The sequence below is a fragment of the Qipengyuania sp. BR81-2 genome (assembly GCF_055693895.1).
Map to the genome: position 1 here is coordinate 1,288,161 of NZ_CM146344.1, position 114,024 is coordinate 1,402,184.

95 protein-coding genes, 2 tRNA genes and 4 pseudogenes (2 of these 101 running past the window's edge) are annotated in these 114,024 nt (G+C 64.7%); 47 read left to right on the plus strand and 54 right to left on the minus strand.

Annotation, left to right across the window (positions count from 1 at the left end):
• Window positions 1-350: the 3' end of a crotonase/enoyl-CoA hydratase family protein gene (locus ACZ1G8_RS06435; protein WP_472681087.1), read on the plus strand. The gene continues 448 nt to the left of window position 1, outside the view; only the last 350 of its 798 coding nucleotides appear in the window; its start codon lies beyond the left edge, outside the window; its stop codon occupies window positions 348-350.
• A 2-nt stretch (window positions 351-352) separates the two neighbouring features.
• Window positions 353-778, plus strand: coding sequence for a hypothetical protein (locus ACZ1G8_RS06440; RefSeq protein WP_472681089.1), 426 nt, complete (start codon window positions 353-355; stop codon window positions 776-778).
• On the opposite strand, the gene ACZ1G8_RS06445 is transcribed toward ACZ1G8_RS06440, so the two are convergent.
• From ACZ1G8_RS06445 to ACZ1G8_RS06465, 5 genes are all read right to left on the minus strand, one after another.
• On the minus strand, window positions 775-1,449 hold the full coding sequence (locus tag ACZ1G8_RS06445; RefSeq protein ID WP_472681090.1) for an NnrU family protein: 675 nt from the start codon (window positions 1,447-1,449) through the stop codon (window positions 775-777). The two genes, ACZ1G8_RS06440 and ACZ1G8_RS06445, sit on opposite strands and share 4 nt — an antisense overlap.
• Window positions 1,450-1,508: 59 nt before the next feature.
• Window positions 1,509-2,000: an FKBP-type peptidyl-prolyl cis-trans isomerase gene (locus ACZ1G8_RS06450; protein WP_472681091.1), complete on the minus strand. Its 492-nt coding sequence runs from the start codon at window positions 1,998-2,000 to the stop codon at window positions 1,509-1,511.
• 14 nt (window positions 2,001-2,014) lie between these two features.
• On the minus strand, window positions 2,015-3,304 hold the full coding sequence (locus ACZ1G8_RS06455; RefSeq protein WP_472681093.1) for an amidohydrolase family protein: 1,290 nt from the start codon (window positions 3,302-3,304) through the stop codon (window positions 2,015-2,017).
• Window positions 3,301-4,698 carry an amidohydrolase gene (locus ACZ1G8_RS06460; RefSeq protein ID WP_472681094.1) on the minus strand — a complete coding sequence of 466 codons (1,398 nt, stop codon included), beginning with the start codon at window positions 4,696-4,698 and terminating at the stop codon, window positions 3,301-3,303. The genes ACZ1G8_RS06455 and ACZ1G8_RS06460 overlap by 4 nt, the downstream gene beginning before the upstream one ends.
• A 106-nt stretch (window positions 4,699-4,804) precedes the next feature.
• Entirely contained in the window at window positions 4,805-6,451 is a 1,647-nt protein-coding gene (locus ACZ1G8_RS06465; protein ID WP_472681095.1) for a peptide MFS transporter, read from the minus strand.
• Window positions 6,452-6,651: 200 nt separating this feature from the next.
• Between ACZ1G8_RS06465 and ACZ1G8_RS06470 the strand changes: the two genes are divergently transcribed.
• The 7 genes from ACZ1G8_RS06470 to ACZ1G8_RS06500 all read left to right on the plus strand — a co-directional run bounded on the left by ACZ1G8_RS06470 (window position 6,652) and on the right by ACZ1G8_RS06500 (window position 12,235).
• Complete coding sequence (locus tag ACZ1G8_RS06470; RefSeq protein WP_472681097.1) at window positions 6,652-6,993, plus strand: GntR family transcriptional regulator; 342 nt, start codon at window positions 6,652-6,654, stop codon at window positions 6,991-6,993.
• A 150-nt stretch (window positions 6,994-7,143) separates the two neighbouring features.
• The gene (locus tag ACZ1G8_RS06475) at window positions 7,144-7,425 is read left to right on the plus strand and encodes an integration host factor subunit beta (RefSeq protein ID WP_472681099.1); all 282 of its coding nucleotides are present in this window, start codon (window positions 7,144-7,146) and stop codon (window positions 7,423-7,425) included.
• Between the two features lie 75 nt (window positions 7,426-7,500).
• Window positions 7,501-7,585 (plus strand) — tRNA-Leu (locus ACZ1G8_RS06480).
• A 150-nt stretch (window positions 7,586-7,735) separates the two neighbouring features.
• Window positions 7,736-8,371, plus strand: coding sequence for a PilZ domain-containing protein (locus tag ACZ1G8_RS06485; RefSeq protein WP_472681101.1), 636 nt, complete (start codon window positions 7,736-7,738; stop codon window positions 8,369-8,371).
• Between the two features lie 80 nt (window positions 8,372-8,451).
• Window positions 8,452-10,026, plus strand: a complete 1,575-nt coding sequence (locus ACZ1G8_RS06490) for an NAD(P)/FAD-dependent oxidoreductase (protein ID WP_472681103.1) — start codon at window positions 8,452-8,454, stop codon at window positions 10,024-10,026.
• Between the two features lie 24 nt (window positions 10,027-10,050).
• Window positions 10,051-10,461, plus strand: a complete 411-nt coding sequence (locus ACZ1G8_RS06495) for a GtrA family protein (RefSeq protein ID WP_472681105.1) — start codon at window positions 10,051-10,053, stop codon at window positions 10,459-10,461.
• 1 nt (window position 10,462) lies between these two features.
• On the plus strand, window positions 10,463-12,235 hold the full coding sequence (locus ACZ1G8_RS06500; protein WP_472681107.1) for a hypothetical protein: 1,773 nt from the start codon (window positions 10,463-10,465) through the stop codon (window positions 12,233-12,235).
• On the opposite strand, the gene msrB is transcribed toward ACZ1G8_RS06500, so the two are convergent.
• From msrB to ACZ1G8_RS06520, 4 genes are all read right to left on the minus strand, one after another.
• Window positions 12,232-12,729: a peptide-methionine (R)-S-oxide reductase MsrB gene (gene msrB / locus ACZ1G8_RS06505; protein ID WP_472681109.1), complete on the minus strand. Its 498-nt coding sequence runs from the start codon at window positions 12,727-12,729 to the stop codon at window positions 12,232-12,234. The genes ACZ1G8_RS06500 and msrB overlap by 4 nt on opposite strands.
• 58 nt (window positions 12,730-12,787) lie before the next feature.
• The gene (locus tag ACZ1G8_RS06510; RefSeq protein ID WP_472681111.1) at window positions 12,788-14,125 is read right to left on the minus strand and encodes a cytochrome P450; all 1,338 of its coding nucleotides are present in this window, start codon (window positions 14,123-14,125) and stop codon (window positions 12,788-12,790) included.
• A gap of 148 nt (window positions 14,126-14,273) precedes the next feature.
• Window positions 14,274-15,497 (minus strand): ABC transporter permease, encoded by a 1,224-nt coding sequence (locus ACZ1G8_RS06515; protein WP_472681112.1) that lies wholly within the window; start codon window positions 15,495-15,497, stop codon window positions 14,274-14,276.
• Complete coding sequence (locus ACZ1G8_RS06520) at window positions 15,494-16,471, minus strand: ABC transporter ATP-binding protein (RefSeq protein WP_472681114.1); 978 nt, start codon at window positions 16,469-16,471, stop codon at window positions 15,494-15,496. Before ACZ1G8_RS06520 ends, ACZ1G8_RS06515 begins: the two co-directional genes overlap by 4 nt.
• A gap of 67 nt (window positions 16,472-16,538) precedes the next feature.
• Here ACZ1G8_RS06520 and queG point away from each other — a divergent pair, with 67 nt between their 5' ends.
• Window positions 16,539-17,603 carry a tRNA epoxyqueuosine(34) reductase QueG gene (gene queG / locus ACZ1G8_RS06525; protein ID WP_472681115.1) on the plus strand — a complete coding sequence of 355 codons (1,065 nt, stop codon included), beginning with the start codon at window positions 16,539-16,541 and terminating at the stop codon, window positions 17,601-17,603.
• Here the strand turns inward: queG and ACZ1G8_RS06530 are convergent.
• The 10 genes and pseudogenes from ACZ1G8_RS06530 to ACZ1G8_RS06575 form a co-directional block, all read right to left on the minus strand.
• Window positions 17,587-18,814 (minus strand): annotated as a pseudogene (locus ACZ1G8_RS06530) (NAD(P)/FAD-dependent oxidoreductase). The gene queG and the pseudogene ACZ1G8_RS06530 overlap by 17 nt on opposite strands.
• A gap of 52 nt (window positions 18,815-18,866) precedes the next feature.
• Entirely contained in the window at window positions 18,867-23,561 is a 4,695-nt protein-coding gene (locus ACZ1G8_RS06535; protein ID WP_472681118.1) for an NAD-glutamate dehydrogenase, read from the minus strand.
• A 160-nt stretch (window positions 23,562-23,721) separates the two neighbouring features.
• On the minus strand, window positions 23,722-24,699 hold the full coding sequence (locus ACZ1G8_RS06540; RefSeq protein WP_472681119.1) for an LLM class flavin-dependent oxidoreductase: 978 nt from the start codon (window positions 24,697-24,699) through the stop codon (window positions 23,722-23,724).
• On the minus strand, window positions 24,696-25,559 hold the full coding sequence (locus ACZ1G8_RS06545) for a tetratricopeptide repeat protein (RefSeq protein WP_472681120.1): 864 nt from the start codon (window positions 25,557-25,559) through the stop codon (window positions 24,696-24,698). Before ACZ1G8_RS06545 ends, ACZ1G8_RS06540 begins: the two co-directional genes overlap by 4 nt.
• 15 nt (window positions 25,560-25,574) lie before the next feature.
• Window positions 25,575-26,321 carry an alpha/beta fold hydrolase gene (locus tag ACZ1G8_RS06550; protein WP_472681122.1) on the minus strand — a complete coding sequence of 249 codons (747 nt, stop codon included), beginning with the start codon at window positions 26,319-26,321 and terminating at the stop codon, window positions 25,575-25,577.
• Between the two features lie 45 nt (window positions 26,322-26,366).
• Window positions 26,367-27,434 (minus strand): M48 family metallopeptidase, encoded by a 1,068-nt coding sequence (locus ACZ1G8_RS06555; protein ID WP_472681124.1) that lies wholly within the window; start codon window positions 27,432-27,434, stop codon window positions 26,367-26,369.
• 3 nt (window positions 27,435-27,437) lie between these two features.
• Entirely contained in the window at window positions 27,438-28,523 is a 1,086-nt protein-coding gene (locus ACZ1G8_RS06560) for a YjgN family protein (protein WP_472681126.1), read from the minus strand.
• 92 nt (window positions 28,524-28,615) lie between these two features.
• Entirely contained in the window at window positions 28,616-28,807 is a 192-nt protein-coding gene (locus ACZ1G8_RS06565) for a helix-turn-helix transcriptional regulator (RefSeq protein ID WP_472681127.1), read from the minus strand.
• Window positions 28,804-29,403, minus strand: a complete 600-nt coding sequence (locus ACZ1G8_RS06570; RefSeq protein WP_472681128.1) for a hypothetical protein — start codon at window positions 29,401-29,403, stop codon at window positions 28,804-28,806. Before ACZ1G8_RS06570 ends, ACZ1G8_RS06565 begins: the two co-directional genes overlap by 4 nt.
• Window positions 29,400-29,585, minus strand: a complete 186-nt coding sequence (locus tag ACZ1G8_RS06575; RefSeq protein ID WP_472681129.1) for a hypothetical protein — start codon at window positions 29,583-29,585, stop codon at window positions 29,400-29,402. Before ACZ1G8_RS06575 ends, ACZ1G8_RS06570 begins: the two co-directional genes overlap by 4 nt.
• A 161-nt stretch (window positions 29,586-29,746) precedes the next feature.
• Between ACZ1G8_RS06575 and ACZ1G8_RS06580 the strand changes: the two genes are divergently transcribed.
• The 5 genes from ACZ1G8_RS06580 (at window position 29,747) to ACZ1G8_RS06600 (ending at window position 37,146) form a co-directional block, all read left to right on the plus strand.
• Window positions 29,747-31,420: an alkaline phosphatase D family protein gene (locus ACZ1G8_RS06580; RefSeq protein ID WP_472681130.1), complete on the plus strand. Its 1,674-nt coding sequence runs from the start codon at window positions 29,747-29,749 to the stop codon at window positions 31,418-31,420.
• Window positions 31,421-31,661: 241 nt separating this feature from the next.
• Window positions 31,662-33,692: a threonine--tRNA ligase gene (thrS, locus tag ACZ1G8_RS06585; protein ID WP_472681131.1), complete on the plus strand. Its 2,031-nt coding sequence runs from the start codon at window positions 31,662-31,664 to the stop codon at window positions 33,690-33,692.
• A 9-nt stretch (window positions 33,693-33,701) separates the two neighbouring features.
• Window positions 33,702-34,448 (plus strand): sulfite exporter TauE/SafE family protein, encoded by a 747-nt coding sequence (locus ACZ1G8_RS06590; RefSeq protein ID WP_472681132.1) that lies wholly within the window; start codon window positions 33,702-33,704, stop codon window positions 34,446-34,448.
• Window positions 34,449-35,189 carry a TSUP family transporter gene (locus tag ACZ1G8_RS06595; protein WP_472681133.1) on the plus strand — a complete coding sequence of 247 codons (741 nt, stop codon included), beginning with the start codon at window positions 34,449-34,451 and terminating at the stop codon, window positions 35,187-35,189.
• Window positions 35,190-35,244: 55 nt separating this feature from the next.
• Complete coding sequence (locus ACZ1G8_RS06600; RefSeq protein ID WP_472681135.1) at window positions 35,245-37,146, plus strand: hypothetical protein; 1,902 nt, start codon at window positions 35,245-35,247, stop codon at window positions 37,144-37,146.
• 9 nt (window positions 37,147-37,155) lie between these two features.
• Here ACZ1G8_RS06600 and ACZ1G8_RS06605 read toward each other — a convergent pair whose 3' ends face one another.
• The 10 genes and pseudogenes from ACZ1G8_RS06605 to glnE all read right to left on the minus strand — a co-directional run bounded on the left by ACZ1G8_RS06605 (window position 37,156) and on the right by glnE (window position 48,786).
• Window positions 37,156-37,284 carry a hypothetical protein gene (locus ACZ1G8_RS06605; RefSeq protein WP_472681136.1) on the minus strand — a complete coding sequence of 43 codons (129 nt, stop codon included), beginning with the start codon at window positions 37,282-37,284 and terminating at the stop codon, window positions 37,156-37,158.
• Window positions 37,285-37,319: 35 nt separating this feature from the next.
• Window positions 37,320-38,324, minus strand: coding sequence for an agmatine deiminase family protein (locus tag ACZ1G8_RS06610; RefSeq protein ID WP_472681137.1), 1,005 nt, complete (start codon window positions 38,322-38,324; stop codon window positions 37,320-37,322).
• Window positions 38,325-38,411: 87 nt separating this feature from the next.
• Window positions 38,412-40,130, minus strand: coding sequence for a flotillin family protein (locus tag ACZ1G8_RS06615; RefSeq protein ID WP_472681139.1), 1,719 nt, complete (start codon window positions 40,128-40,130; stop codon window positions 38,412-38,414).
• 39 nt (window positions 40,131-40,169) lie between these two features.
• Window positions 40,170-40,808 carry a YqiJ family protein gene (locus ACZ1G8_RS06620; RefSeq protein ID WP_472681141.1) on the minus strand — a complete coding sequence of 213 codons (639 nt, stop codon included), beginning with the start codon at window positions 40,806-40,808 and terminating at the stop codon, window positions 40,170-40,172.
• Window positions 40,809-40,995: 187 nt separating this feature from the next.
• A complete protein-coding gene (locus ACZ1G8_RS06625; RefSeq protein WP_472681143.1) occupies window positions 40,996-42,294 on the minus strand; it encodes a cytochrome P450 in 1,299 nt (432 codons plus the stop codon).
• A complete protein-coding gene (locus ACZ1G8_RS06630) occupies window positions 42,294-43,841 on the minus strand; it encodes an acyl-CoA synthetase (protein ID WP_472681144.1) in 1,548 nt (515 codons plus the stop codon). Before ACZ1G8_RS06630 ends, ACZ1G8_RS06625 begins: the two co-directional genes overlap by 1 nt.
• 161 nt (window positions 43,842-44,002) lie before the next feature.
• A complete protein-coding gene (locus tag ACZ1G8_RS06635; RefSeq protein ID WP_472681145.1) occupies window positions 44,003-44,701 on the minus strand; it encodes a M23 family metallopeptidase in 699 nt (232 codons plus the stop codon).
• Between the two features lie 140 nt (window positions 44,702-44,841).
• Window positions 44,842-45,632: pseudogene (locus ACZ1G8_RS06640) on the minus strand (ferritin-like domain-containing protein).
• Window positions 45,629-46,099, minus strand: coding sequence for a peroxiredoxin (locus ACZ1G8_RS06645; protein WP_472678670.1), 471 nt, complete (start codon window positions 46,097-46,099; stop codon window positions 45,629-45,631). The pseudogene ACZ1G8_RS06640 and the gene ACZ1G8_RS06645 overlap by 4 nt, the downstream one beginning before the upstream one ends.
• A complete protein-coding gene (glnE, locus tag ACZ1G8_RS06650; protein ID WP_472678671.1) occupies window positions 46,099-48,786 on the minus strand; it encodes a bifunctional [glutamate--ammonia ligase]-adenylyl-L-tyrosine phosphorylase/[glutamate--ammonia-ligase] adenylyltransferase in 2,688 nt (895 codons plus the stop codon). The genes ACZ1G8_RS06645 and glnE overlap by 1 nt, the downstream gene beginning before the upstream one ends.
• Window positions 48,787-48,874: 88 nt before the next feature.
• Here glnE and ACZ1G8_RS06655 point away from each other — a divergent pair, with 88 nt between their 5' ends.
• Entirely contained in the window at window positions 48,875-50,566 is a 1,692-nt protein-coding gene (locus tag ACZ1G8_RS06655; protein WP_472678672.1) for a M28 family metallopeptidase, read from the plus strand.
• A gap of 74 nt (window positions 50,567-50,640) precedes the next feature.
• Here the strand turns inward: ACZ1G8_RS06655 and galU are convergent, their stop codons facing one another.
• Entirely contained in the window at window positions 50,641-51,528 is an 888-nt protein-coding gene (gene galU, locus ACZ1G8_RS06660; protein ID WP_472678673.1) for a UTP--glucose-1-phosphate uridylyltransferase GalU, read from the minus strand.
• Window positions 51,529-51,655: 127 nt separating this feature from the next.
• Between galU and murA the strand changes: the two genes are divergently transcribed.
• Both murA and ACZ1G8_RS06670 read left to right on the plus strand, forming a co-directional pair.
• On the plus strand, window positions 51,656-52,939 hold the full coding sequence (gene murA / locus ACZ1G8_RS06665) for a UDP-N-acetylglucosamine 1-carboxyvinyltransferase (protein WP_472678674.1): 1,284 nt from the start codon (window positions 51,656-51,658) through the stop codon (window positions 52,937-52,939).
• A gap of 72 nt (window positions 52,940-53,011) precedes the next feature.
• Window positions 53,012-53,236: a hypothetical protein gene (locus tag ACZ1G8_RS06670; protein WP_472678675.1), complete on the plus strand. Its 225-nt coding sequence runs from the start codon at window positions 53,012-53,014 to the stop codon at window positions 53,234-53,236.
• Here the strand turns inward: ACZ1G8_RS06670 and ACZ1G8_RS06675 are convergent.
• Entirely contained in the window at window positions 53,233-53,532 is a 300-nt protein-coding gene (locus ACZ1G8_RS06675) for a ribbon-helix-helix domain-containing protein (RefSeq protein ID WP_472678676.1), read from the minus strand. The genes ACZ1G8_RS06670 and ACZ1G8_RS06675 overlap by 4 nt on opposite strands.
• A gap of 141 nt (window positions 53,533-53,673) precedes the next feature.
• On the opposite strand from ACZ1G8_RS06675, the gene ACZ1G8_RS06680 reads away from it, so the two are divergent.
• Window positions 53,674-54,438, plus strand: a complete 765-nt coding sequence (locus tag ACZ1G8_RS06680) for a DUF4019 domain-containing protein (RefSeq protein ID WP_472678677.1) — start codon at window positions 53,674-53,676, stop codon at window positions 54,436-54,438.
• A gap of 12 nt (window positions 54,439-54,450) precedes the next feature.
• Here the strand turns inward: ACZ1G8_RS06680 and phbB are convergent, their stop codons facing one another.
• Window positions 54,451-55,176 (minus strand): acetoacetyl-CoA reductase, encoded by a 726-nt coding sequence (phbB, locus tag ACZ1G8_RS06685; RefSeq protein ID WP_222405625.1) that lies wholly within the window; start codon window positions 55,174-55,176, stop codon window positions 54,451-54,453.
• Window positions 55,177-55,308: 132 nt separating this feature from the next.
• A complete protein-coding gene (locus tag ACZ1G8_RS06690) occupies window positions 55,309-56,124 on the minus strand; it encodes a hypothetical protein (RefSeq protein WP_472678678.1) in 816 nt (271 codons plus the stop codon).
• A gap of 291 nt (window positions 56,125-56,415) precedes the next feature.
• Between ACZ1G8_RS06690 and ACZ1G8_RS06695 the strand changes: the two genes are divergently transcribed.
• From ACZ1G8_RS06695 to holA, 4 genes are all read left to right on the plus strand, one after another.
• Window positions 56,416-56,859, plus strand: coding sequence for a DUF3576 domain-containing protein (locus ACZ1G8_RS06695; RefSeq protein WP_247710189.1), 444 nt, complete (start codon window positions 56,416-56,418; stop codon window positions 56,857-56,859).
• A 61-nt stretch (window positions 56,860-56,920) separates the two neighbouring features.
• Entirely contained in the window at window positions 56,921-59,434 is a 2,514-nt protein-coding gene (gene leuS, locus ACZ1G8_RS06700; protein ID WP_472678679.1) for a leucine--tRNA ligase, read from the plus strand.
• Complete coding sequence (gene lptE, locus ACZ1G8_RS06705) at window positions 59,434-59,919, plus strand: LPS assembly lipoprotein LptE (RefSeq protein ID WP_472678680.1); 486 nt, start codon at window positions 59,434-59,436, stop codon at window positions 59,917-59,919. Before leuS ends, lptE begins: the two co-directional genes overlap by 1 nt.
• Window positions 59,916-60,959, plus strand: coding sequence for a DNA polymerase III subunit delta (gene holA, locus ACZ1G8_RS06710; protein ID WP_472678681.1), 1,044 nt, complete (start codon window positions 59,916-59,918; stop codon window positions 60,957-60,959). The genes lptE and holA overlap by 4 nt, the downstream gene beginning before the upstream one ends.
• Here holA and ACZ1G8_RS06715 read toward each other — a convergent pair.
• From ACZ1G8_RS06715 to ACZ1G8_RS06730, 4 genes are read right to left on the minus strand one after another with little or no spacing between them, the layout of a single operon-like run.
• Entirely contained in the window at window positions 60,956-62,110 is a 1,155-nt protein-coding gene (locus ACZ1G8_RS06715; protein ID WP_472678682.1) for a nucleotidyltransferase domain-containing protein, read from the minus strand. The two genes, holA and ACZ1G8_RS06715, sit on opposite strands and share 4 nt — an antisense overlap.
• Window positions 62,110-62,661, minus strand: a complete 552-nt coding sequence (locus tag ACZ1G8_RS06720) for an LptA/OstA family protein (RefSeq protein WP_472678683.1) — start codon at window positions 62,659-62,661, stop codon at window positions 62,110-62,112. Before ACZ1G8_RS06720 ends, ACZ1G8_RS06715 begins: the two co-directional genes overlap by 1 nt.
• The gene (gene lptC, locus ACZ1G8_RS06725; protein WP_472678684.1) at window positions 62,661-63,329 is read right to left on the minus strand and encodes an LPS export ABC transporter periplasmic protein LptC; all 669 of its coding nucleotides are present in this window, start codon (window positions 63,327-63,329) and stop codon (window positions 62,661-62,663) included. Before lptC ends, ACZ1G8_RS06720 begins: the two co-directional genes overlap by 1 nt.
• A 19-nt stretch (window positions 63,330-63,348) precedes the next feature.
• Entirely contained in the window at window positions 63,349-63,972 is a 624-nt protein-coding gene (locus ACZ1G8_RS06730) for a ribonuclease D (protein WP_221427152.1), read from the minus strand.
• Window positions 63,973-64,053: 81 nt separating this feature from the next.
• Between ACZ1G8_RS06730 and ACZ1G8_RS06735 the strand changes: the two genes are divergently transcribed.
• Together ACZ1G8_RS06735 and ACZ1G8_RS06740 are read left to right on the plus strand one after the other, a co-directional pair.
• Entirely contained in the window at window positions 64,054-64,734 is a 681-nt protein-coding gene (locus ACZ1G8_RS06735; protein ID WP_472678685.1) for a uracil-DNA glycosylase, read from the plus strand.
• Complete coding sequence (locus ACZ1G8_RS06740; RefSeq protein WP_472678686.1) at window positions 64,731-65,057, plus strand: TraR/DksA family transcriptional regulator; 327 nt, start codon at window positions 64,731-64,733, stop codon at window positions 65,055-65,057. Before ACZ1G8_RS06735 ends, ACZ1G8_RS06740 begins: the two co-directional genes overlap by 4 nt.
• Here the strand turns inward: ACZ1G8_RS06740 and ACZ1G8_RS06745 are convergent.
• The 4 genes from ACZ1G8_RS06745 to ACZ1G8_RS06760 all read right to left on the minus strand — a co-directional run bounded on the left by ACZ1G8_RS06745 (window position 65,054) and on the right by ACZ1G8_RS06760 (window position 73,540).
• On the minus strand, window positions 65,054-66,100 hold the full coding sequence (locus ACZ1G8_RS06745; protein ID WP_472678687.1) for an acyltransferase family protein: 1,047 nt from the start codon (window positions 66,098-66,100) through the stop codon (window positions 65,054-65,056). The two genes, ACZ1G8_RS06740 and ACZ1G8_RS06745, sit on opposite strands and share 4 nt — an antisense overlap.
• A gap of 138 nt (window positions 66,101-66,238) precedes the next feature.
• A complete protein-coding gene (locus ACZ1G8_RS06750; RefSeq protein WP_472678688.1) occupies window positions 66,239-67,675 on the minus strand; it encodes a glutamate synthase subunit beta in 1,437 nt (478 codons plus the stop codon).
• Entirely contained in the window at window positions 67,675-72,336 is a 4,662-nt protein-coding gene (gene gltB / locus ACZ1G8_RS06755) for a glutamate synthase large subunit (protein WP_472678689.1), read from the minus strand. Before gltB ends, ACZ1G8_RS06750 begins: the two co-directional genes overlap by 1 nt.
• Window positions 72,337-72,601: 265 nt before the next feature.
• On the minus strand, window positions 72,602-73,540 hold the full coding sequence (locus tag ACZ1G8_RS06760; protein WP_472678690.1) for a hypothetical protein: 939 nt from the start codon (window positions 73,538-73,540) through the stop codon (window positions 72,602-72,604).
• A 256-nt stretch (window positions 73,541-73,796) separates the two neighbouring features.
• Here ACZ1G8_RS06760 and ACZ1G8_RS06765 point away from each other — a divergent pair.
• From ACZ1G8_RS06765 to ACZ1G8_RS06780, 4 genes and pseudogenes are all read left to right on the plus strand, one after another.
• Window positions 73,797-74,247, plus strand: a pseudogene (locus ACZ1G8_RS06765) (MaoC family dehydratase).
• Window positions 74,248-74,308: 61 nt separating this feature from the next.
• Window positions 74,309-75,487 carry an acetyl-CoA C-acyltransferase gene (locus ACZ1G8_RS06770; protein ID WP_472678691.1) on the plus strand — a complete coding sequence of 393 codons (1,179 nt, stop codon included), beginning with the start codon at window positions 74,309-74,311 and terminating at the stop codon, window positions 75,485-75,487.
• A gap of 47 nt (window positions 75,488-75,534) precedes the next feature.
• Window positions 75,535-75,909, plus strand: coding sequence for a hypothetical protein (locus ACZ1G8_RS06775; RefSeq protein WP_472678692.1), 375 nt, complete (start codon window positions 75,535-75,537; stop codon window positions 75,907-75,909).
• Between the two features lie 16 nt (window positions 75,910-75,925).
• Window positions 75,926-76,879: a DUF5996 family protein gene (locus tag ACZ1G8_RS06780; protein ID WP_472678693.1), complete on the plus strand. Its 954-nt coding sequence runs from the start codon at window positions 75,926-75,928 to the stop codon at window positions 76,877-76,879.
• A 3-nt stretch (window positions 76,880-76,882) separates the two neighbouring features.
• On the opposite strand, the gene ACZ1G8_RS06785 is transcribed toward ACZ1G8_RS06780, so the two are convergent.
• On the minus strand, window positions 76,883-77,611 hold the full coding sequence (locus ACZ1G8_RS06785) for a GIN domain-containing protein (RefSeq protein ID WP_472678694.1): 729 nt from the start codon (window positions 77,609-77,611) through the stop codon (window positions 76,883-76,885).
• Between the two features lie 124 nt (window positions 77,612-77,735).
• On the opposite strand from ACZ1G8_RS06785, the gene ACZ1G8_RS06790 reads away from it, so the two are divergent.
• Complete coding sequence (locus tag ACZ1G8_RS06790) at window positions 77,736-78,344, plus strand: DUF4126 domain-containing protein (protein ID WP_472678695.1); 609 nt, start codon at window positions 77,736-77,738, stop codon at window positions 78,342-78,344.
• Between the two features lie 4 nt (window positions 78,345-78,348).
• On the opposite strand, the gene metW is transcribed toward ACZ1G8_RS06790, so the two are convergent.
• Both metW and metX read right to left on the minus strand, forming a co-directional pair.
• Entirely contained in the window at window positions 78,349-78,933 is a 585-nt protein-coding gene (gene metW, locus ACZ1G8_RS06795; RefSeq protein WP_472678696.1) for a methionine biosynthesis protein MetW, read from the minus strand.
• Window positions 78,930-80,021, minus strand: a complete 1,092-nt coding sequence (gene metX, locus ACZ1G8_RS06800) for a homoserine O-acetyltransferase MetX (RefSeq protein WP_472678697.1) — start codon at window positions 80,019-80,021, stop codon at window positions 78,930-78,932. The genes metW and metX overlap by 4 nt, the downstream gene beginning before the upstream one ends.
• A 70-nt stretch (window positions 80,022-80,091) precedes the next feature.
• On the opposite strand from metX, the gene hisC reads away from it, so the two are divergent.
• A complete protein-coding gene (gene hisC / locus ACZ1G8_RS06805; protein ID WP_472678698.1) occupies window positions 80,092-81,189 on the plus strand; it encodes a histidinol-phosphate transaminase in 1,098 nt (365 codons plus the stop codon).
• Here hisC and ACZ1G8_RS06810 read toward each other — a convergent pair.
• The 4 genes from ACZ1G8_RS06810 to ftsE are packed head-to-tail and all read right to left on the minus strand — an operon-like array spanning window position 81,186 to window position 84,055.
• Window positions 81,186-81,866, minus strand: coding sequence for a lysophospholipid acyltransferase family protein (locus ACZ1G8_RS06810; protein WP_472678699.1), 681 nt, complete (start codon window positions 81,864-81,866; stop codon window positions 81,186-81,188). The genes hisC and ACZ1G8_RS06810 overlap by 4 nt on opposite strands.
• A gap of 4 nt (window positions 81,867-81,870) precedes the next feature.
• On the minus strand, window positions 81,871-82,401 hold the full coding sequence (locus ACZ1G8_RS06815) for a YdcF family protein (protein WP_221427136.1): 531 nt from the start codon (window positions 82,399-82,401) through the stop codon (window positions 81,871-81,873).
• The gene (locus ACZ1G8_RS06820) at window positions 82,398-83,333 is read right to left on the minus strand and encodes a cell division protein FtsX (protein WP_472678700.1); all 936 of its coding nucleotides are present in this window, start codon (window positions 83,331-83,333) and stop codon (window positions 82,398-82,400) included. Before ACZ1G8_RS06820 ends, ACZ1G8_RS06815 begins: the two co-directional genes overlap by 4 nt.
• The gene (ftsE, locus tag ACZ1G8_RS06825) at window positions 83,330-84,055 is read right to left on the minus strand and encodes a cell division ATP-binding protein FtsE (RefSeq protein ID WP_222441518.1); all 726 of its coding nucleotides are present in this window, start codon (window positions 84,053-84,055) and stop codon (window positions 83,330-83,332) included. The genes ACZ1G8_RS06820 and ftsE overlap by 4 nt, the downstream gene beginning before the upstream one ends.
• Before the next feature lie 160 nt (window positions 84,056-84,215).
• Between ftsE and ACZ1G8_RS06830 the strand changes: the two genes are divergently transcribed.
• The 3 genes from ACZ1G8_RS06830 to ACZ1G8_RS06840 all read left to right on the plus strand — a co-directional run bounded on the left by ACZ1G8_RS06830 (window position 84,216) and on the right by ACZ1G8_RS06840 (window position 86,713).
• Complete coding sequence (locus ACZ1G8_RS06830; protein ID WP_472678701.1) at window positions 84,216-85,058, plus strand: zinc-ribbon domain-containing protein; 843 nt, start codon at window positions 84,216-84,218, stop codon at window positions 85,056-85,058.
• 116 nt (window positions 85,059-85,174) lie between these two features.
• A tRNA-Leu gene (locus ACZ1G8_RS06835) sits at window positions 85,175-85,261 on the plus strand.
• A 102-nt stretch (window positions 85,262-85,363) separates the two neighbouring features.
• Window positions 85,364-86,713 carry an NfrA family protein gene (locus ACZ1G8_RS06840; protein WP_472678702.1) on the plus strand — a complete coding sequence of 450 codons (1,350 nt, stop codon included), beginning with the start codon at window positions 85,364-85,366 and terminating at the stop codon, window positions 86,711-86,713.
• Here the strand turns inward: ACZ1G8_RS06840 and ACZ1G8_RS06845 are convergent.
• Window positions 86,678-88,081 carry a patatin-like phospholipase family protein gene (locus ACZ1G8_RS06845; protein WP_472678703.1) on the minus strand — a complete coding sequence of 468 codons (1,404 nt, stop codon included), beginning with the start codon at window positions 88,079-88,081 and terminating at the stop codon, window positions 86,678-86,680. The two genes, ACZ1G8_RS06840 and ACZ1G8_RS06845, sit on opposite strands and share 36 nt — an antisense overlap.
• Window positions 88,082-88,224: 143 nt before the next feature.
• Between ACZ1G8_RS06845 and ACZ1G8_RS06850 the strand changes: the two genes are divergently transcribed.
• Window positions 88,225-89,844 (plus strand): FAD-binding oxidoreductase, encoded by a 1,620-nt coding sequence (locus tag ACZ1G8_RS06850; RefSeq protein WP_472678704.1) that lies wholly within the window; start codon window positions 88,225-88,227, stop codon window positions 89,842-89,844.
• A 9-nt stretch (window positions 89,845-89,853) separates the two neighbouring features.
• Here the strand turns inward: ACZ1G8_RS06850 and ACZ1G8_RS06855 are convergent.
• Window positions 89,854-92,632: pseudogene (locus tag ACZ1G8_RS06855) on the minus strand (phosphoenolpyruvate carboxylase).
• A 237-nt stretch (window positions 92,633-92,869) separates the two neighbouring features.
• Between ACZ1G8_RS06855 and mtnP the strand changes: the two are divergent.
• From mtnP to ACZ1G8_RS06875, 4 genes are all read left to right on the plus strand, one after another.
• The gene (gene mtnP / locus ACZ1G8_RS06860) at window positions 92,870-93,742 is read left to right on the plus strand and encodes an S-methyl-5'-thioadenosine phosphorylase (protein ID WP_472678705.1); all 873 of its coding nucleotides are present in this window, start codon (window positions 92,870-92,872) and stop codon (window positions 93,740-93,742) included.
• Entirely contained in the window at window positions 93,739-95,241 is a 1,503-nt protein-coding gene (gene glpD, locus ACZ1G8_RS06865) for a glycerol-3-phosphate dehydrogenase (protein ID WP_472678706.1), read from the plus strand. Before mtnP ends, glpD begins: the two co-directional genes overlap by 4 nt.
• An 85-nt stretch (window positions 95,242-95,326) precedes the next feature.
• Complete coding sequence (putA, locus tag ACZ1G8_RS06870) at window positions 95,327-98,464, plus strand: bifunctional proline dehydrogenase/L-glutamate gamma-semialdehyde dehydrogenase PutA (RefSeq protein WP_472678707.1); 3,138 nt, start codon at window positions 95,327-95,329, stop codon at window positions 98,462-98,464.
• Between the two features lie 52 nt (window positions 98,465-98,516).
• Window positions 98,517-99,044, plus strand: a complete 528-nt coding sequence (locus tag ACZ1G8_RS06875) for a C97 family peptidase (RefSeq protein ID WP_472678709.1) — start codon at window positions 98,517-98,519, stop codon at window positions 99,042-99,044.
• On the opposite strand, the gene ACZ1G8_RS06880 is transcribed toward ACZ1G8_RS06875, so the two are convergent.
• Window positions 99,041-100,108 (minus strand): AI-2E family transporter, encoded by a 1,068-nt coding sequence (locus tag ACZ1G8_RS06880; RefSeq protein ID WP_472678712.1) that lies wholly within the window; start codon window positions 100,106-100,108, stop codon window positions 99,041-99,043. The two genes, ACZ1G8_RS06875 and ACZ1G8_RS06880, sit on opposite strands and share 4 nt — an antisense overlap.
• Window positions 100,109-100,132: 24 nt before the next feature.
• On the minus strand, window positions 100,133-102,661 hold the full coding sequence (gene gyrB / locus ACZ1G8_RS06885; RefSeq protein ID WP_472678713.1) for a DNA topoisomerase (ATP-hydrolyzing) subunit B: 2,529 nt from the start codon (window positions 102,659-102,661) through the stop codon (window positions 100,133-100,135).
• A 128-nt stretch (window positions 102,662-102,789) separates the two neighbouring features.
• Here gyrB and ACZ1G8_RS06890 point away from each other — a divergent pair, with 128 nt between their 5' ends.
• The 8 genes from ACZ1G8_RS06890 to ACZ1G8_RS06925 all read left to right on the plus strand — a co-directional run bounded on the left by ACZ1G8_RS06890 (window position 102,790) and on the right by ACZ1G8_RS06925 (window position 112,631).
• The gene (locus ACZ1G8_RS06890) at window positions 102,790-104,175 is read left to right on the plus strand and encodes an L-serine ammonia-lyase (protein WP_472678715.1); all 1,386 of its coding nucleotides are present in this window, start codon (window positions 102,790-102,792) and stop codon (window positions 104,173-104,175) included.
• Window positions 104,176-104,211: 36 nt separating this feature from the next.
• Window positions 104,212-105,759 (plus strand): class I adenylate-forming enzyme family protein, encoded by a 1,548-nt coding sequence (locus tag ACZ1G8_RS06895; RefSeq protein ID WP_472678716.1) that lies wholly within the window; start codon window positions 104,212-104,214, stop codon window positions 105,757-105,759.
• Between the two features lie 451 nt (window positions 105,760-106,210).
• On the plus strand, window positions 106,211-108,247 hold the full coding sequence (locus ACZ1G8_RS06900) for a TIR domain-containing protein (RefSeq protein ID WP_472678717.1): 2,037 nt from the start codon (window positions 106,211-106,213) through the stop codon (window positions 108,245-108,247).
• 22 nt (window positions 108,248-108,269) lie between these two features.
• A complete protein-coding gene (locus ACZ1G8_RS06905) occupies window positions 108,270-108,803 on the plus strand; it encodes a hypothetical protein (protein ID WP_472678719.1) in 534 nt (177 codons plus the stop codon).
• 90 nt (window positions 108,804-108,893) lie between these two features.
• Window positions 108,894-110,468, plus strand: coding sequence for a glutamine-hydrolyzing GMP synthase (gene guaA, locus ACZ1G8_RS06910; RefSeq protein ID WP_472678721.1), 1,575 nt, complete (start codon window positions 108,894-108,896; stop codon window positions 110,466-110,468).
• A gap of 1 nt (window position 110,469) precedes the next feature.
• Window positions 110,470-111,183, plus strand: coding sequence for an endonuclease III domain-containing protein (locus tag ACZ1G8_RS06915; protein ID WP_472678722.1), 714 nt, complete (start codon window positions 110,470-110,472; stop codon window positions 111,181-111,183).
• 6 nt (window positions 111,184-111,189) lie between these two features.
• Entirely contained in the window at window positions 111,190-111,849 is a 660-nt protein-coding gene (locus ACZ1G8_RS06920; RefSeq protein WP_472678724.1) for an endonuclease III domain-containing protein, read from the plus strand.
• Window positions 111,846-112,631: a hypothetical protein gene (locus ACZ1G8_RS06925; protein ID WP_472678725.1), complete on the plus strand. Its 786-nt coding sequence runs from the start codon at window positions 111,846-111,848 to the stop codon at window positions 112,629-112,631. Before ACZ1G8_RS06920 ends, ACZ1G8_RS06925 begins: the two co-directional genes overlap by 4 nt.
• Window positions 112,632-112,646: 15 nt before the next feature.
• Here the strand turns inward: ACZ1G8_RS06925 and ACZ1G8_RS06930 are convergent, their stop codons facing one another.
• Entirely contained in the window at window positions 112,647-113,072 is a 426-nt protein-coding gene (locus ACZ1G8_RS06930; protein WP_472678727.1) for a hypothetical protein, read from the minus strand.
• A 76-nt stretch (window positions 113,073-113,148) separates the two neighbouring features.
• Window positions 113,149-114,024: the 3' portion of a metalloprotease TldD gene (gene tldD, locus ACZ1G8_RS06935; protein ID WP_472678728.1), read on the minus strand. 552 nt of this gene lie beyond the right edge of the window; only the last 876 of its 1,428 coding nucleotides appear in the window; its start codon lies off the right edge, out of view; the stop codon is at window positions 113,149-113,151.

Genomic DNA, 114,024 nt, shown 5'->3' on the forward strand with positions numbered 1-114,024 from the left:
GTACGTGGATCCTCCCGCGCATCATCGGCGAAGCGCGCGCGGCCGAGCTGTTCTACACCGGCGATGTGATCGACGCGCACACCGCGCTCGACTGGGGACTGGTGAGCCGTGTCGCCGCGCACGAGGAGCTGATGGGCAAGGCGCAAGCGCTTGCGGCCAAGGTCGCCGCCATGCCCCCGCACGCATTGCGGCAGGCGAAGAACCTCATGCGGCAAGGACGCTCGACTTCCTATGATGCCGCGCTCGAAATGGCCGCCAACGCGCAGGCGCTGATGCACTCGACGCAGGATCACATGGAAGGCGTCGACGCGCTGATCGAGAAGCGCGCGCCGAGGTTCACCGGCCGGTAGTGTTGGGTGCGGCGTTGGATATGCCCGATTGGCTCTTCGCGACCCTGTTCGTGGGGATCTTGGCCATTGTAGTCGGGACAATTGCGTGGCGAAACACTGCCCGTGAAATCATGCGAACCGCCGCTCGTCGTCCGAGCCCGACGCAAGAGGAATTCCTCGCCATGATGACGCAGGACGTTTCCGAGCGAACCGCCCTTTTCCTGTGGGACAGAGCAATGGACGGATTGCCGTCATCGCTCACTCCGCATCCGGATGACGACCTTGTCGAAGACTTGCCGATTGATGACGAAGAGTGGAGTCTTGATTGGCCGAGCGAGTACGCCCAGCTGAAGGGATTCCACGAAAGCAATCTCGCCGACTGGCCCGAAAGTTGGCCGCCGACGCTTCGTAATTATGGAAAGTGGCTCGACCGCTCTCCGAAAGCCTAACCGACCCAGCGCCAGATACCGGCAGGAATGCCGCCCGCACCGATGTGCCACCAGGTGATCCCGAGCCAGGCAGCGATGCCGGCGACCCATAGCAGCAGGCCTGCGCCCGGGAGTTTGCCCCATTTCGGCCAGTAGCTGGTCTTGGCTTCCCACTCTGCCCATGCCTCGCCCATCAGCACTTCCTTCTTGCGGTCCTGCATCCGCGCACCGACCAGCGCGAGCACGAGGATGGCGAGCGCGACCACATTGGTCCGCCAGCTCCACCACAGCACGAGGTGCGAGATCGCCCAGAGCGCGAAGCCCCACATCATCGGGTGGCGGGTAACCGCAAACACGCCCTTCGGGTCGCGCGCGGCAAGCTTCTCTGCGCCAGGCGCGGGCAGGGCCGGATTGCCGATGAGCGATCCGAGGAAAAGTACCAGTGCGGGCAGGGTGATGATCGTTGAGACGATCCAGCCGATCTCCCCGGTCCCGCCCAGCCCTCCGGAAGGTGCAGCGACGAATGCGAAGTACATCCACGCCATGCAGGCCGCCGCGACGATGCTGTAGAGCACGCTGAAACCGCCTGCCCCGACCGCTTTGACAAGCGGTGCGCGCAGTGGATGCGAAAGGGCAAAATGCGTGCCGACAAAAGCCAGCGAGGCCGCGACAAGCGAAACGAGCGGATCCATGACAACCTCCCCTTGGTCAGCGGGAGGCTATCACAAAAGCGCCGGTCGGCAAGCGCGGCTCAGCGCCCCTCGATACCGATCAGCTCGACCTTGAACTTCAGCGTCGCTCCGCCCGGGATCGGGCCCTTGCCCTTGGGCCCGTAGGCTAGGTCCGCAGGCGCGGCGATCTCGATCGTGTCGCCCACGCCCATTTCTGGGATCGCCATCTGCCAGGCCTTTATGAGGCGCCCGAGCGGGAAGGTCACGGGCTCGCCGCGATCGTAGCTCGAATCGAAGGTCTCGCCGTCGATGAAGGTGCCCGCGTAGTGGACGGTCACGCGGTCCTCGACGGTCGGCTTCACATCCGACCCGGCATAGCTGACGTAGCGCCAGCGCAGCCCGCCATCCATCGTGTACCAGCCGTCCTCGGCCTTGAGTCCGGCGAGATAGGCCTGTTGCGCGCTCATCCAAGCAATGTCTTGCGAGCGGTCGGGCCCGCCGTCCTGTGCGGTCGCGGCGGCAAAGCCCACCGCTGCAAATGCCGCGCCGAGCGCGATCAGCGTGCTGCGCATGTCGTTAATCGTTCCTACCAGTCGTAAGCCTTGGGAAGATCGCTTTCGTCGAGGTCGCGATAGCGGTCACGCAGGCGGCTCTGGTGGTTTTCAAGCGGCTGCGCAACCCCGTCGATATAGACCTGCGTCGGCACCGAGCCCACTTCGAGCGGATCGCCGTCCCAGATCACGATATCGCCCGCTGCGCCAGGCTTCAATACGCCTGCCTGGTCGCCCATCCCGCTAATCTCTGCAGGGACGGAGGAAATCGCGGCGAAGGCCTGGCCCCAGCTCAGCCCGTCGGCACCCGGAACGCGGGTCAGCGCGACGAGATTGCCGGCATACTGGTTGAGGTTGCGCGGGTTCTCCATCGCCGAGGCGTTGATGCCCACCTTCACCCCCGCCGCGACCATGCGGCCGATGTTCGACTGGGTGGAGCCGAGCTGTTCGAAGCTGCTGGGCAGGTCGTCGAGGCCGTCGGCGATCACCGGCACGCCTGCAGCGGCGATTTCGGGGGCGACCATCCAGCCCTCGCTCGCGCCCACGAGCACGAGGTCGAGTGCGCGGTATTCGCGCTTGAGGTCCAGCACGCCGCGAATATCGGCGGCGCGTTCGACCATGACGTAGAGCTTCTGGCGCCCGGTCACGACCGGAACCAGCGCCTCTGCATCGGCGCGGGTGAGCATGGCGCTTTCAGCATCCCAGCGGCCGTTCGCCGCCTCGCGCGCTTCGCGCAGGGCATTGGCGAATTCGACATAGCTGGCCACGCGGCTGCCGCCCGCAAGCCTCGCGCCCGCTTCGCCGAGGCGCACGGTCTGGAATGCACGGGCCTTGGTCACCGGATCGGGATCGGCGCCGAGATCGATCAGCGCGCCCTGCCCGCCGAAGATCGAGCCGGTGCTGCCCATCAGCGTCGCCGCACGAGTGACGCCTGCGGCGCGGTGGATCTTGATGTGCTGCGAGGCAGGATTGATCGCGCGGCTCACGTCGAGAGCTGCGTTGAAAGGCGAATCCCCGGCACGCGTATCGTTCGATTCGCTCACCGCGCCGACATCCCAAAGGCCGAGCGTGGTGACCGTGGCGAAGAGGCCGGGCGTGACCCAGCGGCCTGTACCGTCGACGACGGGCAGCTCGCTATCCGGAGTGACGTTCTGTCCGACCATGACGATGCGCCCATTGCGGACAATCACGCTCGCATCGGTCATCGGTTCGCTGCCATCACCCTTGGCTACAGTCGCATTGGTGATCACGAAATCCTGTGCGCTCAGCGGGCTGGTCATTGCGAGGGCAGCCATCCCGGCGGCAAGGGTCAGGGCGCGCTTCATTTCACATCTCCTTCACCGGGCTGGCCGAGCTCGAAATCGCTCACCGGCCGCCGCTTGCGGTCCATCGCATCGAACATCAGCGCACCGTCGATCCAGACCTTTTCGGGCCTCGAATAGACGCTCAGCGGATCGCCGTTCCACAGCACCACGTCGGCCATCTTCCCGGTCTCGAGGCTTCCGGTCATGCCGTCGATGCCCATGGCCTTGGCCGGGTTGAGCGTGATCCACGAGATCACCGTCGCATCGGGAATGTCGATACCTGCACGAAGGCCTGCTGCCTGCGCCTTGGCCGCTTCCTGGTTGAGGCGCTGGATGCCGTTCGCATCGTCGGAGTGGATGACCACGCAGGCATCCTCGCGCTGGAGGTAGGCGGCGTTTTCGAGGATGCCGTCATAGGCTTCCATCTTGAAGCCGTACCAGTCTGCCCAGATCGCGCTGCACACGCCGTTCTCGCGCAGCAGATCGCCGATCTTGTAGGCTTCGACCGCGTGGTGGAAGGCCGAGACGCGGTATCCCATCTCCTTGGCCATATCCATGACGAGCGCCATCTCGTCGGCGCGGTAACAGTGGTTGTGGACGAGGATGTCGCCGTCGAGCACGCCGACCAGCGTTTCCTTGGCTAGGTCGCGCTTGTCGCGGTCACCTTCGGCATAGGCGACGGCATCGAGCCAGGTCTGGCGGTTGACCGCGAAGTTGCCCATGCGGGTCGAGGGCATGCGGCCGCGGTTGCCGTAGACTCGCTTGGGGTTCTCGCCGCAGGCCATCTTGAAGCCGTAGGGCGCGCCGGGGAACTTCATCCCCTGAACGGTGCGCGCGGGCACGTTCTTGAGCGTGGAGGCCCGCCCGCCCATCAGGTTTGCCGAGCCGGGCAGGATCTGCAGACTGGTCACGCCGCCATTGGCGAGTGCGCGCGAGAAGCCCGGGTCCTGCGGCCAGATCGAATGCTCGGCCCAGACTTCGGGAGTGGTCGGGCTGGTCGCTTCGTTGCCATCCGAATGCGCGTCGACCTGCGGGCTGGGATAGTCACCGAGGTGCGAGTGGATGTCGATCACGCCGGGCGTGACGAACTTGCCCGCCGCATCGATGCGGTCGTAGCCGTCGGTCGAAAGCGAGGCGTCGCCGATTGCGACGACCTTGCCGTCGCGGAAGAGGACCGTGCCATTGTCGATCCGCCCGCCGGTACCATCGTAGACGACCGCGCCGACCAGCGCGGTGGGGCGTCCGGGATAGGGGGTGTAGGTGGACGGGAAGGGCTCGCGGCCGTCCTTGCCGACCGGCGCGCTCCATTCCTTGTCCGAAGCGCCGTCGGAAGCGGACGCGACGTCCGGCTTGGCATCGGCGGTTGAGCAGGCGGCGAGGCTTGCGGCGAGCGCAAGCGGGGCAAGTTTCTTCATGCAGTCCCCCAATCAAAGAACGGGCCGGAGCATTGCTGCCCCGGCCCGTCCGGTCAATTACATTCGGTCGAGGGAAATCGCCCGCTGGACGATCTCCCGCAAGCCATCAGACGCGCGAAGTCGGGTGAACCCCGCCTTCCTGCGGCTCGAGACCTGCTTCCGCCTGACCTTCGAGACCGTCGTCCTTGATCGTGTCGAGGTGCATCAGCTTCTTGATCAGCGGGCTGACGACCATAACGCCGACACCGATGGCGACGGCATACCAGCCGACCGTCGAGTAGACATCGAGCACCACCTGCTTGCCGGCTTCTTCACCGACACCTTCGCCGCCGGTTGCAGCTGCGATCAGGCCGGCTGCGAAGTTACCGGTGGCCGAGGCAAAGAACCAAGTACCCATGATGAGCGAGGCCATGTGGGCCGGGCTCAGGCGGTTCATTGCCGACAGGCCGACCGGCGAGAGGCAAAGCTCGCCCGTGGTGTGCAGCAGGTAGATGAGGAAGATGAAGATGACCGGCGTCGGCACGTTGATGCCGGCGCTTTCCGCGCCCCAGACGAGGACGAGGAAGCCGAGGCCCACCTGGATCACGGCGAGGCCGAACTTCATCGGCGTGCTGGGCTCGGCGCCCTTGCGCGCCAGCCCCTGCCACAGCATCGCGAAGAAAGGAGCGAGCAGCACGATGTAGATCGCGTTGATCGACTGGAACATCGATGCGTTCACGCCCTGCGTATCGACATGGCGATCGGTGAAGACGTTCAGCGACGAACCCGCCTGCTCGAACAGCGCCCAGAAGACGATCGAGGTCAGGATGAGGAACATGGCGGCAAAGATGCGGTCACGCTCTTCGGGTGCCAGCTTGGTCACGGCGGTGAAAAGCACGTAGAGCACGAGGCCGCCACCGAAGATGCCGAGCACGGTGCCGACCAGTTCCTGATACTGGATAGCGGCCCAGCACAGTGCGACCATAGCAAGGCCCGCGCCGTATATGGCGTATTCCTTGCCGCCCTTGATCTTGGCCGGATCCTTGGGTTCGCCCTGGCCGAGCAGCAGCGGCTTGCCGACCACGAAGAAGATCAGGCCGATGAGCATGCCGATACCGGCAAGACCGAAGCCGTATTCCCAACCATAGGTCTGGCCGAGATAGCCGCAGATGATCGATGCGGTCGCCGCACCGACGTTAATGCCCATGTAGAAGATGGTGTAGGCCGGATCGCGGCGCACGTCGGTGCGCGGATAGAGCTGGCCGACGATGACCGAAATGTTGGCCTTGAGGAAGCCCGAACCCACGATAATGAGGGCAAGTGCCAGCCAGAAGACGTTGATCATCGGATCGGCCTGTCCGCCGGTCCCTTCGAAGGCCATGAAGAAGTGGCCGAAGGTCAGCAGGACTGCGCCGAAGAGGACCGCCTTGCGCTGGCCGATATACTGGTCGGCCAGATAGCCGCCGACAACGGGGGCGATGTAGACTAGCGCGGTATAGGCGCCGTAGATCACGTAGGCCTTGTCTTCTGCGAACATCCAGTGCTGGATGAGGTAGAAAATCAGCAGGGCGCGCATGCCGTAGTAGGAGAAACGCTCCCACATTTCCGCCATGAACAGGAGGAACAGGCCCTTGGGGTGCCCGATAACCTCTTCCTGCGGGCGGGTGATCAGCACCACGCCGCCGATGAGAAATGCTGCCAGTGCGACCACGGCAACCCTGAAAGTCCACATTTCGAACGCTGAGTCGAATGTGAAGAAGACGCCTTCAACCATCCTGATCGATATCCCTTATTGTCCCGAAAGGCCCCGCGATGCGCAGCGCCCCTCCCCGAAGAAGCGCGCACCCTAGCGCCCTCGCACGCAATGTGAAGCATTAGTTACAGGCGAGACCAACTGCCCCGAGAAAGTCGGGAACCTTGCGCGCCGCGCTGTATTATGGCACTGAAGCACTATTCCAGAACCGGGGATTCGCCATGAGCAACCAGTCCAAGCCCGTCTATCTCAAGCTGCGCGACATGATCGCCGCTGCGATCATCGACGGACGCTACGAGGAAGGCGAGATGCTGCCCTCGGTCCGCGCGCTCGCGGCAGAGCAGGGGGCAAACCCGCTGACCGTCGCCAAGGCCTACCAGCAGTTCCAGAACGATGGCCTCGTCGAAGTCCAGCGCGGTGTGGGCATGTATGTCGCCAAGGGCGCCTCGGCCACCCTGCGCCAGCGCGAGCGCGAGGCATTCCTATCCGAAGAGTGGCCCGAAATCCGCACCCGGATGGAGCGCCTCGGCATCGCTCCGGCAGAGCTGCTCGAAGACGCCTGACCCGCCGCGGGACAAGCGGGGAAATGCTCGCTTGCGGGAAACCGCCGTTTCTGGCACAAAATCCAAGCAGCGGGCAGGTTTAGGCTCGCTTACAGGGGTCGTGTATAAAGGTATTTGACTACCGCAATCGCGGCAGTCAGGAGAGCGTGCATGATCCGATCCGAATTGCTCACCGCCATCGCGGAAGACAACCCAGACCTCCGCGCCGAAGAGGTCGAGCAGGTCGTCGACATCTTCTTCGAGGAAATAGCCCAGCGCCTGGCCGAGGGCGGCCGTGTCGAACTGCGCGGCTTCGGTGCTTTCTCGACTCGCGAACGTGACGCGCGGCAGGGCCGCAACCCGCGCACCGGCGAAGTGGTCGACGTGCCGGCCAAGCGCGTGCCCTATTTCAAGCCGGGCAAGGAAATCCGCGAGCGCCTCAACGAGAACTGAGCTTCGCGCCTGCGCGAAACGCGCTTCGGCGATTGCAGCCATTCCAATCAATGACTAGGCACACCCGTGCATCGGGCGGGTGTGGCGGAATGGTAGACGCCGGGGACTTAAAATCCCCTGTCCCTTGGACGTGTGGGTTCGAGTCCCACCACCCGCACCATGCATCCCCGGTGCTGCATCAGCCCCGCCCCGAGGGCTTTATCCCCGTGTTAACACCTACCTCGATAATAGAGGCACCTAAGGGGACGCACGTTCAAGACGTCAGCAAGCGGTGCGCAAGTTGCCGCTGTTCTTGGGGATACGAAGAGACATGGATTATTCCGCTACGCTGAATGCGGACAGCACGAGTGACCACGATCCAGTCGAGCAGCGCGGTGCGCCGCGATACGCCTCGCTTATCCGGGCGGCAAAGCTGGTCTGCGGGCAGGGCGAGTTCATCTGCGTGATCCGCGATGTCTCTGCGACCGGCGTTTCGCTGCGCACATTTCATGCGCTGCCGCAGGATCAGCAGATCGCGCTCGAACTGCAAAACGGCGAGGCCTACGATATCGAGGAAGTACGCCGCGAGGGGTTCGAGGCGAGCTATCGCTTCAAGGACGAGATCGAGGTCGAAAAGCTGATTCAGGAAACCTGGAATTTTCCCAAGCGCCAGCTACGTCTCAACATCGCGCTTCCGTTGACTATCTCCTCGCTCAGCGGTTCGGGCGATGCGACGACGGTAAACCTTTCGCAGCAGGGTGCACGCGTGGAATGCGATGCAGCCTTCGCGATCGACCAAACGCTCAAGGTGACCGGTTCCGCCTTCCCCGACACGCGGGCCAAGGTGCGCTGGCGGCGCGATTCCCATTACGGGCTCGTGTTCGACAACACGCTCTCGCTGCGCCAGTTCGCGCTGCTTGCCGCGAGTGTGCAGTGCCCTTCGATGCTGGACGACATGCCGGCCTGACCGCCTTTTTGCGGGGCGCATTAAACACCTTTTAACCAATATCCTTCACCTCCGGATCAACAAACATTTCGGGGGTATTCATGGGTACGACCAACAATCCGCTCAAAGTCGATGTCGCAATCATCGGGGCGGGTCCCGCCGGTCTCACGGCCGGTTATTTGCTGACCAAGCAGGGCAAGACGGTTGCCATCGTCGAAAAGGACGAGACCTATGTCGGTGGAATCAGCCGCACGGTCGAACATGAAGGCTACCGCTTCGACATCGGCGGCCACCGCTTCTTCTCGAAGAGCCAGCAGGTCGTCGACCTGTGGAACGAGATCCTCGGCGAGGACGATTTCATCCAGCGCCCGCGCATGAGCCGCATCTATTACGAGGGCAAGTTCTACAGCTATCCGCTGCGTGCCTTCGAAGCGCTGTGGAACCTCGGCATCCTGCGCTCGACCGTCTGCATGGCGAGCTATCTCCAGTACAAGCTCTTCCCCAAAAAGGACGTGAAGAGCTTCGAGGACTGGACCACCAACCAGTTCGGCCACAAGCTCTATTCGATCTTCTTCAAGACCTACACCGAGAAGGTGTGGGGCATGCCCTGCGACGAGATGAGCGCCGACTGGGCAGCCCAGCGCATCAAGGGTCTCTCACTCTGGGGTGCAGTGGTCGATGGCCTGAAGCGTAGCCTCGGCCTCAACAAGAAACCGAATGACGGGCAAGCGGTGAAGACGCTGCTCGAAACCTTCCGCTACCCGCGCCTCGGCCCCGGCATGATGTGGGAAGCTGCCCGCGACAAGATCCTCGCCACCGGTAAGGGCCAGCTGTTCATGGGCCATGCGCTCAGACAGCTTTCGGCCGATGCCAAGGGCGGCTGGCGCATGAGCGCGAGCGGTCCGGATGGCGATATCCTGATCGAAGCCGATCACGCGATCAGCAGTGCGCCGATGCGCGAACTGTCGAAGCGCCTCCACCCGCTGCCGCAGAGCACGCTGCAGGCGAACGACCTCAAGTATCGCGACTTCCTGACGGTTGCGCTGATGGTCGAGGGCGAAGACCTTTTCCCGGATAACTGGATCTACATCCACGACAGCAAGGTGAAGGTTGGCCGCGTGCAGAACTTCCGCAGCTGGTCGCCGGAAATGATCCCGGACGAAGACATGGCCTGCGTCGGTCTCGAATACTTCTGCTTCGAAGGCGACGGCCTGTGGTCGATGGACGACGACGACCTCGTCAAGCTCGCCACCGACGAGATGGAAATTCTGGGCCTCGTCGACCGCAAGAAGGTCAAGTCGGGCGCAGTGGTCCGCCAGGAAAAGGCCTATCCGGTCTATGACGAGGACTATGCCGCCAATGTCGATGCGATGCGCATCGAGCTGGAGGAAAGGCATCCGACGCTGCACCTCGTGGGCCGCAACGGCATGCACCGCTACAACAACCAGGACCACGCGATGATGACCGCCATGCTGACGGTCGAGAACATCATCGCAGGCGAGCGTGTCTACGACACTTGGTGCGTCAACGAGGACGCCGAATATCACGAAGCTGGCAACGAGGGTGCTGAACACACTCTGCCCAACCGCCAGCTGACGGAGGACCAGGCCGCCGCGCTCAACTCGGTTCGCGATGTTCCGACCAAGGTCGAGCCCAAGGACCGCGAGGCCGCCTGAGGCTGAGCGCGAGAGGGGGCAGGCATGAGCAAGGTTCTTTCCCGGCTGCAGCGGATCCGCTTGCTGCGATACGGCCTTGCCAGCGTCGCAGCGCTTGCTGTCGACATGGGGCTGTTCCTTGCCCTGCTCGCATTCGCGGTTCCCGCCGCTGCCGGTTCGGCGCTTGCCTATTCGGCCGGCATTCTCACCCACTGGCTGATCTCGAGCCGCGCCGTTTTCGCCGATACCGTAGCCGAGCGCGGGCCGGAGCGCACGCGCCAGAAGGCACTGTTCGTCGGGTCGGCGCTTGTCGGCCTCGCCCTTACCACCGCTATCGTAGGTATCGGCGAGATCGCCGGTATCGACCCGCGGCTGGCCAAGCTATTCGCCATCGGCGTGAGCTTTGCCGCTACATGGCTATTGCGCAGCCGCGTCGTCTTCCGCTCTAACGCCTGACATGGCTTACGATCGGCGCGAGCGCCTCGGAGAATTCCCTGCTGTGCAGCTGCTCCTTGCATGGGCGGCAGTGAGCGCGATCCTGTTCCTTGCCGGCCTCGGCAGGCTTGCCCAGGGCCAGTTTCCCGACCCCGACGATGTGCTGAGGCTCGTGCAGGTGCGCGACCTGCTCGCCGGGCAGGAATGGTTCGACACCACGCAATACCGCATCGATCCGCCCGCCGGTACCGCGATGCACTGGACGCGGCTGGTCGATCTCCCCCTCGCGCTCGTGATCGGCGGACTCACCCCGCTGATCGGGCAGGCTGCAGCCGAGACCGTCGCACTCGTGGCCGTTCCGCTCCTGACCTTCGGCCTCGCGGCATTTGCCATCGGCCGCCTCGCATGGCGCATGCTCGGTGCGCGCGCAGCGATCTTTGCCGTGCTTGCCTGCGGCTTCCTCCCGGCCCTCCTGTTCCAGTTCCGCCCGATGCGGATCGATCATCACGGCTGGCAGATCGTCAGCGTCGCCTTCGCGCTCTGGGCGATCAGCTGGCGCGACACGCGCAAGGGCGGCTGGGTTGCCGGCCTCGCCATGGCATTCGGCCTCAGCATCTCGCTTGAGATCCTCCCGCTCGCCGGCGCATTCGGCGCGATCCTGTTTTCGCGCTGGTGGCTCGATCACGCGCAGCGCGGCTGGTTGGTCGCCTATATGCAGGCGCTGTCGGGCGGTCTCGTGGTCTTCTATCTCGCGACGCGCGGGCCTGCCGCGTGGACGCAATATTGCGACGCGATCTCTCCTGCGCATCTGGGCTTCTTCCTCACCGCCGCACTCGGCACCTGGACCCTCGCCAAGACGACGAAGCTGCGCGGCTTCGGACTGATCGTGCTCTTCTCGATTGTAGGCGCAGCGGCATTGGCCGTCTTTGCGATGTCTTCCCCTACCTGCCTTACCACGCCTTTCGCGGCACTCGACCCGGCAGTGGACGCGCTGTGGTATCGCCGCGTGCTCGAGGGCCAGCCTCTGTGGTCGCAGGAGATCGGCACCATCGTTCCCGCGATCATCCAGATGCTCGCTGCAATCGGCGCCACCATCGCGATCCGCGCGCGCTCGATCGACTGGGTGCGCGGCTGGTGGACCGAATACCTGCTGCTGCTCGTGATGGTGAATGTCGCCGCGCTGCTGGTCGTGCGTTCGCTCGGCCTCGCCTCGATCATCGCCGCGATCCCACTCGGCTGGCTGGCGGCGAGCCTGCTCGACCGCGTACGCCGCGAGAAGGCGATCGTCGCGCGGGTTCTATCCGTCCTCGCGCTGGTCCTCCTGCTCGCGCCGATGACGCCGGTAACGCTCTCCAAGCTTGTGGCACCGCAGACAGGCGGCGAAGGGAACACGACTGCCAAGGTGCAGGAAGCACGCTGCGCCATCCGCGACCAGGCCGAAAGGCTCGGCAGGCTTCCGCAGGGCACGGTCTTCGCACCCCTCGATATCGGGCCGACCATCCTCCTGAAAAGCCACCACAGCGTGATCGCCACCGGCCATCACCGTGCGAACGATGCAATGGCCGATGTCATACATGCCTTCACGAAAGAGCCCGGGGAGGCTCGCGAGATCGTGGCGGAACATGATGCCGATTATCTCGCCTTGTGCAGCGATTTGGCCGAGGCGAACCTGTTTGCCACGACCGCGCCCGACGGGCTTGCGGCAGAGCTGCTCGCGGGCAATCCGCCTGCATGGCTGGAACCGGTCGACCTTGGCGGACCGAAGGAATTCCTGGTCTACCGCATCGCCGACTAGGCGGGGATGAAGTCCAGCGCGAGGCCGTTGATGCAATGGCGCTTGCCGGTCGGTTTCGGTCCATCATTGAAGATGTGCCCCAAGTGCCCGCCACAATCCGCGCAGTGCACTTCGGTGCGAGGATAACCGATCTTGTAGTCGGTGCTGGTGCCCACCGCACCCGTGTCGATCGCCTGCCAGAAACTGGGCCAACCGGTGCGCGAATCATATTTGGCTTTCGAGCTGTAGAGCCGGTTGCCGCAGCCCGCGCACACGAAAGTGCCTGCGCGCTTCTCGTCATTGAGCGGCGATGTATAGGGGCGCTCGGTCCCTGCTTCGCGCAAGATGTAGAACTCGTCCCTCGTCAGCTTCTTGCGCCACTGCGCCTCGCTGAGCGAAATCGGATAGTCCCTTGCTTGCGCCTCGTTCGATCCGCATGCGGCAAGCGCCGTCGCGGCGACGCCTGACCCAAGCAGGCCAAGGAAGGCGCGCCTGTTTTCTCGAATATCGTGCATGTCTCTACCCATAGGCTGTTGCCTATGAATACGCGCGAAACGGCGAAAAGGTTACGCCTCAGAACTCGGTGATCTCGACTTCCAGCTTGCGGAAGCCGTGCACGAAGTTCGCCCGGACCCGCTCCACGTCGCCTGCCAGGTGCACGCGCATGCGGCGCTTGTGCATTTCCTCGAGCAGGATGCGCAGCTGCAGTTCGGCAAGGCGCGCACCGACGCAGCGGTGGATGCCGTAGCCGAAAGCGATGTGCCGGCGCGCATTCTCGCGCTCGATGTCGAGCTTGTCGGGGTTCTCGAAGACCTGTTCGTCGCGGTTCGCGCTCAAGTACCAGAGAACGACCTTGTCGCCTTTCTTGATCTTCTGGCCGAAGACTTCGGTATCCTCGGTGCAGGTGCGGCGCATGTGCGCGAGCGGGGTCTGCATGCGCAGGATTTCCTGCACCGCGTTCGGGATCAGCTCGGGCTTCTGCTCGAACAGCTTGCGCTGGTCGGGGTTCTTGTCGAGCTGGTAGATAATCCCGCTCATCGAGTTGCGGGTGGTGTCGTTGCCGCCCACGATCAGCAGCACGAGATTGCCCATGAATTCCTCGGGGCGCATCTGGTTCATCGCCTCGGAGTGGATCATCATCGAGATGAGATCGTCACCCGGCTCCTTGTCGTGCGTGCGCTCGATCCAGAGCGACTGAAAATAGGCTGCCATCTCGTGGAGGAAGCCCCAGCGCATTTCGTCGAGCTCGCGCACCGTGGCGAGCTCAGTGTCGCCCGACCAGTCGGACCAGAAGGTTAGCAGGCGGCGGTCTTCCCAGGGGAAGCCGAAGAGGATCGCAAGCATGCCCGTGGTGAGCTCGATCGAGACCTTGTCGACCCAGTCGAAGACTTCTCCGCGCGGCAGGCTGTCGAGCAGTTCTCCGGTGCGCTGGCGGATTTCGCCTTCCATCTCGGCCATGCCGGAGGGCGTGAACTTGGGCGCGACGGTGCGGCGCTGGCCGGTGTGTTCGGGGCGATCCATTGCGATGAACATCGGCAGCTCGCGGCGGTCTACACCGCTTTCGGCAATCTCTTCCTCGCTCAGCCGGTTGAGAATGGTGATGCCGCCATGCTCCCAGCTCGACGAGAAGACTTCGGGCAGCGCCTCGATATGCTGGATCGCCTTGTGCTGGACGACCGCCCAGTACGGGCCGAAGGGGCTGTCGGGAATGTAATGGAGCGGCCCTGCCTCGCGCATCTCCTTGAAGATCGGATGCCAGGTATTCTCGGCATAGATGTCGCTGCGGCTCACATCCCACTTGTGGGTGTGCTGCAGGCGCTCTTCGGGATGTTCCTCGAAATGCTTCTTGAGCGCTTCGTAGGCGGTGGGGCTCGAACGGACTTCGGGCCGCTGCGGGGCGATGGTGGCCATGTTTCTCTCCCGGGGGCGACTCCATCAAGGGCCGCCTCTCTCTGCTCGCATCCTGCCGCAACTGACAGTCGTGTCAATAGTGCGTTGCAAAAACGAACCTAATCGCCTGCCTTGGCGGGAGATTGGATGGAGGCGACGCGAATTCGCGTTAGGACGAGGCCGCGCCTCCGACATGGCCCTTAACTGCACGGCCGCCTTTGCCCGATTTCATCACGCGGCGGCGGAACAGCGTCGCGCCGGCCTTGATGAAGATGGCGACGCAGATCCCTTGCCAGACCAGCGCCACGAGATGCGGCCAAATTTCCGGCGACTGGGCCGCGCGCGCCAGCATAGCGAAGGGTGAAGACAGCGGGAAGACGGCTGCGAACAGCTCGAGCGGCGTGCCTGGCGAGGTCATCGCGTATGCCGCGAGGAAGAACACCAGCAGCTGCGCCATCGTGACCGGCATGGAGAGCGTCTGCACCTCGCGCACGGTCGTCGCCATGCCGCCGATGGTCAGGAACAGCGATCCCAGCAGCAGGTAACCCATCGCGAAATACGCAACGCCCAGCAGGACGAAGAGCGGCCAGCCGAGCGCCGGTTCGGGCATGTTTGGCACGGCATCGCCCGCGAGCGCGAAGATCGCACCGCCGAATGCGCCCCAGACGGCAATGCCGACAAAGCTCACGCCGAGCATGGCGAAGAGCTTGCCGAAGAACACCGCGTCCATCGGAATTGCTGCGGCGAGCACCTCGATGACCTTGTTGGCTTTCTCCTCGACGAGGTTCGACAGGACCATGCCTGCCAGCAGCATCATGAGGAGGAAGAGCAGGAGCTGGCCTGCCTGCGCGGTCTTGATCCGCTCCGAGCGCTCGGCTGCGGCGCTGCTTGCCAGAGGACGTTCCTCGATCTCGGGAAACTCGGTCGGAGCCGAGCCGTTCGCCATGGCTGCAAGGAGCGAAACCGCGCCCTCCCAGCGATGGATCTGAACGTGCGGACCGGTGAGGATCGGGCGCTCGAGGTCGCCCGTTACCACCACTGCATAGTTTGAGCGGGTGAGGATCTCTTCCGCCGAGAGGTCCTCCTCGCCTTCGCTCTCGACCGCTTCGAACTCGGGTATGCCGACCATTGTCTTCGTCGCCACTTCGCGCGCTTCGAGGATCGCGGCATTGTTCTCCGCCGACATGGCGAGCGCGACCGTGTTGACCAGCGTCTCGCGCTGGACCTGTCCGCCGATCCCGCCGGCAAGCCCGCCGACGATGATCGGGAAGAGCGGGCCGAGCAGGAAGAAGAAGAAGGCGCGACTGAACAGGATCGCCTTGAAGTCGCGGCGCGCCACGACCCATGCAGCCTGCAGGAGCGAGAGGCGCGAGGCCTGGTCGGAACTCTTCATCGCACGTCCTCCGCTGCATCATCTTCGAGCGCGCGCGCTGCGGCCTCGCCCGCGATTTCGACGAACGCATCATGAAGGCCGGCACGCTCGATCGAGAGCGAGAGGATGCCCGCCTCGCCATCAATGAGCCGCTTGAGAAGTGCCTCGATCCCGCCTTCTGGAATGGGGAAGTACCAGAAGTGTCCGCTGCCTTCCTTGGCATCGTGGCGCGTGTCTTCGGGAAGCGCGCTGCGCCATTCGCCGTCCGCATTGCGCGTCTCGAGACGCACCTGCGCGGGGATGCGATCACGCGCGGCATCGACCGACCCGGCATAGGGCACGCGGCCACCGGCGATGATCGCGACATCGTTGCACAGCCGTTCGGCGTGATGGATCACGTGGGTCGAGAAGATCACGGTCGTACCTTCTTTCGCAAGGTCGCGGATCATCACTTCAAGCTTGCCCTGGTTGATCGCGTCGAGGCCGCTGAAGGGTTCGTCGAACACCACCAGTTTCGGCCGGTGGACGAGCGTGCCGAGCAGTTGCACGGTCTGCGCCATGCCCTTCGACAGCTGGCGGATCTGGCGGTCGATCGCATGGCCGAGGCCGTGGTTTTCCATCAGCTCACGCCCGCGTTTCTTGCCCTCGTCGAGCGGGAGCCCGCGCAGTGCGCCCATGAATGCGATCGCATCGTCGCATTTCATCGCCGGATAGAGACCGCGTTCTTCGGGCAGGTAGCCGATCCACTTGGCGATCTCGTGCGGGCGGTCATGGCCGAAGACGCGGCGCACGCCCTCGTCGGGATCGATGATGCCCAGCAGCATGCGCAGCGTGGTCGTCTTGCCCGCGCCATTGGGGCCGAGGATGCCGTAGATCGCTCCTTCGGGAACGGAGATGTCGACCCCGTCCACGGCGAGCGTATCGTCGAAGCGTTTCACCAGCCCGCGCGCCTCGATGGCGAGCGGACGGTTGTAATCCTGCGAATTTGGCGACATCGCACCCGTCTCGGTCAACATAGGCCGACGAGTTAACCGTGCGATGTGAACGGGAGCAACAGCAAGTTTGGTTAAAGCCGTCTCACCAGACGAACTGCAGGAGGCCCTGAGAGCCGAGGCGAAGGCGCTCGGCTTCGCTGCCTGCGGCTTTACCGGGGCGGGCGAGGAACCCTTGCGCGCCGAGCGGTTCGAGCAATGGCTCGGCGAGGGCCGTCACGCATCGATGGAGTGGATGGAGAGCCGCAAGGCGCAGCGTGCCAGCCCGCAGGGTCTCTGGCCGGAGGCGAAAAGCGTGATCGCCTTGGGCATGAGCTACGCGCCCGATGTCGACCCGCTAGCGCTCGAAGAGCATCCCGACAAGGCGCGGATCTCCGTCTATGCGCATGGACGCGACTATCACGACGTGGTCAAGAAGGCGCTGAAGGCGCTTGCCCGCTGGCTCATCGCGGAGGCGCCTGAAAGCGAGCTCAAGGTCTTCGTCGACACCGCCCCGGTCATGGAAAAGCCGCTCGGCGAGGCCGCGGGGATCGGCTGGCAGGGCAAGCACACCAATCTCGTGAGCCGCGAGCACGGCAGCTGGCTGTTTCTCGGCGCGATCTATTCGACGATACCCTTCGCGCCCGACGCGCCGCATCGCGACATGTGCGGATCGTGCCGTGCCTGCCAGGACGCCTGCCCGACCGACGCTTTCCCTTCCGCCTACCGGCTCGATGCGCGGCGGTGCATTTCCTACCTTACGATCGAGCACAAGGGGCCGATACCGGAGGAATTCCGCAAACCGCTCGGCAACCGCATCTACGGCTGCGACGATTGCCTCGCGGTGTGCCCGTGGAACAAGTTCGCCGATGCCGCGCACCGGCACATGAAGCTCGCGCCGCGCGGGGAACTGATTGCCCCGCCGCTATCCGACTTCCTTGCCTTCGACGATGCGGGCTTCCGGCAATTCTTTTCCGGCTCGCCCATCAAGCGCATCGGTCGCGACCGCTTCGTGAGAAATTGCCTCTATGCCGCAGGGAACAGCGGCGACGTTTCATTGACGAAGCAGGTGGAGGCCCTTCGGAGCGACCCCGATCCGGTGGTGGCGGAGGCAGCCGACTGGGCAGCCGCGCGGCTTCTCAGCCCATCTCCTTGAGCGGCACTTCGGTGTCCGCCAAAAGGTCCGGATCGACTTCGGCGCGGCCCATCACCAGCTTGCGTCCCTGCGCATAGTCGCGAGTGTTGTTGACGCAGTCGAGCGCGATCACCGTGCCCTCGCGCAGGTAGACCAGGCTGAACTTGCGCTCCGCCGGATCGCCGCGCAGCACGGTCTGGTCGTAGCCATTGGCTATGCCGACCGTCTGTAGCCGCAAATCGTACTGGTTCGACCAGAACCACGGCACTGCATCGTAATCCTGCTTGTCCCCCATGATCGCCTTGGCCGCGACACTCGCCATGTCGTTGGCGTTTTGCACCGATTCCAGCCGGATGATGGCATTGTCGGCATAGGGGTTGGGATGCGCGGCGCAGTCGCCGATGGCATAGATATCGTCGAGCGAGGTTCGACAAAACGTGTCCACGTCGACCCCGTTGCTGCCCGCAGCGCCTGCCGCGATCAGCGGGCCGACGGCCGGAACGATGCCGATGCCGACGATGACGATCTCGCAGGCGATGGTCTCGCCGGTCGAAAGCGTGACGCCGGTGACCTTCTCGCCGTCGCCCTCGATCCGCTCGACACCCGTCTCGAGCCGCAGGTCGACGCCGTGGCTGCGATGTTCGGCGGCGTAGAATTCCGAGATTTCGGGTCCCGCGACGCGCGCGAGCACGCGATCCTGCATTTCGACGACGGTCACTTCGCGGTCCATCTTGCGCAGCACGGCCGCCGCCTCGAGCCCGATATAGCCCGCGCCGATGACCACGGCGCGCTGTGCGCCAGCGCCCAGCTCCGCCATCAGCGCGTCGGTATCGCGGCGCGTGCGGATGGTGTGGATGCCTGCCAACTCAGCGCCCGGGCAGCCCAGTCGCCGCGCATCGCCGCCGCCTGCCCAGATGAGCTTGCGATAGCTGACTATCGTGTCGTCAGAGAGCGCGATCGTGTGCTTGACCGGATCGACCTCGTTCGCATTCGCGCCAAGCCGCAGGGTCACATTCCTGTCGGCCCAGAATGCCTCGGGACGGATGAGGATCTTCTCGAAGGGCTTCTCGCCCCCGAGGTATTCCTTCGATAGCGGCGGGCGTTCGTAGGGCGGATTGCGGTCGCGGCTGACCATCAGGATCGAGATCCTCATGGCCTGCCTGGCGCAAGGCTATTGCTGCCTGCGCGCCGCCGTGTCCCGACCCCACGATGACGACGTCATAATGATCCATGGCCACTACGGCTGGCGTCAAACTCGCGCGCGGTCAAGCTTTGCAAGGATCGTCAGCGCGCCAGGACATTGCGCGCCATGCTTGCGATCTGGGCGAGCATGGCCGGCGCGACAGGCGTCTGCGATTGCGCACGATCGACCATCAGGCGGAACTGGCGCATCGCGACCGACTGGTCATCCGCCCAGCTCTCGACCACCTGCGGCATGTCGCTCTTCGCGTCCTTGCGGCGCGAAAGGCGACGCAGCAGTTCGATCCGCATCTGCTGGAAGTCGCGGGCAAGGCCCGAGGTCAGCAAACGCTCCCAAACATCCGAAGGGTTCATCTTGGCCGCGGTGCTCTGCGCCCAGTCGATACCCATCATTGCGCCGATATCGGTGAAGCCCTGCGTGAGCATCTTGGGATCGATTTCCGTGTCGGCGGCGAGGCGTGCAAGACCGACCGAGCCGTCGAGATCGAACATGTGCGTCACGCGGCTGGCGATCGCATCGGGCGCGCCAGCAGTCGTGAAAATATCGTGCTGCCTGGCCGACTGGCTCTTGATCTCGCTGCCGAGCAGCTGGTCCGAGCAGTTGATCAGCACCGAGACGTTCTTGCCCAGTTCGGAGACCATCTCGCCCGGCTTTACATGGCCTGCGCTGGTGCGCAGCACATCGGACATGAGGTTGCCGGTTGCCGCAGCCAGGCGGTCGAACATGAGGAGGCGTGCGCCTTCCTCCATCTTCGCGCGGTCGAGTTCGCCCCACAGGCTGCGCAGGTCGAAGAGATGCGCCACCGCAACGAAGGCGGCTGCGACGGCGGCGAGTTCGACGCCTTCTTCCTCTGCCAGCTCGAAAGGATGAATCATCCCGAGGCGGTTGACGATCGCATTGGCGAGCTTGGTCGCGATGATCTCGCGGCGCAGGCGGTGGTTTTCGATCTGCGCCTTGAACTGACCGCGCATCGGTTCGGGGAAGCTGCGCAACAGCAGGTCCTCGAGGATCGGGTCGTCGGGCAGGTCGCTCTCCTCGATGGCGTCCTGCAGGACCAGCTTGGTCGAGGACAGCAGCACGGCCAGCTCGGGCCGCGTCAGGCCGATGCCGTCTGCTGCGCGGCGCTGGAGCGTCTGGTTGTCCGCCAACCCCTCGGTGCGGCGATCGAGATTTCCTCCCGCCTCGAGCGTTTCGATGAGGTGCAGCTGCGAGGCCATGGCGCGCGCGCCGCCGATTTCCGCGACGGACAGCGCGAGCGCCTGCAGGCGGTTGTCCTCCAGGACCAGCGCGCTGACCTCGTCGGTCATCTCCTCGAGCAGCTTGACGCGGCGCGGTTCGGCGAGCCTTCCCGCGCGCTTGGCCGCGGCGAGCGCGATCTTGATATTGACCTCGTTATCCGAGCAATCGACGCCGGCCGAATTGTCGATGAAGTCGGTGTTGCAGCGCCCGCCATTGAGCGAGAACTCGATGCGTCCGGCCTGCGTGGTGCCGAGGTTGGCGCCTTCGCCGATCACGCGAGCACGCACTTCCTTGGCATCGACGCGCAGCGGATCGTTCGCCGGATCGCCGACCTGGACATTGTTCTCGCTTGAGGCCTTGATGTAGGTGCCGATGCCGCCGAACCAGATCAGGTCGACCGGCGACTTGAGGATGATCGAGATCAGCGCTTCGGGCTCGAGCTCCTTCTCCTCGGTGCCGAGGACCTTCTGCATCGCCTTGGACAGCTTGATCGTCTTGGCATCGCGCGGGAAGACCCCGCCGCCCTTCGAGATCAGCTTGGGATTGTAGTCCTCCCAGCTCGATCGCGGCAGGTCGAACATGCGCTGGCGTTCCTTCCAGCTCTTGGCCGGATCGGGATCGGGATCGAGGAAGATGTGGCGGTGGTCGAATGCGGCGACCAGCTTGATCGCCTTCGACAGCAGCATGCCGTTGCCGAACACGTCGCCCGACATGTCGCCGCAGCCCACGACCTGCACGGGCTCGCTCTGCACGTCGATGCCCATCTCGAGGAAGTGGCGCTGGACGCTGACCCAGGCACCCTTTGCGGTGATGCCCATGGCCTTGTGGTCGTAACCCTTCGAGCCCCCTGATGCGAAAGCATCATCGAGCCAGAAGTCGCGGCTTTCCGCGATCGCGTTGGCGACGTCGGAGAAGCGTGCCGTGCCCTTGTCGGCGGCGACCACGAAATAGGGGTCTTCGCCATCGGTGATCACGACATCGTCGGGGTGCACGACCTTGTCGTCGATGATGTTGTCGGTGACCGAGAGCAGCGTGCGGATGAAGACCTCGTAGCTCGCCTGCCCCTCTGCAGCCCAGCCGTCACGGTCGATCGCCGGATCGGGTAGCTGCTTGGGATAGAAACCGCCCTTCGCGCCGGTCGGCACGATCACGGCGTTCTTCACGCGCTGCGCCTTCATCAGGCCAAGGATCTCGGTGCGGAAGTCGTCCCGCCGGTCGGACCAGCGCAGGCCGCCGCGCGCGACGGGGCCCGAACGCAGGTGGATACCTTCGACGCGGCGCGAATAGACGAAGATTTCGCGCCAGGGGATCGGCTTGGGCAGGCCCGGGACGAGCGAGCTGTCGATCTTGAACGCAAGCGCTTCATTCGCTGCCTGCGCGAAGGAATTGGTGCGCAGGATCGCGTCGATCAGCGAGTTGTAGAGACGCAGCAGGCGGTCGTCGTTGATCGCCTTGACCTTGGCGAGGCCGCGCTTGATCGCGTTCTTGGCGATCTCGGTCGCGCTTTCGCGATTGCCCTCGAACGCGGGGTCGTGGCGCGCGGTGAACAGGTCGATCAGCGCGCGGGTGATGTCGCGGTTCTTCGCCAGCGCGTCGACCACGGTGTAGATGGTGAAACCCATCCCCGCCTGGCGCAGGTAGCGATAAAAGGCGCGCAGCCAGTTGGCCGCAGAGGCATTGAGCCCTGCTTCGGCGACGAGACGGTTGAAAACGTCGTTCTCGGCGTGGCCGTTGAGGACTTCGGCAACCGCTTCCTCGATCGCATCGGCCCGCTCGACGAGATCGCCCGCATCGACACCCGGTGCAAGCTGCAGCGCGAAATCGTGGATCGTGCCGAGTTTGCCCTCGCTCAGCACGGTGGGCATTTCGCCCTGCACGTGGAAGCCGAAGTTCTCGAGCACCGGCACGGCGTCGGACAGCGGGAGACTGCCCTCGGCCTGGTAGAGCTTCAGGCGCAGGCGCGGCGTTTCCTCGCGCTCGCACAGGTAGAGGCGCGCACCGCGATGGGGCGCGTCGTCGTCTTCCTCGTCCTCGGCATGGATGCCGAGCGCGCGCAGGCGGGCGATGTCCTCTGCCGCCTCGCGCGGGCCGAAGCGGGCGCGGTAGGCGGTGGGGAAACTGTCGGCAAAGCGCATGGCGAGACCGGCCGCGCGGCCCTTCTCGACCATGTCGAGCAGCTCGTTCTCGACCGCCTCGTTCCAGCCGCGCAGCAGGGTCTGCAGCTGTTGTTCGAGGGCCTTTTCGTCGGGAGCTCTCGCCCCGTCACGAATATCGAGCACGAAACGCAGCATCGCGAGGTTGCCGCCCTCGACCTCGAGGCTCCAGTCGAGCAGGCGCGCGGCTGCGCTGTCTTCGAGGAGCGACTTGATCTGCAGGCGGACCTGCGTTGCCAGCATATCGCGCGGCAGCCAGACGAAAGCGAACAAGTGGCGGGCGAGCGGCGCCTCGACCAGCGCGAGGCGCGGGCGCGGGCGGTCGACCAGACCCATCATGATCGTTGCGACACGCTCAGTATCTTCCTCGCTGAAACCGATCAACAGGTCGTGCGGCAGCGCGGTCATCGCGTGGACCAGCGCCTTGCCGGCATGGCCGCCTTCATCGAAATTCAGCTTGTCGCGGATCGCGTCGAGACGCTCGCGCAGGATCGGCACGCCGCGCGGAGGCGTGGCGAGCGCGGCAGAGGTCCACACACCGGCATGAACCGACAGCGCCACCAGCTTCTTGCCTTCGCGGCGGGGCACGATGAACAGGTCGAGCGGTACGTGGCGGTGCACGCGGCTGAGATGGTTGGCCTTGATGATCAGCGGAGTGCGGGCGTCGCCCTTGCCCTCGAACCACTTGAAGGCGCGCTCGTAGCTCGCATCCACCAGCAGTTCCGGCTCGCCCGCACGGCAGATGCCGAGCTCGCCCTGCTGCGTCCCGTCGCGCAGGCGCACGACGTGGCCGAGCTGTGTGAGCATGCCCGAATCGAGCCAGTCGAGGAGTGCCTTGCCTTCCTCGTCCTCGAGCGTCTTCGCATCGGCGCGCATCTGCTCTTGCAGCTTGGGCCAGTCGGTGACGGCCGCACGCACGTCCTCGAGCGTCTCCGCGAGCTTTTCCTGAAGCGCGCGGCGCTGCTTGGCGTCGACGCGCGTGGTCTCGATGTAGATCATCGATTCCCAGTAGGCGTCCTCAGGCTCGCCCTCGTCGATGCGGCTGAGCGTGCAATCCTTGGTGCGTTCTACCGGCACGACCGGGTGGACGAGACGGTCGATCGAAATGCCTAGCGCGGCAATGGTGCTCGCGGTCGAATCGACCAGGAACGGCATGTCGTCATTGATGATCGCGATGCGCGTGTAGCGGTGCCCGTTGGAGACCGATTCCACGGCCATGGCCGCTTCGCCAAAGGCGCGCTTCTGGGCCGTTTCGGTCACGAATGCGGCGGCCTCGTCGAGGCGCTTGGGATCGAATGGTGTGTCACCCGGCAGCATAGAGTCGCGCATGTGCTGCGCGAGCGCCTTGGTCTGGGTTGCGGGGGAAGTGGCGGTCTTGGAACCCATCTGGGGCCTCTCGCTTGCGGCGCGAAAAAATTGCGGCGCCTTGTAATATCCGAGTCGTTACCCGGCTTTGTCAGAGGCGGCGATTAGGCCTGTTGGAGAGCCACTTCAAGCGGCGAGAATGCATTTTTGCATTCCTATGCACGTGCCCGCTGCCGTAGCGTCAGGCGGCAAGCTGTTCCATCGCAAGCCGCAGCGAGGAAATGCGCGCCTGCGGATCAAAGGTGGGGCCGGCGAAGATGATCTCGTCGGCGCGGGTGCGGGCAAGGAAGTTGCCGACCGCCTCTGCGCACTGCTCGGGCGTGCCGATGGCGCTGGCCTGCCCGATATGGGCGAGCATCGCCTGTGCGGGCGCGGGCAGCTGGTCGCGATAACCCACGACCGGAGGCTTGAGTTTCGAGGGCTTGCCGGTGCGCAACGCGACGAAGGCCTGCATCTGCGAGGTCGCCAGGGTCTCCGCCTCTTCCTGCGTTTCGGCGCAGAACAAGTTCATCGCGGCCATGACGCGGGGATATCTGTGCGCATCGCTGGGGCGGAAATCGCGGCGATAGATCTCGAGCGCCGCATCGAGATGATCGGGCGCGAAATGGCTCGCGAAAGCGTAGGGTATGCCGAGCCGTGCGGCGAGTTGCGCACCGAACAGGCTCGAGCCGAGCATCCAGAATTCAGGGTTCGCGCCGCGGCCCGGCGTCGGGTGAATCTCACCTTCGCCTGCCATCAGCGCCATCAGCTCGACTACGTCCTGCGGGAACATCTCGGCGGCGCGATGGAGATCCTTGCGCAGCGCACGCTGCAATTCGGGACCGGCTCCCGGAGCGCGGCCAAGGCCGAGGTCCACGCGGCCGGGAAAGAGCGCATCGAGCGTGCCGAACTGCTCGGCGATCAGGAACGGCGTGTGGTTGGGCAGCATGATCCCGCCCGAGCCGATGCGGATGGTGTTCGTCGCATTACCGACATGGGCCAGAACGACCGAGGTCGCGCCGCCGGCGATGCCTTCCATCGCGTGGTGCTCGGCGACCCAGTAGCGCGCACAGCCCGCTTCCTCGGCAGCAACGGCAAGCGCCGTGGCCGCCTCGAAGGCCTCGCCCAGAGTCCCGCCTTCGCGCACGGGCACGAGATCGAGGACCGAGTAGGCGGTCATTCGGGGAAGATGTCCTCTTCGGGAAGCTCGGGTTCTTCGGGGCCGAGCTGGTCGAGATAGCGCTGCGCCCTGTCCGCCTCGCGGCCGCCCGGGGCTACGGCCAGCACCGAGCCGAAGCTTGCCCGCGCATCGCTCTCGCGCCCCGACATGGCGGCAATCACGCCTGCCTCGAGACCGACCTGTGGATCACGCGGAGTCAAGAGCGCCGCACGCTCGATCTGCGCCTGCGCTTCGCCGAGCCTGCCAAGCCGCCGCGAGAGCGTCGCAGAAAGCAGCCAGGCCTCGGCATCGTCGCCGTCGGCCTCGCGCGCTTCGCCCAACGCCAGCGCGGCGTCTTCCTCGCGGCCCACGCGCACGAGCACACGCGCAAGGTCTACGCGCAGGTCTGCGGCAAGCGCGCCGTCACCGGCTGCCAGCGCCTGCCCCCCGGCGCGGTCGAGCAGCGGCAGTGCGCCTTCGACATCGCCCGCGGCGAGCGCGGCATTGCCGGCCATTGCCGCCAGCCTTGCCGAATAGGAAAGGTTGTCTGCCGGTGCTTCTCCGCTCCCGACCTCGAAGGCGCGGCGCGCCTCGTCGAGTCCGCCCAGCTGCACCAGCGCTAGGCCGAGGCAATGGGCGGACTGGGCAAATTCCAGGTCGGTCTGGGCGGTTTCGCGCCATGCCTGAGCGCGGTCGAGCGCGGCCTGGGGAAAGGACGATGCCTCGCGCAAGCATTCCGAAAGCGATTCCTGCGGCGCCTGCATTTCGCCACGCTCCGGCCGGTCGGCGAGTTCATCGGGCAGGCCCGGCATACTGCCCACGGAGGGATCGGGTCCGACCTGCATCAGCAGGATTAGGGTGGGGGCAAGGATCAGGGTCACGCGTGCTCCGGAAAATTACTGTGCCAGCTCGGCCAGAAGGCCGCTGGCGGTGCGCAGGAGCAGGGCGATATCCTGCTCGCGCGAAAGGCGGTGGTCGCCATCCTTTACGAGGGCGAGTTGAACGTTGTCCGAACGCAGTGCGCTCGCCAGCCGCATGCTGGTGTCCCACGGAACATCCTCGTCGCGCTGGCCATGGAGCAGGCGCACGGGGGCATCGATCGCGATCTCGCCGGAAAGCAGTAGCTGAGCCTGTCCGTCGGAGAAGAAGCCGGGATGGGTCGGAGTCGGCTCGGGGCCGTAAGGGTTGTCCTCGAAGACCGTCTCGCCTCCCGCCATCACACGCTTCTGCGCGATGGTGTAGCCCCATTCGGTGAAGTCCGGCGCTGCGGCGATGCCTATCATGCCGGCAAGCCGCTCGCCGAGTTCGAGGCCGCAAAGCAGCATCAGCCATCCGCCCATCGACGATCCGACGAGCACGACCTCGCCGCTCACATATGCGCCGATCAGCGCGATCACTTCCTCGCGCCAGCGCGACAGGCTTCCGTCTGCGAAATCGCCATCGCTTTGCCCGCAGCCCGAATAATCGAGCAGCAGGCAGGCGCGGCCTTCCCTGCGGGCCCATTCGAACAGCGCCGTGGCCTTGCCGCCATCCATGTCGGACATGTAGCCGGGCAGGAAGACCAGTGTCGGGCCATCGCCCTCGAGATGACGGAAGGCGATGCGGCGTCCGTCGGCGAGATCGTGGAAGCGGATGTCAGTCATCAGCGGGCGGTGTCGGACCTGCGGCGCGCGAATGCAAGGGGGCGATCAGAACAGATCGAATTCCTCGACATCGCGGTCCTGCTTGCACATCGACTTGAGCGCGTTGAATTCGCCCTCTGTCAGGACGGGAGCGAAGTTCCCTCCCTCGGCCGCCTCGCGATAGGCCTTGGCGCGCTCGGCCGGTTCGGGGTGGCTCGACACCCAGCCGGTGATTGCATTCTGCTCACCCTCTTCATCGCCGCCGAGACGCTCGAAGAAGCGCGCAGCGCCGAGCGGAGAAACATTGCTTTCCTCCATCCGGTCGCGTGCGAATTGGTCCGCCTCGCGCTCGGCATCGCGCGAATAGCCCATCGAGGCGAGACCGAACACGGTATCGCCCACTCCCGAATTGGCGCCCGAGAGGAGGATCGACAGGCCGAACTGTCTCAGCAGCGCGGTCATCACGTGGCGTTCGCGCACGTGGCCGACCTCGTGGCCGAGCACGCCGGCGAGTTCCTCGGGCGTTTCGGCTTCCTGCACCAGCCCGTCGAACAGCAGCACCTGACCGCCGGGCAGAGCAACTGCGTTGACCATCCCGATATTGGCGACACCGGCGCGGACCTGCTGGTCCTCCGGGTCGACCGCGTCGAGCAGCTTGGCGAGCGCGGCATCGCCCTGCGGCGTGCTGCACAACCGGTTGCCGAGATCGCCGACCATCGCATCGCCGAGATTGCGCTCCCAGCTTTGCGGGATGCGCGGGCCGAGCCATTCGGGCGCGGTCATGAACAGCGCGACCGCACCGATACTGAAAGCGGCGAAAATGGCAGCCGCCTTGCCGAGGCCGAGCTTGTCGACCCATGCGCCGTAGGTCTGCTTTGCGGGCAGGTGCGCGGCGAGGCCGGGCGGCAGCTCTTCGGGCAGGATCAGCCGGAAATCGGGCTGGCTGGTACTGCGATAAACCAACTCCCCGCCGCGATGCTCGCCATATTCGAGATCGGAGAGCTCGATTTCCATCTCGCTCGTGAAGCCGCGCAGCGTTAGCTTGCCCCTGCCATCCCAGGTGGCCTCGCCCTCGTGGCGGACGGCGCTATGACCGTCATACCACTGGGCCGGGGTCTGGAATGCCCTTTCCATCGATCAGATCGCCCCGATGTCGAAGGCGTCGAGCAGGCCTTCGCCATGCTTGGAGGTCGCGGTGGTCGACTGCGTCAGCTCGTCGAGCAGGATGTCGCCGCTGGCTTCCATATGCGTGATGAAGAACTTCCAGTGACGGTACGACAGGAAGACATAGCCGAGGCCGAAGGTCAGCACGACGAGGAAGAAGTCGCCGATATAGAGCTTCACCCAGTCCATGGTGGAGGCTTCGAAGTTGAAGTTGAGGTCCTTCCAGAGCGTCTTGGCGACCACTTCGCGGTAATATTTCGCATAGAAGGCAGCCGCGATCAGGCCGAGCGCGAAAAACCACACGAACAGCGCGATGATGATGCCGAGGCCCATGCCGATGCCCATCCCGGTCTCGCCGCCCAGACCGCCTCCGATGCCGCCCCCGGTTACCGCGGCGAAGCCCATCGCCACGAACAGGAGGATCGGCGCGAGGTAAAACAACAGGTAGCGCGCGAAGATGTTGCTCGAATCCGCATAGGCTTCGAAACGGTACGGGCCGAAGCTCATCTTGCTCCAGCGCTCGTTCCACAGGCTGGTCATCGACCAGGGCACGAGCAGGCCGAGCACCATCTGGCCGACCATGGTCTTCCAGAAATAGGACCAGCCGTATCCGAAGCCGGGATCGTCGCTGCCGCCGCGAATGCCGCGCCAGCGGGTGCGCGACAGGCGATAACGCAGCGCGCGGAAGCGGGCGAGGCCGGTGAGGTAGAGGGTCAGGACAAAGATCGTCAGACCCATCACGCCGACCCATTCCTGCATTCCGCGGAAGATCAGGCCCTGTGCGATGAAGTTGATGAGGGCGAAGGGAATGCCGAGCACTACCGCCACGATCAGAAAGCCGATGAACAGCTCCATCCCCTTGCCCGTCCATTCGAGACGCTCGTCGACGAAGCGCGTGTGCGACCACAGGTACTGGCGCTCGCGGGTGGTTGCCCAGAAGCGGTAAATGCCCAACGTGACGATTGTCAGCAAAAGGTTCGGCAGGGCGATTTTCGCGAAATCCTGCCACGTGCCGTCGAAGCCGAAAGCGCTTTCGGCCTGCATATCTTCATAATACATAAGTAAAGGCGACCCCCCAACGAATGTCGTATCAATTCCCGTCCGGGAAGGACAATCGATTGGAGGGTCGCCCAAGTCAAGCGCGGCCGGGTTCAGTCGCGCTCGAATATCTCTTCGATGGGCATTTCGAACACATCGGCGATCTTGAAGGCGAGCGGGAGCGAGGGGTCGTAGCGCCCGGTCTCGATCGCGTTCACGCTCTGGCGGCTGACCTCGAGCCGGTCGGCGAGATCCTGCTGGCTCCAGTCGCGCATGGCGCGCAGCACCTTGAGACGGTTCTTCACAGCGCACCCCACGAACCATGGGTGATCCGGTTGGACGCAGCGCCGATGAACTGGCCGCCGAAGAAGGCGACCGCGAACCAGTAGGCAGGGATGTGCGGCACCACTTCGCCCGCCTCCAGGAAACCCCAGATGGTTGCGAAGCCGAGGGCGAAGCCGGTCGCGATCAGCGTCTGGCGCACGATCAGCATGCGGATGAATTCGTCCTTCTCGTCGAGGATCAGGCGTCCGATGGCCCAGAAGATCCCGCAAATGGCGAGGCCGGGCATGACCGACAGGGCCGCGCGCGCTGCAAGCGAGGCCTCGGACGTATCGTCGCCGCCGAGCAGGCTGACCTGCAGGGCGATCACGACGAGATAGGTCGAGGCGAAGATCGCGACCCGCTTCACATAGAGGCGCTGTGCCTCTCCGCGTCCGCTGCAGGCGGTGGCGGTGTTGGCGACCCGCATGGTCTGGAAGAACAGGCCGGCGGGAACGATCATCAGGATGAGGGCTGTCGCCGCATTGATGGCGTCAGACAGGGCGAGGCCCATGACGGCCCCGAAGGTGCCGAACGCCAGCCCGGCCCAGAAGGGCACTGTGCGCGTGAAGCTGCTCATGCCTTGCTCTTCTTCAGTAGATTGCAGGACCGGTCAGAACCGAGCCATGCCCCGGGAAAAAGGGCGAGGAGGAGAAAGGGCGAGAATTGCGCCACCTCCTCGGGCACGATTTCAAACACGGCGAGCACGGCGATGCCGATCATGGCGGCAGCGACGAGCAGCGAGAGATAGATCTGTTTCATGGCAAGCGTCCTTTTCTAGATGTAAAGCGTGTTTGTCATGATTCGCCCATCGTGTCAAGTGTGCTTTCCATAATGGAGCGCTCGCTTGTCAGGTCGTGCATTCCTGCTTGTCATTTCGTCGTCATTGGGCGCAGGCATGAGGGCCCAGAGGAGAGACATCGATGTTCAAGACCGAGCCACCCGCTGCCGCCCCAATTGCAAGCCTCGACCGGCGCAGCCTGCTCAAGGGAGGCGTGCTGGGCGCAGGCGCTCTTTCCGCGCCGCTCTCGGCGCAAATGGCATCGGGGAAGTCCGGCTTCACGCACGGCGTGGCCAGCGGCGAGCCGGGCGTCGACAAGGTGCTCCTGTGGACCCGCTATGTCGCCGACCAGTCCGTTGCGCTCGAATGGCAGGTGTCCGAAACGGCTGATTTCGCATCGACGGTCGCTGGCGGCAGCGCGCTCCCGCGCGCCGAGAACGACTGGTGCGCCAAGTCGTGGGCCGACGGTCTCAGGGCAGGGACCTGGTACTACTACCGCTTCATTGCGCCCGACGGGACGGTCTCCGATATCGGCCGCACGCGTACGCTTCCCGAGGGGCCGACCGCGCGCTGGCGGATGGCGGTATTCTCATGCTCGAATATCGGATTCGGCTGGTTCAACGCCTACGCCCACGCGGCAGAGGCGAACGAGTTCGACTGCACGCTCCACCTCGGCGACTACTTCTACGAATATCCGCAAGGCACCTATCCGAGCGAGCGCGAGACGCTTCCCGGCCGCACCCCGCTCGACCCGCAGGGCGAGACCGTTGCGCTGGCAGAGTACCGCGCACGCTATGCGACCTACCGGGCGGACAAGGACCTCCAGCGCATCCACCAGCTCTACCCGATGATCTCCGGCTGGGACGATCACGAGAGCACCAACGACAGCTGGGAGGGCGGCGCCCAGAACCACCAGCCCGAGATCGAAGGCAGCTGGTCGGTGCGCAAGGCTGCCGCGATGAAGGCCTATCGCGAATGGATGCCCGTCTCCGATCGGCCCTGGGAGACCTACGAGATCGGCGACCTCGCCACTCTCTACCGGCTCGAAACGCGCCTGAGCGCGCGGGCGGAGCAGTTCGATTACGGCTCGCTGCTGCGCGGCATGACATCGCAGGAAGAAGGCATTGCCCGGCTCACCGCTTTCCGGAACGGAGATTATCTCGATCCGACGCGCGAAGTGCTCGGAAGCGACCAGCAGGCATGGCTGGCAGAGGGCCTCAAGGCCTCGCGCCGCGCCGGAAAGACTTGGCAGGTGCTCGTCCAGCAGGTGTTGATGGGCAAGGTCGCCTCGGCCACTTCGCTTACGGATACCCTGCCCGAGGGCCTTCCCGATTTCGTCCGGCAGCGTGTCATCTCGGGTGCCATGGCGAGCCGCGCAGAGCTGCCGCTGAACATGGACGCATGGGACGGCTATCCCGCCGCCCGCGCAAGGCTCTACGAAGCAGGACTGGCAGCCGACGCGAACCTCATCAGCCTGGCCGGGGACACGCACAATGCCTGGGCCTTCGATCTCGCGCATGATGGCGAGGCGGCCGGCGTCGAGTTCGGCGTCCAGGGCGTGACCTCGCCCGGCCTCGAAAACTTCCTGCCGCAGCTGGCACCCGATGACATCGCCCGCGCCCTCGTCGCGCGTAATCCGGAGCTCAAGTGGATGGATGCCTCGCGCCGCGGTTACATGGCGGTCGAACTGACCCCGGGCAGTGCCAGCAGCGAGTTCCGCTTCCTCTCCAGCGTGCGCGAGAAGGGCGCAAGTGTCGTGGCGACCCGGCGTGTCACCACGCTCGCCGGTGCGCGTAAACTCGATGCTATCGGATAAGGACGGGTTGAGAAATTAACCCCTCGCCGCTATCTGGTGGCGCATGACGCAGGCACGCATCACGACCACTACTACCACCACCTCGGGCAACCGGGGGCGGGTAGTCGCGGACTGACGCGAGCTGCCGCCACCCGGTTTCGGGTGGCAGGCGTTCCTCCCGAAATCGCGAAATTCTCCCAAAACGCCGCTTCAAGCGTGCGCCCTGTTGTGCCATGGGCCTCGACAAGCAACGGATGAGACGATGACGGAACTTTTGAAGATCAGCCTGCCCGATGGTTCGGTGCGCGAAATGGAACCCGGCAGCACGCCTGCCGACGTCGCCGCCGCGATCGGCCCGGGCCTCGCCAAGGCCGCCATCGCCGCGCGCGTCGATGGTGAGCTGCGCGACATTAACCGCCCCTTCGAAGGCGATGCCGAGCTCGCGCTGGTCACTGCCCGAGACGAGGACGATGCGCTCGAGCTCGCACGTCACGACTTTGCACACGTGCTCGCAGAAGCCGTCCAGTCGCTCTTCCCCGGCACGCAGATCACTTTCGGTCCTGCGACGGACGATGGCTTCTATTACGATGTGAAGGCTCCCGACACGCGCGAGCCGTTCTCAATGGACGACCTCCCCGCAATCGAGGAGGAGATGCGCCGCATCATCAAGGCCGACAAGCCATTGAAGCGCGAAGTCTGGAGCCGCCAGCAGCTGATCGACAAGTGGGAAGCCGAGGGCGAAGTCTTCAAGGCCGAATGGGCCAAGGAACTGCCCGAGGACGAGGAACTCACGGTGTACTGGTCGGGCGAAGACTGGCTCGACATGTGCCGCGGCCCGCACCTTGCGTCGACGGGCAAGCTCGACCCGCAGGCCTTCAAGCTCATGCGCGTCGCCGGTGCCTACTGGCGCGGCGACCAGAAGAACGCGCAGCTCACGCGTATCTACGGCACGGGCTGGCTCAACAAGAAGCAGCTCAATGCACATCTCACGCGGCTGGAAGAGGCCGCCAAGCGCGACCACCGCAAGCTGGGCCGCGAGATGGACCTGTTCCACCTGCAGGAAGAGGCGCATGGTAGCGTCTTCTGGCACCCCAACGGATATCGCATCTGGCGCGAGCTGGAGGCCTACATGCGCCGCAAGATGGACGGGGCGGGCTATCAGGAAATCAAGACGCCGCAGCTGATGGACGTGCGCCAGTGGGAGCAGTCGGGCCACTGGGGCAAGTATGCCGAGAACATGTTTGCCGTGCCGGACATCGTCCCCGAGGTCGAAGGGCTGGGCGATGACAATGACGGCAAGGGCGCGAGCCCCAAGGTTGCCGACGACAGCGACTGGATGGCGATCAAGCCTATGAACTGCCCGGCCCACGTGCTGGTCTTCAAGCAGGGCATCACGTCCTATCGCGACCTGCCGATCCGTCTTGGCGAGATGGGCTGCTGCCACCGCAACGAACCTCATGGCGCGCTCCATGGGCTCATGCGCGTGCGCCAGTTCACGCAGGACGATGCGCATATCTTCTGCACCGAGGAACAGGTCGTCGAAGAGGTCCGCGCCTTCTGCAAATTGGCCGACGAAGTCTATCGCGACTTCGGATTCAGCTATCACGTGAAGCTCGCGCTGCGCCCCGAAAAGCGCTTCGGCAGCGAGGCGGACTGGGACAAGGCGGAGCAGGAACTGCGCGACGCCGTGGCCGAGGCAGGCATGGCGAACGAGGAATACGGCTGGGAGGAACTTCCCGGCGAAGGCGCCTTCTATGCGCCCAAGCTCGAATGGCACCTCACCGATGCCATCGGCCGCACTTGGCAGGTCGGCACGATCCAGGGCGACCGCGTGCTGCCCGAACGTCTCGATGCGACCTATGTCGGCGAAGACGGCGAGAAGCACCGCCCGGTCATGCTGCACCGTGCGATCTTCGGTTCCTACGAACGCTTCATCGGCATCCTGATCGAGCATTTTGCCGGCCGTCTGCCGTGCTGGCTCGCGCCGACGCAAGCGGTGGTCGCGACCATCGTCTCGGACGCAGACGACTATGCCAAGGAAGCGGTCGCCAAGCTCGAAGCTGCCGGCATCCGCGTTGAAAGCGATCTTCGCAACGAGAAGATCAACTACAAGGTCCGCGAACACTCGGTCGCCAAGGTCCCGCACCTGCTGGTGGTCGGCAATCGCGAGGCCGAGGAAGGCACGGTCGCCGTGCGCACGCTCGGCCAGCAGCATCAGAAGGTGATGCCGCTCGAGGAAGCGATTGCGATGCTGAAGACCGAGGCGACTCCGCCGGACCTGCGCGAAGGATAAGCGCGCGCGATGGAGCTGCTTGCAGGCTACGGCTGGGCGGCGATAGTCGCCGCGCTGCTGGCCGCTTTCGGCTCGGCTTTCGTGCGCGGGCTGACCGGTTTCGGCATGGCGATCCTGCTGGTGCCGGTGCTCGCCCTGGCATTGTCGCCGCTCGATGCCGTACTGCTGACGAACTTCCTCTCGGTCTTTATCGGCCTGTCGGAGATCCGGCGCTTGCTGCGTAATGCCGAACGCTCGGCATGGGTGATCATCGCCCTGGTGGCAGTCACCACTCCGGTCGGCCTCTACCTGCTGAGCGTGACCAGCCCTGCGCTTGCGCGAGTGGTGATCGCCTTCATAGCGCTCTCGGCATTCCTCGCCATCCTGCTCCCGCGCCGCGGCGCGCTGGACCACCACCCGGCGACCACTGGGAGTGTCGGCGTGATGAGCGGGCTGATGACGGGCTATGCCGGCATGCCCGGACCGCCCGTGGTGCCCTATTACGTCGGGCGCGACATCCCGCGCGAGACCGCCAAGGCATCGATGCTGCTGATTTTCACCTGCGCCTCGACAACCGGGCTGGTGAGCGGCGCAGCGCTCGGCGTGCTCGAGGCGACGCTCGTACTGCTCGCTGCCCTGCTGTTCCCTGCCGTGCTGCTCGGCAACTGGCTGGGCAACAAGGCGTCTGGCCGGATAGCCGACAGGACCTGGCGCATCTGCGTTGGCCTCGTGCTCGGTGCGGCGGCGGTCGCGGCGCTTGTGAAGGCGCTCGGCTAGATGCTCGGCCTGCTACTCGAAGCGATCGCCATCGCGCTGCTCACCGCGCTTGCGGCGGGCTTCGTTCGCGGGCTGGCGGGCTTCGGCCTCTCGGTCGTTATCGTGCCGGTGCTCGCGCTCACCATCGCGCCGAAAGAGGCGGTGCTGGTGGGCAATATCTCGCTGTTCCTCATCGGATTGACCGACATCGGGCGCATCCGCCGCGATGCCGACCGCTCGGCGATTCCGATCACGCTGCTCGCGCTCGCCTGCATGCCGCTCGGCCTCTGGGCGCTGGTGACGCTGAGCGCCGACTGGGCGCGCCTCCTGATTGCCATGGTGTCGCTCGGAGCCTTCGTGCTCGTGGTGGTCCCGCTCGGCAAGGTGGCCATGCCGCGCAAGCCCGCGATGGGCCTTTCGGGCTTCTTCACCGGCTTCTTCGGCGGTTTTGCCGGAATGCCGGGCCCGGGCATGGCGCCTTTCTACCTGCGTGGGCGGCTCGAACCGCGCGCCGCGCGTGCCTCGATGATGGCGATTTTCCTGGTGCTGACACCGCTGTCTTCGCTGCTTTTCATCCTGCTCGGCGTGGGAGGCATGCGCGAGGTGCTGCTCGCCCTCCTTCTCTTCCCCGCGGTCCTGGTCGGAGACCTCTTCGGCCATGCCGCTTTCGGCCGCGTGAGCGCACGCCAATGGCAGGTCTCGGTCGCACTCGTCCTCGGCGGTGCGGCAGCAGGCGCGCTCTACAAACTCTTGGAAGGGTAGGATTTTCTCAAGGCCCCGGTGCTATGATCCCGTCCGGATTTGAGGGGTCAATGATTTGAACACCAACGCAGACATTGCCGCGCAGCGCCGCGACGAGGAAGATGCCCGGCTGGTAACGGGCGCGGCAGATATCCTTGCAGGCATTGCCAGCCTGCTCGGACTGGTCGCTCTCGGTGCGGCGCTGGCCGTGCTCGGGCCCTTCGTCGGGCCGGTAATCGCAGCGGCTGCAGCAGGTCTCGCAATCCCGCTGGTGAAGCAGCGCAACTTCGCCTTCAGCGGCATCGTCCTCGCGGCCAGCTTTGCTGCCGGCGTATTCGTGCTCGCCTCGCTTGTCGACATGGCATCGGGCCTTGTCGTGGCGGGGGCGATGGCGTGGTTCTGGCACGCCTACCGTGTGCCTTTTGCAGGTGCGCTCGTCGTGGCGGCGCCGGTCGCAACGCTTATCCTCGGCATGGGCGAGATCCTCGAGACGGCATGGGGTGGTGGCGGCCCGCTACAGAGCCTTGCCGCGGGCATCATCCTGTTCGCTGCCGCCATGGCAGTCGATATGTCCGACCCTGAACGCGAGACGCGCAGGTCGGGCATCGCTTTCTGGCTGCACATCTTCGCCGCGCCCTGCCTCGTCCACGGCATCTTCCTGATCGGAGGCTTCGACCCCTCCGCCGCCGAGCCGATTGCAGCGATTCCCGTGCTGGCGATCGTTGCGCTGCTCGCGCTCGTGGCGCTGGTGATCGACCGCCGCCCGCTACTCGCCTCGAGCATCGGCTACGTCGCCTATGCTCTCGCTTCGCTGGGAGAGGGGCTGGCGATCGAGACGCGGCTGATCGCCGTCAGCTTGACGCTGGGCATCGGCATCCTCACGCTTGCCGCATTCTGGTCTCCGCTGCGCCGTGCAGCACTCCTGCTTGCGCCGTCGGCGCTGAAGGAGAAGCTTCCGGCTGCCGGCGCCTTCGTGCCTCCGCCCAAGCCCGTCGCGCCCGAGACCCCGGCGGAAGAAGAGCCGGTCAGGCTCGTTTCGGGCTTCAACGACATCTTCGTGGTCATGGGCACGCTGCCGGTCGCTTTCGGAGCGTGGATCGTCGCTGGCGTCTGGCTCTACCAGTCGGGCATCGTAACGCGCGGCGGATTGAGCGAGGACTGGCTGTGGCGCACGATGACCGCGCTGCTGATCCCCGGGGTCGCCATCTGGCTGGTCGCCGAATTCTTCGTACGCGTGAGACGCATGGCATTCCCGGCGATCGTCCTTGCAGGACAATTCGCATTCGTGGCGTTCTTCGTGGGCGGTCTCTTCGGTTACGCCGCGATCAATCCCGAGGGGCGCGATCTTTCCGGCTTCCGTGATGGGATAGACCCGCTCGGCGTGGTCATCGCCTGCCTTGTCTCGGCGCTGCTCAACGTGCTGTTCGCCTTCAGGCACCGCGTGCCTCTCGCTCTCGCCATGGCCGCTGCCGCGCTGCTGCCGATGTTCTTCATCGACCTCCTCGCCAGCACCGATCCGGCGAGCACGCTTCCCGAACCGACTGAGACGAGCATCCGCATCCGCCTGTTGCTGGCAGGCGCATTGGCTGCCGGGCTCGGCGTCTGGCTCGATCTGTCGGACCGCGAGCGCCGCACGCAAAGCTCGGACACGGCGTTCTGGCTCCACATGCTCGCAAGCCTGTTGCTGGTGCCGAACCTGTTCCACTTTGCCGCCACGGGCGAAACGGTGCTGCCGGGTGCCGTGGTGATCTTCCTCGGCCTCGCGATCTTCGCGCTCGCAGTGAACCGGCGCGCCGGACTGATCGTGGGCCTGCCGTTTCTCGCCTGGGCGCTGGGCGACACTTTCGAAGGGTTTGGCTCTAGCAGCCTTGCGATGCTCGCATTCAGCGGTCTCGTCCTGTGGGCGGCGATCAAGTGGCAGGAATTGCGCGCGGCACTGTTCGCCTGGATCGACCAGGACGAGCGAAGCGGAATCTAGCGGGAGCGCTTAAAGCGGAAGCACGGGGCCGGCGAGGATCAGCGCGAGGCCGCAACCGGTGACAATGACAACGCGTGCGTGCTCGGCCAGCGGAAGTGCCGGAACGTGTGTACGAGCGAGAGCGATTGCCTTTGCCATGCGGGCCATTCTCCGCCCGAAATCCTAACGAAGGGTTAACTTTTCCATCCGGCTGAGGGCATTTGCTGGCTGGCGCAGTGGAATCCGCCCCCTCCGGCAAGCACGGCGTCCCCGCGGACACCGATGGTTGCGCGGTCGGGGAAAAGCTCCGCGATAGCCGCAACACCCTCTTCGTCATGCGGGCTGCCGAAGGTCGGCACCACGACGAGATGGCTGGTAATCGCGAAATTGGCGTAGCTTGCCGGTTCGATCCGGTCGCCGCTGGTGACGAGGCCGGGCGACGGGATTTCCTTCACGGTGACACCCGCGGCCTCCGCGCGGGCCTTGGCGTCGGCATAGATCGCGCCATTGGGATCGTCGTTGCCCGTCGCGCGCGGTAGGGCGAGCGTGTTCGGCGCAACGAACCGCGCGAGATTGTCGACATGGCCGTCGGTATGGTCGTTGATGAGGCCCGCGCCGAGCCAGAGCACGCGGCTGAAACCGAGATCGCGCTCGAGGCGCTGCTCGATATCCTCGCGCGATAGCTGCGGGTTGCGATTGGGATTGAGCAGGCACTGCTCGGTGGTCGCGACGAGGCCCGTCCCGTCGCCGTCGATGGCGCCGCCTTCGAGGATCCAGTCGGCAATCTCGAGCGGCAGGTCTTCATCCCTCGCGAGCTCGGCCCCGATCGTCTGGTCGCCGTCCATCAGGTACTTCCCGCCCCAGCCGTTGAAGCCGAAGCGGCGCGCTGCGCGATTGCCGTTCCCGCCCGAAAGGATCAGCGGGCCGGTATCGCGAAGCCAGACATCGCCATAGCTGCGGCGTTCCAGCTTCACGGCGCCCGTCACGAGGCTGCGCGCTCGCGCTTCATTGGCTGCATCGCGCACGAGCAGGCGGACCTCCTGCCCGCTTTCGGCAACCGCATTGGCGAAAGCGGCGATCTGCTCCTGCGCTGCGGGGAGCACTTCGGGCCACTCGTCGGCGTTGTGCGGAAATCCGATCCACAGCCAGTCCTGCGGCGCCCATTCGGGGGGCATGGTCCATGTGGGCGTATCGCTCATGGTGCTGCGGTTAGGCGCGGCCGACGGGACTAGGCAATAAAAAGGGGACGCCGAAGCGCCCCCTTCTCTTTGCGTATCGCCTGCCGATCAGGCGTCGGCGTTTTCGCCCCCGGACTGGTTGGCGTCTTTCGACTTGCCGTTGGCCGGGAGTGCCTTGCGCTTCTCCTTGGCTTCGGTTTCGTCTTCGACTTCGAACCCGCCGGTCTGCTCTGCCGGGCCCTTCACGAGGCTGTTGAGGCTTGAGCCGTCGAGGCCCAGTTCCTTCATCAGCCCGTCGAGCACCGGAGCCTGCGCACGGTAGGCCAGCGCTGCGCTGACCGCATCGGTCGCGAGGTTGCCCGATCCGCCAGCTGCAGCGACGCCGTTTCCGGCACCCTTGCCGCCGCCATTGGTAAGGCCATCGACCTGGACGATCTTGATGCTCTCGATCGCCTCCATAGGCTTGGCGCTTTCCTTGACCAGTTCGGGCAGGACCTTGAGCAGGGCCATCTTGGTCTGCAGGCTGATCTGGTCCGAGGACAGGATGTTCGCCGCCTCGTTGATCGCCTTCTGACCGGCTGCCTCGACTTCGAAGCGGACGCGTGCAGCTTCGGCACGCAGCTTCTCGGCCTCGGCCTCGCCCTGCGCTTCGAGACGCAGCGCTTCGGCGCGGTTGGTGGCTGCGTCCTTTTCGGCTTCGGCTTCCACTTTCACCGAGATGGCGTCGCGCTCTGCCTGTTTCGAAGCTTCGATCAGCTGAATGCGCTTGTCACGCTCTGCGATCTCGGTTTCGCGGCTGGTTGCGACCTGTTCCTCGGCAGCGACAGCCTTGGCGCGGGCTTCGTCGGCTTCCGCCTTGGCCTGGCTTTCCTCGCGGCTCTTGTTCTGGACCGCGATCTGCTGCTCCTGCCGGGCGATTTCGAGCGCACGCTGCTGGTCGATCCGAGCCTCTTCGACGAGACGGTCGGCTTCGATCTGCTGCGCATCGACCTGCTTCTTCGCCTCGATCTTCGCTGCATCGGCTTCACGCTGGCGTTCGGCCTGTTCGCGGGCAATCTCCGCCATCTGCGCGGCACGGCGCACCTCGACTTCGCGTTCCTGCGCAAGCCGTGCGTATTCCTGGTCACGTCCGATTTCGAAGCTCTTGGTGTCTGCTTCGAGGTTCTTCGTTTCCATCTGGACGCGCGTATCCTGCTCGATGTCGTTGCGCAGTTTCTTGCGCGCCTCGATCTGCTCGGTCAGCTTGGTCAGACCTTCAGCGTCGAAGGCGTTGTTGGCGTTGAAGTGCTCGATGCTCGTCTGGTCGAGACCGGTCAGCGAGACCGATTCCAGCTCCAGGCCGTTCATGGCGAGATCGTTCGAGGAGACCTGCTGCACCTTCTGGACGAAGTCGGCACGCTGCTCGTGCAACTCGTTCATCGTCATGCCAGCTGCGACGGAACGCAGCGCGTCGACGAACTTGCCCTCGACGAGGTCCTTGAGCATTTCAGGTTGCATCGTGCGCTGGCCGAGCGTCTGCGCGGCCATGGCGATGGCATCGCTGTCGGGCTTAACGCGGACATAGAACTCCGCCTTCACGTCGATCCGCAGGCGGTCGAGCGTAATCAGTGCCTCGCCATCCCTGCGGATGACCGAAAGCACCAGCGTGTTCATGTTGACCGGCATGGTTTCGTGGAAGACCGGCAGCACCAGGGCGCCCCCGTTCATCACGACCTTTTCGCCGCCCACGCCGGTCCGCACGAAGGCAATTTCCTTCGAGGCACGGCGATACATTTTCAGCAGGAAGGTGATGATGATGATGCCGAGTAGAGTGGCACCCCCGATCATAACCAGTGATGTTCCAAATAGACTGTCCATTGCTCCTCCTTATTGATTGACTGTTGGCGACAGGCGGCGCTCGGCGAGCGCGGTCGCGTAGAATTGGTTGCCCTCGCGGCGGACAAGCAGGACTTCGTCGCCTTCGTGGAGTTCGCTCGATTCCTCGTGCGGCTCCACCATGACCCGGTGGGTCTGGCCGTGAATGTCCTTCACCCTCGCTCGCGCAGGCGATCCTGTTCGGGCGACACCAATGCTGATCGTCGCACGCCGGCCGACAAGGCTTTCGGTGCTGACGGCGGTGGTGTGGTCCTTGGGCATGATGCGTCCCAGCGGGCGGGCGAAGACGCCCGTCACCGGGATTGCGGCGACGCCGGCGATCAGCGCCGCAAGCCAGCTGTAGAGCGGGCTACCCGTGAGGCTCGTCGCGAGCTCTTGGATCGACAGGCCGATACCTGCGAACATGAGCAGGAACAGCGCCAGCCAGATCGTCAGCGGGATGCGTCCGATGCCGAGCAGAGTCAGCAGCCCGTCGAACATCCCCGCATCCGGCAAACCCTCGCCATCCAAGTCCAGATCGACATCCGCGTCACCGAAATCGGCGACACCGATCATCTGCACGATCGCGAGGACGAGCATGATGCCAAGAGCGGCCGCAAACGGCATGTTGTGCGGCTCGAGTAATGTCATGTTCCCCCCTTTCTGATGCGCAGGAAGTCCCGCCCTCCGGTTTCACCCGAAAGCGGATCGTCCTACTGTTGTAGTCATGTGGTTCACTTAGCAAATTTCTACGATGAACCGTAGGAATATGCGACGAACCGAGTTCGATTTTCCCCGCAATTGCGCGGGTTTGACTTCGATTGGGGGGATTTAGACTTCAGGCGGGCGTGAAGCGTAAAGGCAGCGTCTTGAGCCCGCCGACAAAGGTCGATTTCGAGCGCGCCGGTTCGCCTGCGAGCTCGACCGTCTCGATCCGGTCGAGCAGCGCCTCGAACAGGATGCGCATCTCCAGCCGGGCCAGGTGCAGGCCGAGACACTGGTGCGCGCCCGCGCCGAAAGCGAGGTGCCGGTTCGGGCTGCGGCTTGCATCGAACTTGCGCGGATTGTCGAACTGCGCCGGATCATGGTTCGCGGCGACGTAGTTGATCATCAGCCAGTCACCCTCGGCTATCTCCTGTCCGCCGACCTCGGTATCCTCGGCCGCAGTGCGCATGAAATGCTGCACCGGGCTCGTCCAGCGGATGGCTTCCTCGACGATTCCGGGCAGCAGCGAGCGGTCCTCCCGCACCCGCGCCCATTGTTCGGGGTCCTGCGCCAGCGCCAGCATCGCGCCTGCCGTACTCGCACTCGTAGTGTCGTGACCTGCCGCGGCGACGATGATGTAGTAGCCCATCATGTCGCGGTCGTTTAGCGGCTCGCCGTCGACAGTGGCATTGGCAATCGTACTGGCGACGTCGTCGGTCGGGTTCGCGCGCTTCTCTGCCGTCAATTTTGCGAAATAGGCCTCGAAGTCCTTCACCGCGCCCGCCACCAGCTGGGTGATCGCCTCGGGCGGCAAATCCTTCATGCCCGACTGGTTCAAGTCCTCGTCCTGCCCGCCGAACATCTGCTGGGTGAGCATCAGCATGCGCGGCTCGTCCTCTTCGGGCACGCCGAGAATCTGCATCACGACGTGCAGGGGATAGGGCTGCGAGACGAGCTTGCAGAAATCGGCCTCCGGTCCCTCTTCGAGCAAGCGGTCGACCGTCTTGTGCGCAAGCTCGCGGACCTCGTCCTCGATCTGCCGCAGGTTCTTGGGCATGAACCATTCCTGCGTGAGCTTGCGATACTTCATGTGGATCGGCGCATCGAAGGTCACCAGGCTCGCCACCATGTGCGGGCTGCCACCGGTCAGGTTCTTGGCGAACTCGATTCCCTCGGTAAGGCTGAAGACGACCGTCTGCGGATTGTTGAGGAAGGTCGCATTGTCCTTCGAGATGCGCATCACGTCGTCATAGCGCGTGACCAGCCAAAAGGGCGGATGGCGGCCCTCCGGATCCTCGACCCAGGCTACCGGAGCTTCTTCGCGCAGGCGGTCGAACGTATCGAGCAGCGGGTCCCAGTGCGCGTAGCTCTCGGGAGAAATCACCTCATAGGCGGTTTCGGGATCAAGCCTTGGTTTCGCCTGGGTTGCCATCACGCCTGCTCCGTTTCTTCCTCTGCTTTCCGCAAGTATTCGTCGCGCAGTTCGCGCTTGTAGAGCTTGCCGTTCGCTTCGCGCGGGAGTTCGGGGCGGAAGTCGAAGAGCTTGGGCATCTTGATCTTGGCGAGGCTTGGAGCGAGGAAATCGCGCAGCTCTGCCTCGAGGCTTTCGCCGGCCTCGCTCATGTCCTTTGGCTGGACCACGGCCACCACCTTCTCGCCGAAATCGGGGCAGGGCGCGCCGATCACAGCCGCATCCATCACCTTGTCATGCGTGACCAGCAGATTCTCGATTTCCTGCGGGTAGATGTTCACGCCGCCAGAGATGATCATGTGGCTCTTGCGATCGGTGAGGAAGAGGTAGCCGTCCTCGTCGAGGTGGCCGATATCGCCCAGCGTCATCCAGCCCTTGGGATGCATGGCCTCACGCGTCTTGTCGGGGTCGTTGTGATAGGTCGGGATGAGGTCGTTCTCGAAGAACAGCAGCCCGTCCTGTCCGGCGGGGACTTCATTGCCCTCGCCGTCGCACACATGGATCTTGCCGTAGATCGCCTTGCCGACGCTGCCCGGGTGGGTGAGCCAGTCCTCGGCCTTGATCAGCGTCATGCCGATACCTTCAGAGCCTGCGTAATATTCATTGATGATCGGCCCCCACCATTCGATCATCTCGCGCTTGATCGGCACCGGGCATGGCGCGGCAGCATGGAGGGCGCGCTGGTGGCTGGAGAGGTCGTAGCCTTCGCGCTCGTGCGGCTCGAGCTTGAGCATGCGCACGAAATGGGTGGGCACCCATTGGCTGTCGGTAATCTTGTACTTCTCGATCGTCTCGAGCGCATGCTTGGGCTCGAAATGCTCCATTACCACGACCGTGCCGCCGAGACGCTGCGCGGTGGTGCACCAGCCGAGCGGAGCCGCGTGGTAGAGCGGCGCGGGCGAGAGATAGACCATGCTGCCGTCGGCGGGCATGCCAGCGCCCATCACCGCCAGGCCGACCAGCGGGTTCACCGCCTCGATGTCCTCGCTGTCGGGCGGAGCGGGGCGCACACCCTTCGGGCTGCCGGTCGTGCCCGAGGAATAGAGCATGTACTGGCCCGGCGCCTGGTCGGCAATCGGATCGGAAGGCTGCTTGCCGAGCGCGGCCTCGAAATCCTCCTCGCCCTCTCCGCCGAGCACGAGGATTTCCATGTCGCCGCACCCTGCGCGGATATCGTCCATCCGGTCGTCGAACTTGCGGCTGGTGATCAGCAGCTTCACACCGGCATCGTTGAGGATGTAGCAGATCTCGGGTGCGGTCAGGCGGGTCGAGACCGGGACCATCATCGTGCCAGCACGCTGCGAACCCCAGACCATCGGCAGGTAATGGATCGTGTTCTCCATCAGCACGCCGAGGTGGTCGTGCCGTTTCAGCCCTCTCGCGCGCAGCAGCTGGGCGAAGCGATTGGCGTAGGCGTCCATCTCGCCGTAGCTCATCGTCTCGCCGCTGCCGCTCATGATGATCGCGGGATGGTCGGGCCGTGCCTTGGCGTGGCTAATAGGGTGCATCGCTGGTCCTCTCTCGTGCCGTCGGTCCCTGTTGGCGGGACTCGTCCGGTTGCAGGGAGAAACCTACCTGCCGCAGGACTTTGGGCAAGAGAAAAGGCGGCGAGGTCGCCCTCACCGCCTTTCCTCTGCGAACCTGCGCGGGCTTTCGCCCGGCGTATCTCTTATTCTTCGTCGTTGCCGCCCTGGCCGCCTTCGCCGATCGCGAGGGCGAAAGCCTGCTGCGCCTGCGATTCGATCATGTAGGGAACCGGGTTCACCGCTTCACCGTCGATACGGACTTCATAGTGAAGGTGCGGACCGGTCGAACGGCCGGTCGAACCGACGTAGCCGATGATGTCGCCCTTCTTGACGCGGGTGCCCGGCGAAACGGCAATGCGCGACATATGAGCGTAACGCGTCTGGATGCGCGCGCCGTGCTCGATCGCGACATAGTTGCCGTAGCTCGACCAGCGCTGTGCCTTGGAAACATAGCCGTCTGCGGTTGCATAGATCGGCGTACCGGTCGGCGCGGCAAGATCGACACCCTTGTGGCCGAGGCGGCGGCGCAGCACGGGGTGCGTGCGCATGCCATAGTCGCTGGTCAGGCGTGCATCCTCAAGCGGCATGCGCGAGGGTACGGACACCTGCGGCGCGACGACTGCATCGATCGCGTTGGGGCTTTCCCAGCGTGCGAACAGTTCGGTGAACTGGGCATCTTCGCCCTGCGTCTGGACGCTGGTCACCTTCGACATGTCGATTGCGCCTTCGGCAGCCGTTGCAGCAGCAGCGACGCCATCCGTGCCGGCCTGTGCCGGAGCGGCGGCAACGAGCATTCCTGCAGCAGCCATGGTGAAAGCAAGCGATGTGCGCTTGGTGATCATGCTAAACCCGTCCGTGTGGCGCGTCGTGGCGCCTACTTTCCTTGATCGAGTGGGGCGTCCCGGCCCGTCGTCGATCGATTTTTTGTCCCGCCGGAACCCCCCGGCAATTCGTGAGTATGGGTTATGGGCCTAAAGGTTAATCACGCAATACCAGCGTAGAAGTCCCGCGATAAACCGGCTGCGGAACGCGCCGAGTCGTTGAATGGTGGCTTCAGCCCTCCCGCAAAGTGCGTTTTGACCAAATTTCGCCATGTTTCCGGCGGCTTCTCGTCGCGTTGGGCGCAGACTGCCCGAAAGTGTTTGGCCCCGTAGGCGACGTGACGGATTTCGTCGTCAAGGATTCGTTGCAGGATTTTCGCGCCGTTTTCATCGCCTTGCGCCCGCACGCGTTCGAGCGTTGCCGGGGTGACATCGAGCCCGCGCGCCTCGAGCACCATGGGCACGATCGCAAGCCGCGCGGCGACATCATGAGCGGTGTCCTGCGCCGCACTCCACAGCCCGTCGTGCGCAGGCAACGCTCCGTAGTGCGAGATCGAGCGAGATCGAGTTTTCGCTCTAGCAGCGCGAAGTGCATCGCCTCGTCTGCGGCGACAGAAAGGAAATCGGAAACAAAGACTTGGCCCATCGATTCCCCGAATCGCCCGGCCATGTCGAGCGCAAGGTCGATGGCGACGAATTCAATATGGGCGAGCGCGTGCCACAGCGCGATGCGGCCCTTTCCGCTCCCGCCCTTGCCGCGCCGCGGCATGTCGCGCGGCAGGCGCAGCTCGAGTTCCCCCGGCCATTCGGGTCGCTCGGGCATGGTGCAATCGAAGGTGAATTCGAGCCGTCCCATGCGCCAGTCGCGCGCGAGCTTGCGGGTGGCGAAGACCTTGGCGGTCTTGTCACCTGTCAGCAGGACATCGCGGATGGCGCGCGAGACGGAGCTCATGCAGTGCGCGCGGCCTCGAGCACTTCCTCGGCATGGCCTTTCACGCGCACCTTTGGCCAGATACGCAGGATTCTGCCGTCTTCATCGAGCAAGTAGGTCGAACGGATCATGCCCATATAGGTGCGGCCGTAATTCTTCTTTTCGCCCCAGGCGCCGAGTTCATCGGAGAGGCCGTTTTCTTCGGCATCGGTCGCGAGATCGACTTCGAGGTCGTGCTTGGCGATGAAGTTCTGGTGCTTCTTCGCCGAATCCTTGCTCACGCCGAGGAGATAGGTGCCGACCTTTTCGAACTCGCTCTTCAGCGCGGTGAAGTCCTTCGCTTCGGTGGTGCAGCCCGGCGTGTTGTCCTTGGGATAGAAGAAGATCACTGCCTTCTTCCCCGCGAGGTCAGCCTTAGTCACGGTGCCGCCATCAGGGGTTTCCATCGAGAAATCGGGAAAGGCGTCGCCTTCGTTGTAGGTGCTCATCAATCCAGCTCCAAATTCTCGCCGAATATGTCGTGCCACTTGGCAGCCACTTGTCCGCGCGCCTCGGCAAAGCGCGCCTGCAGCTTCTTGAACTTCTGCGCCTCGCACATCCGCGCCAGGATCGCGCGCGATGCCTTGCCCGGAATGGCGAGGTCGGGTGCGAGGAGGCGCGTACCGACCAGTAGGCGGGTCATCAAGTCATGCGCGTCGGCGAGGGAGGCGAGCTCGTCGAACTCGGTCAGGGCATAGCCGAGCTTGGGGGTGAGACCGCGGCGCTCGCGCAACTGCAGGAAGTGGACGAGAAACTCGAGATCGACCAGCCCGCCGCGCAGCAGCTTTGCATCGAGCGGACCCTTGGCCGCTTTGTGTTTCGCCATCTCCCCGCGCATTTCGAGCAGGTCGGATCGAAGCCTCGCAGCATCGCGCTCGCGGCACAGAACGTCCGAAAGGATCGCGGCGACCTTCTCGCGAGCGCCCGGGCTGCCGGTGAGCGCGCGTGCGCGAGTCAGCGCCATGTGCTCCCAGGTCCAGGCATCCTCGCGCTGATAGCGCTCGAAGCTGTCGAGGCTGACTGCCAGTGGTCCCTGCGCGCCCTGCGGACGCAAACGCGTGTCGACTTCGTAAAGCGCGCCTTCCGCGGTCGGCACAGAAAGCGCGGCGCTCACCCGCTGGGCAAGGCGGTTGAAATAGAGCGTGGCGCCGAGCGGCCTGTCGCCATCGCTCTCGGCCTCGTGGCTGCCGGTGAAGAGATAGATGAGGTCGAGGTCGGACGCGTAAGTGAGCGCCCCGCCGCCCAGCCGCCCTAGGCCGAGCACGACGAGTTCGCCGCCCTCGATCCGCCCGTGGCGCCGGGCAAATTCTTCCTCGGCAGCCTCCTGCGCGCATTCGAGCGCGGCCTCTGCCGTGCGCGAGAGCGCGGCAGCGATATCGAGCGGGTCGTGCGTGGTCTCGATCAGCTGCACGCCCAGTGCAAAACGCGTTTCGCCGGTCACGATGCGGATGCGGTCGAGCCGGTCCTCGTAGGTATCGCCGCGTTCGCTGCGGCGCATCTCGTCGGCCAGCTCCTCGCGGCTGCCGGGAAGGTCCAGCGCGCTGCGATCGATCAGCGCATCGACCAGCTCGGGGCGCCGCGCGATGGCGTCTGCCAGCGGCGGGGCGAGAGTGAGGCAATCGGCGAGCAGCTGCATGAGCCCCGGCCGCGCTTCCATCAGGCGGAAGAGGTTGATCGCGCTCGTCATGCGTTCGAGCAGGCTTTCCCACCGCGCCACGGCGCGTTCGGGGTCCGGCGATCCTGCGAGCGATTCGACCAGCATCGGACGGATCGCTTCGAAGGCACTGAGTGCCGCGTTGCTGCGCAGCGGCGGATAGCGCCCGTCGGTCCAGTTGCGCACGCGCTCTGCAAGCCCTTGGTCGAGTTCGACCTGCGTACCCGGCGCTTCGACATGGGGGCTGTCGGCGGGCACCGAAATCTCGTCTTCGGCAAGCAAGGCGTCGTAACGTTCGGCTACCGGCGCGCAGAGTTCGGCAATGTGCGCGAGCCAGGCCTCCCCGTCTGAAAAACCGTCGAGCCGCGCGACATTGTCGAGCGCCTCGCCAGAAGGAAGCGTGTGCGTCTGCTGGTCGGTGACCATCTGCAGCCGGTGCTCGATCCGCCTCAGGCCGTCGTAGCTTTCGCCGAGCAGCCGTGCGTCGTCCTCCCCGATACGGCCGGTGGCCGCAAGCGCATCGAGCGCGGCGCGGGTGCGCTTGTGCCGCAGCGAGGGATCGCGTCCGCCGTGGATCAGCTGGTGCGTCTGCGCGAAGAACTCGATCTCGCGAATTCCGCCGCGGCCGAGTTTCACGTCATAACCGGGCGAGGGCTCGCGAGGGCCAGTCTGCTTGTCGCGGATGCGATGCGTAAGCCGGCGCACCTCGTCGATCGCGCCGAAATCGAGGCTGCGGCGCCAGACGAAGGGGCGGATATGATCGAGGAAGGCCTCGCCCGCCGCGATATCGCCGGCACAGGACCGCGCGCGGATGAATGCGGCACGCTCCCACGCGAGGGCCGAGCTTTCGTAATGCGTGATCGCTGCATCGAGCGGGAGGGCCAGCGGGCTGACTTCCGATGCGGGCCGAAGGCGCAGGTCGACGCGGAAAACGTAACCCTCGCTCGTCACTTCCGACATCAGCCTGACGATTTCGCGTGCGTAGCGCTGGGCCGCTTCCCCAGGCTCGTCGCGTTCGCGGCGCGGGAGGGTCTGCGGATCGAACAGCAGGATCGGGTCGATGTCGGAGGAATAGTTGAGCTCGCCGGCTCCGTGCTTGCCCAGCGCGAGGCCGATCATCCCTTGCGGCTCGGCGCCTTCCACGCGGCGCGCGATGGCAGCTTCGATCGCGCGGTGGAGCGCGCGATCGGCGAAGACCGAGAGTTCGCGCATGACCTTGTCGAGGTCGAACGCGCCGGCAAGGTCGCCGATCGCCAGCACTAGGCCCAGTGCGCGCTTTTCTCTTCTCAGCGCTAGCCCCGTGTCATCGATGCCTTCGCCGGCGACCTTGGCCAGCACCAGCGCCTCGTCGCCCTTTCCTTCCGCAAGCAGCGCGGCAAGCTCGGGAAGCTTCTCGAGACCACGCGCAAGGAAGGGGCGTGCCTGCGTGCCCTCTCGAGCGCATTGGTCCAGTCGACGTCCATCACTCGCGGCTCTGCCCAAGCCGACCGGCAGGCGCAAGCTTGCGTGATTGCCTTGGCTGCGGCAACACACGCGCCGCACTTGCATTATTGAAGAGAGGTTGCCCCCCATGATCCGCACCAGCCTGGTCGCAGCATCGGCACTGCTGCTCGCCGCCTGCAACGCCGATATCGAGGAATCCGCCAGCACCGGCGGGCTCGATATTCCCGACGTCGCCAGCGGCGATATTTCCGAAGAGACGATGAAATCGATCACCGAAGAGCTTTCTTCGGACGAGTTCGAAGGCCGCATGCCGGGCACGAAGGGCGAGGAGCTTACCGTCGCGCTGCTGACCGAGCGCTTCGAGGCCGCAGGGCTCGAGCCGGGCAACAACGGCAGCTGGGTCCAGCGCGTCCCGCTGGTCGAGATCACCGGCAGGGATTTCGCGCCGCTGACCATTTCGGGCGGCGACGAGGAGATGAGCTTCGAATACGCCAGCCAGTGGGTCGGCGTGAGCTACCGCGAAGAAGAAAGCGTCAGCCTTGAGGACAGCGAGCTGGTCTTCGTCGGCTACGGCATCAACGCGCCCGAGCGTGACTGGAACGACTACGAAGGCATCGACATGACCGGCAAGACCGCGGTCATCCTCGTCAACGATGCCGACTTCGGCACCGAGAGCCTGGAAGGCCCCTTCAACGGCAAGGCGATGACCTATTACGGCCGCTGGACCTACAAATATGAAGAGGCCGCACGCCAGGGCGCCGCAGGCGCGCTGATCATCCACGACACCGAACCTGCTTCCTATGGCTGGAACGTGGTCGAAAGCAGCTGGTCGGGTCCGCAGGCCTATGCCCAGCGCGGCGAGAATGCTCCGCCGCTTACGGTCATGAATGGCTGGGTCCAGAACGATGTCGGCCGTCAGATACTCGAAGCAGCCGGACAGGATGTCGATGCGCTCATGGCTGCGGCGAAGAAGAAGGGCTTCAAGCCGGTCCCGCTCGGCCTGTCCGCATCGACCAGCTTCTCGAACGACATCCGCACTTTCGAATCGCAGAATGTCATCGGCGTGCTGCCGGGCAGCGAAGCGCCCGACGAATACGTCATCCACACCGCGCACTGGGACCACCTCGGTCGCTGCACGCCGGCGCCCGACGGTGACGACATCTGCAACGGCGCGGTCGACAATGCGACCGGCACCGCGGCGCTCGTCGCGCTTGCCGAAGCGCATGTGAAGGCGGGCGCCACGCGTCGCAGCCAGGTGTTCCTTGCCGTGACTGCCGAAGAGTCCGGCCTTCTCGGTGCGGACTATTACGCTGCAAATCCGGTGTTCCCGCTCGATCAGACGGTCGGCGGCATCAACATGGATGCTTTCCTGATCGCAGGGCCGAGCAAGGACGTGGTCGTCGTCGGCCCGGGCAAATCCCAGCTCGACGAATTCCTCAATGCCGCACTCAAGGCAGATGGCCGCACGCCGACGCCCAACCCGAACCCTGAAGCCGGTTACTACTATCGCAGTGACCACTTCGCTTTCGCCAAGCGCGGCGTACCGATGCTCTATGTCGATGGCGGCGAGGATCTCGTCGACGGCGGTGTCGAGGCCGGCGCTGCCGTGGCGAAGGACTATCGCGACAATCGCTACCACGGCCCCAAGGACGAATACGATCCGAATTGGGACTGGTCGGGCGTGATGGCCGACCTGCAGCTGTTCTACCGCCTAGGCCGCATGCTCGGCATGAGCACCAGCTGGCCAAACTGGAACGAGGGCGACGAATTCAAGGCCACGCGCGACGAGAATTGCGCCTCGGCCGAAACCGGCTGCTGATCGCCTGAACCTGCTAACGAAAAGGGCCGGTCCACCCCTGCGGCGGACCGGCCCCTTTTCTTGTTTGGAGAAAACTAGCGCGCCAGCAGGCGCTCGGCGATTGCGCGAACCTCGCTGCCCATGTCGTCGCGTTCCAGAGCGAGCGCCAGCGTCGCTTCGACGAAACCGGTCTTGCTGCCGCAATCGTAGCGGTTGCCCTGAAAGGTCACGGCGTGGAACGCCTGGTTGCCGATCATGCGGGCCATCGCATCGGTCAGCTGGATTTCGCCGCCGGCACCTTTGCCCTGCGTTTCCAGCGTGCGCATCACTTCTGGCTGAAGGATGTAGCGACCCGAGATGATCTTGTTCGATGGTGCTTCTTCAACGGGCGGTTTCTCGACCAGGCCGGTGACTTCGGTGAGCGTGTCCGAGACATCGGCGCCCGGCGCGATCACACCGTAGCTCGACACGTCCTCCTGCGGCACTTCGAGCACCGAGATCAGGTTTCCGCCGACCTCGTTATAGGCTTCGACCATCTGCTTCATGCAGCCGGTCCCGCCCTTGCTCGCAACCATCAGTTCGTCGGGCAGGAGGATGGCGAAGGGATCGTCGCCCACGATCGCACGCGCGCACCAGATTGCGTGGCCGAGACCCATCGGGACCTGCTGGCGCACGGTGATGATATCGCCCGGCGTGGCGCGGGTCGGGTCGAGCACGCTCATGTCCTTGCCGCGCTCTTCCATTGTCGTCTCGAGCTCGAAGGCAACGTCGAAATGTTCGACGATCGCGGTCTTGCCGCGGCCGGTGACGAAGATGATCTGCTCGATTCCCGCCTCGCGCGCCTCGTCGACGGCGTACTGGATGAGCGGGCGGTCGACGATGGGCAGCAATTCCTTCGGGATCGCCTTGGTGGCGGGAAGGAAGCGCGTGCCGAGGCCGGCAACGGGGAAGACGGCTTTTTTGATGGGTTTATGCTGGCTCATGGCACTTCGGGGTAGGTGGGCCTGCGGAACTGGTCAATCTTTCGCGGATTGGGAGGGGCATGGACGGGCAGCATGACAGGGCGGTGACGCTTGCCAAGTGGCCCGGGAGCACTAAGAGCAGGGGCCCATGGACAAACTACTCATTCGCGGCGGCAATCGCCTTTCCGGCACGATCCCCATTTCGGGTGCGAAGAATGCAGCGCTGACGCTCATTCCCTGCGCCCTGCTGACCGAAGAAGCGGTCACGCTGCGCAACCTGCCGCGGCTCGCCGATATCGATGGCTTCCAGCACCTGATGACGCAGTTCGGGGTGAGTCACACGATCCCCGGCAAGCGCCCCGAAGAGTTCGGCCGCAATGTCACGCTCGAGGCGATGCGGATCACCAGCTCGGTCGCGCCCTACGATCTCGTGCGCAAGATGCGCGCCTCGATCCTCGTGCTCGGCCCGCTTCTGGCGCGCACCGGCGAGGCGACCGTGTCGCTGCCCGGCGGCTGTGCGATCGGCAACCGCCCGATCGACCTCCACCTGAAAGCGCTTGAGGCTTTCGGCGCGCATATCGAACTGGCGCAGGGCTATGTGAAGGCGATCGCGCCCGATGGCGGCCTGCCCGGCGGCGAATTCGACTTCCCCGTGGTTTCGGTCGGCGCGACCGAGAACGCGCTGATGGCGGCCGTGCTGTGCAACGGCACCAGCAAGCTCATCAATGCCGCGCGCGAGCCGGAAATCGTCGACCTGTGCAACCTTCTGACCGCGATGGGAGCGGAGATCGAGGGCATCGGCACGTCAGAGCTCACGATCCACGGCGTGAACAAGCTACACGGTGCGACCTACCGCGTGATGCCCGACCGCATCGAGGCGGGCTCGTATGCCTGCGCCGCTGCCATCACCGGCGGCGAAGTGCGGCTGGAGGGCGCAGATGCGGACGACATGGGTTCGACGATCCACGCGCTGCGCAACATCGGCGTCGAGGTCGAGACCGATAAGAAGGGCGTGAGCATCGCGGCCAATGGTCCGCTCAAGGCGCATAACCTCACCACTGCACCCTTCCCCGGCCTCGCCACCGACATGCAGGCGCAGCTGATGAGCCTGCTGTGTAAGGCGGAGGGCGCCAGCGTTCTCAAGGAGACCATCTTCGAGAACCGCTTCATGCACGTTCCCGAGCTCACCCGCATGGGCGCTAATATCGAAACCACGGGGCGTACCGCTGTCGTGCGCGGGCCGGTCGAGCTGACCGGTGCGGAAGTCATGGCGACCGACCTTCGTGCCTCGATGAGTCTCGTGATCGCAGGGCTTGCCGCGAAGGGCGAGACCACGGTGCGTCGCCTCTACCACCTCGACCGTGGTTACGAGCGCCTCGAGGAGAAGCTGCAGCTGGTCGGCGCGGATATCGAACGCGTCGGCGACGACTGAGGATCGAGTTCGGACCTTTCGGACCGCCCAACCGTTGGTGGGGTAAGTCGTTATTTCGAAAGGAAAGACACCATGATTCTCAAGCTCGCAGCCCTTAGTGCGCTCGGCTATGCCGGTTATCGCTTTTTCGAGAAGAACCGGGTGGACAAGAACGGCGTCGCATTTGCCGACGGCGAACCCGAAGGCCAGTTCCGCAATGCGGGAGCGGCATCGACCACCACGCATGATGCGATGAGCAGCACGGACGAAGCGCTGGACGAAACCTATCCGGCCAGCGACGCTACTGCGAAGTACTAAGCCTGGTCGGCAAGACCGTTTTCTTGGGCGGCGGGAGCGATCTCGCCGCCCAATTCATATCTGGAGACAAGCTCGTTTGTCGCGAGCCATACACGGATCGCGCCGGCGAGGCCCGGGGGCGTCGCGCTGCGGATGCGTTCGGCGTCGATGCTCGCAACCAGCGTATTCACCGCCATCCCGCGCCGCGCGGCCGCTTCGCGCAGCAGGTTCCAGAAAACCGGCTCGAGACTGATCGAGGTCCGGTGGCCGTCGATACGGACCGAGTATTTCACGGGAGGATGGTAGGGCGTTGTCATCCCGAGCGGCCTTAGTGATGCGAGTCGCGAAGTGCATTAGCATATGATGCATCCGGCCACCTTTCCTGCATTCGGCGGCCGCGATCACCCTGAATTTTTTGGGGTTGGCGCTTCGTACCGCCAGTTCCTAGACAGTCGGACATGGACGAGGGCTACGACGCGCTGAGCGAAAAGGAAAAGGAAACGCTGCGCCTGATGGTGCGCGGGCACGATGCCAAGTCGATGGCGCGCGAACTTTCGCTCTCCGTACACACGATTAATGACCGCCTGCGCGCTGCACGCCGCAAGCTGGGCGTGACCAGCAGCCGCGAGGCGGCCCGACTGCTTTTCGAGCACGAGGGAGAGACACCCGAAATTCTTGCGGGCAAGGAATTGGGGAGTGCACAGCCGGCTGCGACCCACGATCATCACATCCATTCGAAAACGGCCCCGCGTCGGGCCATGTGGTTTGGAGGAATTCTTGTCATGCTGACTATCGCAATCGCTGCCGCCCTTGCCCTTGGTGGACATCCCGAAACCGAGCGTCCTGAAGGAGACCCTGCTACTGCAGTCGAAACGGTGCTGGTCGAGAGGTTCGAGGCCGAAGCGCTGGAATGGCTCGCGCTTGTCGATGCGGGCGACTGGGACGCGAGCTTTGCCGAGGCGGGCCGCACCTTTCGCGATCTCAACACCGCCACTACCTGGCGCGAAGCATCGGAGATGGCGCGCGTGCCGCTTGGTGAAGTGAAGGAGCGCACCACGCTCACAGTCGGGCTCGTGCAGACCGGCGCTGACGGCAGGGAAAACCTCGAGCAGGCGATCGTGCGTTTCGCGACAAGCTTCGAGAACCGCGATGAAGCAATCGAGACCGTCACGCTCGAGGAAGAGAACGGGAAATGGAGAGTGGTCGGCTATCTGATCGATTGATCGACCGGCCCCTTAGTACATGTGCTGGCCGCCGTTGATGCTCATGGTCGAGCCGGTGACGAACTCCGCGTGTTCCGAGCACAGGAAGCTGACACCGCGGGCGATTTCGCTGGCCTTGCCGAGACGGCCGACGGGGATCTTCGCGACGATCTTCTCGAGCACCGGCTCGGGCACGGCGGCAACCATGTCGGTATCGATATAGCCCGGAGCAATGGCATTCACGGTAATTCCAAAGCGCGCGCCTTCCTGTGCGAGCGCCTTGGTGAAGCCGTGGATGCCGCTCTTGGCAGCGGCGTAGTTGACCTGGCCGTACTGGCCCGCCTGCCCGTTGATCGAGCCGATGTTGACGATCCGGCCCCAGCCGCGCTCCTTCATGCCGGCGAAGGTCGCCTTGGCCATGTTGAAGCAGCCGCCGAGATTGGTGCGCATGACCGCATCCCAGTCCTCGTAGCTCATCTTGAGGAGCGTGCCGTCGCGGGTAATGCCGGCATTGTTCACGACGATGTCGATCGGGCCGTGCTCTTCTTCGACCTTCTTGCAGGCTTCCTGCACCGCATCGTAATCGCCCACGTCGAACTTCACGGTCGGAATGCCGGTCTCTTCGGTGAACTTCTTCGCCGCTTCGTCATTGCCCGCGTAATTGGCAATGACCGTGCATCCGCGTTCGTCACGAAGGCGCTCGCAGATGGCGCGTCCGATACCGCGCGTTCCTCCGGTTACGATGGCAACACGTCCCATAGTTCGATCTCCCAAGCATTCCGTAACGTTACCGCACCCTATGCGTGGATGTGCGACCACGCAAAGGCAATCCGCCTTTGGTCTTAGGCGAACAATCGTATTCTTTGGTTGGGAGGCGCCGAAGCGCAGCCGTCAGAAGCGGATCTGCGTTCCGACGTAGACGGCCTGGTCGTCTTCGACCCCGTCGGTGAGCGGGGCGAGACGATCGCGTTCCTGCGACAGGCGCACACCGGCAGTCACATCGAGGTTGCGGCTCAGGCGGTAGGAGCCGCCGAGATCCACACGCTGCGAGCCGACACCCTGAAGCGTGTTGGGCGAGCTGCCCGCACGGTCACGCTGTTCGAGCGCGATCCGCGACTGGAAACGGCTCGGCTTGCCCTTGTCGTCGCCGCTCTCGAAGGTCGAAAGATCGGGCATGGCGATATCGCGCAAGTCTTCGCGAACGCCGGCCGTAACGGAGGCCGAGCTGACGGCGCGGCTGGGCTGGGCGAAGCTCTGGAAGCCGCGTGCGATGCCGAGATTGTAACGCGTGCCTGCAATCGGGCTGATCGCTTCGGGCGTAGCCAGAGCGACCTTTCCGGACAGGTCGCCGCCCGAGATCGAGCGCGCAGTCGCATCATCGACGCGGACTGCGAAATTGACGGTGCGTTCGCTCGACTGGCGCGGCTTGCTTGCGGGCGTGAACCGCAGCGCGTCCTCACCGATCACCTCTGCTACCCTGCGGGCAAGTTGCGGATCGGCACCGGCCGGAGTGAAGGGGAGGTATTCGATCGCGCCCGGGGCAGCGCTCGAAGTGTCGGGGGCGCCGACGGCGAGAACGGCGGCAGGCATGGCAAAGGCGAGACCGGCGACAGCCAGCATGGCCGGCGCAAACCGTCCCTTGCTATTGCTGTGCAGCTTCTCGCCCATCGTGTGTGCCTCTATCCCCTGAAATTCGGAAACGTTCACCTACCCAAAGGCAGCCTGTGGCTTAACGGTTCCCGAACGAAGCCGAAACGACTCCAATACAGGCAGTTAGCGTAGGCCTCACTTGCGACGAATGGAAGCTTTTCCACAGGCCCTTTCGAGATACTCCGGACGGTGTTGCGGGATTCGCACAGGGGGTGTCCGATTAAGCCGATGTTCACGCGCTGGCGGGTGTCTAGGAGCCGGCTTGGGAGCACGCAGAACTTGCCCCCGTGCGCCGAGGCTATATAGAGCCGCTGCACCAAAAGGATCCAAGGACCGTCCATGACCGCAATGAGCAATTCCCGTCGTACCCTCGCCATCGCTTGCACCGCGCTGGCCAGCCTCGGGCTCGCGGCATGCGGCAGCAGCGACCGTCCGCGTGCGGACCTCGCCGCGGCTCAGGTCTCGACGATCGGCGTGAACTCCTATCTCTGGCGTGCTTCGCTCGAGACCGTGGGCTTCGCTCCGCTGCTCCAGGCCGATAGCGCCGGCGGCGTGATCGTGACCGACTGGTACGCGAACCCGAGCAACCCGGGCGAGCGCGTGAAGATGACCGTCTCGATCCTCGACACCGACCTTCGCGCCGACGCGCTGCGTGTCGCTGCCAGCCGCCAGGTCAACCAGTCGGGCAATTGGGTCGATGCGCCGGTCCAGGCCGCAACCGTCCAGAAGCTGGAAGACATCATTCTCACCAAGGCACGCGAACTGCGCCGCCAGGCCATCGCCAACGACTAGGCGCCGCAAGCCCCGCGCTTAGCGGGTTCCATTCGCGCCTGAAATCCTTACAGGCGTCTTAATGAGTGATACCCGTTTCGATCCGGCAAGCGCCGACTCGCGCTGGCAGGCTGCCTGGGAACAGGCGCAGACCTTCCGCGCCGACAGCAATTCCGAAAAGCCCAAGAGCTACGTGCTCGAGATGTTCCCCTATCCCAGCGGGCGCATCCACATCGGCCACGTCCGCAACTACACGATGGGCGACGTGCTCGCGCGGTACAAGAAGGCGACGGGTCACGAGGTCCTCCACCCGATGGGTTGGGACGCTTTCGGCATGCCCGCGGAAAACGCCGCGATGGAAAAGGGCGTGCACCCCGGCGGCTGGACCCGCGACAATATCGAACACATGAAGGCGCAGCTCAAACGCCTCGGTTTCGCGCTCGACTGGTCCAGAGAGCTGGCGACCTGCGAGCCCGACTACTACGGCCACGAGCAGGCGCTCTTCATCGATCTCTATGAAGCCGGCCTCGTCTACCGCAAGGAAAGCGAGGTCAACTGGGACCCGGTCGACATGACCGTGCTCGCCAACGAGCAGGTGATCGATGGCAAGGGCTGGCGCTCGGGCGCAGAGGTCGAGAAGCGCAAGCTCAACCAGTGGTTCCTCAAGATCACCGACTTCGCCGAGGAGTTGCTCGAAGGTCTCGGCAGCCTCGAGAACTGGCCCGACAAGGTCCGGCTGATGCAGGAAAACTGGATCGGCAAGTCGAAGGGCCTCGAATTCAGCTTCGACCTTTCGAACGGCGAGAAGCTGCCTGTCTACACGACGCGTCCGGACACGATCTTCGGGGCGAGCTTCGTTGCGGTCGCCGCCGACCATCCGGTGGCACAAGGCATCGATAGCGAGGAGGCACGCGCCTTCATCGCCGAGTGCAAGAAGGGTGGGACGACCGCTGCCGAACTCGAAACCGCCGAGAAGCTCGGCTTCGACACCGGCATCACCGCCAAGCACCCGTTCACCGGCGCGGACCTACCGGTCTTCATCGCGAACTTCGTGCTGATGGACTACGGCACCGGCGCCATCATGGCGGTGCCGGGCCACGACCAGCGCGACTTCGAATTCGCCACCAAATACGGCCTCCCGATCCCGCGCGTCGTCGCACCGAGCGTCGAGGATGCGGGCAAGCCTTTCGATGGCGAAGCCGAAGCGGGTGATGGCCTGATCGTCAACTCGGATTTCCTCGACGGGATGGAAGTCGAAGACGCCAAGCGAGAGATCATCCGCCGCATAGAGGAACAGGGCCGGGGCGAAGGCAAGACCGTCTGGCGCCTGCGCGACTGGGGCGTTTCGCGCCAGCGTTACTGGGGCACTCCGATCCCCTTCATCCATTGCGAGACTTGCGGCGTAGTGCCTGCGCCCAAAGACAGCCTGCCGATCACGCTGCCCGAGGACGTCGATTTCCAGACCCCGGGCAACCCCCTGCTGCGCCACGCGACGTGGAAGCACGTCGATTGCCCCAAGTGCGGAGGCAAGGCCGAGCGCGAAACCGACACGCTCGACACCTTCGTCGACAGCTCCTGGTATTTCCTGCGCTTCGCCAGCCAGCCTGCCGACAAGCCCTTCGATGCGGAGGAAGTCGCCAAGTGGATGCCGGTCGAACAATATATCGGAGGAATCGAACACGCGATCCTGCACCTTCTCTACGCTCGTTTCTGGACCCGCGCGCTGGCGCACATGGGCCAGATCGATGTGAAGGAGCCCTTCGCCTCGCTCTTCACCCAAGGCATGGTGACCCATGAGACCTACAGCCGTGCCGGTAACGGCAAGCCGGTCTATTTCTCGCCCGACGAGGTGGAGCGCACCGCCGATGGCGCGACGCTGACCGCTGACGGCAAACCAGTCGAAATCGGACGCGTCATCAAGATGTCGAAGTCGAAGAAGAACGTCGTCGACCCCGACACGATCATCGACACCTACGGCGCCGACGCAGTGCGCTGGTTCATGCTTTCCGACAGCCCGCCCGAGCGCGACCTTCCCTGGTCCGAAGCCGGGATCGAAGGGTGCAGCCGCTTCGTCCACCGCCTCTGGCGCCTGTTCGGTGCCTATGAGTCGCAAGCCGAAGGCGAGGACAAGGCGCTGGCGCGCAAGACGCACCAGACGATTGCTGCCGTGGCCGAGGACATCGAAGCGCTGGGCTTCAACAAGGCAGTTGCGCGCATCTATGAACTCACCGGTGCGGTCGAGAAGGCAAAGCACTCGGCCAGCCGCAGCCACGCAATCCGCAGCCTCGTCCAGCTCGTCGCCCCGATGATGCCGCACCTTGCCGAGGAGGCATGGGCCGGTCTCGGCGAGAGCGGGATGGTGGCCGATGCTGCATGGCCCGAAGTCGATCCGGCGCTGCTGGTCGAGGACGAAGTTACCATCGCCGTCCAGCACAGGGGCAAGCTGCGCGACACGCTCACCGCGCCCAAGGGTGCGTCGAAGGAAGACCTCGAAGCCATGGCGCTGGCATCGGAGAAGGTGCAGCGCTCGCTCGACGGTGCAGAAGTGCGCAAGGTCATTGTGGTGCCCGACAGATTGGTCAATATCGTCACCTGATGCGCATAGCTTTCGCCCTCGTCGCCGCACTTTCGCTGTCCTCCTGCGGGCTTTCGCCCATGTATGCGGGTGGCGGTAGCGGGCAGGTCGCGCAGGGGCTCGCGGCGGTCGACGTGCCGCCGATCCCTGGCAAGGCCGGATGGCTCGTGCGTAATCACCTCAACGACAAGCTCGGCGCGGCGGGCGCAACAACCCCGCGCTACCGCCTCGACGTGCGACTTGACGACAGCCTCGAGGGCCTGGCTGTGCTGGCCGACGATACGGTCAGCCGCGAGCGTCGCACCTTGCGTGCCCGCTACCAGCTGGTCGACGCGACCACGGGCGAAATTCTGCTCGACGCGACCGAGGGCGCGGACGCCGGGATCGACGTCGTCTCGAGCGAATATGCGACCATCGCCGCCGAACAGACCGCGCTCGAGAACCTGTCGGTCGAGATTGCCGACCGGATTGTGACTCGCGTCGCGCTGACGCTGCGGGACCAGTGAAACTTACCGGACGCGACTTCGCTGCCAAGGCGCGCGGCGCGGCGGAGACCTGCAAGGTCTTCTTCTTTTGCGGGCAGGACGAGGCAGGCGCGAGCGCTGCCGCCAATGACATCGCATCGATGCTGCCCGAACCGGGCGAGCGGGTCGAAATTCCCGGTGCCGAACTGCGCGCGGATCCGGCAAAGCTCGGCGACGAGGCGCGCTCGACCTCGCTCTTCGGCGACAAGCGGCACATCTGGTCGCGCGTTGCCGGCGACGAGGCGCATGAGGCGCTGAAGACATTGCTCGAAACGGGCGACATGGGCGCGGGCGAGGCCTGTCCGGTAATCGTTGTCGCCACTTCGGCCACCGACAAGTCGCGTACCGCCAAGCTGCTCGAGAAGCGCAAGGATGCGGTCGTCGCGATGTTCTATCCGCCCGATTTGCGCTCGGTGACGCAGAGCGTCCGGGCGATGGGCGATGCAGCTGGCGTGCGGCTCGATGGCGCGGTCGCCGAGCGGATCGCACGCGCTGCCAATCTCGACGTCCGGCTCGCGCAGAGCGAGGTCACCAAGCTCGCTACCTATCTCGATGCGACCCCGCAGTCGCCGCGGCCCGGCACGATGGAGGACCTCGACGCGATCGGCGCCGCCACCGAGGAGGATGGCTTTGCCAGCCTCGTGAACGCGGTGCTCTCGGGCCATGGCGGCAAGGTCGCGACCGAGATTGCGCGCATGAAGCAGATCGGCCTGAACCCGGTTGGCACGCTGCTCGCGGTCGAACGGCGCGCGGCGCAGCTGGCGCGCATTTCGGCGGCACTCGGCAATCGCCGCTATCAGGATCTCGACAAGGGCGAGAAGGCGCGCCTCGGCATCTTCTGGAAGGAAGAGCGCGACATTTCAGAACAGGTCCAGCGCTGGCGGGGGCCCAAGCTCGACCGGCTGACCATGCGCCTGACCGAGCTCCACCGCGAACTGCTGACCAACAGCCAGTCTTCCGAACTGCTGCTGGCACAGGGCCTCACGGGTATTGCCCGCGTGGCCGGCGCGGGACGCCGCTAGCCTTCCATCCACTTCTGCAGGCGTGCCGTGGCGACCGCATCGCGCCGCGTGTCGCCATCGAGCGCGCTTCGTCCGAGGGACCATGCGCGCTGTGCCAGCTGGCCTGCGCGCCCCAGTCCTCCGCTAGGGCGCTCGGCCCGGTCGAGCGGGTGCTGTCCGATCCTGCCGCCGAACTGGCCCGTTGCCGCCGAAGCGAGCGCGCTCACATCCTTTCGGGCATCGAGATCCTGCACGAGGAGCATTTCCGCTTCCTCCAGCAAGTCATCTTCGGGTGATGCGGGGGCTCCGGACCGGGCGAGAAAGCCGGGCCTGCGCCAACGGTCGACCAAGGCGAAGGTCAGCACGGCCGGACGCTCGAACCCGTTAGCGGCGGCGCGCTTCCAGAAGGCGTCCCAGTCGACTGCCCGCGTCGTGCACCACAGGTCGATATCGACCAGCGCCATCGGTCCGACATTGAGCAGGTGCGAGCAGGCGGCATGGACGACGAGATGGGCGAGCATGTCTTCGGCAGACGGAACGGCAGCGCCCAGCGCTTCGTCGTGAGCGGCGCGTGAGAGCAGCCCTGCGTCGTCGGCGAGCGGCATGGTCGATCCCGGCAGCGGCGCTTCGCCCCAGACATGCGCGTGCAGCTCGCACATCACGCCTTCCGGCGAATGGAGCGGGGGCAGGTGCGCCTGCGAGCCTGCGATTCCCGCAAGTTCCTTGAGAGTCAGGTCCGGTGCTGCCCACCCCGACCGGCGCAGCGCCGCATAGGCCGCCGGAGCTTCTTGCTCGCCGACCAGCAGGTCGATGTCGCGCATGATCCGTTCTGCAGGGGCGGGCCAGACGGTCCAGGCAAGCGCCGAACCCTTGAGGGCGATCGCAGCAATCCCTTCCTCCGCCAGCACCGCTACCGCCTGCAGCAGTGCACGGCGCTGTGCGAGCATGGCGATGCCGTTGGCGCGGTGCGTTTCTTGCCAGGTCTCGCTAATCGCAGGGGGCACCGTGCCGATCTCGCCGCGCGCAAGGCGGCCGTGCAGGAATGGACGAAGCCTGTGCTGGTCGGCCAGCGCATCGAGTTCGCGCCAGTCGCTATCGGTCGGTTCGGCACATTCACGCGCGCGGTGCCCGCACAGCGCCAGCAGAGCCCGACCGATGCGGGCGCGGCTCATCAGTTCTCGGGAACGGAGAAGGTGCCCGAAACCCTGCCGCCCGAAGACTGGCCTTCGCCTGTCACCGAGGACGATCCGCTGGAGCGGCCGTCGATGCTGGAGACGCCGCTCGCCAGGTCGATCACAAGGCGTCCGCCGCTCAGCGTATCGCCGCCGCGATTGAGGCGCACATTCCCCGCCATGGTGATCACGCGGCGGTTGAAATCATAGACCGCCGTATCGCCGCGGGCGCGCTCGTTGCCGCGGCTCACATTGACCCCGCCGGTGGCCATGATGCGCTGGATGCTGAGATTGCCCGCATCCGAATAATTCACGATCGTGCGCGCCGCATTGAGCGTGAGGCCCGCCTGCGTGATCTGGACGTTGCCCGAGAGCACGACGCGGTTCTGCCGGTCCTGCAGCTCGATCCGGTCCGCGGCATAGGAGACGGGCGCGTTCGAGTTGTGGCTTGCGATCGCCTGTGCGGAAAGCTGGATGCCTCCGAGCGCGGCACAGGTCAGCGCGAAGCCGGCAAGGGCGCTCTTGGCCATAGTGGGTAGGTGGCTTTTCATCAGGGCATCCTCAGCTCGCCGGGTTCCATGCGCAGCCGCGCCTGTCCCGACAGGGTTATCCGACGCTCGGACAGGTCGGCATCAAGCCTGTCCGCGCTGAAGGTGCCGGCAGGAATGGCGCCTTCCACGCCGCCCGCGCCTTCGAGCGTTTTCTGTTCAAGGTTGAGCGACACGCCGCTGACGCGCATGCGGTAGCCGTCGGCGGCTTCCATGCGCATCGTGCCGTTGATGACGACGGTCTCTTCGTTGATGTCGTATTGCCCGCCGGGGGCCGAAACGCGGGCCGGGCCGTCTTCCATGAGCATGCGCGCGACGAGATCGTCCATCCGCACGATGCCCTCGGCGCTCGATCGCTGCACGGCCTCGCCCGCGGTGAGCGAGAAGGGTCGGCCCTGCTCGTCCTGTCCGCGGTAGAGCGCATTGTCGACGCGCAGGCGTTCGGTGATGACGGCGACCTCGTTGCGGTCGAGCAGGAAGCTCACTTCGCCGCGCGGGGACAGGGGCGTGATCACCATCAGCGCGGCGATGACGCCGACGCCCATCGGCAAGACGCGCGAGAGGAACAGGACCAGCTTGTCGTGGCTGCCGCCAGGCGCAGCGAAATGCTTTCGGCGAGAGCGCAGCTGCTTCGCCTCCTGCGTTTCGATCCTGCGCTTGCGGAATACCATGCTGGCCGATGTGCTCCTGTCAGGCTGACGCGTGGCTGAAGATGTCGTGGTCCTGCCAGCCGAGAATGTCGAGATGCGCGCGTGCAGGAAGGAAATCGAAACAGGCCTGTGCAAGTTCCGTGCGGCCTTCGCGTTCGAGGCGGCGGTCGAGCTCTTCCTTCATCCGGTGAAGGAAGCGTACGTCGCTCGCGGCATAGTCGCGCTGCGCATCGTTCAGGACCGGGCCGCCCCAGTCACTGCTCTGCTGCACCTTCGACATGCTCTCGCCGAGAAGTTCCTCGACCAGGTTCTTGAGGCCATGGCGGTCGGTGTAGGTGCGCACCAGCTTGCTGGCGATCTTGGTGCAGTAGCAGGGCGCCGCGGTGACCCCGAGATAGTACTCGATCGCGGCGAGGTCGAAGCGCGCGAAGTGGAACAGCTTCAATCGTTCCGGATCGGCGAGGACCGCCTTCAGGTTCGGCGCGTCATAGGTGCTCTCGGGCCCGAAGCGCACGAGATGCTCGTCACCTTTGCCGTCGCTGATCTGGACGACGCACAGACGGTCGCGGATAGTGACGAGACCCATGGTTTCGGTATCGACGGCCACCGGGCCATCGGCGAGGACGCCTTCGGGAAGGTCTTCTTCGTGGAAATGCACTGCCATGGCGAAGGGCCTTAGGCGCATCGGGGATAGGAGGGAAGGGGCCACTGGTCGCCGGCGCTTCCGGGGCGCATTGTGCCGCCCATGAGCGAGAGTGTGCCTGCAAGCTGGAAACCCGTCCTCGATCCCGTTCTGGCGAGCGCGGAGGCGCGCCAGCTGGGTGGCTGGCTGCGGGCGGAGGAGGATGACGGCAAGATCGTCTATCCGCCGCGCGGCAGCCGGCTGAAGGCGCTCGAACTGACCCCGCTCGACGAGGTGAAGGTCGTGATACTCGGACAGGACCCTTACCACGGACCGGGGCAGGCGATGGGCCTGTGCTTTGCCGTGCCCGAAGGCGTCCGCGTGCCGCCGAGCCTCGTCAATATCTACAAGGAGCTGGAGGCCGATCTCGGCATACCGCGTGCAGGACACGGCGACCTATCGGGCTGGGCGCGGCAGGGCGTGCTGCTGCTCAACAACACGCTGACGGTCGAGGCGGGGCAGGCTGGAAGCCATGCGGGGCGCGGCTGGGACGCGGTGACGGATGCCTGCGTCGCGGCGGTAGCGGCACGCGAAGAGCCCAGCGTCTTCATTCTCTGGGGCAGCCATGCTCAGGCCAAGGCCAAGCGGATCGCGGGGCTTCGCGACGGACCGCATCACGTGATCGAGAGCCCGCACCCCAGCCCCCTTTCCGCGCATCGCGGTTTCTTCGGGTCCAAGCCGTTCAGCCGCACGAACGCGTTTTTGGCCAGCAACGGCCGCGGCGAAATAAACTGGTCGCCATGACCGAGAACGAGGCCCGGGAGCGGCTGATTGCCCGCCGCAGTGAGTTGGACGCGGAAGATTCGGCCAATGCGGATTCGCGCGACACGGTCGAATTGCAACAGGACAGCGTCGGCCGTCTCAGCCGGATGGACGCGATGCAGCAGCAGGCGATGGCACAGGCGACCGCGCGACGCCGCGTAGCCGAACGCGCGCGGATCGAAGCGGCGCTGGCGCGGCTCGACGAGGGCGAATGGGGCTGGTGCACGGTGTGCGGTAACAAGGTCGCCGAGAAGCGTCTGGCGCATGATCCGAGCGTGGCGAAATGCGTGGAGTGTGCGGGTTAGGCGAGGCCGGCCCTCGCTTGTCTCCGCGAAAAGTAGGAGCGCAGCGCGAGCTGCACCGGATGTTCGAACCAGTAGAAGGATGCTGCGGCGAGCAGTGTCGCGAAGCCGAGCACCAAAGGGAAGCCGATGACCGGTGGGAATACGCCCCGCTCGGCCAGTGCGGTGGCGCCGTCGATCACGAAGGGGTGCAGCAGGTAGAGCGAGTAGGAAATCTTGCCGTACCAGCGCAGCAGCGGCGTCCTGAACAGCGCGAAGGGGCCGAGGAGAAAGACGCTGCAGAACAGCAGCAGCATCGGGTATCCGAAGGTGATCGGGTCGAGATAATTCACGAGCACCGTGAAGCCGAGGTCGCGCCGGATCTCGGGTGGCGCGATCACCATCAGCAGTAGGGCGAGCCATCCGAGGCTTGATATGATCCGTGCATGCCTCGAGTTTTCGAGCCTTTGTTTCAGCGGCTCGTAATAGGCGCCGATCAGGCTGCCGAAAAGAAACAGGTGAAGCCAGGAAAACAGGATCGGCCCGTATCTGATGTCGATCAGGTAGAGGAACACCAGTGCCGACATCTGGGCTGCGGCCAGCAGCGCGATCGACTTCAGGAACTTGCCCGAATTCGACGCGAACCAGAGTGCCACGAAAATCACGTAGAAATGGACTTCGACGGGGATAGTCCAGAGAACCGAGGATCCTTTCAGCAGGAAGATGTTGCCGATAATGTCCTGGACGGAAAAGACCTTCAGCAGCGAGAGGTCGAAGGCGAGGAAGCAGATCCCCACGAATGTTGCCACGAGGTAGTAGAGCGGCAGCACCCGCGTTGCGCGGTTGATCGCATAATCCTTGAGACTGGCCGGATTGAGTGCCTTCTCGCGGTAGAGATAGGCCATTAGGAAACCGCTCAGGCAGAAGAACAGCGCGACCCCCATTTGCCCGAGGCCGCGGCCGAGACTGCTCGGCAGGAAACCGAAGGCCGCGCAGTGGGAGATGACGACCACCAGCGCTGCGAAACCTCGCAGTCCATCCAGCTGGGACAGGTGAGCGGTCTTCACGATTGGTCCCCCAAGAGCAGCACGTGCGACCGGGGCCTTATTGGCGGGCGTTTCGCCCGCACACAGGAGGATGTGCCAGAATCGGCTGCAAGACAAGCCTTGCGCCGTCCCGGAGATGCCGGACCCGGCGGCTCTAGCCTACCTCGGCAGTTCGCTCACCCCCATCAGCGCCTCGTCCACCGCACGGGCGCACTGGCGGCCTTCGCGGATGGCCCAGACGACGAGGCTCTGGCCACGCCGCATGTCGCCGCAGGCGAAGACGTTTGGTTCGCTGGTGAGGTACCACTGCGTGTCGGCGGCCACATTGCCGCGGCCGTCGAGCTCCACGCCGGCACGGTCGAGCAATCCGCGACGCTTGGGGCCGGTGAAGCCCATGGCGAGCAGGATGAGGTCGGCCTTCAGCGTGAATTCGCTGCCCGGCACTTCCTTGATCTTGCCGTCTTCCCATTCGATCCGCACGCATTCGAGGCCTGCGACATCGCCGTTTTCTTCGACCACGCGCTTGGTCATCACCGCCCAGTCGCGCTCTACGCCTTCCTCGTGGCTGGAGGAGGTGCGCAGCTTCACTGGCCAATCGGGCCAAGTGAGCGCCTTGTCCTCGTGTTCGGGCGGCTTGGGCATGATCTCGAGCTGGGTAACGCTGGCCGCGCCCTGCCGGTTGCTCGTGCCCACGCAGTCGCTGCCGGTGTCGCCGCCTCCGATCACGATCACATGCTTGCCGGTTGCAGTCAGGCTGCCGCGCGGAGCAGCGCGCACTTCGTCGTCGCCCGCGTTGCGCTTGTTCTGCTGGGTGAGGAATTCCATCGCGAGGCGCACGCCGGAAAGCTCGGAGCCGGGGATGTCGAGTTGGCGCGCTTCCTCCGCGCCGCCTGCAAGGACCACCGCGTCGAAATTCTCTTTCAGTGCCTCGAAGCTGACTTCTACGCCGACTTCGCTCGATGTGCGGAACTGGACCCCCTCGGCTTCCATCTGCACCGCGCGCCGGTTGATGAGGTGCTTCTCCATCTTGAAGTCGGGAATGCCGTAGCGAAGCAGCCCGCCGATTCGGTCGGACTTCTCGAACACGGTGACAGCATGGCCAGCACGCGCCAACTGCTGCGCGGCGGCGAGGCCTGCCGGGCCCGAACCGATCACCGCGACCGACTTGCCGGTCTGCTTTGCGGGCACCTGCGGCTTGATCCAGCCTTCCTGCCAGCCCTTGTCGACGATCGCGCACTCGATGCTTTTGATCGTCACCGGTGCGTCGACGATGTTCAAAGTGCAGGCGGCCTCGCACGGTGCAGGGCAAATGCGGCCGGTGAACTCGGGGAAGTTGTTGGTCGAGTGCAGGACCTCGAGCGCGTTCTTCCAGTCGTCCTCGTAAACGAGGTGGTTCCAATCCGGGATGATGTTGTTCACCGGACAGCCGTTGTGACAGTAAGGAATGCCGCAGTTCATGCAGCGCGCCGCCTGCTTGCGCAGCGCCTCGGGGTCGTGCGGGACCACGAATTCCTTGTAGTTCTTCAGCCGCTCTTCGGGATCAATGTAGCTGCGATCCTCGCGCTCGTATTCGAGAAAGCCGGTTTCCTTGCCCATTATTCGGCAGCCTCCATTGCCGCATCCTCGCGCTCGTCCTCGAGCGTCTTCAATGCCCGCTGGTAGTCGCGCGGCATCACCTTGCGGAAGTTCTTGAGTTCGTTTGCCCAGTCATCGAGCAGCGCCTTGGCGCGGCCTGAGCCGGTGTGGAGATAGTGGCGCTCGACCAGCACCTTCAAGCGTTCGGCATCGTGGTAGAGCGGATCGCCCATGCCCGGATTGTCGACGCTGACGGCGCGCTGCTGGGGCTTGCCCCAGCTCTTCTCCGCACCCTCGCCATCGCCGGTCTTTACGTCGAGCACGTCGACCTGCGCGTGATTGACCAGTTTCTCGAACTCGCCATCCGGGTCGTAGACGTAAGCGATGCCCCCGCTCATGCCTGCGGCCACGTTGCGGCCGGTCTTGCCGAGGATGCAGACGCCGCCGCCGGTCATGTATTCGAGCGCATGGTCGCCCGTGCCCTCGACCACGGCAACCGCGCCCGAATTGCGCACGGCGAAACGCTCACCCGCGACACCGGCGAAATAGGCTTCGCCCGCGATCGCGCCATAGAGCACCGTGTTGCCGACGATGATGTTGTCGGTCGGCTCGCGGCCCACGCTTTCCGGCGGCTTCACGGCAATGCGGCCACCCGACAGGCCCTTGCCGACATAATCGTTGGCATCGCCGGTGAGGCTCATGGTCACGCCATGAGCGAGCCACGCGCCGAAGCTCTGTCCGGCAACACCGGTCAGGTCGATGCGGATGGTGTCGGGCTTCAGACCCTCATGGCCATGCGCCTCTGCGATCCGGCCCGAAAGCATGGTGCCGACGGTGCGGTTCACATTGCGGATCTCGCGGCTGATCTGGACTGCCTGGCCGCTTTCGATGGCCGGCTTGCAGGCCTCGATCAGCTCGACGTCCATGGCTGCGGCCAGGCCGTGGTCCTGACCCTCGGTGTGGTGCAGCGACTTGCCTTCGTCGAGCGGGACTGCGTGCAGGATCCGCGTGAGGTCGACGCCATGCGCCTTCCAGTGGCGGGTGACGCGGCGCATATCGATCTTGTCGACGCGGCCGACCATTTCCTCGACCGTGCGGAAGCCCATCTCGGCCATGATCTGGCGGAGCTCCTCGGCGACGAAGAAGAAATAGTTGATGACGTGCTCGGGCGTGCCAGTAAAGCGCTTACGCAAAACCGGGTCCTGCGTGGCGACGCCGACCGGGCAGGTGTTGAGGTGGCATTTCCTCATCATGATGCAGCCCGCTGCGATCAGCGGGGCGGTGGCGAAGCCGAACTCGTCCGCGCCCAGCAGCGCGCCGATAGCGACGTCGCGGCCCGTGCGCAGGCCCCCGTCGACCTGCACCGCGATACGGCTGCGAAGATCGTTGAGGAGCAGCGTCTGCTGCGTTTCGGCAAGGCCGATTTCCCACGGGGAGCCGGCGTGTGTCAGGCTGGTTAGCGGGCTCGCGCCGGTGCCGCCTTCATAGCCCGAGATGGTGAGGTGGTCGGCCTTCGACTTGGAAACGCCCGCGGCCACCGTGCCCACGCCAACCTCGGACACCAGCTTAACCGAGATGCGGCTGTTCGGCTGGACGTTCTTCAAATCGTGGATCAGCTGGGCGAGATCCTCGATCGAATAGATATCGTGGTGCGGTGGCGGCGAGATCAGACCCACGCCCGGCGTCGAATGGCGCACCTTGCCGATGCGCTTGTCGACCTTGTGGCCGGGCAGCTGGCCGCCTTCGCCGGGCTTCGCGCCCTGCGCCATCTTGATCTGGATATCGTCCGAATTGACGAGATATTCCGTAGTCACGCCGAAGCGGCCGCTTGCAACCTGCTTGATGCGGCTGCGCATCGAATCGCCATTGTCGAGCGGGCGGAAGCGCTCTGGCTCCTCGCCGCCTTCGCCGGTGTTCGAGCGGCCGCCGATGCGGTTCATGGCGATGGCCAGCGTCGAGTGCGCCTCGTGGCTGATCGAGCCGAAGCTCATCGCGCCGGTGCTGAAACGCTTCACGATCTCGACAGCCGGTTCGACTTCGGAGAGCTCGAGCGGACGCTCGGCCTTCTTCAGCTCCATCAGCCCGCGGATCGTCAGCAGCCGCTCGGACTGCTCGTTCACGCTGCGGGCGAACTCGTCGTAATTCTTTATGTCGTTCCCGCGAACAGCGTGCTGGAGGTTCGCGATGTTCTGCGGGGTCCAGGCATGGTCCTCGCCGCGGATACGGTACTGGTAGATGCCACCCACATCGAGCATGCCCTTGTAGAGCGGACTGTCGCCGAAGGCCTGCGCGTGGCGCTTCACCGTCTCGCGCGCAACTTCCTTGAGGCCAATGCCCTCGATCGTGGTCGCGGTGCCGGTGAAGTAGGTGTCGACGAACTCGGACGAGAGGCCGACCGCGTCGAAAATTTGCGCGCCGCAATAGGACTGGTAGGTCGAGATGCCCATCTTGGACATGACCTTGAGGATACCCTTGCCCACGCCCTTGACGAAGTTGGCCTGGACGTCGCCCGGATCGAGATCGGGCAGCTTTTTCGCGCGCAGCGCCTCGATGGTCTCGAAGGCGAGATAGGGGTTGATGCCTTCCGCGCCGTAACCTGCGAGCGCGCAGAAATGATGAACCTCACGCGCTTCGCCCGTCTCGATGACGAGACCGGTCTGCATGCGAAGGCCCTGCCGCACCAGCTGGTGGTGCACGGCCGCGGTCGCGAGCAGCGCGGGCATGGCGATACGCTCGGGCCCCTGTGCGCGGTCCGACAGGATCAGGATGTTGGCATCGCCGAGCACGGCCTCGGTCGCCGCCCAGCACATTTCTTTCAGCGCCATGGCGAGGCCATCGGCTCCGGTGCTCGCATCCCAGGTGATGTCGATCGTGGCGGTGCGGAATGCACCGTCTAGCGCGACCTCGACCGAGCGGATCTTCGCCAGATCGGCATTGGTAAGGATCGGCTGCTTTACCTCGAGGCGCTTGTGCGTACCCCCGTCACGCCCCAGAAGGTTCGGGCGCGGGCCGATCATCGAGAGCAGGCTCATCACCAGCTCTTCGCGGATCGGGTCGATCGGCGGGTTCGTCACCTGCGCGAAGTTCTGCTTGAAATAGTCGTAGAGCAGGCGGCTCTTCTCGCTGAGCACGGCGATCGGTGTGTCGGTGCCCATCGAACCGATCGGGTCCTCGCCCTTGGCGGCCATGGGTTCGAGGAAGCGCGAGAGGTCTTCTTGCGTGTAGCCGAAGGCCTGCTGTCGCTTGAGCAGCGAAAGTTCGCTTTCGCCGATTTCGGACAGCTCGGGGTCGATGTGGTCGAGGTCCTCGAGCTTGTACTGAGCCTTGTCGAGCCAAGCCTCGTAGGGGTGCGCTGCGGCGAGGTCGGCCTTCAGTTCCTCGTCCTCGACGATGCGACCCTGTTCGAGGTCGATCAGCAGCATCTTGCCCGGCTGGAGGCGCCACTTGCGCGTGATGTCTTCCTCAGCGAACGGCAGAACGCCGCTTTCCGAAGCCAGCACGACGAGATCGTCTTTGGTCGTGCACCAGCGCGCCGGCCGCAATCCGTTGCGGTCGAGGCAGGCACCGATCTGGCGGCCGTCGGTAAAGCACACGGCAGCGGGGCCGTCCCATGGCTCCATCAGCGCGGCGTGATATTCGTAGAAGGCGCGGCGCGCGGGATCCATCTGCTCGTTCTTCGCCCAGGCTTCGGGCATGAGCATCATCATCGAATGCGCGAGGGAGTATCCGCCGGTCAGCAGCAGCTCGAGCGCATTGTCGAGGCAGGCGGTGTCCGACTGGCCATGCGGGATCAGCGGCCACATCTTGTCGAGATCCGCGCCCAGCAGCTCGCTTTCCATCGTGCGGCGGCGCGCTTCCATCCAGTTCACATTGCCGCGAACCGTGTTGATCTCGCCGTTATGCGCCATGAAGCGATAGGGGTGGGCGAGCCGCCAGCTGGGGAAGGTGTTGGTGCTGAAACGCTGGTGCACGAGGCCGAGCGCCGAGACGCAGTCGGGATCGCGCAGATCGTCGTAGAAACTGCCGACTTGGTTGGCGAGCAGCAGGCCCTTGTAGACAACGGTACGTGCGGAGAAGCTCGGGATATATGCCTGGCTGAGGCCGGGGATGCCGTGCTTTTCTTCCAGCGCTGCGAGCGGGTTAAGCGTCTGCTTGCGGATGACCACCAGCTTGCGCTCGAAAGCGTCCTGATCGAGGCAATTGGTGCCGCGTGCGATCACGCACTGGCGGATCACCGGCATCGAAGCGATCACCGCATCGCCGAGCCCGTCGAGCGTGGTGGGGACATTGCGCCAGCCGACGACGCGCTGGCCTTCCTTCTCGGCGAAGCGTTCGAGCTGCTTCTCGACGAATTCGCGCGCCTCGTCCTCCTGCGGGAGGAAGCACATGGCGAGCGCATAATCGCCTTCGTCCGGCAGCACGTGACCCTCGGCATCGGCCCATTTGCGGATCAGCGGGTCGGGGGTCTGGATCAGGATGCCCGCGCCGTCGCCCAGCAGGGGGTCGGCGCCGACCGCGCCGCGGTGGTCGAGATTGGCGAGGATGGTGAGCGCCTGCTCGATAATCTCGTGGCTCTTCTCACCCTTGATATGCGCGACCATGCCGACGCCGCAGGCATCGTGTTCGTTGCGCGGATCGTAGAGTCCCTCACCTGAGGGTTGGAATTGAGCCGGTACTTGCATTCGCCGAAGCGTCCTCCACCTGTCCCGTCTCCTCTTGCCGCAGGCTGCGGTCCGGGAGCGGGCGAAATTGTGCAGCGCGGCATGCGCCACCGCCAAAATGTCGCGTGGAGGCCTTTTGCAGGCAAGAATACAGTTTTGCAATGGGACTCGCGCGTAGCAAAATTTCACGAGACCCAAGATTTCCCGGACTTTGCTGCATTGCAGCAATCACGAATAGGTATCCGCATTGGGCGCTGGCGGCCCGGCCGCAAGGATTTCCGTAGCGTCAGTCGCCCGGCTTGCCGACCTTGCCCAGCTTGTCGAGCGCTTCGCGCAGGGCGGCCTGCGCGTCATAGTCTCGCTGCGGCGGTTCGGGCGTTTTTTCGGGCATCTTGCGCGATGCTTCGCGGCGCAGAAAGGCGATGACCGGATCGTCCTCATCGGGATCGTCGAGGTTGGATTCGGCCTGATCTTCGTAAGGCGCCGGTGCCTCTTCCTCGGCTACCACGTGAGGCGGGGCCTCGGGCGTGCTTACCTTTGCGGCCTGCTTGCGGCTGTCGAGCGCGGCGGCGAGCCGGTCTTCGAGCTGCTTGAGCGAGAGGTCGGCAAGCGGAGCTGCAGCCGATGCGTTTCCGGTCTGGGCGGCTTTCGTTTCCTCATCAACGACCTCTTCATCGATCGTTTCGAACTCCGCTTCCTCAATGATGACATCCTCTTCGGGTTCGCGGTATTCATCCGCGAATGCTCCCTCGTCGGAGAGATCGATCGGTTCGTTCTCCGCTTCCCAGTCTTCTTCCGGCACGACCTCGGGGATGTCGGCGAGTATCTCCTCGAAGGCACGCGAAGGTGTCTCTTCGTCCTCGACCACGACCTCTTCGGCGATACCGATGCCATCCTCGCCGATGTCCTCGCGTGCCGAGAAGACACGGCGGCGGCGCGGCTCTTCTTCCATCACTTCGCCATCGTCCCAATCATCACCATCGTGCGGCTCGAGCCCGGGAGCGATCGCACGCGGCGCGGTCGCAGCAGCAATGCGCGAAGCGATTGCCCAGCCGAGCATGAGGCCAAGAAGACCCGCGATGACTGAAACGAGCAGACGGCCGCCGAGGCCTGTCGCCTGGGCGATGCTCGCATGGACGGTGGAGGGCATCAGGAAAAGCCCGCCGCCAAACAGCAGCGCGAACCACACGGCAACGGCCGGTTTGAACCACCGCTTCGATGCCATACCCTGATCTGACCAGTCGTCGCCCATTTAGAACCTATAGTGAAATCCGGCTTCGGCGCTTAGCACCGCTTGGTTAATTGCGCGATAACGCGAAGCCGTCTGCGAGCGATGGGCTCGACGCCCCTGTTGCGGGTCCGGCCATGCCGTAACGGCAGTTTTCCGGCGGTTGCGCGCCTCCCGCGCATGCGCCATGAGTCCCGCCGCAAGCGCGCTCGCGGAGTCGCGCAAAGGCCATGATTTTCAAGGAGAGGTACCTATGACCCCCCAGGACGTAGCAGCCAAGGTCGGCGAACAGGTCGGCACCAGCGAATGGGTCGAGATGAGCCAGGAGCGAGATCAACCAGTTCGCCGATGCGACCGGCGATCACCAGTTCATCCACGTGAACGAGGAAGCGGCCAAGATGACGCCCTTCGGCGGCACCATCGCCCACGGCTTCCTGACGCTCTCGATGATCCCCTACCTCACCGCGAACAGCGACGTTCCGCGGGTCGACGGGATCAAGATGGCCGTCAACTACGGCGGCAACAAGACGCGTTTCATCGCCCCGGTCCGCTCGGGCAAGAAGATCCGCGGTCACTGGAAGCTGCTCGAAATGAACGAGAAGCGCCCCGGCCAGTGGCAGCAGACCATGGAGATTACCATCGAGATCGAAGGCGAGGACAAGCCCGCGTTGATCTGCGAATGGATGACCATGTACTTCGTCTGATTTCTTCTTCCTCCCCAGCGAGGAACGGACGTTCAACCACTCAAGACTTTAAGGAATGACCATGCGTGACGCAGTCATCGTATCCACCGCCCGTACCGCTATCGGCCGGGCCTACAAGGGCGGCTTCAACGCCACTCCCGGCGCGACGCTGGGTGCCCATTCGCTAAAGCCCGCCATCGAGCGCGCCGGTATCGACGCCGGCGAGATCGACGACGTGCTCTGGGGCGCCGCGCTTCAGCAGGGCGCGCAGGCCGGTAACCTCGGCCGCCAGGTCGCCCTGCGTGCAGGCTGCCCGATCTCGGTCAGCGGCATGACCATCGACCGTCAGTGCTCCTCGGGCCTGATGACGATTGCCACCGCCGCCAAGCAGATCATCACCGACCGCATGGACGTGGTTGCAGCCGGCGGCCAGGAAAGCATCTCGCTGGTCCAGACCAAGGAAATGCGCGTGATGCCCGATCCCGAGCTGATCGCGATGCACGGCGCCATTTACATGCCGATGCTGCAGACCGCCGAAACGGTCGCCCAGCGCTATGGCATCAGCCGCGAAGCGCAGGACGAATACGGCCTCCAGTCGCAGCAGCGCACCGCCGCGGCGCAGGAAGCCGGAAAGTTCGATGACGAGATCGTCCCCGTCACCACCACGATGAAGGTGCAGGACAAGGAAACCGGCGAGATTTCCGACAAGGAAGTCACCGTCGCCAAGGACGAGGGCAACCGCCCGCAGACCACGCTCGAAGGCCTCGCCTCGCTCAACCCGGTCATGGGTCCGGGCACCACGATCACTGCTGGCAATGCCTCGCAGCTGTCGGACGGTTCCTCGGCTTCGATCCTGATGGAAGCCAAGGTAGCCGAGAAGAAGGGCCTCGAGCCGCTCGGCCGCTATGTCGGCATGGCCGTTGCCGGCACCGAGCCCGATGAAATGGGTATCGGCCCGGTCTTCGCCATCCCCAAGCTGCTCGAAAAGTTCGACCTCAAGGTCGACGACATCGGCCTGTGGGAACTGAACGAGGCCTTCGCCGTGCAGGTGCTCTACTGCCGAGACAAGCTCGGCATCGACAACGACATCCTCAATGTGAACGGCGGCTCGATCTCGATCGGCCACCCCTACGGCATGACCGGCGCACGCTGCGTCGGCCACACGCTGATCGAAGGCAAGCGCCGCGGCGCCAAATACGGCGTCGTCACCATGTGTGTCGGCGGCGGCATGGGTGCAGCGGGTCTGTTCGAGATTTTCTGATCCTCGACAAGCTTGAAACACACTGGAAGGCGCTGGCGATCCTCTTGGTGGTCGTCAGCGCCTTCGACTATTGGGACCATATCTCGCGCCCTGGCGATTCATTCGGCGAAGCTCCGGTGGCATGGCTCGCCTTCACGCTTGCGGCAACCGTGACTTTATGGATCGCATCCATTGTTTCCGCCAAGCTGCTCGGTCAGACAGGTATACCGCAGCTGGTGGCCGACACGCTTGGCATGGGCCTCGCGATCGCGCTGCACCTGCTCGTCACCGGGCCCTTGTGGGACCGGGTTTTCTGGACCGGCCAACTCTATTTCGACGCGGTGGTGATGCCGGCCCTTGTAGCATGCGCGCTTTACCTCCTTTTTCGCGGAGCCTTTGCCGGGGTTTCTCGTTGGTTCGTCGCTAGGGCAGCATCGCGCTAGCCTAGGGAGACGAGACATGACCCAGCGCTGGCCCGCGCTCGATCTTGCCGCCGACCGTCCGGTCATCGAGAGCCTTCACGCCTACCTGCAGGTCATCGGCAAGCTTCCCACGCGCGCGCTGCCATGGTGCAATCACAGCTGGCACCTCGCCTTGCGCGTCGTTCCGCGCGGCTTTCGCAGCTATCCGGTCGAGATGCCTGGCGGCGAGCTCGAGGTGATCTTCGATTGCCTGTCGAGCGCGGTTGCGGTCGAGACATCGACCGGCTTTGCCGACGGTTTCGAAGTGACCGGCCAGACGGTCCAGCGCTTTCACGAGCAGCTTTCCGAACTGCTCCGGCTTGCTGGAGCCGATACTTCCATTTCCGGCGCGCCGAACGAGGTGGAAGATGCAGTGCCCTTTGCCGAGGACACGCGCGAACGAGCGTGGGACGAGGCGACGCTCGCCCGGATCCACCGCGCCTTTTCCGATGCCAACCGCGTTTTCGAACGCTTCCGCTCCGGCTTTGTCGGCAAGTCGAGCCCGAGCCACTTGTTCTGGGGCAGCTTCGACCTTGCGGTCACGCGCTTTTCGGGTCGCGAGGCGCCGCTCCATCCCGGGGGCTTTCCCAACCTGCCCGACCGCGTGACGCGCGAGGCCTACAGCCACGAGGTCGCCAGTGCCGGTTTCTGGCTGGGTGGCGGGGGCGTCGATGAGGCTGCTTTCTATGCCTATGGCTACCCGACGCCGGACGGGTTCGCGGATGCGACAGTGCAGCCTGAAGAAGCATACTGGCTCGCCGACCTCGGCGAGTTCGTCCTGCCCTACGAAGCGGTCCGGAACAACGACGATCCCGAGGGCGCGCTCATGGCGTTCCTGGAGAGCACTTATGCCGCCGTCGCCGACACAGGCGACTGGCCGCGCGAAACGCTCGAAATCCCGCGCGGCGCATTCGGCGAGCCCTATGATGTAGAGGCCCTGCGTAAGCGCTGAGGCCTAGCGCTTCCTGATTTCGCCCGAGCCGGTGTGGCTCACGATGTCGACGTTCTTAGCCGCGATGTAGAGGATGTCGCCCGAACCGCTGCTCCGGGCCACCAGGTTGCCGACCTGCGCCGCGATGATGTCGCCCGAACCGCTCAATCGCGCGTCAAAATTGCCGACCGGGCCAATGGACAGGTCACCGGAGCCGCTAGCAGTAGCCTCCAAATTGCCAACTGCCGCGCTTGAGAAATCGACGTCGCCCGAACCACTCGCCACTGCCCGAAGCGAGCCGAGGGCACCTTCGAACAGGATATCTCCCGAGGCGCTGCTCTCTGCAAACAGGCTTTCGGCGGCCCAGCCGTCGACCTTGATGTCACCAGACGAGACATTCTCGATCCGCTCCAGCGAGGGGAGGGTGACATGCGCGACGAGGTCCTGTCGCGGCGAATAGCTGGCTTCGACCGAAATGGTCAGCACTCCGTCCGCGCTTTCCGCCGTGACAAAATCGACGAGATTGTCATCGCCCTTCACCACCAATGCCGGTGCGCCCTGCGTCAGGACGACATCGACAGGTCCTTCGAGCACGAGCGTTCGCGCTTCGCCGATCGGCCGTGCCTGTTCGGCGAGAACGCCGGACCCGGTAATCTGCCCGCCATAGCTCGAAGATGAAGGCGTGTGGCTGCACGCCGCGAGCGCCAGTCCGGCGGCGCAGCAGGCGAGTAGGGCTTTGACGGGAAAACGCATCCGGGCCTCCGTATTATTAATGTAATACAGTGTATAGCGAGTGCAATCCTACCTGTCAGAATCTGGTCATACAGACGGCTCACCAAGTTGGACGAGCGCGCAAAAGAGGCGCATAGTCAGGTGCATGGGCATCATGGAAATCATCGGGATAGCCGGAAGCGTCAGCCTGCTGGCGGGCTGGCGGCTCTACCTGAGCATCTTCGCCACTGGTCTCGCCATGCGGATGGAGGCAATCCCGCTGCCCGACCATTTGCAGAGCCTCGATGTCCTCGCCAACCCGTGGGTCATGGGTATCGCCGCGGTCGCCGCGGTGGCTGAATTCTTCGCCGACAAGGTGATGTGGCTCGATAGCGCGTGGGATGCGACCCACACCTTCGTGCGCCCGATCGGCGGGGCGCTGCTCGCGCTGGCGATCATCGATCCCGCGGACCCTGCGACACAGGTCGTGGCGTTCCTTCTGGGCGGCGGCGCGGCGCTGACTGCGCATGCCGGCAAGGCGGGTGCGCGCGGGGTGGTGAACGCGAGTCCCGAGCCGGTGAGCAATATCGCGGTGTCCTCGGTCGAGGATGTGGCGACGGTCGGCCTGCTCTATCTCGCCTATGAATATCCCTATGCGGCCGGCGCGATCGCGCTGGTGCTGCTGGCATTCGTCGTCTGGCTGATCTGGCTCGCGCGCAAGCTGGTGCGCGGCTTCTTCGGACGCGGGATCAAGGCCGAGCCGCCGCCCGGCTAGGCGCTCAACGGCTGAGCTGGAAGACCGCGAATTCGGCGCGCCAGTTGGTGCCCGCGGTCACCGGCTTTCCACCAGAGAAGAACCATTCGTGTTCGATCTTCGCGCCCTTCTCGCGGGCCAATTCGCGGAAGTCCTTCACGGTGACGTGGTGGATGTTGGGCGTCTCGTACCAGCTCACCGGAATGGCACGGGTCACTGGCATCTTCCCGCCGAACATCAGCGCCGAGCGGGTGCGCCAATGCGCGAAGTTGGGAAAGCTGACGAAGGCCTGCCGCCCGACACGCAGGAGCTGATCGAGCATCTCGTCAGGCCGCGTCGCGGTCTGCAACGTCTGGCTGAGGACGGTGTAATCGAAACCCTTGTCGGGATAGTCGGCAAGATCGCGATTGGCGTCGCCCTGCACCACCGAAAGCCCCTGCGCCACGCAGCGCTCGACGCAGGCCCCGTCGATCTCCATGCCGCGCGCATCCACCTGCTTGGCGTCGCGCAGGTTCGCGAGCAGTGCACCGTCGCCGCAACCGATGTCGAGGACGCGCGATGCAGGCGCGATGGCCTCTGCAATGGCCGCAAGGTCGGGCCGCAAGCTCATTGGATGAAGCCTTTCACCACGCGGTCGAGTGCCGGCACGTCGAGCAGGAAGCTGTCGTGTCCATGCGGCGCGGAAAGTTCAACGAAACTCACCGCCGCGCCTGCTGCATTGAGCGCGCGCACCAAGTGGCGGCTTTCGTTGGTCGGATAGAGCCAGTCGCTGTCGAAGCTGACTAGGCAGAAGCGCGCAGCTGTCCCGGCGAAGGCGTCGGCGAGCTTGCCTCCATGCTCTTCGGCGAGATCGAAATAGTCCATCGCGCGGGTGATATAGAGATAGCTGTTCGCATCGAAGCGCTGGGTGAAGCCGCTCCCCTGATAGCGCAGATAGCTTTCGACTTGGAAATCGGCATCGAAGCCGAAGCTCTTGGCCTCTCGGTCCTGCAAATTGCGTCCGAACTTATCGGTCAGTGCCTCTTCCGACAGGTAAGTGATGTGCGCCGCCATGCGCGCCACGGCGAGGCCTGCATCGGGCTGGTCCGCCGCGTCGTAATAGTCGCCCTGTCGCCAGTTCGGATCGGCCATCACAGCCTGCCGGCCGAGCTCGTGGAAGCCGATGTTCTGTGCCGAGTGGCGGCTGGTCGAAGCGATCACGAGCACGCGCGCGGCTCGTTCGGGCCAGTTGGCGGCAAGGCTCAGCGCCTGCATCCCGCCCATCGATCCGCCGACCACCGCGTGCAGCGTCTCGATCTCCATTTCGTCGAGCAGCGCGACAAGCCCGCGCACCATGTCGCGGATGGTGATGACCGGGAAGCGCATCGCATAGGGCTTGCCGTCCGACGCCTCGCTCGCTGGGCCGGAGGAGCCCATGCAGCTGCCGATGACGTTGGCACAGATGACATGGTAGCGATCGGTATTGATCGGCTTGCCGGGGCCGACCATCCGCTCCCACCAGCCGGGCTTTCCGGTCACGGGATGGGGCGAGGCGACGTATTGGTCGCCGGTCAGCGCGTGGCACAGGAGGATAGCGTTCGAGCGATCTTCGTTGAGCTCGCCATAGGTCTCGTATGCGATCACCGCGTCCACCAGCGAGCCGCCGCCATCGAGCGGCAGCGGGTTCGGCAAATGCAGCGTCTTGGATGCCCCGGCCATATTCCAAGCCTCTAGCGCCGCAACAGGTGCTTGTCGAAGGGCGCTTTTTCTTTCATGCGCCGAAGCCGAAATGGCAGACGCACCGCAAATGAAACCCTGGATCGAGAAGATCCACGCCTATGTCCCCGGCAAGAGCAAGGGCGCCGACGGCCGCGAGCTCATTAAGCTCTCGGCCAACGAGAACCCGCTGGGTTGCAGTCCGGATGCGCTCGCCGCGCTCGCCGAACCCGCATCGCCCGCGCGCTATCCCGATCCGGACTCGACCGCGCTGCGCGCCAAGATCGGCGAGATCCACGGGATCGATCCCAAGCTGATTGTATGCGGCACGGGCTCGGACGAATTGCTCAACCTTGCCGCGCAGGGTTTTGCCGGCCCGGGTGACGAGGTGCTCTACGCGCGCTTCTCATTCGTCGTTTACGAGATAGCCGCGCGCCGTTGCGGGGCGACCCCGATCGAGGCGCCTGACCGCGACTATGCGACCGATGTCGACTCGCTGCTCGGCGCGGTGACCGAGCGCACCCGGGTCGTCTTCCTCGCCAATCCGAACAATCCGACCGGCACTTTCCTGCCGCGCGGCGAGATCGAGCGTCTGCATGCTGGCCTGCCGAAAGATGTGCTGCTGGTGGTCGACCAGGCCTATGGAGAATATCTCGAAGAGGACGAGGACGATGGCGGGCTCGCACTCGCCGCGGCGCATGACAATGTGCTCGTCACGCGCACCTTCTCGAAAATCTATGGCCTCGCGGGCGAACGCATCGGCTGGGCGACCGGCGCGCCGCACCTGATCGACGCGCTCAACCGCATTCGCGGGCCGTTCAATGTGACGAACTCGGGCCAGAAGGCGGCCATAGCAGGTCTCGAAGACCAGGCCTTCGTCGCCCGCTCGCGCGAAGAGAACAACCGCGAGCTGGCACGCTTCGCTGACGCCATTGCCGCCATGGGCAACCACGGCCTTTGCGGCATACCCAGCAAGGCCAATTTCCTGCTGGTTCTGTTCGAAGGCAAGCTCACCGCAGAAGCCGCCCTCGCCGCCTTGGCAAAGGGCGGATACGCCGTACGTCACCTGCCCGGTCAGGGCCTGCCGCATGGATTGCGCATCACCATCGGCACGCCCGGGCAGATGGACGAAATCGCCAAAATCCTGAGGAAAGCCGCCGACGCCGCCTAGTCGTTGAGCGCGTTGATCGCGTCGAGGACTTTGCGCTCGACCTCGTCGCGCGGAAGACCCGGTGGGATCGGTTCACCGAACCTATAGGTGATCGTGCCGGGGCGCTTCAGCGTGCGGTGATAGACCGGCCCGCTCTTCACTGCGACCGGCACGACCGGCAGGCCGAGCATTTTGTAAAGGCCCGCAAAGCCGGCCTGCAGCTCGCGCCGTTCGCCATGCGGGACCCTCGTACCTTCGGGGAAGATGACTAGCGGACGGCCGTCGGCAATCATGCCCTTGGCGCTCCTGATCATGCCCATCAGCATTTTCGCGCCCTGGTCGCGCGCGACGGGAATGAGGCCGTAGGCAAGCGCTGCGCGGCCCCATCCGGGGATAGCGAAAAGCTCCTTCTTGGCGAAAACCGAGGGGCAATCGAGGAGAGCAGGCGCATCGATCGCCTCGAAGAAGCTCTCATGCTTTATCGCGTAGAGGACAGGTTCGTCTTGCGGTTCGCCTTCGATCACGAGGTCGACGCCGATGATGTGCTTGAGGCACCAGCGCTGCCACTGGGCCCAGTTGCGCACCCTTGCGCGGAATGCGGCAAGCGAGAAGGGCGCGCTGATCAGTGAGAGCGCAGTAATCAGGAACGAGCCGATATAGAACGCCGGGTAGAAGGCGATATTGCGCAACAGGATCATCGGATCAGACCGGCAGCCCCTGCGAAATTTCCGAGGCCAGCAGCTTGTTGTATTCAAGGAAAAGCGTGGCGAGATCCGGGTGCGAAACGACCGCGTCCTTCACGATCCTTGTGTCGGCGGGCAGCGATCCGGAAACTTCCGAATGGGCGCGCGCCATGTGCCAGTCGGTCGTCACGAGGCGGGCGGAGGTGAACTCCTTTTCCTTCATCCACTGCGCGACTTCGCCGGCATTGCTACGCGTGTCGACAGCGAGGAAGCCGAGCGTGACGCAGCAGTTCATCAGGCGGTTCGAGACTTCGAACTGCTCGGCGAATTCGGCGGGCTTCACTTCGGGGTCGACGCCCGAAACGAACATTTCCTTCGCCATGCCCTGCTCGACCACTTCGATGCCGCGCGCGATACGGCCCTGGCCGCCGGTAAGAACGATCACCGCGTCGGTTTCCGTTTTCGCGGCAGGCGCAGGCAGCGAGACCGCAAAGGCGAGGAAGCCGAAGGCGTAGATCAGGAAAAGCGCTGCAAGGAAGCGTAGGATCACAGCATTTTCCGCAAGCTGGAGATAACCGTCATGCGCGCGGTGTAGACCGCAATTCCGACCGCGAAAAGCGGGATGAGCGCAAGAATCGCCCAATCGAAGGCGGAGAGTGTCCCTCCTGCAACCATTCCGGAATCGAGCGCGGCGAAGCGCGAGGCCATGAAGGCGATGAAGACGGCACCTGCGACGAGGCCGAGCAGGCCGCCGGCAATGGCGTCGAACAGGATCGACCTCTGGAAGACACGGGCGATCTGGTCGTCATTGCCGCCGAGCAGGTGGACGATTTCGATCGTGTCGCGGTTTCCTCCCAGAACGTTGCGGGCCGCAAGCCAGACCGCCGCCGCGCCGACGAAGGCGAGTAGCGCGATCATGCCCAGCGCCATGAGCTGGAGGGCGCGCAGCGCAGAGAGGACCGGCGCGAGCCATTGCGCCTGGCTGTCGATGCGCGAGCCTGGGGCAGCGTCTTCGATGGCGGCACCGAGCCGTTCGAGTTCGGCCGGACCAGTGGAACCGCGCAATTCGACATCGACGAGCGCCGGGAGCGGGACGGCCTCCATGCCTTCGCCGCCGCCCAGCCAGGGCTCGAGCAGCTCGGCGACCTCGGCTTCTGGCACGACGCTGAAACCGGAAACCGCCTCGTCCTGTGCGAGCAGGTCGACGACCACCGCCACCTTCGCTGCGCGGGCTTCGGGGTTCGCCTCGATGACCTGGACGGTAGCGCTCCCGGCAAGATCGCCGCGGGCGCTCGAGACCATGTTCGACAGCGCGAGCGCGCCGCCGGCGGCAAGCACGGTGAGCGCCACCATGACCGCGATCACCCAGGGGATCGGTCCGCCGAACCTTGCGCGCGGCAGGAGGTGAGCCGCGCGTCTTCCGCGAAACGGCGCAAGACCCCGGTCGACCGCGCTGCCGATAGTGGGAGGCCGCTTCGTCATGCGCCCGTCCCCCCGCGCCGTGGCGGGTATTTGAGCGCGCCGGTCGGATCGAGCATCGTCCCGTTGCTCAGCCGCATGATCAGGCTGTCGGGCACCTTGCGCAGCAACTGCAGGTCGTGGGTCGCCACAACCACGGTCGTGCCGAGACGGTTGAGCGCCTCGAACAGCCGCATCAGCTTCAAAGCCATGTCGGGATCGACGTTACCGGTCGGCTCGTCGGCCACGAGAATCTCGGGACGCCCGATGACCGCACGCGCAATCGCGACGCGCTGCTGCTCGCCGCCCGAAAGCGTTGCGGGGCGCGCATCGGCGCGGTTGGCGAGCCCGACCCATTCGAGCATGTCCTCGACCGGACCGCGCAGGTCTGCTTCGCGCACGCCCGAGACACGCAGCGGCAGGGCAATGTTGTCGAAGGCGGACAGGTGGTCGACCAGCCGGAAGTCCTGGAACACCACGCCCATCCGGCGTCGATAGGCGGGCAGCTTGTCGCGCGGCAGGGTAATGACGTCGCGTCCGAACATGCGGATTGCCCCGCGTGATGGGCGCTGGGCGAGGTAAAGCAGCTTGAGAAGCGAAGTCTTGCCTGCGCCGCTTTCACCGGTGAGGAAGTAGAACCGCCCGGAAAACAGCGTGAACGAAATATTCGACAGGACCTCGCGCTCGGTTCCGTAGCGCAGTCCGACGTTATCGAACTGCACGATATCGCTTTCCGCGACGCTCACCGCGGGCTCTTGGCCGATTGGGGAAGGGGAAATACCGGGCTCATTGCTTCAATTGGGCCTATAACCCCCCTTCGGTGTGGAAAAAAGCCGCTTAGACCTTTCGCGCACAGCTCCGCCGCTTGTCGTGATCTCGCCAGCCCCGATAGAGCCTCTGTTCACCATGATTATTGCCTGCCCGGCCTGCAGCACCCGTTATGTCGTGCCCGACAGCGCCATCGGCGTCGATGGCCGGACCGTGCGCTGCGCCAAGTGCAAGCATTCGTGGTTCCAGGAGGGATCGAGCGCGGAAGCAGTGAGCGAGAGCGAAGCCGTCGCTGCTCCTGCCCCCACTCCCGCGACTCCCCCGCCGCCGCCATCCGCTCCGCAGCCCGAGCCTGCTGGCGAGGTCGCCGAGAGCCAGCCCGCGCCGCCGGCAAGCGCCCGCGAGAGCCTGCCCGATTTCGACGAGACGCCGCCCCCGTCCTACGACGAGCCCGCGCACCGCGAGCCCAGTTTCGATGCCGAGCCCGAAGAAGAGCCCGTCCACGAAGACGATCTCGTTTCGCGGTTCGACCGTTCGCCGCCCTTCGGACCGCGTCGCAATACGCTGAAGCTCTGGACCTGGGCCGCAGCGATCTTCGCCCTGCTGGCGGCAGGCGCGCTGTTCGCCATGACGCGCTATGGCACGCCAACCTGGTGGCCGGTCGAAAAGCCGCTGTTCGGCGAGGCGCAGCCCGACCTTCAGATTGCATTCCCGGCTGACCAGCAGCGCTGGCGCGAGCTGGAGAACAAGACCTGGATGTTCACCGCCCGCATCGAGGTGACCAACACCGCCCGCGAGGCGCGCAAGCTTCCGCCGGTGCTGATCGTCATGCTCGACCAGCGCGAGCGCCAGGTTTACAGCTGGGTGGTGCAGCCCCCGCAGCCCACGCTCGCTCCCGGAGAGACGATCACGATCGACGAAGCGCGCACCGATGTGCCGCGCGGAGCGGTCTATGCCGACGTGGGTTGGGCCCCTCTCTGAACGCATAGTCGAAAATAGGTGCTTGCCGCCCTGCGAAGCTGTTGCTAGGGGCGCGCTCCTACCGGCGGGAGCAGCTTCTCATTCTCATGAGATCTCGCTTCCGATGCAGACTGTGTGCGGTCGTGGCGGAACTGGTAGACGCGCAACGTTGAGGTCGTTGTGGCCGCAAGGCCGTGGAAGTTCGAGTCTTCTCGACCGCACCAACAGTCCCCTTCACAGGAAGGGGCAAGCCTTTCGAAAAATCAAGCACTTGCGCTTGGCGCATCCATGCTGCACTCCCTTGTGTTCAACGGGAGGGGGAGCGGATGCATCAGGCTGCGTTCGGCGTGCTTTTGTCTGTCTGCCTGGCATCGTCTGCGCTCGCGCGCGATGCTGCGGACGATCCTTTCCTTGCCTACGAATCCGGACAATTCGCCGAAGCGGCTCGGGCTGCCGAAGATGCTCTCGTGCGCGATCCGGACAATTCCGTCTGGTGGGCCCTGCTGGGCGAGGCGCGCGCGAAGCTGGACCTGCACGCCGATGCGGCGGAGGCTTTCTCCAATGCCGCGAAGAACCAGACCGATGCCGAGCGCCGGAGTTATTTGCTGCGTGCGCAGGCCTTGCAGCTTGTGAGCGCGGGCAGGCGAGATGAGGCGCGGGCTGTTGTCGGCGCCGCCATGGCGGATGATGCCCTAGAGGCGCGAGGGTCGCTAGACTGGGCGATGGTCGCCATCTCGGCAGGTGACGATGCGTCGGCGCAGGCCATCCTTTCGGACGAGACCCTGTACTCCGGCTTCTCGCGCCAGAGTGCGCTCGACGCGGGATATAGTGCCAAGCGCGAAGGGCTCGATGCGCGCGCCGTGCGGTTCTTCGAGATCGGGCTGGCGCTCGACGCGGATGAATCGGAGCCGCTCTCGTCCGCGAAGCGCAATGCCATTCGCCGCGAGACCCGCGAGCTCTCGCGTGAACGGGCCTTCCTCTTGCAGGCGGGCTACAGCTCTGCCGATCGCCCGCTGGGTCCTGCCAGCCTGCCGCTGGGCAATGAAGAAGCATGGCAGGTGGGCGCCGAGGTTTCGCGCCGCATTGGGGGTTGGCGCAATGGCCGGCCCGTCAGCGTCTTCATGCGGATTTTCCAGTCCGAGTTCCTGTCGGGCGATGCGGCGATACGCGATACGACGCAGGGCTGGGTGGGCATTCGCTACAAGCCCATTGCCACGCTCAACCTCAACCTCGAGGCGAGCAGGCTGATGGCCATCGACGATGAAGCGCTGGACGACTGGTCGTTGCGCGCTCTTGTCTCGGGCGGGCGCGGCCTTGAACCGGAGACGGGCAAGCGCAGCTGGACCTATGCGCACTACTATGCCGATGCATCCTACCTGCTCGATGCGGACGTCACCTATGCGGTGGCGGAAGGCCGGATCGGGCGCTCTTTCCTCATCGACGGGGACGCGAGCACGCTGACCCCTTACGCGGTGGCGCGCGCCGGTCTCGACACGGGCCGGATCGAGGAGGAGGCCATCGGTGCAGGCGCCGGGCTGTCGCTTCGACACTGGTTCGACGAAACCGGAACGACCGCAGCGCGCGGCTTTATCGACTTCGACATCCAGGCCCGCGAGCGGATCGCGGGGAGCGAGCGCGCATCAGGCGTGATGGTGACCATGACGATTGGGCGTTGAGCGCGGGTCGAGCGTCGCCATTTCCCACCAGGGACCACCTTCGCGTTCGACCTTGTGACGGCCGAGGTCGCGCAGGCACGCCATGAAGGCGGGCTTAAACATCTCGCTTTCCTTGCTGCAGTCCGCGCCTTCGCACTTGCATTCGAAATCGTCGTAGCCGTCGGCCGTCGTCACCCAGATGCGGCCGTGCGGATTGAGCAGGCGCAGGTTGGCGATGGCGCCGATCTCGCTCTCGTTGACCAGCAGGTCGTAGCCGCGCTGGCCATTGGCGAGGGGGCCGTCGTTCGCATCGAGATCGGGGTCGGGCTTGCGCACTGTCGGGCCGTTGCGGACCACAAAGAAATCTGGCGTCACTTCCTCCTGCTCGTGCCCGGCGGGATTGTCGTCGTCGGGATGGCCGGCCTGCTTGCGGACCTCGTCGTGCATGGCCTCCATCGCGCGTTCGAAGAAGACAGAACGACGCACGCCGCCGTCATAAAGCGAGCGGGCGCCATGCTTGCTCTTGGTGACGCGGAGCTGCTGGTGGAACACCGGCATGGCCGACGAAGCCATGGTGGCTGCGGTAAGCGCATCGACGGCGCTTTCCCAATTGGGAGCATCTCGCACCAGCCCGCGTACGTCGACATAGTGGAACAGGCCGCAGTGAGCCTCGACGAAGCCGATGTAGCCGGCAATCGAACTGTCGCGGATCGCCTCGAGCATGGTCGGATCGCCGTTCTCGAAGACGGCATTGCGGATGCGCTTGCGCAAGGGGCCGGTGCCGGCCTGCGCGCCGCGCAGCAGCATCTGGATCATCCCGCGATTGTCGACGACATCGCTCTCCTTGGTCGGCGAATAGCCCCATTCGAGCCGCTCCATCGCGTAGCGGCGGGTCTCCTCCTTTGCCTTTCCATCGAGCGCGACCATCAGCAGGATCGTCTGCAGCGAGCCGGTCGAGATGCCGGTAATGATGCGCACGTTGTTGATCGCGAGGCCGTTGGGGCTGCGATCGTGGAGCGTCTTGAAAAGTCCCGCGCCATAGGCACCCCACTGCCCGCCGCCCGACAGCATCAGCACCTTTTCGCGCTCGCTCATCGCGGCCTCTTCGGCCTTGGGGCGCGGCGCGCCCTTCAGCGCGGGGGCGGCAGACCGGGTGACCATGTCCTTGAACTCGCCCGCCATGGGATCGGGCTCTTCGTCGTGATGGTCGACCACCGCGTCGCGCTGGATGTCGCGGATGAAGCGGCTGGGCGCTGCATGGTGTACGTGATCATGGAAATGCTCGCATGGGATTTCCTGCGGCCCCCAGTTGAGCCAGCGGCGTAGGAAAAGGAAGCCGCCGACAAGTACGGCGATAGTCGCGATGGCGATGAGAATTGTCTGCAACATGCTCTTCCCCCCATGGATGTTGCCTTGCACGCTGATTGCGCGTCGTTTTTAACCAATAGCCTGCGCGAAGGAAGGCGGTATTGGTTACTGCCGACATTCGTCGCGTTTCCAGCGCGGCAGGGTTCGCGACCGGGGGGATGCAAATGACGCAGATCGAGAAGAAATTCGGCGGGCCGTGGATCAACGAGCACCGCTCGATCGCGAAGATCCACCGCCGCAAGTACGAGCTGCACGAGGATGCCGGCGACGACCTTGCCCACGAATTGGCCGGAAGGGGTCGCATCCTGCGCGAATTTATCAGGTCCGAGGCCGATCGCGACCGCGAATTGTGCATCACCGGATCAGGCTGGTCGCAGAGCGATCTCTACTACAATTTCTCCACCCTCGTGACGACGGACAATGACCACGGGATCTGGGAGATCCCCGATGAAGCCTTCCGCGAAGGCGTGGAGGGCCGCCATCGCTATGTGATGGTCACCGGCGGCACCAAGATCCACCAGCTGATGGACTGGCTGGGGCGGAGCGGGCGCGATTTGTCGCTGCGCACTGCCGGTTCGCACAAGGGGCAGTCGTTGGCCGGCATCGTGGGCACCGGCTCGCATGGCTCGACGCTCAAGGAGACCGGTTGCGAGACGCATATCCGCGGCATGGTGCTTTCGCGCGGCAAGAACCGCGACGTCTGGCTTGGCTCGCCCGACCATACGGTCCTGCGCGACGACTGGATCGAGGAGTTCGCCTCGGTCGGCGATAGCGCGATGTTTGCCGATGCGCTGGTCCATCTGGGCGGCATGGGCTTCGTCTCGGCCTATCTGATCGAAGCGGTGGACGAGTTCTACTGCGGCCTCGTCAAGCGCGCGCGCGTCCTGCCCGACAACTGGTTCGAGCTGGTCGAGCAGGGCCGTTTCGCCGAGGCGGTGGGCGACGTTACCGATGGCCGGGACCCGCATTACTACGAACTGACCTTCGACCCCTTCGACGGGCTAGGCCACGAGGTCTGCGAGACGATCTGGACCGAATATGCCGCCACCACGAAACCCGACAATCTGGGCGGGCAGGTCACGCGCACAACGCTCGAGGCGATCAGCGAGAAGGGCGCCAAAGGGCTGATCGGTGTCACCAAGCACGAGGACATCGATGCGAACCCGCTTCCGGCGGAAGACATCGAAGGCCGCATCCGCGATCTCATCGATGTGCCCAAGCAGATTTTCGACGACTTCAAGGAAAACGCCACCGACGAGCGCGACACGCCGCGCACGCTCGCCCAGCTGACCGCCGAATGGCAACCGCACCGGCTGATGAACATTCGTGTCGACGTTTACAATGCCGCGCTCGCCGTCCCGCGCGAACGGCTGGGCGAGGTGATGAAGATCGCGATGGACATGGCCGAGGGCGAGGGGAACATCCGCCAGTTCAGCAAGGACTTCGTCTATACCGTCCGCTTTGCCAGGAAGAGCCCGGCGACGATGGGATTCCTCAAGTTCGAGGACAATGCGATCATCAATATCGACGGGCTGCCGAAGAACTTCATCCTAGGCACCGATGCGCCGATGGCGGCCGAGCGCCTGCAGCACCTTTTGAAGAAGGCGGGCATTCCCTTCACCATGCACTGGGGCAAGGATGCGCAGCTCGGTGCGAAGGCTATCAGGGAACAATACGGCCTTGCGGTCGACCGCTACCGCGCCACCCGCGAAGCCCTGCTCGAAGAAAACGCCGAGGTGTTCGTCTCGCCCGCACTCGAACAGTGGGGCCTCGGCGAGGACTGATGCTCCCGCCTAGCCGTGCGCGCCGAACTGGTTGGCGATCGCGGTCGAGATGCGCAGTGTGAGGGCGTAGGAGTCCTCGATCGGGTCGATGTAGTCGCGCCGGATCGCGTCGTAGCCTTCGCTTCCTGCCCGCGGGTATTGCGCGGCCTCCTCCATCGCGAAGTCCTGCGTTGCGGGGATACTCGCCGGGAAGGCACGGCGCATCTGTGCGAGCGCCTCGTCCACGCGCAGCGTGAACACCATCTCCAGCACGTCGCGGCGGGAGATATCGTTGGCGCGGCTGAAGGCGGGGACCGAGACGGCTTTCAGGAACATGTGCTGGAACAGCGCCAGCCTCAGCGATTGCAGCACGCCGATGGTGCGGCGCGCCTGTTCGCGCTCGGGATGCGGTTCTTCGTCGGGCACGAGATCGAAAAGCCGGTGCAGCTTCAGGGCATCGACGCGCAGGCGCGAGGCGAGGCGGCGGAAGACACCGTTGCGATCATCTTGGATGAGGTATTCGGCCAGCGTCTCGCAGGCCTTCGCGAGGTGCTCCTCGGTTCCGCGATAGGGGCGGCTCGCCCAATAGGCCGAGTTGAACAATTCGCCATAGGCGGCAACCGTCTTGATGCTGGCGAGCGCGTTCGAGGCGCGCACGAGGCGCATGATCTGCCGCCCGCGGGGGCTTTCGCGCAAGAGCTCCGCGATATCCTCGTAATTGCTCTGCGCCGCGCTGCCGACACCGGCGATGATGTTCACCGGATAGCCGAGCTGCTGGAGAATCGCATTGTGCGGGATCGCGCGGATCTGGCGCAGGCTCATGTCGCGGTCCGCCGAGAGGTCCGACTGGCGGCGCGAGACGCGGCTGCCGGTAGAGTTGAGCAGGCCCAGGCCAAAAGCGGTCACCGCGCGGCTGTAAGTCCGGCTTTCGAGGTGCGACTGCTGGTGATCCTTGATCGCGCGGTAGAAATCGAGGCTGAGGTCGGTGCGCCGGTAGAAGGGATCGGTCGGGACATCCGGATCGGTATCGGCGGGCGCGAGCTCGGCGATGGTCGAGAGCGTCGCCAGCGCCAGCTTCGGCGTTGCGAAGAACATGTAGCCATCGCCGCCCTGGAAACTGGCTTCGGGTTCGAGCCGGATGCCCGCACGCGCGAAGCGGCGGCGCGCCCATGGGCTCATTGGCCATTCGAGCCTGTCCTTGAAGCTGTTCGGGTGCGCGCCGCGGCCCATGCCCTCGCCATGCGTGTTGAACACGAGGGCTGCGACATCGGTCATGTCGTTGGCCACCATGGCATTGGCGAGCCGCCCCTGTAGGCGTTCGATTGCAAGGCTCGCCGGGATCTGGCCGACGAAGCGGCCGGCATCGGAAAAGCCGGTCTGGATCGCCACGCGGCCGCGTTTCCGCGCATAGTCGCGATAGGCCTGCTCCTTGAGCAGCGAATCGAGGAAGCGCCCGCCATGCTCGAGCGCGGTCTCGGTCTCGAACAGCGGCGAGACGTCGACCTTCTCGTCGATGCCGAAGAGCCTGGCGAAATAGAGTGCGGAAAGGACCGTCGCGGGCTGTTCGCATTCGGCCACGAGCATGCGGATCGGCGCGTCGGCATCCACGTGCTTGAGGATCTGCGCCATGGCGAGGAACTGGCGCACCGCGGTCGAGCTCTCGACTGCCAGCGACGCGAAGTTCGCCGAAAGCGGCTGTGCGTTGGAGACCAGTTCGCGCAGCGCGCCGACCGCGCCCTTGCTGCCGAGGTCGAGATCGGCCCCGCCCTCGATGCGCGAACGTATCGCGTTGTGGAGCTGCTTGGCGTTCACGCGGAAATGGATGTGGCCCATTCCGAGCCCGTCGGCTCGCATTGCGGCTGCCAGCGTCTTGAGGGCAATCGCGCGTTCCGCATCGGCCGACAGCGCCTCTTCCTCGAGCTGCGAAACCAGCGGTGCAAGGCTCAGCAGCTTGTCCTCACCTTCAACCGTCAGGCGATCTCGCCGCCGCCGACAGGTCCGCATGGTCCGACAGGTCGCCCGCAAATTCGTCGGCGCTCGAAGCTGCGCGAGCGTGTGCGGCGCGTAGCGTTTCGACCAACGCATGGCCTGCGTCGGTTTCCTCGAGCTGCGAAGCATATCGCTCGAGCCGCTGGGCCTTCTCGGAAAGGCGGAAGGCGATCGAGGTGTACCACTTGATGTCGGTACGCCCGTCCATGTCGTAGCCCACCCAGCTGGCGAAACGAAACGGCAGGGGATCGAGGCTGCGCCACTGGTCGGGCCAGTGCGATGCCGCGCAGGACAGGACGCTGCGATTGATTTGGTCGCGCGCATCCTGCGCATGGGCAATCGCCCGCATTGCGCGGGTATGCTCGTACTGCAGGGTGATCTCGGGCCGTTCGGCGTTCGTTGCTGCGGAAACCGGATCGCCTCCACCTGCAGCCTCGGCCACCGCATCGGACTGGTCCGGCGTCAGCAGGAAGGTCGGATGGGCGGTGAAGACGACGTGCAGCTGGGGATGCGACCAATGGTCGCGAAAAGCTTCGAAACCATCCGAAGCCTTGCAGAATTCCTTCATCCGCCTTGCCGCGTCTTGCGGTTTGACGAGGGTGCACAGCCGGTCGGCCCGCGTCTCGAGCGAGCGCGTTTCGAGTTCCTCGACCAGCGAGGCAATGTCGCCGAGCGAGATTTCGCCCGCTTCCAGCTCTCGCGACAGGTCATGGGCCAGCTGGAATACCGGGTTGAACAGCGGCGTTTCCTGGGTGCGTTGGTGCAGGTCGCGCAGGCGATGCGTGAGGGTGGCAAATGTCAGCGGCTGCAATTCCGGCACGGTCCGGTTCTCCCAAGGCTCCAACTTATCTACGATGATTGCGCGGCAAAGTGCCGGTCGAGTCAAGCTGGCACGCTGCATTGCAGCATGAATAGGTTTGCGCATCCCAAATAAGTGCATGCTTTACTTGTGCCTTGGCTTTCTTCACCCCTGCCGGACCGTTAACCCAAAGCGCCAACCCTCCGGTGACATGCCCCGTGCTTGGGCAGTTCTCGGGGCAATCAGGGGGCAGAATACATGAGCGAGTGGACCATCGGCATCATCGGGGGCTCGGGCCTCTATGCGATGGACGCGCTGGAGGACCGCCAGTGGATCGAGGTTTCCTCGCCCTGGGGCCAGCCTTCGGACAAGATCCTGTGCGGCACGATCGGCCATGTGCGCGTGCGCTTCCTGCCGCGGCACGGCCGCGGGCATGTTCATCTGCCCTCGAAAGTCGATGCGCGGGCCAATATCGACACGTTGAAGCGTGCAGGCTGCACCGACATCCTCGCGATTAGCGCGGTCGGTTCGCTGTCGGAAGAGCTGCCGCCGGGCCGCTTCGTCGCGGTCGACCAGTTCATCGACAACACGAAGGGTCGGCCCTCGACATTCTTCGACAGCGGCTTCGTCGCGCATGTCTCGATGGGCGATCCGGTCTGCTCGCGCCTGTCGAAGCACGCCGCCAAGGCCGCCGAGAAAGCCGGTGCGGATGTAACCGAAGGCGCGACCTATCTCGCCATGGAAGGCCCGCAATTCTCGACCCGCGCAGAGAGCAAGCTTTACCGGCACTGGGGGGCGGAAGTGATCGGCATGACCGGCATGCCCGAGGCGAAACTCGCCCGCGAGGCCGAGCTGCCCTACGCGCTGCTCGCGATGGTCACCGACTGGGACAGCTGGCGCGATAGCGAGGACGCTGTCGATGTCGGCGTGATCATCGAACAGATGAACAAGAATTCGGCGATTGCGGTCAAGACGGTCGAAGCCTTCTGCAAGGGCCTGCCCAAGAAGCGCACGCCCTCGCCGATCGACCGCGCGCTCGATGATGCGGTGCTCACGGCGCCCGACAAGCACGACCGCGAATTGATGGCCAAGCTCGACGCGGTCGCCGGACGCCTGTTCCGCGCTCAATGAGCGAGGCCTACGACCTTCTCGTTATCGGCGGCGGTATCAACGGCGCGGGGATCGCGCGCGATGCCGCCGGTCGCGGCATGAAAGTGCTGCTGGTCGAGAAGGACGACCTCGCCTCGCACACCTCTTCGGCCAGCACCAAGCTGGTGCACGGCGGGCTGCGATATCTCGAGCAATTCGAATTCCGGCTCGTCGGCGAGAGCCTGCGCGAGCGCGAAGTCCTGCTTGCCAACGCGCCGCACATTATCTGGCCGCTGCGCTTCGTCCTCCCGCATTTGAAGGGCATGCGTCCCAAGTGGATGCTGCAGCTGGGGCTCGCGATCTACGACCGGCTCGGCGGGAAGAAGACGCTCCCCGGATCGCACCGGCTCGACCTGCGCAAGGCGCCGCACCAGGCGATCCTGCAGGACAGCCTCAAGTCGGGCTTCGAATACGCCGATTGCTGGGTCGAGGATTCGCGCCTCGTCGTGCTGACGGCGATGGATGCCGAAGCGCGCGGGGCCAAGGTTCTCACGCGGACCGAATGCACCGCGCTCGAACGCCATGCGGACAGCTGGACCGCCACGCTCGAAGGCGACGGGGGCAAAAACACGATCGAGGCTGCCTGCGTGGTCAATGCAGCAGGACCCTGGGTCGATACGGTCGCCAAGACCGCGCTCGGCAGCGGCACGCCTGCGCACCTGCGGCTGGTCAAGGGCAGCCACATCATCGTGCCGCGCGCCTATCCGGGCGACCACGCCTATATCTTCCAGCAGCCCGACAAGCGCATCGTCTTCGCGATCCCCTACGAACGCGACTTCACGCTGATCGGCACCACCGACATGCTCTACGAAGGCGATCTCGATCGCGTGGAGATCAGCGCAGAGGAACGCGCTTATCTGCGCGAGGCGGTCACGCGCTATTTCAGGAGCGGGGTGACCGAAGAGGACATCGTCTCGACCTATGCAGGCGTGCGCCCGCTCTACGAGGACAAGGCGGCGAGCAATTCGACGGTGACGCGCGATTACGTGTTCGAGGTCGAGGCCGGGGGCGGCGCGCCGATCCTGTCGGTCTATGGCGGCAAGATCACGACCTATCGCAAGCTCGCCGAGCATGCGCTCGAGAAGCTGTCGGGTCACATCGATGTGCCGGGCGAGGGCTGGACCGCCGATGCACCGCTGCCCGGCGGCGACATGAAAGATGGCGATTTCGCGCACTTCCTGTGGGAGGCAAGCGAGCGTCATCCCTGGATCCCGCCGGAGATGTTGCTGCGCCTCGCCCGCGCCTACGGCACGCGGCTCGACATGGTGGTGGGCGAGGCCAGTTCGGTGGACGGGCTGGGCGCGTGTCTCGGGGGCGATCTCTACGAGGCCGAACTCACCTATCTCGCCACCCACGAATATGCGCGCAGTGCAGAGGATGTTCTGTGGCGTAGGAGCAAACTTGCCCTGCATTTACCGCCGGATGCGATCCTTGCGGTGGGGGCGTGGTTCGACGCTCGCCGCGAGGCAGCCACGCCGTAACGGCGGCACCCCTTCACAAAGCTTGAAAGCGCCCTTCATCGGGTCCAAGTGGCGGGCATACTCATTCAAGCTGCCCCGGAGTCGCATGGCCCTGCACGATCCTGTTCGCCTTACCCCCATTTCCCGCCAGTCCCTGCGCGAAGCATACAGGGCCGAGGAGAATGCCTGTGTCGCCGAGCGCATCGCACAGGCCGCGAACGCCGCTGCAAAACACGATGAGGCCGCCGGGCTGGCAGCACAGCTGATCGAAGGCGCGCGCCGCCGCAAGGCGTCCGGGATCGACGCTTTCCTCCACCAGTACGGCCTCGCCACGGAAGAGGGCGTCGCGCTCATGTGCCTCGCCGAGGCACTACTGCGCGTGCCTGACGCGCCGACCGCGGATGCGCTCATTCGCGACAAGATCGGCGACATCGACTGGGCCGAGCATATGGGCGAAAGCGCCTCGACCTTCGTCAATGCGGCGACCTTCTCGCTGATGTTGACGGGCGAAGTCCTCGAGCGGCCGGAAGAAGCGCAAAGGGGCATGGGCAAAACCCTGAAGCGCGCGGTCAACCGCCTCGGCGAACCCGTGATCCGCAAGGCGACGCTCCAGGCGATGCGTATCCTCGGTGGGCAGTTCGTCTACGGTCGCACGATCAACGAGAGTCTCAAGCGCGCCGCACCCGAGCGCTCCAAGGGTCTTACGCACAGCTTCGACATGCTCGGCGAAGGCGCGATGACCTATGAGGATGCCGAGAGGTATCGCCAGGCTTACGAGCGCGCCATCGACCGTCTCGCCCGCGAGGCTTCGGGCAAGGTTTCGACCAGCCCGGGCATCTCGGTGAAGCTCTCCGCGCTGCATCCGAAATACACCTTCCTGCACACGGACAAGGCAGTGACCGACCTGCTGCCGGTCTTGCGCGACCTTGCCGCCAAGGCGCGCGATGCGAACATCCATTTCACCATCGATGCGGAAGAGGCCGACCGGCTGGAACTCTCGATGGACATCATCGAGGCGCTGGCGCGGGATGATACGCTGTTCACCCGCGAAGACGGCAGCCAGTGGCATGGCTTCGGCCTTGCGATCCAGGCCTACCAGAAGCGCGGTGTGCCGATGTGCGAATGGATCGCCCGCCTTGCCCGTAAATACGATCGCCGTTTCTTCGTCCGGTTGGTCAAGGGTGCCTATTGGGACACCGAGATCAAGCTCAGCCAAGTCGGCGGTTTCGAAGACTATCCGGTCTTCACCCGCAAGCTTGGCACCGATGTCAGCTACCTTGCATGTGCAGAGAAGCTCTTCGCTGCAGATGACGTGATCTACCCCGCTTTCGCCACTCACAACGCCTATACGATCGGCGCGATCAAGGCGCTGGCGGGATCGAAGCCCTTCGAATTCCAGCGCCTCCACGGCATGGGCGAGGACGTCTACGGCGCGCTCGCGCAGGTCGAGGGCAACCGTCGCACCAATGTGCGAATTTATGCGCCGACCGGCACGCACAAGGACCTGCTCGCTTATCTGGTGCGCCGCCTCCTGGAAAACGGGGCGAACTCCAGCTTCGTCAACCGGATGGCCGATGCCGAGGTGCCAGTATCGGACCTCGTGACCTGCCCCGTCGCCGACATGCAGGCGCTCGAGCCCTATCGCAATCCGGCGATCCCGCTGCCGACCGACATCTTCGGCAGTCGCCGCAATTCGGCGGGCATCGACCTGTCCGACCCGCTCGTGCGCGAGCCGCTGATGGAGCGCCTCGAAGAGCTCGAGGGCAAGCAGTGGCGCGCGGAGCCGACATTCATGTCTTCGGGCGAAGGCGAGGTCGCTCCGATCAACAAGCCGCACGATCTCACCGCACAGGTGGGCACGCGCCGCGACAGCCTCGATTTCGAAGTCGAGGAAGCGATCGCCCGCGCAGAAGCCATCCAGCCCGGCTGGAATGCGCTCGGCGGCGAAAAGCGCGCGCTGCTGCTCGAGGCGGCAGCCGACCTGTTCGAGGAACACACCGACGAGTTCCTTTCGCTTTGCCAGCGCGAGGCCGGCAAGACGCTGACCGACGCGGTGCTGGAGCTGCGCGAGGCGGTCGACTTCCTGCGCTATTACGCCAGCGAAGCGCGCCGCCAGTTCACCGGGCCGATCCCGCTGCCCGGGCCGACCGGAGAAGAGAACCGGTTGAGCCTTGCCGGCCGCGGCGTGTTCGCTTGCATCAGCCCGTGGAACTTCCCGCTCGCCATCTTCATCGGCCCGCCGGCCGCCGCGCTTGCTGCAGGCAATACGGTGGTCGCCAAGCCTGCAGAGCAGACGCCGCTGATTGCCGCGCTCGCAGTCGAGCTTTGCCACGAGGCAGGCATTCCCGAGGAAGCCTTCCAGCTCTTGCCTGGCGCGGGCGACGTGGGCGAGATGATCACCTCCGATCCGCGCATCGCAGGCGTGGCTTTCACGGGATCGACCCAGACCGCACAGGCGATCAATCGCAGCCTCGCCGGACGCGACGGCCCGATCGCGACTTTCATTGCCGAGACCGGCGGCCAGAACGCGATGATCGTCGATTCGACCGCGCTGCCCGAGCAGGTCACGCGCGATGTCGTCGCCTCCGCCTTCCAGAGCGCGGGCCAGCGCTGTTCGGCGCTGCGCGTCCTGCATATCCAGGACGACGTTTACGACGAGATGCTCGCGATGATCCGCGGTGCTTTTGAAGCGCTCACCATCGGCGATCCGGAAGAGCTTTCGACCGATGTCGGCCCGGTGATCGATCCCGACGCCAAGGCCGCGCTCGAGCGGCACGTCGCACGCCGCAAGACCGGCGGTTCGCAGGTCTGGCGGCGCAAGCTGCACCGCGGTTCGTCGAAGGGCTGTTTCGTCGCGCCCACGATCATCGAACTCGACAGCATTCTCGACCTGAAGCGAGAGAACTTCGGCCCCGTGCTGCACGTGGTCCGCTATCGCGCCTCGGAAATCGCCCGCGTGATCGAGGAGATCAACGCCACCGGATACGGTCTCACGCTCGGCCTCCACAGCCGCAACGACGACATGCGCGCCTTTATCGAGGCACGGGCGAGGGTCGGCAATTTCTACGTCAACCGCAACCAGATCGGCGCGGTGGTGGAAAGCCAGCCGTTCGGCGGCGAGGGATTGTCGGGCACCGGCCCCAAGGCGGGCGGCCCGCATTATGTCGCGCGCTTTGCGACCGAGCGCGTGGTCTGCATCGACACGACCGCAGCAGGCGGCAACGCGACCCTGCTGGCAAGCTGAACCGAGCTGCTGGAGGTTGCGAAACGCAGCGGGCTTGGATTAAGTCCGCGCCATGGTTCGCATCCTCCGCAGTCTCGTCCTGCTCGTTGCGCTCGGCTGGTCCTCGCTGGCCGCCGCAGCTGTCGACATCACCTTCCATTCGTTCAACGGATCGGTGCTGGCAGGTCGCTATCCGCATACCTTCGTCTCGATGGTCGGCACGCTGGAGGACGGCACCGCAATCAAGGAGAACTTCGGCTTTTCCGCCAAGAACACCGGCCTTCACCTGCTCAATGGGCCCGGCCGGCACATGATCCTGGTCGAGAAGGAGAAGTGGCTGACCAAGACCAACCGCCACTTCACGATCACGATTTCTGACGAGACCTATCACGAGGTCCGCGCGATGGTGGAAGAATGGCGCAACGCACCGGGCAAGTTCTACGACCTGAAGACGCGCAACTGCATTCACTTCGTTGGCGAGATTGCCAGGATCGTCGGCCTCCAGGTGGCCTATCCCGAAGACATGCTGCGCCGCCCGAAGAAGTGGCTCAACCACATCACCGGGCTCAATCCGCAACTAGGCGCCAGGGTTGTCGACTAGGCTGCGACCTCGTCGCGCTGCTCGGCGAGGATGCTCCAGCCCGCGATGAACAGGCCCGCGACCAGCGGCCCGACGACAATGCCCGACAAGCCCATCAGCGCGATGCCGCCGAGCGTCGTGATCAGGATCAGCCAGTCGGGAATGCCGGTGTCGCGCCCGACGAGGATGGGGCGCAGGATGTTGTCGGCCATGCCGATTACAGCAACGCCCGAAAACAGCACCACGATACCCTCCCAGATCGCGCCCGTCGCCAAGAGATAGAGCGCGGCCGGCGCCCATACGATGGCCGGGCCGATGGCGGGCAGGAGTGAGGCGATGGCCATGATCACGCTGAGCAGGAGGACCGAGGGCATGCCGACGATCCAGAAGGTGATCGCGCCGAGCGCGCCCTGCACCAGTCCGACGACGACCGAGCCCTTGATCGTTGCGCGCACGATGCCGAGGAAGCGCTCGGCCAACTGGTCGGCAACGCCGCGTTCCATCGGGAGCGCATGGAGCACGGTCTCGCCAATCTTGCGTCCGTCGCGGATCAGGAAGAAGCTGACGTAGAGGCCGATCGCGAAGGCCAGCACGAAACCGAAAACGCTTCCGCCGATGGCGATGGCCTGCTGCGCGATCAGTCCGAGACTGGCCTGCAGGAAGGCCTGTGCACGGTCGAGTAGGGCAGGGAAATCGCCCATTCCGCTCTCGGTTAGGCTGGCCTGCAGGCTGGCGGGGAGTAGGCCGAAGACCTGCTCGAACCAGTCTCCGATATTGATCTGGCCCTGCTGGAAGGCGACCACCAGACGGGCCGCTTCGCTGACAACCGCGCTGCCGATCCAGAGCGCCGGAATGATCACCGCGATGAAGATCACCAGCAGGGTGAGTAGTGCGGCCTGCGTGTCCTTGCCGGGGCGCTTGGCCTGGAACCAGCGGAACAGCGGCTGGAACATGATCGCCGCCAGCGTCGCCCACAGGAGTGGGTTGAGGAAGGGCAGCACTACCACCAGCGCGGCGAGGCTGACGAGCGCGAGGAACAGCAGGAAGCCGCCCTGTTCGATGCGCGTCTTGCCGAGATGTTCCATGTCGCTCCTCCCCTTAGAGCGCTATCAGACGTCGAGATTGGCGACGTTGAGGGCGTTCTCCTGGATGAACTCGCGGCGCGGTTCGACGACATCGCCCATCAGGCGGGTAAAGATTTCGTCGGTCACGTCGGCGTCCTCGACCTTCACCTGCAACAATGCGCGGTTTTCCGGATCGAGCGTGGTCTCCCACAGCTGTTCGGCGTCCATTTCGCCCAGGCCCTTGAAGCGGCTGACCTTGAGACCCTTGCGGCCCGCGGCCATCACCGCATCGACCAGCTGCGTGGGCAGGATGATCGCATCGTCACCGACGACTGGTGCATCGTCCGCCTCCTCGACATCGGCTGCGTCAACCTGCTCCTCCGCATCGTCTTCGGTGCCCTTGATGAGGCGGACGGGCGAGGCATAGACTTCCGCGTTCTCCTGCGCGACGCGGTGGAGCTTGCGCGCCTCCGCGCTTTCGAGGAAGCGCGCTTCGATCTCGTAGACGTCGGTGACGCCGCGCCACACGCGCATGAAGCGGACCTGACCGTCTTCGCCCATTTCGGCGGACCACTTGGCTTCCGGATCGCCCATCTGCAGCTGCGCCGCAGCCTTGGTGAGCGCCGGCGAACGATCGCCGCCCGCCGGGTTCAGCGCACCTGCCAGAGCCATCGCCTCGATGATTTCGGCGTTGTACTTGCGCGGCACATAATTCATGTGGTTGCGCACGCTCAGCGCATGCTGGACCAGCGCCTCGAGCTCACCCGAGGCGCGCGCGCCGCCGGCGGTTTCGAGAATGCGGCCCTGCAGACCGGCATCGATCAGGTAGCGATCGAAGGCGGCCTGGTCCTTGAGGTAGACCTCCGACTTGCCGCGCGTGACCTTATAGAGCGGTGGCTGCGCGATGTAGAGGTGCCCGGCCTTGACGATCTCGGGCATCTGGCGGTGGAAGAAGGTCAGCAGCAGCGTACGGATATGCGCGCCGTCGACGTCGGCGTCGGTCATGATAACGACCTTGTGGTAACGCAGCTTCTCGAGGTCGAACTCATCGCGGAGGCCCGTGCCCATCGCCTGGATCAGGGTGCCGACTTCCTTGGAAGAGATGATCCGGTCGAAACGCGCACGCTCGACGTTGAGGATCTTGCCCTTCAGCGGAAGGATCGCCTGGTACTGGCTGTCGCGGCCGTTCTTCGCCGATCCGCCTGCCGAATCACCCTCGACCAGGAAGAGTTCGGCCTTGGAGGCGTCGCGCTCGCGGCAGTCGGAGAGCTTGCCCGGCAGCGAGGCGATGCTCATCGCGCCCTTGCGGCTCATCTCGCGCGCACGGCGCGCGGCTTCGCGGGCAGCGGCGGCGTCGATGATCTTCTGGATGATCGCCTTGGCTTCGTTGGGGTTCTCTTCGAGCCATTCGCCCATCTTCTCGCCCATGAGGCTTTCAAGCGGCTGGCGGACTTCGGAGCTGACCAGCTTGTCCTTGGTCTGCGAGGAGAACTTGGGGTCGGGCAGCTTGACCGAGACGATGGCGGTGAGGCCCTCTCGCATGTCTTCACCCGAAAGCGAGACCTTCTCCTTCTTCATCAGCCCGGAATTGGTCGCGTAGTTGTTGAGCGTACGCGTCAGCGCGGCGCGGAAGGCTGCAAGGTGCGTGCCCCCGTCGCGCTGGGGGATGTTGTTGGTGAAGGTGAGGACATTCTCGTAATAGCTGTCGTTCCATTCGAGAGCGACGTCGATGCCGATGCCGTCCTTCTCTGCCGACACGGCGATCGGATCGGAGACCAGCGCCTGCTTGTTGCGGTCGAGATATTTCACGAAGGCCGCGATGCCGCCCTCGTAAAAGAGATCGTGCTCGAGCGCCTCTTCCGGACGGTTGTCGCGCAGGAGGATGCGCACGCCCGAGTTGAGGAAGGCCAGCTCGCGGTAGCGGTGCTCGAGCCGGTCGAAATCGAACTCGGTCACGTTCTTGAAGGTTTCGTCGCTCGCCATGAAAGTGACGCGCGTGCCCTTCTTGAGGCCGTTCTCGTCGCCGTTGGAGGCGACCGGCGGGGCATCGCCCACGACGCGCAGGCTCTCCACCGCATCGCCGTGCTCGAAGCGCATCCAGTGTTCCTTGCCGTCGCGCCAGATGGTGAGTTCGAGCCATTCGGACAGCGCGTTGACGACCGAGACGCCCACGCCGTGGAGGCCGCCCGACACCTTGTAGGCGTTGTCATCCGAGGTGTTCTCGAACTTACCGCCCGCATGCAGCTGGGTCATGATGACCTCTGCCGCCGAGACTCCTTCTTCCTTGTGCATGTCCACGGGAATGCCGCGGCCATTGTCTTCCACGCTCACCGAGCCATCGGAATTGAGTTCGATCAGCACGAGGTCGCAGTGACCTGCCAGCGCTTCGTCGATGGCGTTGTCCGACACCTCGAACACCATGTGGTGAAGGCCCGATCCGTCGTCGGTATCGCCAATATACATGCCGGGGCGTTTGCGGACTGCGTCGAGGCCCTTGAGGACCTTGATCGAGTCTGCGCCGTAACCGTTCTTCTTCGGCGCTTCTGCGCCCTGTTCTGGGGTGTTCTCGTCCATGACCATCATATAGGCTCTGGAGGGGTAAAAACCAAAGATTTCGGGCCAATTTTACCCACAGGGAAAAGGGCGGAAGGTTGCAACTGCAACCGGTTGATTTCGGCCCCGTTTGGGCGCATCGATCATTCATGCTTTCTGTGCTCGACATCTTCCGGATCGGGATCGGTCCTTCTTCCTCGCATACGGTCGGGCCGATGCGCATCGCGCGGACCTTCGTGCGCTCGCTGGCGAAGGGCGGGAAGCTGGAGAAGACCGCGCGCCTCGCAGTGGAATTGCAGGGTTCGCTGGCGCTGACCGGCGTCGGGCACGGCACTCTCGATGCGACGATGCTCGGCCTCATGGGCTTTGCGCCCGACACCACTTGTCCCGACGAGGCTGCGACGGCGCTCGCGAAGCTGCGCGAGGAAAAGCGTCTTCTGCTTGGCGGCAAGCATGACATCGTCTTCAACCCGGAGGCGGATATCGACCTTGCCGGACACATCATTCCCGAGCTCCACCCCAATGGCATGAAGCTGGCTGCGATCGATGAGTCCGGCGGGAAGCTTGCCGAGCGCACCTATTACTCGACCGGCGGCGGTTTCGTCGCCTCGGCAGCGCAGCTGAAACGCAAGCCCAAGGACGACCGGATCAACGCGGGGATGCTGGTTCCCTTCGACTTCGGTTCGGCGGAAGAGCTGCTCGCCAGCTGCGAGGCGACCGGCAAGCCGATTGCCGAATTGGTGCTTTCCAACGAAGACGCATTTCGGCCGCGCGACAAGACGCTCGAAGGGATCGACCGGGTTGCGCGGGCGATGGACCAGTGCATCGAGCGCGGCCTGACGCAGCGCGGTATCCTGCCCGGCGGGCTCAAGGTCCAGCGCCGCGCTCCCGACATGTGGGACAAGCTCTCGGCCAATCCGTTGTCGAACGAGCGCGAGCAGCTTTTCGACTGGCTCAACTGCTATGCCATGGCGGTGAACGAGGAAAATGCCGCGGGTGGCCGCGTCGTCACCGCGCCTACCAATGGTGCGGCGGGCATCATCCCTGCCGTGATCCGCTTCTATTGTGTTACCGAAGGCGAGGAGCCTTGCCGCGATAGTCGCCGGACTTTCCTCCTCACCGCCGGTGCGATCGGCCTTCTTTACAAGCAACGGGCAAGCATTTCGGGTGCGGAAATGGGCTGCCAGGGTGAGGTTGGCGTCGCCTGCTCGATGGCGGCGGGCGGACTGGCCGCATTGTGGGGCGCCACACCTGCTCAGGTCGCAAGCGCTGCGGAAATCGGAATGGAGCACAACCTCGGCCTGACCTGCGACCCGGTTGGTGGACTGGTGCAGGTGCCATGCATCGAGCGAAACGCCATCGGCGCGGTGAAGGCGGTCAACGCGGCGCGCCTCGCATTGCACCGGACAGGCGCCGAAAGCACCGTCAGCCTCGACCAGGTGATCGAGACCATGCGCCAGACCGGGCTCGACATGAGCAGCAAGTACAAGGAGACTTCGCAAGGCGGGCTCGCCGTCAACGTCATCGAATGCTGACTCGACAGCGCCGCGCCTGTCGATAGGGTGCGCGCCATGGGAGACAGCTACGACCTCGCCGCACCATTCGGCAATTTCAGCGACATCTTGGGCAGGAATGTCCGGCAACTGGGCGAAGCGCTCGCCCTGCGCGACGAACGCGGCGACCTTACCTGGGCAGAGCTTGGCGAGAGGGTCGAGCGTATCGCCGCCCGCCTTCTCGAAGATGGACTCGAGCGCGGGCAGGCAGTCGCCATCCTAGGCTATTCGAGCACGGCCTATGCGCTCGTCTTCCTTGCCGCCGTTCGCGCCGGCGGTGTTGCTGCGCCGCTGACCACAAGCGCCAGCCCGCAGCAGCTGGCGGGAATGGCAAAGGACTCGGGCGCGAAGCACATCTTTATCGACCGCGCCAAGCTTTCCGAACTCGGTGATCAAAGCTTCCCCGGCATGACGAAGATCGTTCTCGACGAAGAACTCGATCGCTGGATGGCGCCTGCAGGCACCACTGCGCCGGAGGTCGAGCACCAGCCTTCCGATCCGTTCAACATCATCTATTCATCGGGCACGACCGGCACGCCCAAGGGCATCGTCCACTCGCACCAGATGCGCTGGCGGCAATTCGCTGCAACGGCAGCAAGCTGGCTAGAGGCCGGGCTCGAAGTCCGCAGTCTCGCCTCGACACCGCTCTATTCGAACACGACGATGGTCGCCTTCCTGCCCGCCCTCCTCGCCGGGGGCACGGTGCGCGTGATGGGCAAGTTCGACCGGCTGCGGTGGCTCGAGCACGCACAGTCCGATCGTACGACGATCACGATGCTCGTGCCGGTCCAGTACCAGCGCCTGATGGACGAGCCGCGTTTCGACGAGTTCGACCTTTCCTCGCTCACGCTGAAATACTGTACCTCCGCACCCTTCTCCGCAGAGCTGAAGCGCGAGGTGCTCGAGCGCATGCCGGGCGCACTGATCGAGATCTATTCGATGACCGAGGGCGGCGTCGTCTGCCTGCTCGAAGCGCACAAGTTTCCAGACAAGCTGCACACCGTCGGCCGCCCCGCACCGGGGAGTGAACTCAAGGTCCTCGACGACGATGACAATACGGTTGCGCCGGGCACGCCGGGCAATCTGATCGGGCGCAGCCAGACGATGATGACGGGCTACAAGAACCAGCCCGAGAAAACGCGCGAGGGTTACTGGACCGACCCCGAAACGGGCGAGGTCTGGCAGCGCATGGGCGATATCGGGCGCGTCGATGCGGAAGGCTTCGTCGAACTTGTCGGCCGCGCCAAGGACATGATCATTTCGGGCGGGTTTAACATCTTTCCGGTCGACCTCGAAAATGCATTGCTCGAAGAAGGCGACGTGCTCGAAGCGGCCGTGATCGGCGTGCCGTCGCGTCAGTGGGGCGAGACGCCGGTGGGCTTCGTTCGGCTGGAAGAGGGCGCGCGCGATCCGGAGGCAATCCGCGAGGCCGTCAATTCACGGCTCGGCAAGACCCAGCGGCTGGCACTGCTGCATGCCATCGAAGAGATGCCGCGCAGCCATATCGGCAAGCTGCTCAAGACCGACCTGCGCGAAGAAGCGGAGCGCCGCGGCCTGCCTGCGTGATGTGCGCCGCCGCGATTCGAGACGCGGCGCCGACACATTGGGGGGAGGGGAGAGGAGTGTGTGGGCGGCCGCGTCTCTACTCGCTGCCATATCGCCTCCGGGGGAGCGTTGCCCTGCGCTAGGAGTTCGCAGTGCCGTTCCGGCTGGCCCGCTGGCCCGGAGGAAGGCGACGACAGTATCTTGGGGAAGGGACTGTCGCCATCTCGTTGCGACGCTGAGAATATTGGGAGGGACATCTCGGCGTCGTCTGTGAGGCTTGTAATAATATTGCAAGCGTTTGAACGAAAGTGAGAAAACGTCGACTATAGTTGCGTTTTACGCAAGTGTCGACGGCAGCGCGCCCTCGGTGTGCGGTTGCGTGCACGGTTGCGCGCCTTGCAATATTCCTACATCCTGTCGCCATAACAGTGGGTTGCCGAGTCGTATCCGGGGTCGCATCCGGAGGAACCGCTTGGCCACGAGACGCTACAAGGCATTCATCAGCTATTCGCACCGCGACAAGCGGGTCGCGAACTGGTTGCACGGGCAGCTCGAAAATTTTCGTGTGCCCGAGGGTATCGACGCGCCCGGTCTCGAGAGTGGATTGCGGCCGGTGTTCAAGGATCGCGAGGAACTTCCGGCCTCGGAAGACCTCGGCGCCGCGCTGGAAGAAGCGATCAGGAACAGCGACGCGTTGATCGTCCTGTGCTCACCGCATTCGGCCATTTCCCCTTGGATCGCGAAGGAGATCGACCTCTTCAAGAGGGTCAACGGCGACGCCCGTGTGTTTCCGGCAGTCATCGATGGCGAACCGCCCTACAATATGCCCCCGCCTCTGCTGGTTCATTACGAGGACGGAACACCGACCGAAGAGCTGGCGGAGCCGATCGCGGCCGACCTCCGGCCCGAAGTCGACGGGCGCAAGCTAGGTGTCCAAAAGCTGGTCGCCGGACTGATCGGGGTGGGGCTCGACGAGCTGGTCGATCGCCAGTCGCGCCAGCGCAACCGCCGCATGGCCCTTATTGCTGCGGCCTCGTTCATCGGCATGGTCGTCGCCATCGCGATGGCGCTCTACGCCCTCCAGCAACGCGACACCGCACGCGCCGAACGCGCCGAGGCCAACGGCCTGATCGAGTACATGCTGACCGACCTGCGCAAAGAGCTGGAGCCGGTGGGGCGGCTGGACCTGCTCGATAGCGTCGGCGAACGGGCGATGGATTATTATGCCTCGCAGGACCTCGAAGATCTCAGCGCCGAAGAGCTCGCCCGCCGCGCGCGCGCCGTCCAGCTTGTCGCGGAAATGCACAACCTTCGCGGAGACAACGACCGGGCCCTGCCCGCTTTCCGGCAGGCGGCCCGGACCACCAAGGAGCTGATCGAGCGCAATCCGAACGATACCGATGCTCTCTTCGCCCATGGCCAGAGCCTCTACTGGGTCGGCTACATCGCATGGCAGCGCGGCGATACGGATGCCGCGCGGGAATCGCTCGAAGGCTACGCGCGCATTTCCACCCGGCTGGCCGAGATGGACCGGTCGAACCTCGATTGGCAGATGGAAGAGAGCTACGCGCTCTCGAACCTCGGCACGCTGGCATTCGACGGCGGGGATTACGAGACCGCGCTCCCCTTGTTCGAGCGCAGCGTGGAAACCGTCGAGCGCGTCGCGGCGGCAGAGGGCCGGCCGGCAGCCCGCCTGATCGAATGGGGCGAGGGCATTTCCTGGGTCGCCAGCACGCAGAACAGTCTCGGCGAATTCTCCGAAGCGCAGCGAACGCTCGAAAAGGAGATCGCGCTTTACGAGGAAGCCTTGAAGAAGGCTCCGCGCAACTCGGACGCGCTTCGTCCCTTGGTATTCGCCCGCCAGCAACTCGGCTGGCTGCTGGCCGCTACAGGGAAACAGGCGCAGGCGCGCTGGGCGCTCGACAATGCGGCGGCCACTGCGGAGAACCTCCTTGCGCAGGACTCGGAAAATACCTGGACCATCGAGATGGCCATTTCAGCGATCGGTACGCGCGCAATGCTCAACTGGACTGCGGGGCGCGATGCCGAGGCTTCGGCCGACTTCGACCGTGCGCAGACCTTGCTGGCCGACTTGCAGGGCCGCGATGCGAAGAATGTAAACTGGAACGTCGAACGGCCGGCCACGCTGGAACTCAGCCGCGGGCTTACCGATCGTGCCGATGCGCCGCCGGCAGAGCACCTGCGACTCGCTCGGCGCTGGATCGACCGGCTCGGCGAAGGCGATGCTCCCACGACATGGCCGCTGGTCGCCGCACACCTCATCGAGGCGTCCGCTCTTCAGCGGATGGGCGACCGGGCGGCGGCGGCTGCCGCCTATGCCCGGGCGATCGCTCTCGAAGACGAGAAGGCAGGTCTCGACGTAAACATGACCGCACTGCGCGCAGTGGCGGCCGAAAGGCTCGGGCAGGGCGACCTCGCCCGCCAGCTCCGACAGAAACTCGCAGAAAAGGGAATCAGCGCACTGATCGACAAGCGGATCGCAATCTGAACGCCTGGAACAGGAGGCAAGAATGACGACCACAATCAAAGTGAACGTGATGGGATTCAATCTGAAGTGGCAGAACGGCCAGGGTAAGGAATTCTACACCGGCGACTTCATCTTCCAGCAGGTATCACCCTCGGGTCCGGTCCTTATGACCGAGGATGGCTCTCTCAACCTCAATGCGCTCGATATCTCGGACGATGTCGACATCGTATATCGCTGGAAATCCCCCTTCGTCGCCATCGACGGGGTCCTCTATCCCGCCGCGTTTTCTCTGATAGCGGAAGACAATTTCTGGGTGCTTCCCGGCAACGCAAAGCCCAACAAGGCCAATGTGCCGCAGCAGGGCGGCCAGTTCGCGGTGACGTTCGACGCGCCGGACGAGCTTCGCGTGAGTGACAAGAACTCGGACGCTGGCGACTATACCTATTGCCTTGCGCTCAAAGTCGGCATCGACGTCGATGGCTCCGGCAATCCGGCTTGGCTCATAGCCGATCCCAAGATCACAAACCGGGGCAGCACGCGCCTTCTTGCGCTGGAATCGTCAGGAAGCGCCGACTGAATTCCCGAAACCCGCATTCCAGCCTCGTTTCGGGGCGCAATTGGCCCTGCGCTTCTTGCCCTTCGGCTCGCACCACCTTAACGCGCGCGAATGGACGACGCGCACCTTCCCGATTCCATCCTCATCGTCGATTTCGGCAGCCAGGTCACCCAGCTCATCGCGCGCCGCGTGCGCGAGGCGGGGGTCTATTCCGAAATCGCTCCCTTCAGCCAGGCGGAGGAGGCGTTCCATCGCCTCAAACCCAAGGGCATCATCCTCTCGGGCTCTCCCGCAGGCGTCCCCGAGGAAGGCTCGCCGCGCGCTCCGGAAATGCTCTACGAGGCGGGTATCCCGATCCTCGGCATTTGCTACGGCCAACAGGTCATGAGCCACCAGCTCGGCGGCGAGGTCCGCCCCGGTCATGAAACCGGCGAAGGCGGCGAATTCGGCCGCGCCTTCCTGACCGTCACCAAGGACTGCGCGCTGTTCGACGGCCTCTGGAAAGAGGGCGAGCGGCACCAGGTCTGGATGAGCCACGGCGACAAGGTCACCAAGTTCGCCCCCGGCTTCGAGATCGTCGCGATCTCCGACGGCGCACCCTTCGCGGTCATCGCCGACGAGGAGCGCAAGTTCTACGGCACCCAGTTCCACCCGGAAGTCGTCCACACGCCTGACGGCGGCAAGCTGATCGCCAACTTCGTGCGTCACGTGTGCGGCCTCAAGGGCGACTGGACCATGGCCGCCTATCGCGAGACCAAGGTCCACGAAATCCGCGAGCAGGTGGGTGACGGCAAGGTGATCTGCGGACTGTCGGGCGGTGTCGACAGCTCGGTCGCCGCGATCCTCATCCACGAGGCGATCGGCGACCAGCTGACCTGCGTCTTCGTCGACCACGGCCTGTTGCGCCTCAATGAGCGCGAGCAGGTCGAGACCATGTTCCGCGACCACTACAACATCCCGCTGGTGGTGGTGGACGCCGAAGACATGTTCATGGATGGCCTCGCCGGCGTCACTGACCCCGAGGCGAAGCGCAAGTTCATCGGCAAGACATTCATCGACGTGTTCGAAGCCGAGGCGAAAGCCGTGGGCGGTGCGGACTTCCTCGCGCAAGGGACGCTCTATCCCGACGTGATCGAAAGCGTCAGCTTCACCGGCGGCCCATCGGTCACGATCAAGAGCCACCACAATGTCGGCGGCCTGCCCGAGCGCATGAACATGAAGCTCGTCGAGCCGCTGCGCGAACTGTTCAAGGACGAGGTCCGCGAACTTGGCCGCGAACTCGGCTTGCCCGACATGTTCGTCGGCCGACACCCCTTCCCCGGCCCCGGTCTCGCGATCCGCATTCCGGGCGAGGTCACCAAGGAACGCTGCGACATCCTGCGCAAAGCCGATGCGATCTATCTCGAGGAAATCCGCAATGCGGGTCTCTACGATGCGATCTGGCAGGCCTTTGCCGTGCTGCTGCCGGTCAAGACGGTCGGCGTGATGGGCGACGGGCGCACCTATGACAGCGTCTGCGGCCTGCGCGCTGTCACCAGTACCGATGGCATGACCGCCGATGTCTATCCCTTCGATGCCAGCTTCCTCACCGGCGTCGCCACGCGCATCGTCAACGAGGTCCAGGGCATCAACCGCGTCGTCTACGACTTTACCTCGAAACCTCCGGGGACGATCGAGTGGGAGTGATTTGCAGCTTCCGCTAGGTCCCGACCCGCGCACCCAGACACTGCGCCGGTTGCAGGACCTGCTCGTCCAGCGAATCGGCAGGATCGAGCGCGCGGCTGCCGAATGGCGGCGGCCCGAGTGGGTGTTGGTGCAGGGTGTCATTGGCGCGAGGACCAAGTCCGAAGTCTCCAACGCGGCAACCGACCGGCTGTTGAAGCGCTACGGTTCGTGGGAGGCCGTCGCGGAGGCGCCGCTCGAAGCATTGCAGGCTGAGCTTTCGACACAGACCTATCCCAACATCGCGGCGGAGAGATTGAAAGGCAGTCTTGGCGCGCTGGTCGAGCTGCGCGGATCGGTCGACCTTTCGCACCTCGCGGAGATGGAGACGTTGGCGGCGATGCGCTGGCTCGAGCAGCTACCCGGTATCGGGCGCAAGATCGCTGCGGGCATTATGAACGCCTCGACGCTTGATCGCCGGGCGATCGTGCTGGACGGGCATCACACGCGCATCTTGCAGCGCATGGGGTTGGTCCCGCCCAAGGCGAGCACCGACCGCGCCTTCGAGGTGATCATGCCGGTCATGCCAGAGGAATGGGACGGCGGCGATTTCGACGAGCACCACCTGCTCATGAAGAAACTGGGCCAGACCTGGTGCCGCCCCGCCGCGCCCGACTGTGCCGACTGCCTTGCGCTCTCCCTGTGCAAGACCGGAACCGAGCGCGTCGGCAACCGCTGAGAGGACATGCTGGACGCGGAACAGGTCGAGGAAGTCTATCGCATCCTCGCACGCGAGATGCCCGGACGCACTCGCGGCGCGAAGGGGCCGAAGGGCCAGCCCGATGCTTTCCGCTCCTGCATTTCCTGCATGCTGTCGGCCCAGTCGCTCGACCGGAACACGGCCAAGGCCAGCCGCGCGCTTTTCGCGCTGGCAACGACGCCGGAGGAAATGCTGGAGCTGGACGACCGCGACATTGCTGCCGCGATCAAGCCTTGCGGTCTTTATAACAATAAGACCCGTTCGATCCGCCGCTTCTGCGAGGCTTTGCTCGCCGAGCATGGCGGGGTGGTGCCGGATACGCGCGAAGGGCTGATGAGCCTTCCCGGCATCGGTCGCAAATGCGCCGACATCGTCATGAGCTTCACATTCGGCAAGGACGTGATCGCGGTCGACACGCATGTCCACCGGGTATGCAACCGTATCGGCCTGACCGAAGCCAGAACGGCCGAGAAGACGGCCGAACAGCTAGAGGCCCGCTCGCCGGATTGGGCGCTGGCCGACGGGCATTTCTGGCTCATCCAGTTCGGCAAGAAGGTGTGCATGTCCCGAGCACCGAAATGCGAGCGCTGTCCGGTCGCGAGGCATTGCGAGTTCCATGGGGCACAGCTAAGCCAAGGCGCATGAGTTGGGATGATTATTTCGCTGCCGATGCAGGCGGGGCAGAGGCCGAAGGCCGGGGCAAGAAACGTACCGTTACGGTCGGCTGGACCGTAAGGTTCGGCAAGAGCGATGCCATCTGGGGGCCGCCACAGTCATTCAGCAGGAGCGACCCTAAGGCGAAGAGCGCCAAATCGATCCAGGCCTGTCCTGCGGCGATCGATTTCGACAGGCGCCACTTCATCATTCCGTGCCCGGTCGACATCAACCTCGCCTTCGTGCGAGATGCGCAGGGCCGGCTCCAGCTGGCCGACGCCGACGGTGACCAGTCGCCGATGCGGCCGCAGGGACGCGCGAACCTGTTCCAGCTCCAGCCGCCCAACGAGTGGCGCCATCCCGAACGGCCGATCCTGCAGTTCACGGCGCCTTACGTGTTCGTAGCGGACGAGCCTTGCTGGGTGGCGCAGACCGAACCCTATATGCATTGGTTCCCCGAGCGGCGGCCGGGCGTCGCAATGGGCGGACGCTATCCGATCCATATCTGGCCGAGGCCGCTCGCCTGGGCTTTCGAATGGTACGATTTGTCGAAACCGCTAAAGCTCAAGCGCGGCGAGCCCTGGTTCTACGTCCATTTCGAGACCGAAAACCCCGGCGCGCATGTGCGCCTGGTCGAACAGGAAATGACCGACGAGCTTACGAAGTATCTCGATTCGATCATCGACGTGTCGAACTATGTCAACAAGACCTACGGCCTCTTCGGCGAGGCACAGCGTATCCGGCCCGAGAAACTGCTCAAGCCCAAGGGATAACCGCTTCCGGGTGGATCAGCCTTCCGCGTCGGGGAGGCGATAGGGCACGAAGTCGTCGAGGAAGATGATGCCGGAGAAGAAATGGCCGGCGCGGCTGTATGTTTCGACCTGATCGGTCCGGCACAGCTGCGAGGCCGAGAACTTGCGGATCACGAGATAGTCGAAATCGTCGATCGCATCGGGCGTCTTGGTGTAGTTGACCCAAATCGTGTCGCCGGCACGATAGACCAGTGCGGTATCGTCGATCTGGACGAGGCTGCGCGAGGGGATCGTGCGGATGCAACGCTCCGGCTCGCCGGCCACGCGGCCCTTCAGCATCTTGGCGAGGCGCTTTTCGCCCTTGGTCATTTCTGCAGGCTGCTCGGCAGGCTCTTCCGCCTGTACGGCAGGAGCGGCAAGGAGGCCGATGGCTGCGGCCGAAAGGGCAAGGCGTTTGAACATGGCGAGTCTCCAGATTGCAGGGTGACTATGTATCAGACAACGCCTGAACCTGCGATGAGTTGCCTCTCCCGTCCGGTCAGGCGGTGCCGCCCACGGTGAGTCCGTCGATCAGCAATGTCGGCTGGCCGACGCCCGCAGGCACGCTCTGTCCGCCCTTGCCGCAGATGCCGATACCTTCATCGAGCGTCATGTCGTTCCCGATGCCGGTCACGCGGGTGAGCACGCTGGGGCCGTCGCCGATCAGCGTCGCACCCTTGATCGGCGCGACGATCTTGCCCTTCTCGACCTTGTAGGCCTCGGTGCAGGCGAAGACGAACTTGCCGCTGGTGATGTCGACCTGCCCGCCGCCGAAGCTGGTAGCGTAGATCCCGTCGTCGACGCGGCTGAGCAGTTCTTCCGGATCGTCATTGCCGCTCTGCATGAAGGTGTTCGTCATGCGCGGCATCGGTGCGTGCTGGTAGCTTTCGCGGCGCCCGTTGCCGGTTGCCTCGACCCCCATCAGGCGCGCGTTGAGGCGGTCCTGCATGTAGCCCTTGAGGATGCCGTCCTCAATCAGAACGGTCTCGCGGGTCGGCGTGCCCTCGTCGTCGATGCTCAGCGAGCCGCGGCGTTCGGCCATGCTGCCATCGTCGATCACGGTGACGCCGGGTGCGGCGACGCGTTCGCCGATCCGCCCCGAAAAGGCGCTGGTGCCCTTGCGATTGAAATCGCCTTCCAGCCCGTGGCCGACCGCCTCGTGCAGCAGGACGCCCGGCCAGCCGGGGCCGAGCAGCACGGTCTGTTCCCCAGCGGGCGCTGCCACGCTGTCGAGGTTAACGAGCGCCTGGCGCACCGCCTCGTCGATCGCGCGCATCCATGCGCCCTCATCGAACAGGCGGTCGTAAAGATAGCGCCCGCCCATGCCGAAGAAGCCGGTCTCGCGGCGGCCGTTCTGTTCGGCGACCACCTGGAT

What these genes read in the sequence shown, in the direction of transcription:
- ACZ1G8_RS06445 (WP_472681090.1), bottom strand. Translation starts at nt 1,449, where the DNA reads ATGGATCCGCTCGTTTCGCTTGTCGCGGCCTCGCTGGCTTTTGTCGGC.
- ACZ1G8_RS06450 (WP_472681091.1), bottom strand. Translation starts at nt 2,000, where the DNA reads ATGCGCAGCACGCTGATCGCGCTCGGCGCGGCATTTGCAGCGGTGGGC.
- ACZ1G8_RS06455 (WP_472681093.1), bottom strand. Translation starts at nt 3,304, where the DNA reads ATGAAGCGCGCCCTGACCCTTGCCGCCGGGATGGCTGCCCTCGCAATG.
- ACZ1G8_RS06460 (WP_472681094.1), bottom strand. Translation starts at nt 4,698, where the DNA reads ATGAAGAAACTTGCCCCGCTTGCGCTCGCCGCAAGCCTCGCCGCCTGC.
- ACZ1G8_RS06465 (WP_472681095.1), bottom strand. Translation starts at nt 6,451, where the DNA reads ATGGTTGAAGGCGTCTTCTTCACATTCGACTCAGCGTTCGAAATGTGG.
- ACZ1G8_RS06470 (WP_472681097.1), top strand. Translation starts at nt 6,652, where the DNA reads ATGAGCAACCAGTCCAAGCCCGTCTATCTCAAGCTGCGCGACATGATC.
- ACZ1G8_RS06475 (WP_472681099.1), top strand. Translation starts at nt 7,144, where the DNA reads ATGATCCGATCCGAATTGCTCACCGCCATCGCGGAAGACAACCCAGAC.
- ACZ1G8_RS06485 (WP_472681101.1), top strand. Translation starts at nt 7,736, where the DNA reads ATGGATTATTCCGCTACGCTGAATGCGGACAGCACGAGTGACCACGAT.
- ACZ1G8_RS06490 (WP_472681103.1), top strand. Translation starts at nt 8,452, where the DNA reads ATGGGTACGACCAACAATCCGCTCAAAGTCGATGTCGCAATCATCGGG.
- ACZ1G8_RS06495 (WP_472681105.1), top strand. Translation starts at nt 10,051, where the DNA reads ATGAGCAAGGTTCTTTCCCGGCTGCAGCGGATCCGCTTGCTGCGATAC.
- ACZ1G8_RS06500 (WP_472681107.1), top strand. Translation starts at nt 10,463, where the DNA reads ATGGCTTACGATCGGCGCGAGCGCCTCGGAGAATTCCCTGCTGTGCAG.
- msrB (WP_472681109.1), bottom strand. Translation starts at nt 12,729, where the DNA reads ATGCACGATATTCGAGAAAACAGGCGCGCCTTCCTTGGCCTGCTTGGG.
- ACZ1G8_RS06510 (WP_472681111.1), bottom strand. Translation starts at nt 14,125, where the DNA reads ATGGCCACCATCGCCCCGCAGCGGCCCGAAGTCCGTTCGAGCCCCACC.
- ACZ1G8_RS06515 (WP_472681112.1), bottom strand. Translation starts at nt 15,497, where the DNA reads ATGAAGAGTTCCGACCAGGCCTCGCGCCTCTCGCTCCTGCAGGCTGCA.
- ACZ1G8_RS06520 (WP_472681114.1), bottom strand. Translation starts at nt 16,471, where the DNA reads ATGTCGCCAAATTCGCAGGATTACAACCGTCCGCTCGCCATCGAGGCG.
- ACZ1G8_RS06535 (WP_472681118.1), bottom strand. Translation starts at nt 23,561, where the DNA reads ATGGGTTCCAAGACCGCCACTTCCCCCGCAACCCAGACCAAGGCGCTC.
- ACZ1G8_RS06540 (WP_472681119.1), bottom strand. Translation starts at nt 24,699, where the DNA reads ATGACCGCCTACTCGGTCCTCGATCTCGTGCCCGTGCGCGAAGGCGGG.
- ACZ1G8_RS06550 (WP_472681122.1), bottom strand. Translation starts at nt 26,321, where the DNA reads ATGACTGACATCCGCTTCCACGATCTCGCCGACGGACGCCGCATCGCC.
- ACZ1G8_RS06555 (WP_472681124.1), bottom strand. Translation starts at nt 27,434, where the DNA reads ATGGAAAGGGCATTCCAGACCCCGGCCCAGTGGTATGACGGTCATAGC.
- ACZ1G8_RS06560 (WP_472681126.1), bottom strand. Translation starts at nt 28,523, where the DNA reads ATGTATTATGAAGATATGCAGGCCGAAAGCGCTTTCGGCTTCGACGGC.
- ACZ1G8_RS06570 (WP_472681128.1), bottom strand. Translation starts at nt 29,403, where the DNA reads ATGAGCAGCTTCACGCGCACAGTGCCCTTCTGGGCCGGGCTGGCGTTC.
- ACZ1G8_RS06575 (WP_472681129.1), bottom strand. Translation starts at nt 29,585, where the DNA reads ATGAAACAGATCTATCTCTCGCTGCTCGTCGCTGCCGCCATGATCGGC.
- ACZ1G8_RS06580 (WP_472681130.1), top strand. Translation starts at nt 29,747, where the DNA reads ATGTTCAAGACCGAGCCACCCGCTGCCGCCCCAATTGCAAGCCTCGAC.
- thrS (WP_472681131.1), top strand. Translation starts at nt 31,662, where the DNA reads ATGACGGAACTTTTGAAGATCAGCCTGCCCGATGGTTCGGTGCGCGAA.
- ACZ1G8_RS06590 (WP_472681132.1), top strand. Translation starts at nt 33,702, where the DNA reads ATGGAGCTGCTTGCAGGCTACGGCTGGGCGGCGATAGTCGCCGCGCTG.
- ACZ1G8_RS06595 (WP_472681133.1), top strand. Translation starts at nt 34,449, where the DNA reads ATGCTCGGCCTGCTACTCGAAGCGATCGCCATCGCGCTGCTCACCGCG.
- ACZ1G8_RS06605 (WP_472681136.1), bottom strand. Translation starts at nt 37,284, where the DNA reads ATGGCAAAGGCAATCGCTCTCGCTCGTACACACGTTCCGGCACTTCCG.
- ACZ1G8_RS06610 (WP_472681137.1), bottom strand. Translation starts at nt 38,324, where the DNA reads ATGAGCGATACGCCCACATGGACCATGCCCCCCGAATGGGCGCCGCAG.
- ACZ1G8_RS06615 (WP_472681139.1), bottom strand. Translation starts at nt 40,130, where the DNA reads ATGATCGGGGGTGCCACTCTACTCGGCATCATCATCATCACCTTCCTG.
- ACZ1G8_RS06620 (WP_472681141.1), bottom strand. Translation starts at nt 40,808, where the DNA reads ATGACATTACTCGAGCCGCACAACATGCCGTTTGCGGCCGCTCTTGGC.
- ACZ1G8_RS06625 (WP_472681143.1), bottom strand. Translation starts at nt 42,294, where the DNA reads ATGGCAACCCAGGCGAAACCAAGGCTTGATCCCGAAACCGCCTATGAG.
- ACZ1G8_RS06630 (WP_472681144.1), bottom strand. Translation starts at nt 43,841, where the DNA reads ATGCACCCTATTAGCCACGCCAAGGCACGGCCCGACCATCCCGCGATC.
- ACZ1G8_RS06635 (WP_472681145.1), bottom strand. Translation starts at nt 44,701, where the DNA reads ATGATCACCAAGCGCACATCGCTTGCTTTCACCATGGCTGCTGCAGGA.
- ACZ1G8_RS06645 (WP_472678670.1), bottom strand. Translation starts at nt 46,099, where the DNA reads ATGAGCACCTACAACGAAGGCGACGCCTTTCCCGATTTCTCGATGGAA.
- ACZ1G8_RS06655 (WP_472678672.1), top strand. Translation starts at nt 48,875, where the DNA reads ATGATCCGCACCAGCCTGGTCGCAGCATCGGCACTGCTGCTCGCCGCC.
- galU (WP_472678673.1), bottom strand. Translation starts at nt 51,528, where the DNA reads ATGAGCCAGCATAAACCCATCAAAAAAGCCGTCTTCCCCGTTGCCGGC.
- murA (WP_472678674.1), top strand. Translation starts at nt 51,656, where the DNA reads ATGGACAAACTACTCATTCGCGGCGGCAATCGCCTTTCCGGCACGATC.
- ACZ1G8_RS06670 (WP_472678675.1), top strand. Translation starts at nt 53,012, where the DNA reads ATGATTCTCAAGCTCGCAGCCCTTAGTGCGCTCGGCTATGCCGGTTAT.
- ACZ1G8_RS06675 (WP_472678676.1), bottom strand. Translation starts at nt 53,532, where the DNA reads ATGACAACGCCCTACCATCCTCCCGTGAAATACTCGGTCCGTATCGAC.
- ACZ1G8_RS06680 (WP_472678677.1), top strand. Translation starts at nt 53,674, where the DNA reads ATGGACGAGGGCTACGACGCGCTGAGCGAAAAGGAAAAGGAAACGCTG.
- phbB (WP_222405625.1), bottom strand. Translation starts at nt 55,176, where the DNA reads ATGGGACGTGTTGCCATCGTAACCGGAGGAACGCGCGGTATCGGACGC.
- ACZ1G8_RS06695 (WP_247710189.1), top strand. Translation starts at nt 56,416, where the DNA reads ATGAGCAATTCCCGTCGTACCCTCGCCATCGCTTGCACCGCGCTGGCC.
- leuS (WP_472678679.1), top strand. Translation starts at nt 56,921, where the DNA reads ATGAGTGATACCCGTTTCGATCCGGCAAGCGCCGACTCGCGCTGGCAG.
- lptE (WP_472678680.1), top strand. Translation starts at nt 59,434, where the DNA reads ATGCGCATAGCTTTCGCCCTCGTCGCCGCACTTTCGCTGTCCTCCTGC.
- ACZ1G8_RS06715 (WP_472678682.1), bottom strand. Translation starts at nt 62,110, where the DNA reads ATGAGCCGCGCCCGCATCGGTCGGGCTCTGCTGGCGCTGTGCGGGCAC.
- ACZ1G8_RS06720 (WP_472678683.1), bottom strand. Translation starts at nt 62,661, where the DNA reads ATGAAAAGCCACCTACCCACTATGGCCAAGAGCGCCCTTGCCGGCTTC.
- lptC (WP_472678684.1), bottom strand. Translation starts at nt 63,329, where the DNA reads ATGGTATTCCGCAAGCGCAGGATCGAAACGCAGGAGGCGAAGCAGCTG.
- ACZ1G8_RS06730 (WP_221427152.1), bottom strand. Translation starts at nt 63,972, where the DNA reads ATGGCAGTGCATTTCCACGAAGAAGACCTTCCCGAAGGCGTCCTCGCC.
- ACZ1G8_RS06735 (WP_472678685.1), top strand. Translation starts at nt 64,054, where the DNA reads ATGAGCGAGAGTGTGCCTGCAAGCTGGAAACCCGTCCTCGATCCCGTT.
- ACZ1G8_RS06740 (WP_472678686.1), top strand. Translation starts at nt 64,731, where the DNA reads ATGACCGAGAACGAGGCCCGGGAGCGGCTGATTGCCCGCCGCAGTGAG.
- ACZ1G8_RS06750 (WP_472678688.1), bottom strand. Translation starts at nt 67,675, where the DNA reads ATGGGCAAGGAAACCGGCTTTCTCGAATACGAGCGCGAGGATCGCAGC.
- gltB (WP_472678689.1), bottom strand. Translation starts at nt 72,336, where the DNA reads ATGCAAGTACCGGCTCAATTCCAACCCTCAGGTGAGGGACTCTACGAT.
- ACZ1G8_RS06760 (WP_472678690.1), bottom strand. Translation starts at nt 73,540, where the DNA reads ATGGCATCGAAGCGGTGGTTCAAACCGGCCGTTGCCGTGTGGTTCGCG.
- ACZ1G8_RS06770 (WP_472678691.1), top strand. Translation starts at nt 74,309, where the DNA reads ATGCGTGACGCAGTCATCGTATCCACCGCCCGTACCGCTATCGGCCGG.
- ACZ1G8_RS06780 (WP_472678693.1), top strand. Translation starts at nt 75,926, where the DNA reads ATGACCCAGCGCTGGCCCGCGCTCGATCTTGCCGCCGACCGTCCGGTC.
- ACZ1G8_RS06785 (WP_472678694.1), bottom strand. Translation starts at nt 77,611, where the DNA reads ATGCGTTTTCCCGTCAAAGCCCTACTCGCCTGCTGCGCCGCCGGACTG.
- ACZ1G8_RS06790 (WP_472678695.1), top strand. Translation starts at nt 77,736, where the DNA reads ATGGGCATCATGGAAATCATCGGGATAGCCGGAAGCGTCAGCCTGCTG.
- metW (WP_472678696.1), bottom strand. Translation starts at nt 78,933, where the DNA reads ATGAGCTTGCGGCCCGACCTTGCGGCCATTGCAGAGGCCATCGCGCCT.
- metX (WP_472678697.1), bottom strand. Translation starts at nt 80,021, where the DNA reads ATGGCCGGGGCATCCAAGACGCTGCATTTGCCGAACCCGCTGCCGCTC.
- hisC (WP_472678698.1), top strand. Translation starts at nt 80,092, where the DNA reads ATGGCAGACGCACCGCAAATGAAACCCTGGATCGAGAAGATCCACGCC.
- ACZ1G8_RS06810 (WP_472678699.1), bottom strand. Translation starts at nt 81,866, where the DNA reads ATGATCCTGTTGCGCAATATCGCCTTCTACCCGGCGTTCTATATCGGC.
- ACZ1G8_RS06820 (WP_472678700.1), bottom strand. Translation starts at nt 83,333, where the DNA reads ATGACGAAGCGGCCTCCCACTATCGGCAGCGCGGTCGACCGGGGTCTT.
- ACZ1G8_RS06830 (WP_472678701.1), top strand. Translation starts at nt 84,216, where the DNA reads ATGATTATTGCCTGCCCGGCCTGCAGCACCCGTTATGTCGTGCCCGAC.
- ACZ1G8_RS06840 (WP_472678702.1), top strand. Translation starts at nt 85,364, where the DNA reads ATGCATCAGGCTGCGTTCGGCGTGCTTTTGTCTGTCTGCCTGGCATCG.
- ACZ1G8_RS06845 (WP_472678703.1), bottom strand. Translation starts at nt 88,081, where the DNA reads ATGTTGCAGACAATTCTCATCGCCATCGCGACTATCGCCGTACTTGTC.
- ACZ1G8_RS06850 (WP_472678704.1), top strand. Translation starts at nt 88,225, where the DNA reads ATGACGCAGATCGAGAAGAAATTCGGCGGGCCGTGGATCAACGAGCAC.
- mtnP (WP_472678705.1), top strand. Translation starts at nt 92,870, where the DNA reads ATGAGCGAGTGGACCATCGGCATCATCGGGGGCTCGGGCCTCTATGCG.
- glpD (WP_472678706.1), top strand. Translation starts at nt 93,739, where the DNA reads ATGAGCGAGGCCTACGACCTTCTCGTTATCGGCGGCGGTATCAACGGC.
- putA (WP_472678707.1), top strand. Translation starts at nt 95,327, where the DNA reads ATGGCCCTGCACGATCCTGTTCGCCTTACCCCCATTTCCCGCCAGTCC.
- ACZ1G8_RS06875 (WP_472678709.1), top strand. Translation starts at nt 98,517, where the DNA reads ATGGTTCGCATCCTCCGCAGTCTCGTCCTGCTCGTTGCGCTCGGCTGG.
- ACZ1G8_RS06880 (WP_472678712.1), bottom strand. Translation starts at nt 100,108, where the DNA reads ATGGAACATCTCGGCAAGACGCGCATCGAACAGGGCGGCTTCCTGCTG.
- gyrB (WP_472678713.1), bottom strand. Translation starts at nt 102,661, where the DNA reads ATGGACGAGAACACCCCAGAACAGGGCGCAGAAGCGCCGAAGAAGAAC.
- ACZ1G8_RS06890 (WP_472678715.1), top strand. Translation starts at nt 102,790, where the DNA reads ATGCTTTCTGTGCTCGACATCTTCCGGATCGGGATCGGTCCTTCTTCC.
- ACZ1G8_RS06895 (WP_472678716.1), top strand. Translation starts at nt 104,212, where the DNA reads ATGGGAGACAGCTACGACCTCGCCGCACCATTCGGCAATTTCAGCGAC.
- ACZ1G8_RS06905 (WP_472678719.1), top strand. Translation starts at nt 108,270, where the DNA reads ATGACGACCACAATCAAAGTGAACGTGATGGGATTCAATCTGAAGTGG.
- guaA (WP_472678721.1), top strand. Translation starts at nt 108,894, where the DNA reads ATGGACGACGCGCACCTTCCCGATTCCATCCTCATCGTCGATTTCGGC.
- ACZ1G8_RS06920 (WP_472678724.1), top strand. Translation starts at nt 111,190, where the DNA reads ATGCTGGACGCGGAACAGGTCGAGGAAGTCTATCGCATCCTCGCACGC.
- ACZ1G8_RS06925 (WP_472678725.1), top strand. Translation starts at nt 111,846, where the DNA reads ATGAGTTGGGATGATTATTTCGCTGCCGATGCAGGCGGGGCAGAGGCC.
- ACZ1G8_RS06930 (WP_472678727.1), bottom strand. Translation starts at nt 113,072, where the DNA reads ATGTTCAAACGCCTTGCCCTTTCGGCCGCAGCCATCGGCCTCCTTGCC.